Origin of the sequence: uncultured Pseudosulfitobacter sp. (assembly GCF_963976325.1) — a bacterium.
Classification (GTDB): Bacteria; Pseudomonadota; Alphaproteobacteria; order Rhodobacterales; family Rhodobacteraceae; genus Pseudosulfitobacter.
The window spans coordinates 1-115,343 of the sequence record NZ_CAXBJW010000007.1; the positions used below are offsets into that span (position 1 = coordinate 1).

A 115,343-nucleotide genomic window follows, 5' to 3' on the forward strand; every position below is an offset into this window, starting at 1 on the left:
TTCGACTACGCCGCCGTAGCGGCCGAGACTGGCCTGAAGGTCCGGTCTGGGCCGGTCGCTTCAAACGACTGGCTTACTCACCGCACGGATCTGAACCTCCGCCTGGCCTGCACGCGTCCTAAAATGTGCGAAACCCAATTGAGGTCTGTACGCAGCACCGATATCGAGTGCGACCGTTCGATAGTCATCAACTCCGTCACAGATATCCAAATCCCCGGCTGCGACAAGGTCCTGGCGCACCGCGGGCGTGTGGCCATGCACGACGACAGTCGGTTGTTGCTCGCGCCGCTTCGGATCAGGATCGGTGACGTCCCACCCGCCGCGGTGGGTCAAAAAAGTATGACGGATATTCGCCCAGTGATCTTCCATTTTGATGAAGCGGCGGGACAGCCCCAGAAAGGCTGCGCGGTTCTGAAATGGATGTATTCCTGCATGCACGAACAGGAGGTCACCAAGATAGAGATGGGTCGCCCCCGAAACCATTGCTCTCAGATATTCAGGGTGCAGATTATCTTTCAGCTTTGCCGCTATCTCCTCCCAACTGTGCGTTTCTGCCGACAGACCAAGCTCGGCCATGACCCTGTCACCGCCCAGCATTCCCCAGAAGTCGAGATACTTTGGGTCTTCGAGCGCCAGCATCAAAACAAGATCATGATTGCCGGGAAGAACATGTAGATCACCCACATCCGCAAGCTGCCCGGCTCTCATCGCCAGATCAACAGCACGGATGGATTCTGGTCCCCGGTCAATAAGGTCGCCCAAAAAGACGAGATGCCGTTTGTGCGCTTCGCGTGGGGTATTCCTGATTTCGCCGAGTACCTGCTCAAGTAGCTTAGCCTGCCCATGGACATCGCCGACTGCAAAAATATCGATGTCTTCTGGAAGAGACCCGGGAACGTCGCGCCAGGGCAAGTAGAAGGAATTGAAGGTTGTCAGTCCATCGGGCATGTTGATCTTGTCCGTACTGGTTGAAGCTTCGTAGCGGCCCCAAGCGATGTCAGTCTTAGGCGGGATCCAGTCTCCCTCTCAAACCCAACGCAGGGGAACCGGTTTCCGCTCCAGCGATATCTCCCCTGTAAGTCCGGTTCGCTTGCTTCTGAAAAGGGCAACACGATCCGGGCAGGAATTTCGAGGCGGCATGTTCCTACGCTGTAATTTCCATTGACGAAACCTCCCCCGCGCGAGACGCACTTTGTGTTGCGCACGCGAGCATGCTTTCTGCCGCTGGCGTTCTTCGAAAGAAAAGAATTTTGGTTCATCATCATTTGACATGTCAGTCACCCTCGGCCCCGGCCTGCAAAATGCGATCGCGCCAAGCAGACAAAAGCAAGGAAAGTTTGGTAATGTCGTCCAATGACTGGCAACCGGGCATATTTAGTTGCAAGAAGTTAGGCCGATCTTCTTCGCTCACGCCGAGACCACGTGCTACCTTCGCTTCAAGGTCGGCGAAAGGACACGACAGCTGGTACCAGCGCGAGGCGGTGCGCGCCCACCCAGCCTCAGAATTGATCCCAACGAGCTGGGAGGTCGTAATCCATCTCGATCCGAGGCGGGGATGACCCGAGACCATGCCGAAAAGGAACGGTGAGCCCTTGGGCGTCACAAGGGAGCGCCAATGATTGAGAATAGGCGCATTGACGAGATCGGATGCGGATGGGCCAGTGTCAGCGGCGGCAAGCGCAGCGATCAGCTTTTGCGTCCAAAGCTTTTGAGTATGATTAAAAGGCATGGAGTGTATCCTGAATTGAAATGGGGGGAATTTGATCGGACCGAAGTTGGCCAGCGGTTCTCAGCCTTCGCCCGGGCCGCTTCTGTTCAGTGCAAAAGGGGGCGGTTGATGTTTTGTTCGACTGAATCCAACATCCGTATGACCGACCGCAGGCTGACGAGATGCGGCGCCTGAATCGCCTCGATGACCTCTTTCACGGCATCAATGGCATCATGTGGCAATTGGCGTCTTACGCCTTCACGATCTGCAAAACTGATGAGGTGGTTCATGGAGAGCGATGACAGCTGCATCGGGGGACAACGGCTCAGGAAAGGCGCTGACAGACCGTTCACACTGTTTGCTGTCAGAATCCATGTTATCCAAGACATGTCGAATGGCACTCTGTAATAGGGACAGCTCCAGCTTTGTGCAGTCAATCGCTCGAGGAGCGGCAATAAGCCTTGAGATAAATCATATGATTGCCCTTTCGTGGAAACCGCTGGGCCCGCTTTCTCGATCTCGTCGACCACGACCACAGGATTCGCAATCTGAGAGGCCATGATCGCTTCCAGAACCCTTCCTGGGCCCGCTGATCCCCATCCCTTTTGAGACCCCGTAACCGCAAATGCGGCCGGCTCACCTGTGGCCTCTATGATTGTCGTCGGCACGGAGAGCTGCGCGCCCAGCAGGCGAGACCAGTGGCTCTTGCCGATCCCTGGCGGACCGACGAGGAGCATCGGCCGGACAAGGGGCGCAGGATCGCCGTTGCGGACCGAAGCCCGCATCTCGTGCAAAAGACGCTCTGTTGCAGGAGCCATCCAAGGCATCTCAGTGTGGAGACAACTGGCGATTTCGTCAGCGCGGTGCTCGGTCTCCACTGGCTGTACTTGTGCGCCATTGCGGAAAACCTCAAGTCGCGCACGGTCCTTCGGGTCAAGATGATCCATGCCAGATCGGCGTGAAACCGCGCTGAGATACGCAGCCGATCTCCGTTTGATTTTTAGCCGGTCCGAGTCGGACAGCGCGTAGTCAAATTTTGGGCTACCAATCTGTTCTCTGAAACGATCTAGGAACTTCTTTAAACGGACTTCGATGTCGTAGCCCGAAGGGATGTTGTGATCCGGGAAACTGACGTCGGCAAATTTTATGCGTGGCATTGAATGTCCTCTCATATCCGGCACGCCCAACTTGTGGCGGCCAGCATTTGGCAGCGTGGGGCTGCCAAGGGTTTCAGTAAGAGGATCCGGATCCTTGAGAACGAAATGAGAACATTTTCATAGGTACGTCAATGCTGGCGCTGACCTTTGGACAGCCGTCCTTGGATCAGAATAAGCGCACCGCGCATTTCACCATAAGCCATTGATATAAAACAAAACCACCGCCAACTAAGGTTGACGGTGGTCATTTGGTCTGTGTGGAAAGGTCAAAAAAACAGTGGAAATGGACATTTATTGGTGGGTCTCACACTTTCTTAGTGCGTCTCAAACTCTCTCACCCGCACTTGCTGTACCCGCACGACGCACAGGTCATGCAGCCTTCGACCATGCGCAATTCGTAGCTGCCGCAGGACGAGCACGCCTTGCCGCGGGGGGCTGCGTTCTCAAGCTCGACCACTTTCGCCGTCGGGTCGGTTTTCAGGCCCATCCCCTCGCCCGCGATAAAGCCTGTGACGATCATGTGCTGTTCGATCACGCCGCCAATCGCGGCCAGGATCGACGGGATGTATTTGCCGCGCATCCATGCACCACCGCGCGGGTCAAAGACCGCCTTCAGCTCTTCCACCACGAAGGACACATCGCCACCGCGCCGGAACACGGCCGAAATCATCCGCGTCAGGGCCACGGTCCAGGCGAAATGCTCCATGTTTTTCGAGTTGATGAACACCTCGAACGGACGGCGGCGGCCGCCGATCACCACGTCGTTGATGGTGATGTAAATCGCGTGCTCGCTGTCGGGCCATTTGACCTTGTAGGTGTTCCCTTCCAGCGTTTCGGGGCGGTCCAGCGGGTCGGCCATATAGATCACGTCGCCATGCGGCTGCATCGGTTCGGCGTCGGAATTGGCGATGACCTCGGGGGCGGCTTGCTTGTCTTCCGACACGCTCAGCACGCTGCCGGTCACGTCGTTGGGGCGGTAGGTTGTGCAGCCTTTGCAGCCGGTGTCCCACGCCTGCATGTAGACATCCTTGAACGCGTCAAAGCTGATGTCGGCGGGGCAGTTGATGGTTTTGGAAATCGAGCTGTCGATCCATTTCTGCGCCGCCGCCTGCATTTTGACGTGGTCGGCGGGGGCCAGTGTCTGGGCGTTGACGAAATAGTCGGGCAGCTCGGCGTCGCCTTTCAGGTCGCGCCACAATTGCACGGCGTAATCGACCACCTCTTCCTCGGTGCGCGATCCGTCCTTTTGCAGCACCTTGCGGGTATAGGCATAGGCAAAGACCGGCTCGATCCCCGAGCTGACGTTGCCCGCATACAGCGAGATGGTGCCGGTGGGCGCAATCGACGTCAGCAGGGCGTTGCGGATGCCATGGGTGCGGATCGCGTCGCGCACGTCGTCGTCCATGTTCATCATGTTGCCCGAGGCCAGGTAGGCGTCGGCGTCGAACAGCGGAAAGGCGCCCTTTTCCTTGGCCAGGTCAACCGAGGCCAGATAGGACGCGCGTGCAATCGCTTTCAGCCAGGCCTCGGTCTGGGCCGCAGCCTCGTCCGAGCCATAGCGCAGGCCGACCATCAGCAGTGCGTCGGCCAGACCGGTGACACCCAGACCGATGCGACGCTTTTGCTGCGCCTCGCGTTCCTGTTCGGGCAGCGGGAATTTCGATGCATCCACCACGTTGTCCATCATGCGGATGGCGGTGGCGACAAGGCGGGTCATCTTGTCTTCGTCCAGACCGGCGTTTGCGCCGAACGGATCGGCCACCAGCCGCGCCATGTTGATCGACCCCAGCAGGCAGGCGCCATAGGGCGGCAGGGGCTGTTCGCCGCACGGGTTGGTGGCGGCGATGGTTTCGCAATAGCTCAGGTTGTTGGCGGCGTTGATCCGGTCGATGAAGATCACGCCCGGTTCGGCATAGTCATAGGTCGCCTGCATGATCTGGTTCCACAGGTCCAGCGCCTGCACGGTTTTGTAGACCTTGCCATCGAACACCAGATCCCAGGACGCATCGGCCTTCACGGCTTCCATGAACGCGTCGGTGATCAGGACGCTGACATTGAACATGCGCAGACGGGCGGCGTCGGACTTGGCTGTGATGAAATCGCCGATGTCGGGGTGGTCACAGCGCATGGTGGCCATCATCGCGCCGCGGCGGCTGCCTGCAGACATGATGGTGCGGCACATGGCGTCCCAGACGTCCATGAACGACAGCGGGCCAGAGGCATCTGCGGCCACGCCGTGCACATCCGCGCCCTTGGGGCGGATGGTGCTGAAATCATAGCCGATGCCGCCGCCCTGCTGCATGGTCAGCGCGGCCTCTTTCAGCATATCGAAAATGCCGCCCATGCTGTCGGGCACTGTGCCCATGACAAAGCAGTTGAACAACGTGACCTTGCGCGCGGTGCCTGCCCCGGCGGTGATGCGGCCGGCGGGCAGGTACTGGAAATCTTCCAGCGCGCCATAAAAATTCTCTTCCCATGTGGCGGGGTCTTTTTCGACCTGTGCCAGATCGCGGGCGATGCGGCGCCAGGTGTCTTCGACCGTCACGTCCTTGGGCGTGCCATCGGCTGCCTTGAACCGGTATTTCATATCCCAAATTTGTTCTGCGATCGGGGCGGCAAAGCGTGTCATGGCGTCGATTCTCTGGCTTGTGGAAAGATAACCAAGATGCCTGACCCGGGCTGAAATCACAACCTCAAACCACTACCTATTGAAGCCCTCCCTGCAAAAGCTACATCATAGAGTATGGGGGATATGATTCTGTGGGTAACTCTGTGAACAAACCATGTGTAAACCTGATCAAGCTGAGCGTTGGCACCGAAAATGTCGATGATCTGATCGCATGGCAGTCCGGCAAACAGGCGCAAACCGCCAAGGGCCAGCCCCGTCACGTGACCCGCATGTTTCCCAAACGGGTCGATGAAATCCTGAACGGCGGCTCGATCTACTGGGTGATCAAGGGCGTCATTCAGGCCCGCCAGCGCATTCTGCGTCTGGACGAGATCACCGGCGGCGACGGCATCCGCCGCTGCGCCATCGTGCTGGAGCCCGAGGTCATTCGCACCCAGACCAGCCTGCGCCGCCCCTTTCAGGGCTGGCGTTACCTGATGCCCGCCGACGCGCCACCCGACCTGCCCAAGGGCCGCGAGTCGGAAGAACCATTGCCCGTCGAGCTGAACCGCGCGCTGGCAGAAATCGGCGTGCTGTAACCGGCTTTCTTTTGGCGAAAAATATCCCCGCCGGAGGCTCCTGCCCCCGGCAAAGTGCGCATCGCTCAGCCCAGACGCGCCAGAACTTCGGACATCGCCTTGCGGTCCTCATCCGCCACATCGGCCACCCGCGACCGCCACAGCGTCGCCTGCGACCGCAGGATCAGCCCGTCGGACAACACTTTCAGGTGGTTCGCCCGCAGCGTCTCGCCGCTGGATGTGATGTCGGCAATCGCCTCGGCGGTTTCATTGGCGACCGTGCCTTCGGTGGCGCCCTGGCTGTCAACGATGGCATAGTCGGCCACCCCTGCGTCACGCAGGAATTCGCGCACCAGACGGTGATACTTGGTGGCAATCCGCAGGCGGTAGCCATGTGTCGCCCGAAACGCCGCCGCCGCCGCGTCCAGATCGTCCAGCGTGTCCACGTCGACCCAGGCCTGCGGGACCGCCACGATCAGGTCCGCTTCGCCAAAGCCCATTTCCTCCAGCGGTTCGACCTGCTGTTCCCACAGCGGCAGCTTGTCCTGCACCAGATCGGTGCCGGTCACGCCCAGATGGATGCGCCCCGCCGCCAGTTCGCGCGGAATCTCGCCCGCGCTCAGCAGCACCAGCGACACGCCGTCGATCCCCGTCACGGCGCCGGCGTATTCGCGGTCAGACCCTGTGCGGCTGAGCCGGATGTTGTGGGCCGCAAACCAGTCGAATGTTTTTTCCATCAGCCGCCCCTTGGACGGCACACCCAGTTTGATCATGCGCCTGCCTCCAGTTCGGCCATCAGGCCGGGGCGCAACACGGCCCCCACCGCCGGAATTTCCGCGCCGCCGCCCAGTCTGCGGGTCAGCGCGTCATAGCGCCCGCCGCTGACCACCGCAGGCAGATCGGCGCGCCCTGCGGCATAAAAGCCAAAGACGAAGCCGTCGTAATATTCCATCGACGTGCGGCCATAGCTGGCCTCGAAATCCAGCGTATCCACGTCCACGCCCCGTGCCACCAGCGCATCGGATCGCGCGGCCAGCCCTTCGACCGCGTCCGCAATCGACGGCATGTCCACGGTCAGATCGCGCAGTTGCGACAGGGCAAAGGGCACGGTTTCACGCACGTTCAGCAGCGTATCCAGCAGGTCCATCTCGCCGTCGCTGATCGGTTTGGCGGCGGCGTCGGCGTGCAGCGCGCTGATGCGTGCCTCGATCTCGGCATCGGTGCGGACACCGATCAGCGGTGCGGCCCCCAGACGCGGCTGCGGGTTGGCCAACAGCGCCTTGCGGCTGGCGGGCACGGGCGTGCGCCCCGCGAACCGGTCCAACAAGGCGCGGAACCGACGCGGGCGCCAGATGTGGCGCAGCAGGGCGGCGCGCCGTGCCTCGGTGGTGCGCAGACCGTTGACTGCGGCCGTCAGAATGCCGATGTCGCCGGTGGCCGCGCGCAGGTTCAGCCCCGCGACGGCTTCGGCCATCAGCGCGAACACTTCGGCATCGGCGGCTGCCGGATCGGCGCGGTCGAACACCTCGAACCCCACTTGCAGGAATTCGTTGGCGCGGTCTGGGTCGTCCTCTTGCCGGCGAAACACCTCGCCCGCGTAGGTATAACGCGCGGGGTCTGCCCCGTGCGCCATGTGCATCTGCACCACCGGCACCGTGAAATCGGGCCGCAGCATCTGTTCGCCACGCAGCGCGTCGCTGGTGACATAGGCCCGCGCGCGGATGTCTTCGCCGTAGAGGTCAAGCAGCAACTCGGCGCTTTGCAGCATTGGCGGCTCGACCACTTGTGCGCCTGCGGCCTCGAACCGGTCCCGCAGGGCAACCGCCTTGGCACGGCCTTCGCGGGTGATCATGGGTCTTGTCCTTCGAGGATTTCGCGCACCTTGGCCAGCATCTGGTCACGGGGCACTTCGAACTGGCTGGGCCGGTCCTTCCATTCCTCGTGGGTGGCGGTTTCCGCGATCTTGGCGCCAAGGATCAGGTCCTTGATCTGCACGACACCGCGTTCCTTTTCGTCGCCACCTTCGATGATGGCCACGGGGCTGCCGCGTTTGTCGGCGTATTTCAACTGGTTGCCAAAGTTCTTGGGGTTGCCCAGATAAACCTCGGCGCGGATGCCGGCCTGTCGCAGTTCGGCCACCATCGCCTGATAGTCAGCCATCCGAGCGCGGTCCATCACGGTGACAACCACGGGGCCTTGCACGGCGCGTTCCATCCGACCCTTGGCGGTCAGGGCGGCCAGCAAACGGTCGACGCCGATGGACACGCCGGTCGCGGGCACTTCCTGTCCGGTGAAGCGTTTGACCAGATCGTCATAGCGCCCGCCGCCGGCGACTGACCCGAACTGCCGCTTGCGGCCTTTCTCGTCAAAGATTTCAAAGGTCAGCTCGGCCTCGTAGACGGGGCCGGTGTAGTAGCCAAGGCCGCGCACGACCGAGGGATCAATCTCGATCCGGTCGGGGCCATAGCCGCCTGCCGCCAGCAGATCCGCGATCTCTTCCAGCTCGTCCACGCCGGTCTCGCCGGTCTGCGACCCCGCGACCAGTTCACGCAACCGCGCCACGGTGGCCGCACCGCTGTCGCGCTTGGCCTCCATGAAGCCCATCACAACGTCGGCCTGCGCCTCGCTCAGCCCCGCGCCGTCGGTGAAATCGCCGCTGTCATCCTTGCGCCCTGCCCCCAGCAGCGCGCGCACGCCGACCACGCCCAGACGGTCCAGCTTGTCGATGGCCCGCAGGACGATGCCGCGCTCGTGTTCCATCGCATCGGGGTTGGCGGGGTCCAGCACGCCCGCAACCTCCATCACACCGTTCAGCACTTTGCGGTTGTTGACGCGAATGATGTAGTCGCCGCGCGGGATGCCGACCTGTTCCAGCGTGTCGGCCAGCATCGCGCAAATCTCGGCGTCTGCGCCCATGCTGGCGCTGCCGACGGTGTCGGCGTCGCATTGGTAAAACTGCCGGAACCGGCCCGGCCCCGGCTTTTCATTGCGCCAGACGGGGCCCATTGCATAACGGCGATAGGGGCTGGGCAAATCGTTGCGGTGCTGGGCATAGACCCGCGCCAGCGGCGCGGTCATGTCATAGCGCAGCGCCAGCCAGTCGCCGGGCTTGTCGCCCTCGCCGTCCTCTTGCCAGCCGAAGACGCCCGCGTTGGGGCGGTCCACGTCGGGCAGGAACTTGCCCAGCGCCTCGACCGTCTCGACCGCGCTGGTTTCCAGCGCGTCAAAGCCATAGCGATGATAGACCCCGGCAATCGCTTGCAGCATCTCGGTCCGGGCGGTGACCTCGGTTCCGAAATAGTCGCGAAAGCCTTTGGGCGTTTCCGCCTTGGGGCGTGGGGTCTTTTTGGGCTTTGCCATGACAGGCTCCGATCGGATCAGCGTTCGCGCATGGGCTTACGATATGGGCCAGATGGGGGCAAGCACCTCGCGCCCCATTGCAAGCGGTGGCAGGATGGCCCACATGGGCACCAACAAGGAGATCCCGCATGGAACAGCTCGAAGAACAGATCGCCCACCTGATCCGCACCGTCGACGATCTGTCGGATATTGTCGCCCGCCAGGAAGGTGAAATCGCCACCCTGACCCGCCGTGTCCACATGTTGATGCAGCGCGAGGGCGAACGCGAATCCCAGACCACTGGTGGCACCGTGGTCGGTGACGAACGCCCGCCGCATTACTGACGGCTTCGGCCCGGTGGCGGCCCGACCCTTCGGGGAGAGTTTATCGGGCAAGATGAAGCAAAGGCCGCGCGTGCAAGCCCCGATTCATGGCTTCTCTGGTTTAAAAAATCCCCCCCGGAGGGTCGGCTGGCGCCAAGCCGCTTAGGGCGTTTTGATCGCCGCCGCCATCACCTGACCGTCGTGCAGCAGGATGTCGGACCAGCGGGCGTTGTTGCCGAAGTGTTCGTAGGTGCTGATAAACACCGTGTCCCGCTCAAGCCGGCTGATGGCGCTGCCGCAGGGTTTGCGTTTGCCGACGCGGCAGATTTGCGATTTGATCTTTTCATAGGCTTTGTCGGTGTCGCTGTAGGGGTATTCTTCGGAAGGTTGCCCGTAGCGCAACTGCTCGTGCATCGACGGCGCGCCGAACATGGCCAGTGCGGCGGTGAACTGGCGCGGGCAGCCGTCGGAAAACCCGGTGACATAAAAGGTACGCGCCGCGGTGCTTTGCGGGTTGCTGTCATAGAGCGTAAAGCCGTTGCCCTGTGCGGGCGCCTTGTCGATCCTGGTGCCCAACTGTTTGGGGTTCGCATCACACACCCGTGCAATGGCACCATAGGGCAGCACAGCGCCCAGCGGCACATCCAGCATGTCGGGGCCCGCGGCACGTGCCGCACGACCGCCGCCGAACAGGCCGCGCCGTTTTGTGTCCGAAACCTGCGCTTGCGGGGCGACTTCAGGACTGTCGGGGGACAAGGATGCGGTTTGCACGGTGGCTGCGGGCGCATCGTCTTGCGGGGCCGGCGTGCCGCGCAACAGGCCGAACAGGCCACGGCGCTTTTCCGGTTCGACCAGCGCCGTCACCGCGGCCTCTTCAGGTTCGGCTTCCGTTTCGGCGGTGGGCACATCATCGCCGGACCCGTCCTCGGCGCGCGTATCCTCGGCGGCAGCTTCGGCTTCCGGTGGGGCCGCCTGATCCGGTGCGTCTGTCTCTTTGCCCTTGAACAGGCCGGCAAAGAAACCGCCCTCGCGGGCCAGTTCGTCGGACGAGGGCAAGGCAGCGGCTGTGGGTTGATCGTCGGCCAGTTCCACGTCGGCGATGTGTTCGACCTTGTCCAGCGGATCACCGCAGCCCGCCAAGGCAAGCCCAATTGCCAATCCTGTCAAAGCCTTGCGCACGCCGCACCTCCTGCATCTGCGTGCGCAAGTGTTAACGCAAGGGTTGCGCCGGTGTCCACCAAGTCGGCGCGGCGGGCCAGCGCCTGCCTAAATTTCCTCGACCGACACCACGCCGCCCAGGCTTTTGATCGCGCCCTTGATTTGCGGGTTCACCGGGAAATCATCGCCCAGTTCCACGTCAACCTCGCCGTTCAGCCCCGCGCCCATCAGGCAGAGTTGCACCGGCCCGCGCCCGATGGCGCGCTGGCCTTGGGCGGCCCCTTCCAGCACCGTGGCGATCGAGCCGACCGCGCCTGCGTCGTTGATGAACACACGCAGCCCCATGCCGCCCACATCGGCCACCACGGCATCAATCGGGGCCACGGACCGCGCCAGCAGCTTCAACTGATCGCTTTCCATCGTCGCCTCGGCGGTGATGATCACCTTGGCCCCGGTGACCAGAAAGTCCTGCGATTTTTCCAAGGCCTCGGAAAACAGCGTGACCTCGTAGGCGCCTGTCGTGTCCGACAGTTGCGCAAAGGCAAAGCGGTTGCCCTTGGCCGACTTGCGGATCTGACAGCCCGCGACCACGCCCGCCAGTTTGGCATTCTTGGCGCCGCGCCGTTCCACATCGGCGATCACCTCGTCCAGCGTCTGCACGCCCTTGCGTTTCAGCGCACCGGCATAGTCGTCCAGCGGGTGACCCGACAGGTAAAAGCCCACGGCCTTGAACTCTTCGCTCAGCCGTTCGGCGGGCATGTAATCATCACCCGGAGAAAGGCGAGGTTCTTCACCAGCCTCCGCCCCTCCAAGCAGGTCTGCCATAGCCCCGTCTTTAGGATAGTGAACGTCCGCGCTGTACTTAGAGAGAGATTCAATTGAATCGAACACCCGGCGGCGGTTGTTGTCGAGCTGGTCGAACGCCCCCGACCGCGCCAGCATTTCCAGCGGACGCTTGCCCACCCGTTTCAGATCAACCCGCCGCGCCAGATCAAAGAGCGTGGCAAAGGGCTTGTCCACCCCGTCCACCTTGCGCCCTTCGGTCACCAGCTTCATCGCCTCTAGACCCACGTTTTTCAGCGCGCCCAGCGCATAGACCAACGCGCCATCCACCACTTTGAACGTCGCATCAGAGCGGTTCACGCAAGGCGGCACCCACGGCAGGCCCATCGCCTTGCGGACCTCTTCGAAGTAAATCGCCAGCTTGTCTGTCAGGTGGATATCGCAGTTCATCACACCGGCCATGAATTCCACCGGGTGGTTCGCCTTGAGCCATGCGGTCTGATAGCTGACCACCGCATAGGCCGCCGCGTGGGATTTGTTGAAACCGTAGTTGGCGAATTTGTCCAACAGGTTCCAGACCTCCATCGCCTTGTCCTTGTCGACGCCATTGGCCTTGGACCCTTCCAGGAACTTGGGCCGCTCGGCGTCCATCGCTTCCTGAATTTTCTTACCCATCGCACGGCGCAGCAGGTCGGCACCGCCAAGGCTGTAGCCCGCCATTTCCTGCGCAATCTGCATCACCTGTTCCTGATAGACGATGATGCCCTGAGTCTCGTCCAGAATGTGGTCGATGGTCGGGTGCAGGTTCTCGCGTTCGCGCTGGCCGTTCTTGACCTCGCAATAGGTCGGGATGTTTTCCATCGGACCGGGACGGTAGAGCGCCACAAGGGCCACGATGTCCTCGATACAGGTCGGTTTCATCCGCTTCAGCGCGTCCATCATGCCGCTGGATTCCACCTGGAACACGGCGACCGTCTTGGCGGCGGCGTAGAGCTTGTAAGAGGCCTCGTCATCCAGCGGGATGGCGTTGATGTCGTTCTCGGTCCCCGGCGCGGGTTCATATAGCTGCGTGCCGTCCGCGCCGATGTGCAGGTCGCGCCCCGCCCCGCGGATCTGGTCCACGGCGTTCTGGATCACGGTCAGGGTTTTCAGACCCAGAAAGTCGAACTTGACCAGACCGGCCTGTTCCACCCACTTCATGTTGAACTGCGTCGCGGGCATGTCGGACCGCGGGTCCTGGTACAGCGGCACCAGCGCGTCCAGCGGGCGGTCGCCAATGACCACACCGGCGGCGTGGGTCGATGCGTTGCGCAACAGCCCCTCGACCTGCTGGCCGTAATCCAGCAGCCGTTTGACCACCTCTTCGTTGCGCGCCTCGTCGCGCAGGCGCGGCTCGTCGATCAGCGCCTTGGCGATGCTGACGGGTTTGACGCCCTCGACCGGGATCAGTTTCGACAGACGGTCGACCTGCCCGTAAGGCATCTGCAACACCCGCCCGATGTCGCGCACCGCCGCCTTGGACAGCAGCGCACCGAATGTGATGATCTGCCCCACCTTGTCGCGGCCGTATTTCTGCTGCACGTAGCGGATCACCTCTTCGCGGCGGTCCATGCAAAAGTCGATGTCAAAGTCGGGCATGCTGACCCGTTCAGGGTTCAGGAACCGCTCGAACAGCAGCGCGTAGCGCAGTGGATCAAGGTCGGTAATCGTCAGCGCATAGGCCACCAGACTGCCCGCCCCCGACCCACGGCCCGGACCAACGGGGATATTCTCGTCCTTGGCCCATTTGATGAAATCGGCAACGATCAGAAAGTAGCCGGGGAAGCCCATGCCCTCGATGATGTCCAGCTCGAAATCCAGCCGTTTCTGGTAATCCTCCACCGACGCCGCATGCGGGATCACCGCCAGCCGCGCTTGCAGGCCCTCGTTGGCCTGACGGCGCAGCTCGACCACCTCGTCATCGGCAAACTTCGGCAGGATCGGATCGCGGCGATAGGCCATAAAGGCGCAGCGTTTGGCGATTTCCACGGTGTTCTGGACCGCCTCGGGCAGGTCGGCAAACAGGGTCACCATCTCGGATTGCGATTTGAAATAGTGCTGGTTGGTCAGGCGACGGCGGTCCTGTTGCTGGTCGACATAGGCGCCCTCGGCGATACAGATCAACGCGTCGTGCGCCTCGTACATATCCGAGGCCGGAAAATAGACGTCGTTGGTGGCGACCAAAGGCAGGTCCATCGCATAGGCCATCTCGACAAAGGGCTGCTCGGTCAGCTTTTCGGCGTCGGGGGGGCCATCCGAACCGGGGTGGCGCTGTAATTCGACATACAGACGCTGCGGGAAGGCCGCGGCCAGCCGGTCCATCATCGCCTGCGCCGCGGGGCGTTGACCTGCGCGCAAGAGCTGGCCCACGGGGCCCTCGGGCCCGCCTGTCAGACAGATCAGCCCCCCTGATAATGCCTCAAGCTCGTCCAGCGTCACCTGCGGCAACTGCCCGTCGCCTTTCAGGTACAGGCACGAATTCAGCTTCATCAGGTTTTCGTAACCCGTCTCGTTCTGGGCCAGCAGCACCAGCCCCGCAGGCAGGCGCGGGCGGTCGCCGGGGCGGGTCTCGACCCATGTCAGATCGACCTGGCAACCGATGATCGGCTGGATACCCGCCCCCGACAGGGTCACGGAATATTCCAGCGCTGCGAACATGTTGTTGGTGTCGGTCAGCGCCAGCGCGGGCATGTCATGTTTTTTGCACAGGTCGGGCAGCTTTTTCAGCCGCAGCGCGCCCTCCAGCAGGGAATACTCGGAATGGGTGCGCAGGTGAATGAATCGGGGATCATGGGGCATGGCCCAACCCTAACGCCGCGCCGCACCCCCTGCCAGCGCATTGACGCCTTTCGCGCCACTTTCCGGTGCCTGCCCTTGGGTACATCGCCAAATCTCTTGCAATGCAACACCTTGCCCGCCTAGGCTGAACGCCAACACGCCCGCGCGCCGTCTACGCCACATCGACGCCGCGCCTTGTCGGGCATTGGTAGGGTGGCAGGTCAGAACCTCATGAACGTGTCTTTTCGTCTGAACGGAGAGGACGTCACGGCGACAGATGTCTCCCCCACGACGACACTCCTCGACTGGCTGCGCGAAACCCGCGGCCTGACCGGCACCAAGGAAGGCTGCAACGAAGGCGATTGCGGCGCCTGTTCGGTGATCGTCACCGATGCCGACAGCGCCCGCCCGCTGAACGCCTGCATCCTGTTCCTGCCGCAACTGCACGGCAAAGCCATTCGCACCGTCGAAGGCATCAGCGCCCCCGATGGCACCCTGCACCCGGTGCAACAGGCGATGATCGACCACCACGGGTCGCAATGCGGCTTTTGCACGCCCGGCTTTGTCACCACCATGGCCGCCAACCACCTGAACGGTCGCACCGACCATGACACCGCGCTGGCGGGCAACCTGTGCCGCTGCACCGGCTACGCCCCGATCATCCGCGCGGCCCAAGCCGCCCAAAGCGCGCCCGTCCCCGCCCACATGCACGACACCCCGCTTCTTTTGGCCAAAAATATCCCGGGGGAGCCGCAGGCGGGGGCAGAGCCCCCAAACCACCCCACCACCCTCGACGCCTTTGCCGACTGGTACGCGGCCCACCCCGACACCACGCTGATCGCGGGTGCCACGGATGTGGGCCTGTGGGTGACCAAGCAAATGCGCGATCTGGGGCAGACCGCGTTCCTGACCCATGTGGACGGCCTGCGTGGAGTGACGGTCAGCGATGACGTGATCACCATCGGGGCGATGACCACCCTGTCAGACTTGCACCCCGTCATGGCCGAACACCACCCCGCCTTTGCCGAGCTGATCCGCCGCTATGGATCCGCACAGGTGCGCAATGCCGCGACCCTCGGCGGCAATGTCGCCAACGGCTCGCCCATCGGTGACGGCCCACCGGCGCTGATCGCGCTGGATGCGACCGTTCATTTGCGACGTGGTGCCGACACGCGCAGCCTGCCCATTGCCGATTTCTTCATCGACTATGGCAAACAGGACCGGCAGAAGGGCGAGTTCCTGACCCATATCACGGTGCCACGGGGCGCAGACCACCTGCGCTGCTACAAGCTGTCGAAACGCTTTGATCAAGACATTTCCGCCGTTTGCGGATGCTTCTGGATCGAAGTTGCGGAGGGCACCATCAAAACCGCCCGCATCGCCTTTGGCGGCATGGCGGCCACGCCCAAGCGTGCGCCCAAGGCTGAAGCGGCGCTGACGGGCCGGCCGTGGAGTGAAGACACAGCGCGCGCCGCGATGGCCGCGCTGGCGCAGGACTTCACCCCCCTGTCCGACATGCGCGCCAGTGCCGCCTACCGGATGGAGGCCGCGCAGAACATGCTGTTGCGGGCATGGTCCGAAGACCAAGGCGCGCCAACATCGGTGCTGGAGGTCCGCGCATGAGTGTCGCACAACCCCTGCCCCACGACGCCGCCCGCCTGCATGTGACGGGGGCCGCGCGTTATGTGGACGACATCCCGACGCCGCGCGGCACGCTGCATCTGGCCTTTGGCACCAGCACCGTCGCTGCCGGAACACTGACCGCGCTGGACCTTGACGCGGTGCGTGAAAGCCCCGGTGTGGTTGCGGTGATGACGGCTGGCGATCTGCCCTTTGACAACGATGTATCGCCCTCGAACCATGACGAGCCGTTGCTGGCGACGGATGCTGTGCATTACATTGGCCAGCCGCTGTTTCTGGTCATCGCCACCAGCCACGGTGCTGCCCGCCGCGCGGCGCGGCTGGGCCGTGCGACGATTGAAAAGACCAAGCCGATCCTGACCATCGAACAGGCCGAGGCCGCCGACAGCCGGTTCGAGGATGGCCCCCGCGTCTATGCGCGTGGCGATCTGGACGCAGGCTTTGCCGATGCGCCGCACCGTTTGTCGGGGGTGATGGAGATCGGCGGGCAGGAACACTTTTACCTCGAGGGCCAAGCCGCCCTTGCCCTGCCCGGTGACAACGGCGACATGCATGTGCATTCGTCCACCCAGCACCCGTCGGAAATCCAGCACAAGGTGGCCGAGGCCATCGGCCAGCACATGCACGCCGTACGGGTCGAGACGCGGCGCATGGGCGGCGGGTTCGGGGGCAAGGAAAGCCAGGGCAACGCGTTGGCCGTGGCCTGTGCCGTTGCCGCCCGCGCGACGGGCCGCCCCTGCAAGATGCGCTATGACAGGGATGATGACATGATCATCACCGGCAAGCGCCACGACTTCCGCATCACCTATGACGTGGCCTATGACGACGCGGGGCGCATTCTGGCGCTGGACGTGCGCCACGACACCCGCTGTGGCTGGGCGATGGACCTGTCGCTGCCGGTGGCCGACCGCGCGATGCTGCATGCCGACAATGCCTATCACCTGCCCGCGGTGCGCATCACCAGCCACCGCTGGAAAACCAACCACCAGTCCGCCACCGCCTTTCGCGGCTTTGGCGGGCCGCAAGGGATGCTGGGGATGGAGCGGATCGTCGATCACGTGGCCCATGCCTTGGGCGCCGATCCGACGGCGGTGCGGCGGGCAAACTTTTATGCCTCCGGCGGGGATATTTCCGGCCAAAAGATACAGACGACACCCTATGGGCAAGAGGTGGACGATTTCATTGGGCACGAGATGCTGGCGCGGCTTGAGGACACGGCGGACTATGCCACGCGGCGGGCGGCGGTGGACGCGTGGAACGCGCGCGGCGGTGTGATCCGAAAGGGGCTGGCGCTGACGCCGGTGAAGTTCGGGATTTCGTTTACGCTGACGCATCTCAATCAGGCGGGGGCGCTGGTGCATGTCTATGCCGACGGGTCGATCCATCTGAACCACGGCGGGACCGAAATGGGTCAGGGCCTGTTCCAGAAGGTGGCGCAGGTGGCGGCCAGCCGGTTCGGTGTGCCGATGGAGGCTGTGCGCATCACGGCAACGGACACGGCCAAGGTGCCCAACACATCCGCCACCGCGGCATCGTCGGGGTCTGACCTGAACGGGATGGCGGTGCGCAATGCTTGCGACACCATCCGCGAGCGGATCGAGCTGCATCTGGCGCAGTTGCATCAGTGCAGGCCTGCCGATGTGGTGTTCAAGGACGGGCGGGTGACGGCGGGCGGCGTCGAGTACAGCTTTGCCGAGGTGGCGGCGCTGGCGCATCAGGCGCGGATCAGCCTGTCGTCGACCGGCTTTTACAAAACCCCCGAAATTTCGTGGGACCGGATCAAGGGACATGGCCGCCCGTTCTTTTACTTTGCCTACGGCGTTGCGGCGGTCGAGGTGGCGGTGGACACGTTGACCGGCGAGAACCGGATGCTGCGGGCGGATATTCTGCATGATGCCGGTGCGTCGCTGAACCCCGCGCTGGACATCGGACAGGTCGAGGGTGGTTTTGTTCAGGGCGCAGGCTGGCTGACCACCGAGGAACTGGTTTGGGATGACAGCGGCGCGCTGCGCACGCACGCGCCGTCGACCTACAAGATCCCCGCCTGCGGCGACCGGCCCGAGGTGTTCAACGTCGCACTTTGGGACGGCGAGAACCGCGCCGATACGATTTACAAATCCAAAGCGGTGGGCGAGCCGCCGTTGATGCTGGGCATTGCGACCCTGATGGCGCTGTCGGATGCGGTGGCATCCTGTGGCGACGCCTATCCCGATCTGCACGCGCCGGCCACCGCCGAACAGGTGTTGGCGGCCATTCACCGGGCGCGCGGCGCATGATGGATCTGGATGCCCTTGGCACTGCCATCGAGGCGCAGGGCCGCGTTGTGCGGATCGTGCTGGCCGAGGTGCGAGGGTCGGCGCCACGCGCGGCGGGCACGTCGATGCTGGTCTGGGGTGACGGGCTGTCGGGCACCATCGGCGGCGGGCGGCTGGAACTGGAAGCCATCCGCCATGCGCGCGAGATGCTGGCGCTGGATGCGCCGCCCGCGCGGATGGAAAAGCTGGCGCTGGGGCCAACGCTGAACCAATGCTGCGGCGGGGCTGTGGTGATCGTGCTGGAATGGTTCGACGCGGCGCGGTTTCGGGCCATCGAGACGGAGTGCGCCGGCGTCTGGGCGCGGCGGGTCAGCGGGGCGGCCCCTATGCCGACGCAGATGCAGCGCGCCTGTGCGCGGGCCGCTGATGGCGCGGTGCCGTTGCGCGCGATGCTGCAAGGCGGCTGGATGGCGGAATCGCTGTGGCAAGAGCGGCAGCAGGTGGTGATTTACGGCGCGGGCCATGTCGGCCGCGCGCTGGCCGGCGTGCTGAGTGACCTGCCGCAGTATGACGTGCTGGTCAGCGATGTGCGCGCGGGCGAGCTGGTGCAATTGCCGGGTGCGATTGCCCGCACTGATGCGGTGCCCACCGACGTACTGGCGCGTGCCGATGACCGCGCGGCGCATTACATCATGACGCCCGAACATGATTATGATCTGGAGCTATGCCACCATCTGCTGAACCGCGAGTTTGCCTTTGCGGGGCTGATCGGATCGGCCACCAAATGGGCGCGGTTTCGCAGCCGTCTGACGGCGCTGGGTCACGCCCCTGCCCGAATTGACCGCATCACCTGCCCCATCGGCGATCCGGCCCTTGGAAAACATCCCAAAGCCATTGCCGTGGGTGTGGCCGCACAGCTACTAATGGCGCGCAAGCCTTTGCCCGCCCTGACGAAAGAGACCGCATGACAGCCCTTCTGGACCTTTCCGGCGTGACCAAAGCCTATCCGGGCGTGGTGGCCAATGACAGCGTGAGCCTGACCATCCAGCCGGGCGAAGTGCACGCGCTGTTGGGCGAGAACGGCGCAGGCAAATCGACGCTGGTCAAGATGATCTACGGGTTGGTCAAACCCGACGCAGGGCAGATGGCGCTGAACGGGACGGGCTTTGCCCCTGCTGATCCGCGCGCGGCGCGGGCGGCGGGCATCGGCATGGTGTTTCAGCATTTTTCGCTGTTCGACGCGCTGACCGTGGCCGAGAACATCGCGCTGGGAATGGAAAACGCGCCGCCGATGCGCCAGCTTGCGGCACAGATCAAGGCGGTGTCGGAAACCTATGGCCTGCCGCTGGCGCCGCACCGGCTGGTGGGGGATCTGTCGGCGGGCGAACGGCAGCGGGTCGAGATCATCCGCTGCCTGCTGCAAGACCCCAAGTTGCTGATCATGGACGAACCCACCAGCGTGCTGACCCCGCAAGAGGTCGACATCCTGTTCACCACCCTGCGCAAGCTGTCGGCCGAGGGCACGGCGATCCTGTATATCTCGCACAAGCTGGAGGAAATCCGCAGCCTGTGCGATGCGGCGACGATCCTGCGATTGGGTAAGGTCGTGGGGCATTGCATTCCGCGTGACACGTCGGCCGCGGACATGGCGGAAATGATGGTGGGCAGCGCGCTGAAGCCGCCGCAAAAGGCCGCCGGACCCGTGGGCGATGTGCTGCTGGAGCTGCGCGGGCTGTCGTTGCCGCCGGCCTCGGACTTTGGGATGCCGCTGCGCGAGATTTCGGTTTCGGTGCGCGCGGGCGAGGTGCTGGGCATTGGCGGTGTCGCGGGCAACGGGCAGGACGAATTGCTGTCGGCCCTGTCGGGCGAGGTGCAAGTGCCTGGCGGAACTGTGTTTTTCAAGGGGGGCGACATGGGCCGGTTGGGGCCGAACGCGCGACGCGCGGCGGGCTTGCTGACCGCGCCCGAGGAACGGTTGGGCCATGCCGCCGCCCCCGATATGTCGCTGACCGAAAACGCCATGCTGACCGGTGCCGCGCGCCAGGGGCTGGAGCGCAACGGGCTGCTGAACTGGGGCGCGGCGCGCAGCTTTGCCAACCAGATCATCGCCGATTTCGACGTGCGCACGCCGGGACCGGGCAACGCGGCGCGGTCCCTGTCGGGGGGCAACTTGCAGAAGTTCGTGATCGGGCGCGAGATATTGCAACGGCCCGAAGTTCTGGTGGTGAACCAGCCCACCTGGGGTGTCGATGCCTCTGCCGCCGCCGCGATCCGGCAGGCGCTGCTGGATCTGGCCGAAGGCGGTGCTGCGGTGATCGTGATTTCGCAGGATCTGGACGAGCTGATGGAGATTTCAGACAATTTTGCCGCCCTGAACGAAGGACGGCTGAGTGCGGTGCGCCCCGCAGCAGGGCTGACGGTGGCCGAGATCGGTCAGATGATGGGCGGCGCACACGGGATGGAGGTGGCCCATGTGTGACCTTTGGATATTTGGCCGACCGGCCCTTCGGGGCGCGGTTATTTTGCAAGATGAAGATGGGGGCCGCGCATGATCAGGCTTGAGAAGCGGCCACAGCCAAGCCGGGCGATGGCGCTGGCCACGCCGCTGTTGGCGGTGCTGGCGACGATGGTCTTTGGCGGGCTGCTGTTTGCGGTGCTGGGCAAGGACCCGCTGCAATCCATCCTGACGATTTTCTGGCAGCCGCTGTTTGGAGAGTTTGCGTTTTATTACCGCCCGCAACTGCTGGTCAAAGGCGCGCCCTTGGTGTTGATCGCCATGGGGCTGGCGCTGGGGTTTCGCGCGGGCATCTGGAACATCGGAGCCGAGGGGCAGTACATCATCGGTGCGATCTGCGGAGCGGCGGCGGCACTGGCGTTCTATCCGCTGGACGCATGGTGGATTTTCCCGCTGATGGTCCTGTGTGGCGGCCTGGGCGGGTTCCTGTGGGCGATGATCCCGGGGCTGTTGAAGGTCAAGTTCGGGACCAATGAAATTCTGGTCAGCCTGATGCTGGTCTACGTGGCCGAGCAGCTTTTGTCGTCGATGTCCCTGGGGTTGCTGAAAAACCCCGAAGGCTATGGCTTTCCGGGTTCGCGGAACCTGCAACAATATGCATCCGCTCATAACGCAGAGATCATCGCCGGATCGGGGATGCATTGGGGCGTTGTGGCCGCGCTGATTGCGGTGATATTCGCCTATGTTCTGCTGACGCGGCACCGGCTGGGTTTTGCCATTCGGGTCACGGGTGAAGCGCCGCGGGCGGCCAAGTTCGGCGGTGTGAACCCCGCGCGGCTGGTGCTGTTCTGTCTGGGCGCGTCGGGGATGCTGGCGGGGCTGGCCGGCATGTTCGAGGTCGCGGGACCAGCGGGCCAGATCACCATCGACTTTAACGTGGGCTATGGATTTACCGCGATCATCGTGGCCTTTCTGGGCCGGTTGCATCCCATTGGCATTCTGCTGGCCGGTGCGTTGATGGCGCTGACCTATATCGGCGGTGACATTGCACAATCGCAGCTTGGCCTGCCCGCTGCCGCCATTCAGGTGTTTCAGGGCATGTTGTTGTTTTTCCTGTTGGCGCTGGATGTGCTGACCAACTACAGGCTGCGTTTCGGCGCGGCAGAGGTGGCGTGATGGACCTGTCAGTAATCAATCCGATCCTTTTGCTGGCCGCCCTGATGAGTGCGGCCACCCCGATCCTTCTGGCCGCCACGGGCGAGCTGGTGGTGGAACGTGCGGGCGTTCTGAACCTGGGCGTCGAGGGGATGATGATCGTCGGCGCCATCGCGGGCTTTATCGTGGCGGTGAACACCGGATCGCCCGCGCTGGGGTTCATCGGGGCGGCGGCGGGCGGTGCGGTGCTGTCGCTGTTGTTCGTGTTCCTGACACAGGTGGCGCTGGCCAATCAGGTGGCGTCCGGCCTTGGGCTGACCCTGTTCGGGCTGGGGCTGTCGGCGCTGATGGGGCAAAGCTATGTGGGGGTGAAACCGCCGCGCATGGCCGATCTGGACCTTGGCCCGCTGAGCGATATTCCGGTGCTGGGCCGCATTCTGTTCAGCCATGATGCGATGGTCTATATCGGGCTGCTGATCGTGCTGGGCGTCTGGGCGGGCCTGAAATACACCCGCGCCGGTCTGGTGTTGCGCGCCGTTGGGGAAAACCACGATGCGGCGCATGCACTGGGCTACAAGGTCAAACGCATCCGCATGGCCGCCATCCTGTTCGGCGGGGCCTGTGCGGGGTTGGGCGGGGCCTATATTTCGCTGATCCGCGTGCCGCAATGGACCGAAGGCATGACCGCCGGCGTCGGCTGGATCGCATTGGCGCTGGTCGTCTTCGCCTCGTGGAAGCCGTGGCGCGTTTTGCTGGGCGCCTATCTTTTCGGCGGCATCACCCAGTTGCAGTTGAATCTGCAAGGCGCGGGCGTTGCCATTCCTGTCGAGTATCTGGCAATGTCACCCTACATCGTAACGATCATCGTTCTGGTGATCCTGTCTGCTGACAAATCCCGCGCACCGGGTTCTCTGGGGCGCATTTTCCATGCCTCGCACTGAGGCCAATAAACCGGGGAGTATAACACTCATGACCTTCACCAAACTGATGGCCACGGCGGCCTTGACGCTGGGCCTTGCCACGGGCGCTTTTGCCCAGGACAAGACCAAGGTCGGCTTTGTCTTTGTCGGCCCCGTCGGCGACGGCGGCTGGACCTACGAGCACAACCAAGGGCGTCTGGCCCTGGAAGAAGAGTTCGGCGACAAGGTCGAAACCGTCTACGTGGAAAGCGTGGCCGAAGGCCCCGACAGCGAACGCGTTATGACGCAGATGGCGCTGGACGGTGCCGATCTGATCTTTACCACGTCGTTCGGCTACATGGACCCGACCATCAACGTTGCGGCCAAATTCCCGAACGTGAAGTTCGAGCACGCCACCGGCTACAAGCGCGCTGACAACGTTTCGACCTATTCGGCCCGCTTCTATGAAGGCCGCGCCATTCAGGGGCATATCGCCGGTGCGATGACCAAATCGAACATCGTCGGTTATATCGGGTCGTTCCCGATCCCCGAAGTGATCCGTGGCATCAACTCGGCCTATATCCATGCCAAGAAGGTTAACCCTGACGTCCAGTTCAAGATCATCTGGGCTTACACATGGTTTGATCCGGCCAAGGAAGCCGACGCCGCCAAGGTTCTGATCGAACAGGGCGCAGACGTGATCCTGCAACACACCGACTCGACCGCTCCGCAGGCTGCGGCGCAAAAAGCGGGCAACGTGATCACCTTTGGTCAGGCATCCGACATGGGGCAATACGCGCCCATGCCGCGCGTGTCCTCGATCATCGACAACTGGGCACCCTATTACATCGCCCGCACCAAGGCCGTGATGGACGGCACTTGGTCCTCGACAGAAACATGGGACGGTATTGGCCCGGGCATGGTTGGCATCGGCGAGATTTCGGACGCGGTTCCCGCCGAGGTCAAAGCCGAGGCGCTGGCGCTGAAAGACCAGATCGCATCGGGTGAATACCACCCCTTCACCGGCCCGCTGAAAAAGCAGGACGGCAGCGATTGGCTGGCCGAGGGTGAAACGGCCGATGACGGCACGCTGGCTGGCATGAACTTTTATGTCGAAGGCATCGAAGGCGACATTCCGCAATAAGCGCGGCTGACATCTGAATTTGAAAGGCTCCGGCAGCGTCCGGGGCCTTTTTTCGTCTGTGGGGCTTTTGTTCGTCGGCAATTTCCGTGCATCCTGCCCCTGTCTGGTGCCCGCCTGTCGGGAGAATCGGGAAGCCGGTGAAATTCCGGCACGTGCCCAACGCTGTAAGGGGGATGGCCTGCTGCACATGCCACTGGATCACTCCGGGAAGGCGCAGGGGGCCAGGCGATCCCAAGTCAGAAGACCGGCCAGACAGCACGGTGTGCCCCGCGTGGACGGCAGGGTGGCCGCATATACGTGTTGTTGGGGACCAAACAATGACGACATCCACCGCGCTGGCGCAGGCCGCGCCCTTTTCCACCGCTGAACGAGACGCCGTTTACAAAGCGATCCACACGCGCCGCGACGTGCGCGACCAGTTTCTGCCCGATCCGGTGGCGGATGACGTGTTGCGCAGGCTGCTGGAGGCGGCGCATCACGCGCCGTCGGTCGGCCTGAGCCAGCCGTGGAATTTCATCGTGATCCGCGCGCAACAAGACCGCGATCGCGTCTGGCGGGCCTTTCAGCAAGCCAATGCCGAGGCCGCCGAGATGTTCGAAGGGACCCGCCGCGAAACTTACACATCGCTGAAGCTGGAGGGCATCCGCAAGGCGCCGGTCAACATCTGCGTCACCTGCGACCGGTCGCGGGGCGGCAAGGTGGTGCTGGGGCGCACGCACAATCCGAACATGGATGTCTACAGCACCGTCTGCGCGATCCAGAACCTGTGGTTGGCCGCGCGAGCCGAGGGGATCGGCATGGGCTGGGTCAGCATCTTTCGGGATGCGGACCTGCGGGCCATTCTGGGCATTCCCGACCGGATCGAAATCGTGGGCTACCTGTGTCTTGGCTATGTCGACGAGCTGTATGACCGCCCCGAGCTGGAGGTCAAAGGCTGGTCGCGCCGTCTGCCGCTGGAAGAAATGATATTTGACGGCAGATGGCAGGGTGAGCCTTGAGCCTGTGTTGGCGACAGTCAGGCCCCGGGTGTGCCGGGGCCTGATGCGGTCAGAGTAAGCGGCTCTAATGTGCCATCATATCCGCCGCAATCTGGTCGCCGGTTTTGTCGGACGGGTAGTAGGTGGGCCAGTTGGTCACCTCGTCCAGCAATGCGGCGCGGTCGTCGCCCCAATACAGGTGATAGTGCCCTGCCGTTTGGGGGGCGATGGCGTGGTCGCTGAACTGGATGAACGCGGGCGCCTGCGCGTCGCCTGCGACCTTTTCAAAGATGTAGCGCACGCCGCGGTTGCCTGCCTTGTAGGTCAGAACCTCGTAGCCATCATCGGCATAGGTGCCGCCAAAGGTCACGTCGTTTTGGGTAAAGGTCACGGTGTCGCCGTCGATCACAATACGGTCCACGTCGGTTTTATAACCCGTCTCGTAGGTGACGCGATGGTCGGCGGCTGATTTGTCGCCGCTTTCGGCCTTGTGCTGCATGACCGGATCCAGCGTGCCGTTTTGCAGCAGCGGGTAGACCGATTGCCAGTCGCCCTGCCAATCCGCGAGCGTGCGCGCGGCAATCTGGCTGTCGTCAAAATGACCGTGATAGATGTCGTCTGCGCTGTGGTCGTGGCTGTGTGCATGATCGTGTGCGGCGTGATCGTGACTGTGTGTCTTTGTTTCTGCCCGCGCCAGCGGGGCGCACAAAACCAAGGCCCCAAGGGCGGTTGCGGCGATGTGCGTTGAGAACGACAGTTGCATCATTTGTACCTCTCTTAAGTGATGAGGCCGCACCTATGTCATGATTCGTAACGTTATAACATATCCCAAATTAGAAGGCGGTGATATTTCGCTTGGCCTCTGCGCGGTCACCCCTTGGGCAGTGTCAGCGCCAATGCGGGCCAGTCGCGCAAGAACCCATCGCGGGTCAGGTTGCCCGGTGATCCGTCCTGCCGCGTGGTGGCCTTGGACAGCGTGGCAAAAACCATTATCCGTTCGCCCTTTTGCGCCCAACCGACGAACCAGCCCCATCCGGCAGCGCGGTCAAACGACCGGTCCGCGCGGCGCGGAAAGGCGGTGCCGGTTTTGCCCTTCACCTGCCAGCCGTCCACCTTTCGTGTTTCGACCGTCGCGCGGGTCAGCGCCATCGCACGCGGGGTGGCAGGCAGCGTATCGGCCACCAGCCCGCGCAGGAATGCCACCTGCTCGCGCGGGGATACTTTCAACGAAGACGCGATCCATGCGCGTTCCAGCCCGTTGTCAAACCCGGCATCGCCCGAGAAATCGCCATTGCCGTACCCGTAGGCCAGCGCATGATTGCGCAGCACATCCGCGCCCAGTGTCCGCGTGATCCGCTGCGAATACCAGACCACCGAATATTTCAGCCACCGTTCGGGCGTGGTGGGCTGTTGCCATGCTGCGCCGCCCCAATCCGGGTCGCCGTCGTGCGGCGTGAACACCGGTGTCTGCGTATCGGTCAGAAACCCCGTCTCAAACCCGATCAGCGCCAACGGCACCTTGAACGTTGATGCGGGCGTCACGCGGGTGTCGCAGTCGCCCCGCTCCATCAAAACCGCGCCGCTGCGCGCATCAATAACCAGGGTACAAACCTCGGCGGCCTGAGCCCCTGCGGCGCCCAGACACAGCGCCGTGACCATCAGCAACCGCTTCATTCCGGCACCGCGCAGGAAAACGGCAGGAACGATCCGGCCATGCCCTCGGCCACCGCCATCAGCGCCAAAGTATCGGCCAGTTCGTATTCTGCATCGCTCACCGGACACACCCGACCCTGCAAACACCCCGACGCCAGAAAGGCGGCATGATCGTCCAGGAACCGCGCGCTGATACCGGCCATGTCGCCGGCGGTCATCTGCGTCCATGCAACCGAATAGCGGCTGCATTTCTCGGCGTTCCAGCCGTCGGGCTGCACTTGTGTGGCCGCAGGACCGGCCAGCAGCAGCACAAAAAGTGTCAGAAAGGATATGCGAGTCACAGACGCCCCCGAACCAGTGTCAGCCACTTTGATAAACCGCGCCCGACGAAACGACAAACCCGCGCAGTCAGGTTCTTGGCTGAAACCTCTCCTTGCGTCACGACATTGAAAAACCGGTTTCCAACGCCGGATTCCCGTGCCAACCTGAGCGGATGATCACATTGCATCACCTCAACCGGTCCCGCTCTCATCGTATTCTGTGGCTGCTCGAAGAGGCCGGCGCCGAGTACACGGTCAAGCATTACAAACGCGACGAGAAAACCAACCTCGCGCCGCCGGAACTGACCGCGATTCACCCGCTGGGCAAATCCCCGATGATCGAGATGGATGGCCGGCTGATCACCGAAAGCGCTGCCATCGTCGAAGTGATCTGCGCCAAACACGCGCCCCAGATGGTGCCTGCGAAAGACGACCCCGCCTATGTGCAACACCTTGAGCTGATGCACTTTGCCGAAGGGTCCGCGATGACCCCGATCCTGCTGAACCTGTACGTGGGGCGGTTGGGCGAGGCGGGTGCACCGCTGCATCCGCGCATTCACGAACAACTGAATTCGCACTTTGGCTATATGAACGACGTGCTGCGTCCGTCGGGCCATTTCGTGCTGGACGATCTGTCGGCTGCCGACATCATGCTAAGCTTTCCCGCAGAGATCGCGATGATGCAGGGCCGCGCCAAGGATTTCCCGCGCCTGGCCGATTTTGTCGAACGCATCCACGCCCGCCCGGCCTATCAGCGGGCGACCGCGCAAGGGGCCGACTAAAGAGGGCCAGCCCCCCATTGCGCCGCTGTCATGGCCATGTAAATCTTGGCCCATGACACAGCTTACATCCCCCGATGGCACCCCTGCCAGCCGCCTGACCTTTGGTACGATGCAATTCGGCGGCAATGCCGACGCCGCCGCGTCGCGTGCCATGTTTGATGCCTGCCGCGATGCGGGCATCAGCCATTTCGACACGGCATATGTTTACACCGAAGGGCGATCCGAAAGCCTGTTGGCCGACATGGTCAAAGCCGACCGCAACAGCCTGTTGATCGCCACCAAGGTCGCCTACACAGGCGGGGCCAGCCGGATCAACATTCTGGAACAGTTCGACGTGTCGCGCAAACGGCTCCAACTGGACATGGTCGATCTGCTGTACATCCACCGCTTTGACCCCGACACGCCGCTGGAAGAAACCATGGACACGCTGGCCCATCTGCAAGCGCAGGGGGCAATCCGCTATATCGGCGTGTCGAACTTTGCCGCCTGGCAGGTGATGAAAGCCCAAGCCATCGCCGCGCGGTTCGAAACCCGCATTGATGTGATCCAGCCCATGTACAACCTTGTGAAACGTCAGGCCGAGGTCGAGATCATCCCGATGTGCGTCGATCAGAACATCGACGTGGTGCCCTATTCGCCGCTGGGTGGCGGGTTGCTGACCGGAAAATACGCCGCTGGAGGCACGGGCCGGCTGAGCACCGACGACCGCTATGCCACACGCTACGGCTTGCCGTGGATGCACCAGACGGCCGCCGATCTGGCGGCGCTGGCAGAGGAGATGAACGTGTCGCCCGCCACATTGGCCGTGGCCTGGGCTGCCGCCCACCCTGCCCGTCCGCGCCCGATCATTTCGGGACGCAGCGTGGATCAGTTGCAGCCGTCGCTGGCAGCCGAAGGGTTCGACATGGACGCAGCCCTGTACGACCGCATCACCGCCCTGTCGCAAACACCGCCCCCCGCCACCGACCGGCTGGACGACCGATGAGCGATTTTATCGTCATCGGCGGCGGCATCGCGGGCGTTTCTGCCGCCGCGCGTTTGTCGGCGCTTGGCACCGTCACGGTGCTAGAGGCCGAGCAGGCGCTTGGCTATCACGCCTCGGGCCGGTCGGCGGCGCTGTTCGAAAAGAACTACGGGTTGCCGTCGGTCATTGCCCTGAACCACGCCAGCGACGCCTATCATCAGCCCTACCTGAGCCCCCGTGGTTTTATGCTGGTGGGCCGCGCGGGCGAAGACGCAGGGTTTGACGCTGACGCCGCCGCCCTGAAATGCCCCGAGATTTCGGTGGACGAGGCCCGTGCCATCGTGCCGATCCTGAACGACCAGATCACCCGCGCCGCCTATCACGTCGAAGCCTATGACATCGACACCGACCGGATGATCCAGGATTTTGCCAAACAGGTGCGCGGCCATGGCGGGCAAGTGCTGACGAATGCGCCGGTTACCGCCGTAGGCTTTGCAGACGGCATCTGGACCGTCACCGCGGGCGGGCAGGATCACCGCGCCGCAACGTTGGTGAATGCCGCCGGTGCATGGGCCGATCAGATTGCCGAACTGGCGGGCGTGCGCCCCGTGGGCATCACGCCCTTCCGCCGGTCGATGGCGCGTATTCCGGCGCCGGGCGGGCATGACATCAGCGGCTGGCCGATTTTCTTTGGCGTCAATGAAACGTGGTACGCCAAGCCCGATGCTGGGTCATTGCTGGTGTCGCCCGCAGAACAGCACGCAACCACGCCGCACGACGCATGGCCCGACGACATGGTGCTGGCCGAAGGGCTGGACCGCTACAGCCAGCACGTGACCACCGAGGTCACGCGGCTGGAGGCATCCTGGGCCGGTCTGCGCAGCTTTGCCCCCGACCGCACGCTGGTGTTGGGCCGCGATCCGGCAAACCCCGCCTTTGTCTGGTGCGCGGGTCAGGGCGGCTACGGCTTTCAGACCGCCCCTGCTGCGTCGCAATTGCTGGCCGATCTGGTCACCGGACAAACGCCCGAGATCGACGCGGCCACGGTGGCGTCGGTGTCACCTGCCCGCTTTAACCCGTAGATTTTTAAAGATTCGCCCATGTCCCTGACCCGTCGTCTTGCCCTGCTTTCTCTCCTGGCGCTGGCCGCCTGTGGCGGCCAGAATTCCAGCGCCCCGCCGGCGCAGCCCGGTGTGATCTTTGCGCCGAATTTCTCGGACGTGCATCCGGTCGATTTCAACGGCCGGGCCCCGCAACGGTATCCGGTGCAGGGCATCGACGCCGCACGGTTCCAAAAGTCCATCGACTGGAACACCGCACGGCGCAACGGCGTGAACTTTGCCTTTCTCAAGGCGACAGAGGGCGGCGACCTGCTGGACCCGGCGTTCAAAGACCACTGGCGCGATGCGGGCCGCGCGGGTGTCGAACGCGGTGCCTATCACTTCTATTATTTCTGCACCTCGCCCGAGGATCAGGCCCGCTGGTTCATCCGCAACGTACCGCGCACGCCCGGTATGCTGCCGCCGGTGCTGGATATGGAGTGGAACCCGTTCTCGCCCACCTGCGCCCACGTCCGCCCGCCCGCAGGCGAAGTGCGCGACCAGATGCGCCGCTGGATCAAAATCGTCGAGGCGCACTATGGGCTGCGCCCGATCATCTACACCACGCCGAAATTCTTCGAAGAAAACGGTCTGCGTTCATTTCGCGGCTATGACTTCTGGTTGCGGTCCACGGCCCGGAACGTGTCCGAGGCCTTTCCGGGGCAACGCTGGCGGTTCTGGCAGTATTCATCCACAGGCATCATTCCCGGTATCGTCGGCGAAGTGGACCTGAATGTGTTCCATGGCAACCGCGCCGAATGGGTAACGTGGCTCGCCTCGCACAAGCTGTAAGTTAAACAAAAGGCGATGCCCGCAAGCATCGCCTTTTGTCGTTTCATCGCGTCCGGCGCTTATCCGTCGATGCGGATCGTTGCGTTTTTCGGGTCATAGGGGCTGTCTTCGGCCACTTCGGCATCCCAAAGCTGGTCGAACATCTTGACCTTCAGCTTGGTCCCCACCACCGCGTGTTCCGGTTTGACATAGCCCATGCCGATGCTCTTGCCAAAAGCCACCGAATAGCCGCCCGAGGTCAGACGCCCCACGCGGGTGTCGCCATGATACAGAACCTCGCGGCCCCACGGATCGGCGTCGTCCGGCCCGTCAATCAACAGCGTCACGCATTTGGACCGGATGCCCTTGGCCTCCATCTCGGCCTTGCCGTGGAACTCCTTGGACAGGTCCACAAAGCGCGGCAGATCAGCCTCGAGCGGGGTTGCGTCGCGGCCCAGTTCAGTGCCGAAGGCACGATAGGATTTCTCTTGCCGCAGCCAGTTCTGCGCCCGCGCACCGACCAGCTTCAGCCCGTGCGGTTCGCCCGCTTTCATCAACTGGTCCCACAGGTAATTCTGCATCTCGATCGGGTGGTGCAATTCCCAGCCCAGCTCGCCGGTATAGGCCACGCGGATTGCACGCACCGGGCACATGCCCAGTTCGATGTTGCGCATGGTCAGCCAGGGGAAGCGTTTGTTCGACAGGACGGTGGCGGGATCGGCATCCTTGACCAGCGTGTTCAGCACGTCGCGGGTTTTCGGACCGGCGATGGCAAAGACACCCCATTGCGTCGTGACATCGTGGCATTCGATATAGCCGAATTCCGGCGCCTTGTCGGCAATTGCCTTGCGCAGGTAATCGCTGTCATAGGCGGTCCAGGCGCCTGCGGACACAAGGTAATATTCGTCCTGCGCCAGCCGCACGATGGTGTATTCCGTGCGCGTGGTGCCCGCACCTGTCAGCGCATAGGTCAGGTTGATGCGGCCAACGCTGGGCAACTTGTTGCAGGTGAACCAGTCCAGGAACTGCGTGGCACCGGGGCCTTTGACCAGATGTTTGGTGAACGCGGTCGCGTCGATCAGGCCCACGCCCTCGCGGATCGCTTTCGCCTCGTCCACCGCATATTGCCACCAGCCGCCGCGGCGGAAACTGCGGGCGTCGTGGTCGTTGAACCCTTCAGGTGCGTAATAGTTCGGGCGTTCCCAGCCATTCACCCAGCCGAATTGCGCGCCCTTGGCGGCCTGCCGGTCATAGGCGGGCGACGTGCGCAAGGGGCGGCACGCGGGGCGCTCTTCGTCTGGGTGGTGCAGGATGTAGACGTGCTCGTACGCTTCTTCGTTCTTGCGCGCGGCAAATTCGGTGGTCATCCAGTCGCCGTAGCGTTTGGGGTCCAGCGATGCCATGTCGATGTCGGCCTCACCCTCGACCATCAGTTGCGCCAGGTAGTAGCCGGTGCCGCCCGCCGCCGTGATCCCGAACGAGAACCCTTCGGCCAGCCACATGTTGCGCAGACCGGGCGCAGGCCCCACCAGCGGGTTGCCGTCAGGGGTGTAGCAGATCGGGCCGTTGAAATCGTCCTTCAACCCACAGCTTTCCGCCGACGGGATGCGGTGGTTCATCGCCATGTACTGGTCTTCGATCCGGTCCAGATCCAGTTGGAACAGATCGGCGCGGAAACTGTCGGGCACGCCGTATTCGAACCGCGCGGGCGCGTCTTTTTCGTAGACACCCAGAATCCAGCCACCGCGCTCTTCACGCACGTAAGACTGCGCATCGGCGTCGCGGATGACGGGGTGTTCGACATTGCCCGGCTGCTTGCGGAATTCGACCAGCTCGGGGTCCTGGTCCATGACGATAAACTGGTGCTCGACCGGAATCGCAGGCATCTTGATGCCCAGCATCTTGGCCGTGCGCTGCGCGTGGTTGCCGCTGGCGGTGACCACATGTTCGGCGGTGATCACGATCTGCTCGTCCGAGGGGACAAGGTTGCCGCCCTTTTCGACCATTTTGGTCGCCGTGACCTCCCACGCCTCACCGTTCCAATGGAACGCGTCGGCCTGCCACTTGCGTTCGATCATCACGCCACGCTGGCGCGCGCCCTTGGCCATCGCCATGGTCACGTCTGCGGGGTTAATGTAACCGTCGGTCTGGTGGTACAGCGCGCCTTCCAGATCCTCGGTGCGGATCAGCGGCCATTTGGCCTTGATCTGGTCGGGGGTCATAAACTCATACGGCACGCCGCAGGTTTCTGCGGTCGAGGCATAGAGCATGTATTCGTCCATACGCTCTTTGGTCTGCGCCATACGCAGGTTGCCCACCACGGCAAAGCCCGCGTTCAGCCCGGTTTCTTCTTCCAGCGTTTTGTAGAAGCGGATTGAATAGTCGTGAATGTGGGTCGTGGCGAACGACATGTTGAAATAGGGCAGCAGACCCGCCGCGTGCCATGTCGACCCCGAGGTCAACTCGTCACGCTCCAGCAGCATCACATCGTCCCACCCGGCACGGGCCAGATGGTACGCAATCGACGTGCCCACGGCTCCGCCGCCGACCACCAGTGCTTTGACGTTTGTTTTCATGACCCGAATCCTTGAAGGCTGATTTCGCCCTGTTCTACTCTGCCACACCAGCGCCCGCGTCAGCCGCCCGACACGTCACAGCAAAAAAGCGACCATCGTCTTCATCTTGCCAGACAAACTCCGGGGGAGGCGCGCCAGCGCCGGGGGCAGCGCCCCCGGACAGGACAGTGTCGCGGCAGCGGCCTTTGGGTCAGACCGTAACAACCTTGCCGGGGTTCAGGATGTTGTCGGGGTCCAGCGCGCGTTTGATCGCAACCATCACATCGGTCGCCTCGCCCAGCTCTTTTGCCAGATAGGGCATTTTCCCCTGCCCGATGCCATGTTCACCGGTACAGGTACCCTCCATGGAAATCGCCATTTCCGCCAGCCAGCTGACAAAGCTTTCGGCCTTGGCCATTTCTTCGGGGCTGTTTTCATCGACCAGCACCAGCGAATGGAAATTGCCGTCGCCCACGTGGCCCACGATGGGCGCCATGAACCCCAGTTCCTCCAGCCGCTCTTGCGCCGCCACCACGATTTCCGCCAGTCGCGAGATCGGCACGCAGACGTCTGTCGAAATCCCCTTGGCACCGGGGCGCAGCCCCAGCGACGCCCAATAGGCATTGTGTCGCGCCTTCCACAGGGCGTTGCGCTCTTCGGTGCTGGTGGTCGCGGTATAGCCGGTGCCACCAAACTCTTCTGCAATCGCGCCAAAGGTTTCGGCCTGCTCGACCACACCCGCATCCGAGCCGTGGAATTCCAGCAGCAACAGCGGCGTCTCCGGCAGGTTCAGCCCCGAATAGGCATTGCACGCTTTCACCTGCAACGCGTCCAAAAGCTCGATCCGCGCGACGGGAATGCCGAACTGAATCACCTGCATCACCGTCTGGCACGCCGCATCCACCGACGGGAAAGAACACCGCGCCGAGCTGATCGCCTCGGGAATGCCCTGCAATTTCAGCGTGATCTCGGTGATGATCCCCAAGGTGCCTTCGGAGCCGACCAGCAGCCGCGTCAGGTCATAGCCTGCCGACGACTTTTTGGCGCGCTGTGCGGTGCGGATGATCCGCCCGTCGGCCATCACGGCCTCAAGCGCCAGAACGTTGTCTTTCATCGTGCCGTAGCGCACCGCGTTGGTGCCGGACGCGCGTGTTGCCGCCATGCCGCCCAGCGATGCGTTGGCACCGGGGTCGATGGGAAAAAACAGGCCTTGATCGCGCAGGTGTGTGTTCAGGTCTTCGCGCGTGACACCGGGCTGGATCACACAGTCCAGGTCTTCGGCGTGCACGTTGATGATCTTGTTCATCTGGCTCAGATCAATCGAGATCCCGCCCGCGGGCGCGTTCACGTGCCCTTCCAGCGAGGTGCCGGTGCCAAAAGCGATAACCGGCACCTTATGGTCGGCACAGACCTTGACGATGTCGGACACCTCTTGGGTCGATTTGGCAAAAACCACGGCATCGGGCATCTGGTTCGCAATCCACGTCGTCGTGTGCCCGTGCTGTTCGCGCACCGATGGGCTGGTCTGGAACCGATCCCCGAATTGCTGTTTCAGCACGCCCATAGCGGTTTGGATGCCACTTTCGTTGCGCGGCAGGTCAATCGCTTTTGCCATAGTCTCTTAGTCTCCCAGCGCGATGCCTTCGCGGCGCGGGTCTGCGCCACCTTGCAGGCCATCGCCTATTTCAATTGCATGCAAGCCTGAATTCAGGTCCTGCGTTTTCACTTCAAAGCCCATGTCGCCCAGCGGCCCTTGCAGATCGGCGGCGGTGGTGCCGGCCTCAAGGTCATAGGTGCCAAAGCGGTTCACCGCATGGGGCATCGCCACCGCTTGCTGCACATCCATGCCCCAGGCCAGATGCGCGATGATCGCTTGCGCCACGTATCCGATGATGCGACTGCCGCCCGGGCTGCCGATGGCCAGAACGGGCGCGCCGTCCTTCATCACGATTGTCGGTGCCATGGAGGATCGCGGCCGTTTGCCCGGCTCCAGCCTGTTGGCAATGGGCACACCGTCGCTGTGGGTGCGAAAGCTGAAATCGGTCAGCTCGTTGTTCAGCAGGAAGCCCCGCACCATCAACCGCGATCCGAAACCGTTTTCGATGGTTGTCGTCATCGACGCCACGTTGCCATAGCTGTCCACAATCGAAATGTGCGAGGTCGAGGGCAATTCGATGCTTTCGTCGTCGGACAGCAGCATCGCGTGGTCCCATTCGGGCGTGCCGGGGCTGACCTGAGGCAGGGCATCGTCGCCCGCCAGCAGCTTGGCCCGCTCCGCCAGATAGGCCGGATCGACCAGCCCAGCGGTGGGCATCGGCACAAAATCACTGTCCGCCATGTAGCGCCCCCGGTCGGCAAAGGCCAAGCGCGAGGCGTCGCCGATCAGCCGCCACGCCTGCGGGTCGGCAGGGCCAAGGGCGCTTAGGTCAAAGGTGTCCAGCATCCCTAAAATCTGCCCCACGGTCAGCGCGCCCGAGGATGGCGGGCCCATGCCACAGACCTCGTGGCCCTGAAACGGTGCACAAACGGCGGGGCGTTCGCGCGCCGCATACAGGGTGAAATCCAGATCGACAGGAACCCGCCCGCAGGCACCGCCGCGTTGACGGTGTCCACGATGTCCTGCGCAATCGCGCCGGTATAAAACGCCGCGGGATCACCGGCCAGCGTGCGCAATGTGTCGGCATAGGCCACGTTGGTCAGCCGCGTGCCCGCTTGCAAGGGCTGGCCTTGTGGCAGGAAATAGCTGGCCGTGCTGTCGAACCGCGCCAGACGCTCGGCATCGCCCGCGACCAGGGTCGCAAGTCGTGGCGACACCTCGAAACCGCCCTCGGCCAGTGCAATCGCGGGCTGCAACAGGTCCGCCCAGTTGCTTTTGCCCCAGTTCGCCTGGGCCGTGGCCAACAGCGCGGGTGTGCCCGGCACACCGACGGACAGACCACCCACGACGGCGTCATAGAATTTCAGTGGTTCGCCGTCCGCATCCAGAAAGCGTTTGGGCGTGGCCGCCAGGGGGGCGGTTTCGCGCCCGTCCAGTGTGGTCAGCCGGTCGCTGGCCGCATCGTACCACACCAGAAACGCGCCGCCGCCAAGGCCCGAGCTTTGCGGTTCCACCAGCCCCAGCACCGTCTGCACAGCCACCAGCGCATCGGCCGCCGTGCCGCCCGCCGCCAGCACATCGGCGCCGGCCTGAACGGCATGCGGGTTAGCGGCCGCCACCATCCACGTCTTGCCCTGCACCGGCACGCCGTCGTCCTTGGCTTGCAAGGCTGCGGCCACCTGCGGCGACATGGCGGCAAACCCGCCGGTTGTGGTCGCTTCGGGTTGCACCGCGTCGGCGGCCTGTTGGGCCACGGCGGGCCATGCCGCCAAGGCGGCAATCAGTGTCAGTGTCTTATGCATCCTATCCCCCCAAAGATGTCTCAGAGCATGGACGGCACAACCTGATCCGGTGGACGGTGTCCGTCGTCAAATGTCTTGATGTTGATGATGACCTTTTCGCCCATCTCCAACCTGCTTTCCAGCGTGGCCGACCCCATATGCGGCAACAGCACGACATTGGGCAACTCGCGCAGGCGCGGGTTGATGTCGGTGCCGTTTTCGTAAACGTCCAGACCGGCCCCCGCGATGTCACCGGCCCGCAGCATCCGTGTCAGCGCGTTTTCGTCCACCACTTCCCCGCGCGAGGTGTTGACCAGCACGGCGTCCGGCTTCATCAGCTTCAGCCGCCGTGCATTCATCAGATGGAAGGTCGACGGCGTGGACGGGCAGTTGATGGAAAGCACATCCATACGGGCAACCATCTGGTCCAGACTGTCCCAATAGGTCGCTTGCAGGTTTTCCTCGATCTCTGTGCGCAGACGGCGGCGGTTATGGTAATGCACCTGCATCCCGAAAGCAGCCGCACGGCGCGCCACAGCCTGACCGATGCGGCCCATGCCCAGAATGCCCAACCGGCGGCCCCCGATGCGTCCGCCCAGAAAGGCAGTGGGCGCCCAGCCTTCCCAGGTGCCCGATTGCATGGCGGCCAGCCCTTCGGGCATCCGCCGCGTCACGGCAAGAATCAGGCCCATCGTCATATCGGCGGTGTCGTCGGTCAGAACACCTGGCGTGTTCGACACCAGCACGCCGCGCTGGCGGGCAGTGGCCACGTCGATATTGTCGACCCCGGCCCCGTAGTTTGCAATCAGCTTCAAGCGGTCTCCGGCCTGTGTGATCATCGCCGCGTCGATCTGGTCGGTGATCGTCGGCACCAGAACATCCGCGCTTTTCATAGCCTTTGACAGCTCGTCGCGCGTCATGGGCGTGTCGGTCTCACGCAAAGTTGTGTCGAACAATTCGCTCAGGCGTGCTTCTACCGCTTCGGGCAACCGTCGCGTAACGACAACACTCAAACGTTCCTTTGCCATTCGGCACCTCCCAGACTTGGCGCACAGTATTGCGCCGCGCTATGGTGGCCGATGAGAGCGCGAGGCACAAGAACCCGCGCCCACTATATGAGGCAGCAATGGCAGGATTCCTGAAAAGAATTCAAACAGGTGTGGTCTGTGCGGCTTTGTTGATGTCGCTGGCCGCAATTAACAGTGCGCAAGCGCAGGACAAAGGGCAGGTCACCAACCTGCCCCTGCCCCGTTTCGTTTCGCTGAAAGCCGCCGAAGGCAACGTGCGGCGCGGCCCGTCGCTGACGCATCGCATCGACTGGGTGTTCAAGCGCCGCGACATGCCGCTGCAAATCACCGCCGAACACGGCCACTGGCGGCGCGTCGAAGACCGCGACGGATTGGGCGGCTGGGTGCATTATTCGCTGCTGTCGGGCACGCGCACCGTGATCGTCGAACAGGACCTGATGCCGATCCACACCCGTCCCGACCCGACCGCGCCCACGGCGGCGGTTCTTGAAAACGGCGTGATCGCGCGGCTGGGCGAATGTGACCCCGAATGGTGCTGGGTCAACGCGGACGGCTACAAGGGCTGGGCGCCAAAGTCGCGGCTGTGGGGCGTGGCCCCCGACGAGATTCGCGACTGATGCACGCGCCACCCGGTGCAGTTGTCACTTAGCGCAGCGCGTAAAGGTCCACGTTGACCGAGGATTTGTTGCGCGCGCCGGTGCCCACGAACAACGTACGGTTCACCCAATCATAACGCGCGTCGCCGGTTTCCAGCCGTGCATGTGTGCGCATGTAATAGTCCTCGGGCGGCACGGCCTCGCCCCGGCCCAGCGCGGCCAGCACCTCGGGCGTGCCGTCGCGGTAGCCGTAGTTGATGATCTCGATCACAGCACCGTCATCGGTCTCCATCGCATAGCGGGTGTCCAGCTCGGCCATGCCGCTGTGGAACAACGTTTGCCAGTCCGCCCCCACATTCAGGATCTTTCCGGTCAGGCGCGGCCCCGCGACGGTCCCGCCAATGATCGGAATGATGCGCCGCGCACCTGCCCTGCCCTGACCCATTTCGCGGATCGGCCCCAGCTCGACAGTCAGCGTGCAGACATGTTCCAGCACCGGTTTCAGCAATTTCATAGACAGAGCCTTTCGCTTCCGATAATTGTTAACCTAGTAAACGATCTCGGGTCTGTCCATATTCGGCAACACCGTGATCCCAAACGATGAGGATGCCATGACACGGACCCGACGCAAAGCCCGCGCAGACGACATGGACGCGCCGGAAATGGCCCTGGAAACGCTTGTAGGGTACAATCTCAAGCGGGCCTACGTCGTTATTCAAAGCGATTATCGCGCGGTGATGGGTGACGAGGGGTTGAGCCCAAGAGTGTTTTCGGCGCTGACCTTTGTGGTCGAGACACCGAACCTGACCCAAAGCGATCTGGCGCGACGGCTGGGAATCGAGCGGTCGGGCCTGGTGGCGATCGTCGATGAATTGGAAGGTCGTGGCTATCTGAACCGTGTGGCCGTGCCACAGGACCGGCGCATTCAGGCGCTGGCCCCGACAGATGCGGGCGTGCAGGCCTACGAGGCTGCGCTGGCGCTGATACACGCCCATGAAGACAGGGTTTTGCACATGCTGGACGCGAAGGAGCGCGAACAGCTTGTGCATCTATTGAAGAAGATCAGGGGAAATGGAGAGTGATCGGATGAGCATTTGGAAAGACAGCGTTGCTGTTGTCACCGGCGGGGCTTCGGGCCTTGGGGCGGCGACGGCACGGGCATTGGCCGACACGGGCATGAAAGTCGCCCTGTTCGACCTGAACACCGACGCAGGCACCGCATTGGCCGCCGAACTGGGCGGCATGTTTCACAGCGTAGACGTGTCTGATCCGGCCAGCGTCACAGCCGGACTGGACGCTGTCGAGGCGCAGTTGGGCACGCCCCGCGTGCTGGTGAACTGTGCGGGCATCGGCCCCGCGGCCAAGACCGTGTCGCGCGGCGAAGCCCATGATCCTGCGGTGTTCGACAAGACCATCCGCGTCAACCTGATCGGCACCTTCAACTGCGCCAGCCAGGTCGCGGCGCGTATGGTTGCAGCCGAACCCACGGCCCCCGACGGCGCACGCGGCGTGATCATCAACACCGCATCGGTGGCTGCCTATGACGGGCAGATCGGCCAGGTGGCCTATGCAGCGTCCAAGGGCGGCATTGTTGGCATGACCCTGCCCATGGCCCGCGATCTGGCGGACAAGGGCGTGCGTGTTTGCACGATTGCACCGGGGCTGTTCCTGACCCCGCTGCTGGAAGGTCTGCCGCAGGACGTGCAGGATTCGCTGGGCAAACAGGTGCCGTTCCCGTCACGTCTGGGCCATCCGTCGGAATATGCCAAGCTGGCGTGCCACATCGTCGACAACCCGATGCTGAACGGCGAGGTCATCCGTCTGGATGGCGCGATCCGCATGGCACCACGGTAAGGCACCGCGCAATGGCATCCCCCCGCTTTTGGGCCCCGACCTTCGACTATGAAAGCCGCCCCGACGGCACCATCCTGATGCGCCAGACCGAAGCGTTGCCTGCGCATCCGCAACTGTTGGCCGACTATCTGGACCATTGGGCGGCAACAGCCCCGGACCGGACGTGGATCGCGCGCCGTGTGCAGGGCGGCGACTGGCGGCACATCTCGTACCAGCTGGCGCAGGACATGTGCCGCAGGCTGGGGGCTGCGTTGCTTGAAATGGGTTTGGGGCCGGACCGGCCCTTGCTGATCCTGTCCGAGAACAGCCTTGAGCATGCCCTGCTGGGGATGGCTGCGATCTATGTCGGTGTGCCTTATGCGCCTGTGGCCACGGCCTATTCGCTTGTGTCCGAGGATCACAGCAAACTGCGCGACATCGCGGCCACCTTGCAGCCCGGCGCGATCTTTGCCGACGATGGCGCGGCCTATGCCAAGGCCATCGCTGCGATTTCGGCTGAGGATCGCAGGGTCATCAACGCCCACAACCTGATCGAGGGCGCACTGTCGTTCGAGGCACTTCTGGACCACCACCCGGCAGGGTCCATCGACGCACGTGCCGCCCTGACGCCCCAGACCGTGGCAAAATATCTGTTCACCTCAGGCTCGACCGGATCGCCCAAGGCAGTGATCAACACCAACGCGATGATCTGTTCCAGTCAGGCCATGGTGCGCGACTGTTACCGTTTCCTGGGCGACCAGCCCCCCGTTGTGCTGGACTGGGCACCGTGGAACCACACGGCGGCGGGCAACAAGGTCAGCTATCTGGTGCTGACCAACGGCGGCACCTATTACATCGACGACGGCCGGCCCGTGCGGGGCAAATTCGACGAAACCCTGCGCAACCTGCGCGAAATCTCGTGCACGTGGTACTTTAACGTGCCGGTCGGCTACGACATGCTGATCGACGCGATGGAGGCCGACGACGCGCTGGCGCACACCTTCTTTTCCGAGCTGGGCATGTTGTTCTACGCAGGCGCCAGCATGTCGCAACGCACGTGGGACCGGCTGTCGGCACTGGGGCGCAAAGTGCTGGGCCGCGAGGTGCTGCTGGCCACCGGATTGGGCGCGACCGAAACCTCTCCGTTTGCGCTGGCGATCACCGATCTTCAGGACCGTTCCGGCAACGTCGGTGTGCCTGCGCGCGGAACGACGCTGAAACTGGTGCCGAATGCGGGCAAGCTTGAGGCGCGGATCAAAGGCCCCAACATCATGCCCGGATACTTTGGCGACACAGCCAAGACCGCCGAGGTTTTTGACGACGAGGGGTTCTATTGCTTTGGCGATGCGCTGCGCCCTGCCGACCCTGACGATTTTTCCAAAGGGTTCTTTTTCGACGGGCGGCTGGCCGAGAACTTTAAACTGACAACCGGCACCTGGGTGGCGGTCGGGGCTGTGCGCGCCACTTTGGTGGATGCCATGCATGGGCTGATCCGCGACGCGGTGATCGTGGGCGAGGATCAGGCACAACTGGGGGCGCTGCTGTGGCTGTCGGACAAGGCGGCTGCGATGGACGCGGATACTTTGGCCAAGCAGTTGCAAGAGCACCTGACCGCCGCCGCCGCAAATGCCACCGGATCGGCCAGCCGCGTCCGCCGTGCTGTGGTGTTGGACGCATTGCCCAGCCTTGATGCTGGCGAGATCACCGAGAAGGGGTCGCTGAACCAGCGTGCCATGCGCTCGGGTCGTCCGGCCTTGGTCGAAAAACTCTATGCCGGGGGCGACGGTGTGTTCATAGCCTGAGCGACGCCGCCAGACACCAAAAACGCCGCGCTTCACCAGCGCGGCGTTTTGCGTTTAGGGGATCAGTGCCGTCACTCTAAGCACGCTAAGGCACCAGATAGTCGATCAACCAGACCAGCGACAGCGTGATGGCCGGAAACGCCGTCAGGATCACCACGCGGATCATATCGGTCAGCACAAAGGGCATCGCCCCGCGATAGGTCTGGCCAATGGGAATGTCGCGCGCCATCGAGTTGATGATGAACAGGTTCATCCCCACTGGCGGCGTGATCAGCCCCACCTCGACCACGATCAGCACCAGAATGCCGAACCACAGGCCAAAGTCGTTGGGCGACATGCCAAAGTCCAGCACCACCATAATCGGGTAGATGATCGGCACCGTCAGCAGCACCATCGACAGCGAATCCATGATGCAGCCAAAGACCAGGTACATGATCAGCACCGCCGTCAGCACCAGCCACGGGTTCAGCCCCTGTTCGGCCACCCAAGCCGAGGCCAGTTGCGGCAGTTGGGTCAGCGCCAGAAAGCTGTTGAACAGGCCCGCCCCCAGGATGATCAGAAAGATCATCGCAGTGGACGAGGCCGTGGACAGGATCGCCTGTTTCAACTTGTCCCACGACATCTGCCCCGAGGCGACACTGACCAACCCCGTGCCAGCCGCGCCCACGGCGGCGGCTTCGGTCGGGGTGAAGATACCCAGATAGATGCCGCCCACCACCACAACGAAAATTGTCAGCACCGGCCAGACCTTGCCCAGCGCCACCATCCGTTCAGCCCAAGGCACGCGCGGGCGCACGGTGGCCGCGTTGGGCGACACGCGCACCCAGATGGAAATCGCGATCATATAGCCTGCGGCGGCCAGAATGCCGGGGATCAGGGCGGCCACGAACAGCTTTTCGATGTTCTGCTCGGCAAGGATCGCATAGATCACCAGAATGACCGAGGGCGGGATCAGAATGCCCAGCGTGCCCCCCGCCGCCAGTGCGCCAGTCGACAGCGATCCGGGATAGCCATAGCGGCGCAGTTCCGGCAGGGCCACCTGCCCCATCGTCGCCGCCGTCGCCAGCGACGACCCGCAAATCGCACCAAAGCCCGCACAGGCCCCGATGGCCGACATCGCCACGCCCCCGCGCCGGTGCCCCAGAAAGCTTTCGGCGGCGCGGAACAGCGATGCGGACATGCCCGACAGGGTCGCAAACTGTCCCATCAGCAAAAACAGCGGGATGATCGAATAGGAATAGTTCGAGAACGTCCCATAAGTCAGCGTCTTAAGCTGGTTCATCATCATCATCGGCGACCCGATAACCAGATAGGACCCGCCAAAGCCCACGGCCAGCATCGCCAGCGCAATCGGAATACGGATAAAGATCAGGATCAGCAGCACCGGAAAGGACCACAGTGCCAGTTCAAAGTTGCTCATGTGGTGGCTTCCTCGGTTGGATCGGGCTGTCCGGTCAGCGCACGCAGCGACCGGATCAGGCAAAAGGCAGCAACAAGGGCAAAGGCAACGGCACCCACAAGGCTTGCGGCATAGCCCCACCAGACGGGCAGTTGCATGATGAACGTCGTCTCGGCGTAGCGCAGCTTGTCCGCCATCCCCAGATACAGCCGCCAGGCAATCACCACGGCGGCGGCCAACATGCCCAGATCGACAACCACATTCAGCACGCGGTTCAGCACACCGCCAAAGACGGGTTTGAACAGATCCACGGCGGCATGACTGCGCTGCAACTGGCACCACGGCAGGAACCCGAAGATGGCCGCCCCCACACCGATTTCCGTCAGGTCGTAAATGCCTTTGATCGGGCCAACCCCGATGTCCAGCGGCAGCAACGCCCGCCCTGCAATCGAAACGCAGGTCAGCGCCACCACCACCAGCAGGACAAGACCCGACAGCAACGCCATCCAGCGCGCCAGCGCGTCGGCGGATTTATAAAGTGTCATATACATGAAAACTGCCCCGCAAGCGGCAACCGGCGCACCCCGTCCGAAGAGGGGGCACGCCGCGCCGAACCTTAGTTCGAGTACTTGTCGATCAGCCCCTTGGCCTGATCAATCAGGGCCTGACCGTCGATGCCCTTGCTGTCCATGTCGGCCACCCAACGGGCTACGACCGGTTGCGCTGCTTCTTTCCAGCGTGCGACCTCGGCCTCGTCCAGTTGCACGATGGTATTGCCTTTTTCCACTGCAATGTCGCGGCCCGGCTTGTCGTATTCAAACATGACCTCGGCGGCGAACGTGGACAGGGCAGCGCCGGATTTCTCGTCCAGAATGGCCTTCAGGTCATCCGGCAGCGCGTCGTATTTGGCTTTGTTCATCACCAGAACGATGGTCGCGGTGTACAGCGCCTCGTCACCCGAGAATTCGGCGTGGTTGCTGACCAGTTCGGCCAGACGGATCGACGGGGTCACTTCCCACGGGATCACGGTGCCGTTCACAACGCCCTTGGACAGCGCTTCGGGGATCGCGGGCAATGGCATGCCCACGGGGGTGGCCCCCAGTTCGGACAGCATGTCGTTGATCACGCGGGTCGGTCCGCGCAGGGTCTTGCCCTTCATGTCTTCCAGCTTGGTCACCGGGTCCTTGGTGTGGATCACACCGGGGCCGTGCACCCATGCGCCCAGAACCTTAACGTCCTGATATTCGCTTTCCTGAAAGTCGGTTTCGACCATTTCCCAGAACGCGCGCGACGTGCCGACGGGATTCTTCATCATGAACGGCAGTTCAAACACCTCGGTGCGCGGATAGCGTCCGGGGGTATAGCCCACCACGGTCATCGCCAGATCGACCACACCGTCGCGCGCCTGGTCCAGCAGTTCGGGCGGACGCCCGCCCAGTGCCATCGCGTCAAAGTGCTGAATGACGATCCGACCATCCGATGCGGCCGTCAGCTCTTCGCCCCAGGGCTTGAGAATCTTGGCAGGCACTGTGGCCACGGGGGGCAGGAACTGGTGCAGGCGCAAGGTGACCTCTTGCGCGAACGCCAGCCCCGGCAACATGGCAACAGCCGCAGCCGCGCCGATCAGTAGTGTCCGTTTGTTCATCTTGTTTCCTCCCTAAAGATGATCGCAGAACCGGTTCTTCCGGTTTATTTCTTGTGGAAATCAGGTGGGCGTTTCTCCAGGAACGCACGCAGACCTTCTTGCGCCCCCGCCGATGTCTGCGACATCGCGGCGGACAGGCTTTCGGTGAACAGACCATCCGCGCGGGACATATCGCCAATGCGCCCGATGGCCTGAATCATCAGGTAATTCGAGAAAGGCGCGTTGTCAGCAACCTCGCGCGCCAGCTTTTTCGCCAGCGGCAACGCCTCGCCCTCGCCCACGGAATAATGCGCAAGGCCCAGACGCAGGCCATCCTCGGCGCCGTAGTTGCGGCCCGTCAGCATCATTTCCCGCATCCGGTCGGCACCGACGATACGGCCCACACGCACTGTGGCCCCGCCGCCGACAAAGATACCGCGCCGCCCCTCGGGCAGTTGGAACCGCACAGACGGCTCGGCAATACGCACATGCGCCGAGGTGGCAATTTCCAGACCACCACCGATCACCGCACCGGTCATCGCCGCGATGACAGGCAAGCCGCCGTATTCGATCAGATCGGCCACACGGTGCCAGTTGCGCGAATGGTAAACCGTTTCTTCGGGACTGCGGTGTTCGTGTTCGGACAGATCCAGACCCGAGCAGAAATGGCCGCCCTCACCGTACAGGATCACCGCGCGCACACCTTCGGGCGGATGGGAAAAGAAATCGTCCAGCGCCGCCACCAGCGCATCGTTCATGGCATTGCGCTTGTCAGGGCGGGCAAAGATGATGGTTGCGATGTCGTCTTCGATCTCGATGCGGGTCACGTGTGTCTTGGCTGCGTCTTTGGCCACGAGAATCCCCTCCCTGTAAATAATGTTAAAAGTGTTATAGACTGTAATTGTTACACAGCATAGCGTTTTTCGTGGTAGAGTTTCGACAAAACCCGAGGGAGGATTGATTCTTGGTAGACTTTGCATCTGTACGCGCGATCGACTTTCACACGCACGCGGAAGAGCCGTGCTGTGACCACCGTGATGATGGCTATAACGAATTTCAGGCGGGCATGGCCGCTTATTTCAAGAATCCCGCAGGCGCCAAGGGCATGTTGCCGACCGTGCAGGACACGGCCAACTATTACCGCGAGCGCAACATTGCGGCGGTGATCTTTCCCGTGGATGCCGAGCGCGAGACCGGCTTTCGCCGCTATTCCAACGAAGAGGTCGCAGGCATCTGCGCCGAAAACGACGACATCCTGATCCCCTTTGCCTCGGTCGATCCGCACAAGGGCAAGGCGGGCGCGCGCGAAGTGCGCCGTCTGGTGCGCGATTTCGGCGTGCGCGGGTTCAAGTTTCACCCGACCATGCAAGGGTTCTATCCCAACGACCGCGAAACCGCCTATGCGGTGCTTGAAGCTTGCGCCGAAGAGGGCGTGATCACCCTGTTCCATACCGGCCAGACCGGCGTCGGCTCGGGCATGCCCGGCGGGATGGGAATGCGGCTGAAATATTCCAACCCGATGTATCTGGACGACGTGGCGGTGGATTTCCCCGACATGAAAATCATTCTGGCCCACCCCTCGTTCCCCTGGACCGAGGAAGGGCTGGCCGTCGCCCAGCACAAGCCCAATGTCTATTACGACATGTCCGGCTGGTCGCCCAAATACTTCCCCGAGACATTCATCCGTTACGCCAACTCGATCCTGAAAAAGAAGATGCTGTTCGGCTCGGACTGGCCCGCGATCACGCCCGACCGCTGGCTGGCCGATTTCGAGGCCGCCCCGTTCAAGGACGAGGTGCGCCCGCTGATCCTGAAGGAAAACGCCCTGCGTTTGCTGGGGGAAACAGTCTGAGGCGCACGCAGGATTAAGACACAGAGTATCTGGGAGGAAAACTGTGATGTTGAAGACAATGGGAGCGGCCGCACTGTTGTGCAGCACGGCCACGCTGGCCACGGCACAGATGCAGTGCGAGGGGCTGACGCCCGAGGCCCTGGGCCTGAGCGGCGTCACATTCACCGATGTGGCCGCAGTACCGGCGGGCGATGACAGCCCAGCCGCGCAATGCCGCATCCGCGCCACGACAGCCGAACGCACCGGCACCGACGGGCGCGATTATGCGCTGCGCTTTGAACTGGCGCTGCCCGATGTCTGGAACGGCGATTATGTCCACCAGTTCAATGGCGGCAACGACGGCGAAGTGAAACCCGCCACCGGCGGCATGGGCGCGGGCACGGGTGAACAGACACCTCTGGCGCGCGGCTTTGCCGTCGTGTCCTCTGACGCGGGCCACGATGGCAAGGCTGTGACCGATGCGGGCCTTGCCGGTGGTGCGCGCTTTGGGTTCGATTTCGAAGCGCGGCAGATGTACGGCTACAAGGCTGTGGCAGTGCTGGACCCGCTGGCCCGCCAGATCGTCGAAGCTTTCTACAACGACGAGATCGGCCACAGCTATGGCGTGGGCTGCTCGAACGGCGGGCGGCACGCACTGGTCGCGGCCTCGCGGATGCCTCAGGCCTTTGACGGATTGCTGGCCGGTGCGCCGGGCTACAACCTGCCCAAGGCCGCCCTGCAACATGCAGTTGACGTTCAGGCGCTGACAGCGGTCACCGGCGATCTTGCCACCGCTTTCAGCCCCGAGGACTTGCAAACGGTCGCGAACGGTATCCTGCAAGCCTGCGATGCTCTGGACGGGCTAAAGGACGGTCTGGTGATGGACACCGCCGCCTGTCAGGCCAGCTTTGACAGTGCTGCCTTGCAATGCACGGACGGCCAGAACTCGGCCTGTCTGTCGCCCGAACAGGTCACAGCGCTGAACACCATTCACGCCGGTGCGCCCGATGGCGGCACGCCGGTCTACAGCGATTTCCCGTGGGACACCGGCATCGCCGGTGGCGGCTGGCGGTTCTGGAAACTGGAAAGCCCGATCCCGCCATGGGGCAAAAAGCCGATCATCGCGGTGATGGGTGCCGCGTCACTGGCGCAGATTTTCACCACCCCCCCGACCGAAGTGGCCGGCGATCCCGACACGCTGGAACAGTTCCTCAAGGACTTTGACCTGTCGACCCGCGCTGAGGACATTTACGCCACCAGCGACGCATACCCTGAGTCCGCGATGGAGGTGATGACCCCGCCCGGATCGGACAACCCCGAACTGGCCGCCTTCCGCGATGCGGGTGGCAAGATGATCGTCTTTCATGGCGTCTCGGACCCGGTGTTTTCGATCAACGACACGGCGGACTGGTACAGCAAGCTGGATGCCAACAACGGCGGCAACGCAGGCGAATTTGCCAAGTTCTATCCCGTTCCCGGCATGACCCACTGCTCCGGTGGCCCAGCGGTCGAGGGTTTTGACATGTTCGCAGAGCTGGTCGCATGGGTCGAAGACGGCACCGAACCCCTGGCGGTGACCGCCACCGCGCGTGCGTCGAACCGCGACTTGCCCGAGACGATGGCGGGCATCTCGCGCCCGCTGTGCCCGGCGCCGCAGGTTGCCCGCTATACCGGCAGCAATGCCGCGTCAGCAGACAGTTTCACCTGCGAATAGACTTGCGCCCATGTTGCAGGGGCCTTGGTCCCTGCGTCTTTCCATTCAGCGAAAGGTTCCACCATGACCACCCTTGCCCCCCTCGACGAAACGATCACACTGGACCAGCTTGATCGTGACCCCTACCCGATCTACCGCCGCCTGCGCGCCGAAAGCCCGGTGCTGCGCGTCAAGGCGGCCGGCCGCACGTTGCTGACCAAGGCCGAGGACACCAAATACGTCAAGGACACCCCCGAGATTTTCAGCTCGGACGATCCCAACACGCCTATGAAACGCGCCTTTCAGGCGCACACGCTGATGCGCAAGGACGGCGAGGCCCACAAGCGCGAGCGGATGGCGATGGCCCCGGCCTTTGCGCCCAAGGTGATCATGAACGACTGGATGCCGCGCTATCAGCAGATCGCCGAGGACTACGTCGCCCGCCTGCCACGCGGCGAGGTGGTGGATCTGTTCCCTGCCCTGTCCGGCCCCTATGCCGCGCGTGGGCTGGCGGTTCTGCTGGGTCTGGACGAGGCCACGGACGACCAGATGCAACATTGGTCCCAGGCATTGATCAACGGTGCGGGCAACTTCGGCTGGAAGGACGAACCCTTTGCCATTTCCGATCAGGCCAACACCGAGATGAACGCGCTGATGGACAGCTTGCAGGACCGCCACCGCGCAAACCCAAACAATTCGGCGCTGTCGGTGATGCTGAACGCCGATGATCCCATCGAGATGAGCCAGATTTATTCCAACATCAAGATCGCCATCGGCGGCGGCATCAACGAGCCGCGCGATGCGCTGAACACCATTATCTACGGGCTGCTGACCAACCCCGACCAGTTGGAAGAGGTCAAACGCAACGCTCACTGGGACAAGGCGTTCGAGGAAGGTGTGCGCTGGGTCGCACCCATTCAGGCCTCGGCCCGTCTGGTGCTGGAAGATACCGAAATTCGCGGCTATCACATCCCCAAGGGCGACACGGTGATGACCATTCAGGCCAGCGCGTGCCGTGACGAGGACCTGTACGAAAACGGCGAGGATTTCATAGTGTACCGCGACAAGAACCAGCATCAGGCCTTTGGCAACGGCCCGCATTTCTGCCAGGGCACCCATGTGGCCCGCCGCGCCGTGGGGCAGGTGATGCTGCCGCTGCTGTTCGACCGCTTCCCGAACATGAGCATCCCCGACACCGATAACGTGATCTGGCGCGGCTTTGGCTTTCGCGGGCCGGTGCAAATTCCGGTACTGTTGAATTGACCCGCGTTCTGATTGCAGGCGGCGGTATCGGCGGGCTGGCTCTGGCGTTGACGTTGCACCAGATCGGCGTGCCCTGCACCGTGTTCGAAAGCGTGCGCAGCCTGCGCCCCTTGGGCGTGGGGATCAACATCCAGCCAAACGCGGTGCGCGAGTTGTTCGACATGGGGCTGACCGCCGACGATCTGGACAGCGTCGGCGTGCCTGCGCGCGAATGGGCGATGGTCGGGCTGAACGGTCAGGACATCTATGCCGAACCCCGCGGGCTTGAGGCGGGATACAACTGGCCGCAATACGCGATGCACCGTGGGGAATTCCACATGCTGCTGGCCCGCACCTTGCGGGAGCGCGCAGGCAACGACGCGATCCGGCTGGGTGCCAAGGTTACCGGCTATGAAAAGAATGACGACGGCACTGTCACCGCATTGATCGAACATGCTGACGGCCGTACATCGCGCGAGGACGGCACGCTGCTGATCGGTGCGGACGGCATCCACAGCCGCCTGCGCGCACAGATGCACCCCGACCAGCCGCCGATCCACTGGGGCGGTGCGGTGATGTGGCGCGGAACCGCGCTGGCCAAGCCCATTCGCACCGGATCGTCCTTTGTGGGTCTGGGCACCCACCGGCAACGCATGGTGATCTATCCGATCTCGCATCCCGACCCTGACACCGGCCTTGCGCTGGTCAACTGGATCGCCGAGGTCACGATGGATGACCCGTCCGAGCGCGCCGACATCGGGTGGTTCCGCGAGGTGCCGATTGACGACTTTATCCACCACTTCGACGATTGGGTCTATGACTGGCTGGACGTGCCCGCGCTGATCCGCGGGTCGGACAGCGCCTACGAGAACCCGATGATCGACCGCGATCCGGTGTCCACCTGGGTCGACGGCCCGGTGGCGCTGATGGGCGACGCGGCACATGCGATGTATCCCACCGGATCAAACGGAGCGAGCCAAGCGGTGATCGACGCGCGCGCCTTGGGCGTCGCATTCGTGGAACACGGGGTCACCGCGCAGGCGTTGGCTGCCTATGACGCAAAACTGTGCGGCCCGATTTCCGAACTGATCCTGCGCAATCGCGGTGCCGGGCCGTTCGGCCTGCTGAACATGCTGAACGACCGATCAGGCGGGGAATACGACAACATCGACGACGTGATCCCACCCGCTGAGCGGCAAGAGTTCATGGCCAAGTACAAGGCCGCCGCCGGCTTTGCCATCGAAACGCTGAACGCCGCGCCGCGCACCTTGGCCAAGGGCGCGACGGTCAAACTCTAGACCGTCGCCTCGAACTCGGCATAGGCGGCGGCAGTGTTGGGGTCGTCCAGCAGCGCCCGCGCCACGTCGGGGCTGATGGTGAACGTGTCCTGCCCTTCGGCGGCCAGCCGCACCATCTGTTCGGGCGACCGCAGCGACGCCACAAGGATCGTGCACCGCTTGTTGGCTGCCCCTTGTATCGCCTTCATCTGCGCCAGCGCGCCGTAGGCATCCATGCCCAGCCCGTCCATCCGCCCGAAATAGGGCGCGATGAAATCGGCACCCAGCGCATTGGCGACAAACATCTGTTTCGCGTCATAGCAGGCGGTCATCAGAACCCGCCCGCCCAAGGAACGGATCGCCCCGGTCACACGGATCGCGGGTTCGACCAGCGGGATTTTCACCACGGTTTCAATCCCCGCAGCACGGCCCGCCTCATAAAGCGCACCCGCCCAGTCGACATAGCCCTCGACCGGTCCGAAAGCCTGTGCGTGCAGCTCTTTCGCCCCCAGATCGCGGGCACGGGTGGCCATCTGCGCCCAGTCGATTGCGGGATAGTTCAGCCCCGCACGGGACGCCAACAACGGGTTCGTCGTGATCCCGTGAAACAGCCCCGTGGGCATAAGCGCGTCCCACGCTGTTACGTCCGCAGTGTCAAGATACAGCGCCATTCGGGCAAATCCTCAGCCAGCCAGTGCCACGTCGATATCCGACCGCGACGGCGGATTGCACCCCGAGTGTTCACAATTCAGCGCCGCCGCCTGCCCTGCGCGGCGCAACAGATAACGCAAATCGTCCGCATCCATCGCCTCGAGCGCCTGAGCCGACAGCGCATCGCGCGCGGCCAGCGTCGCCAGCAAGGTCGCCATGAACGTGTCACCCGCCCCCACCGTATCGACCAGCCGCGTCACATGCGGCGCGGGCACGGTGCAGGTGGCTGATCTGGAAAAGGCCGTCGCGTCCTTGGGTCCGCGCGTCAGCACCAGCAGCCCCGCAGGCGCAACGTCGAACAGCGCCGCGATGGCGTCGTCTTCGGTTTCTTCGGGATAAAGCCATCCCAGATCCTCATCGCTCAGCTTGACCAGATGCGCGGCCTGCATCACCTGACTGACACGTTCGATGTACGCCATACGGTCGTGAATCAACGACTCGCGCACGTTGGGGTCGAAGGACACGAAAATCCCCTGTGCCGCCGCTTGGGTCATCACCTCGACCCAAACATCTGCATCCGCCCCGTCCGCCAGCGCCAGCGACCCGCAATGCAGGGCGGTCACGTCGGCTGGAATGCTTTTCCACAGGCTTTTTTCCGTCACCTGCCGTTCGGCCGTACCATCACGGTGAAAGGCATAGGTCGGGATACCATGTTCCAGCGTCACCACCGCACGCGATGTCGGCTGGGGGCGGCGCGGCGCGGCCAGGATGGCCCCCGATGCAGTCAGGCGTTCGGCCAATGCGTCGCCCAGTTCATCCGTCGAGATCGGCGTAACGTAATGCGTCTCAACCCCCTGCCGCGCCAGTCCCACCGCGACGTTAAAGGGCGAACCGCCCGGATTGGCATCGAACAGCGGCGCGCCGTCTTCCTCTCCGGTCTGGACGAAATCAATCAGGTTCTCGCCGCCGATGGCGATAACGGGTTTGCGATGCACCTGCGCTGTCCTCTCTTGCCTGTGTCGTGCTGAAGAAGGGGCAGAATCACCGTACAAGTCAATAACTAATTCAACTTGATTTATATATTGACTTGCCTGCGTCCTATGGGCTTTTTTCGCAGCACAGAACAGGACCCCCGATGACAGACGCCACGGCACCAATCCCCTACAATGACCGGCTGTTTCTGCATCTGGTCCGCAATGCCGGTGCGCTGAGCAAAGCCGACCTGACCCGCGCGTCGGGGCTGTCGGCGCAGTCGGGGACGGTGATCGTGAACCGTCTGGTAGACCAGGGATTGTTGCAGGCCGGAACAGCGGTGCGCGGGCGTGTCGGGCAGCCGTCAACGCCTTTCACGCTGAACCCCGACGGCGCGACATCCATCGGCGTCAAAGTTGGTCGGCGTTCGCTCGAAGTGGTCGGCATGGGCTTTGACTACCGCATTCTGGAGCGGGTGACGCACAGATACGCATACCCGCAACTGACCGATCTGCGCGGCGTGATCAACGGCACCATCACCACGGTGCTGGACCGCCTTAGCACCACGCAACGCACGCGCCTGACCGGCATCGGGCTGGCCTTGCCCGACCAACTGGCGGATTGGGAGGATACGATCGGTGCGCCAAGGGGGGCGATGGCGGACTGGGGCACTGCGGATTTGCGGACCGAGCTTCAGGCGCGGTTTGCGCTGCCCGTGACCGCGTTGAACGATGCGGCGGCGGCCTGTCTGGCCGAGTTGGAAACCGGCAATCCCGATGGCTATGAAAACCTCGTTTACATCTACGTGGGCACCTTCATCGGTGGCGGCATCGCCTTGGGCGGGCGGCTGTTCGCGGGGGGCGGACAGGCGGGGGCCATCGGGTCAATGCTGGCCGGTGCCGCGCAGCAGTTGATCGACACCGCGTCGCTGCACCAGTTGGAAGCGCAGATTACAGCGGCGGGCCTGTCGCCACAGGTGCTATACGACGCCGCCGCGCTGAACGCTGCGACCCAAGCGGTTCTTGACGACTGGCTGGCACAGGCCGCCGTCACAATCGCCACCGCTTGCGTCAACGCGCACGCCCTGTTGCATCCGCAGGCCATCGTCATCGACACCAGCCTGTCCGAACCCTTGCGCGCCCAGCTGGTGACAGCAGTACAGACCGCCACGCAACAGCTGGACACGCGTGGGCTGGCACAGATCATCATTGCGCAGGGCACCGCCGGGGTCGCCGCACGAGCAAAAGGCAGCGGCATCGCGCCGTTTCAGGCGCACTTTGCCGTCGATGCGCCCGCCAATCGCCGCTAGATCACCGCGTCGATGGCTGTCTTGAGCTTGGCCACGATCTCCTCGATGTGGCTGTCGTCCAGAATGAACGGTGGCGCCAGCAGGATGTGATCGCCGCGCTGCCCGTCGATTGTGCCGCCCATCGGATAGCAGATCAGCCCCGCCTCGAATGTCGCCTTTTTCAGTGCCTTGTGCAGGGCGCGTTCGGGCGGGAACGGCGCTTTGGTCTCGCGGTCCATCACGAATTCGATCCCGCGAAACAGGCCCCTGCCGCGAATATCCCCCACATTGGGGTGTTGCCCGAACGCCAGTTCCAGCGCCGCCTGCAACCGGTTGCCCATCTCGGCCGCACGGGCCGCCAGCCCGCCGTCGGTCAGTTTGGTCAGCACCGCCAGTGCCGCCGCGCAGGCGACAGGATGGCCGACATAGGTGTGGCCGTGCTGGAAGAACCCGCTGCCGTCTTCGATGGCCTTGTAAATGTCAGCGGAACACAGCATCGCGCCAATCGGCTGATAGCCGGCACCCAGCCCCTTGGCGATGGCGATGATGTCGGGACGCACGTCGTCCTGTTCGCAGGCAAACAACGTGCCGGTGCGGCCCATGCCGCACATCACCTCGTCCAAGATCAGCAGCACGCCGTATTGGTCGCAAATCTCGCGGATACGTTTGAAGTATCCCGGCACCGGCGGCACCGCCCCCGACGTCGCCCCCACCACAGGCTCTGCCACAAAGGCAAAGACCGTGTCCGCGCCCAGCCGCAAAATCTCGGCCTCAAGCTCGTTGGCCGCGCGCAATCCGTAATCCTCGGCGCTTTCGCCCGTGTCCTGCCCGCGATAGGCATAACAGGGGGCGATGTGCGATGTGTCCACCATCAGCGGCGCAAAAGGTGCCCGCCGCCATGCGTTGCCACCCGTCGCCAACGCGAACAGCGTGTTGCCGTGATAGCTTTGCCGCCGCGCGATGACATGGCGGCGCTGCGGCTGGCCGATCTCGACAAAATACTGGCGCGCCAGTTTCAGCGCGGCCTCCATCGCCTCGGACCCGCCCGAGACGAAATAAACGCGGTCTATCCCTTGGGGCGCATGGGCAATCAGCTTGTCGGCCAGCGCCTCGGCGGGGGCGGATGTGAAAAAACTGGTGTGGGCAAAGGCAACCGCGTCCAATTGCGCCTTGATCGCCGCGGTCACCTCGGGGTCGCCATGGCCCAGACACGACACGGCAGCGCCGCCCGATCCGTCAAAATAGGCTTTGCCGTCCACATCATACAGGTAAACGCCCTGCCCGTGCGAAACGGTCGGCGGCAGCGCTTTGGTATGTCGGGGGAACACATGGGATACGGGGGACACGAGCGAACACTTCCTTTTGAAACGGGCCACGCACAGCACTCAAGCACAGGCGCACAGGGGGGGATAGGCGGGTTTCGGTTATGTCAGTGCCGGTTTTAGGAATGTAGTCCGCCCTGTTCGCGCAATGCACGAAAGGCCGGCATGGCCTGTCGCGTAAGGATCAGAAAAACCAAATGCCGGCCATTGACCTTGCCTTTTAAAGTAGTAAGTAGCCAATATAATATGGCAACCTTACCTTTCTGGACCCCTATGCCTGTTCTAACGCCCCAACACACCACGGACGCCAAAGCCGTCGATCCCGACAGCCTCGGCTTTCTGATCGTTGATATGTCGCGCCTGATGCGCGGCACATTTGAACGTGAAATCGAAAAGGTCCGCGTGCCCGTCACGGCTTCGGAAGCGCGCGTGCTTGTGCACATGGCCCGCTGCGGCGCGACACGGCAGAACGTGCTGGCCGAAAATCTTGGCCTCGCCCCGATGAGCGTGACCGGCTATCTCGACAATCTGGAGCGGGCGGGATTTGTCGAGCGTGCTGCCGACCCCATTGATCGACGCGCCAAGATCGTGACGTTGACAGACGCCGCCCAGGAATTGCTGAAACGCATTGCCGTCGCAGGCCAGCAAGCCCGCGCGCAGGCCACCGCGGGTCTGACTGACGAACAGGTTGCCACGTTCAAATCCGTCGCCATTGCCATTCGCAAAAACCTTGAAACCGACCGCGCCGCCGCGCGCACCGAAAGCGCATCATGACTGCACACCCCATCATGTCCGAACGCAAGGTCAGCTTTATCGGCGCTTTGCTGGTTGCCATCGGCCCTGTTTCGATGGCCCTGTACACGCCCGCGATGACCGAAATGGTGCACCATTTCGACACCACTGAATCCGTCGTCAAGCTGACGCTGACCCTGTATTTCGGCGGCTTCGCTTGCGCCCAGTTGATTGCCGGTCCGCTGTCGGACGCGCTGGGGCGACGCCCTGTGACCATCGCGTTCATGCTGCTGTATTGCGCCGCCAGCCTTTTGGCTATGCTGTCGCAAACCGTTGAAACGCTGATCTTTGCCCGCTTTGCCCAAGGGGTTGGCGCGTCGGTCGGGGTGGCGATTTCGCGTGCACTTGTGCGCGATCTGTTCACCGGTGAAAGGTCGTCGCGGATCATGAACCTGATCGGGATCATCCTTGCCTTGGGGCCGGCGCTGTCCCCTACCATCGGCGGGCTGATGCTGCCGGTGTTCGGCTGGCGGTCGATCTTTGTGCTGATGGCTGTTCTGGGGCTGATCGTGATCTGCGTTGCGATCTTTGCCATGAAAGAAACCGTGGTGCGCGACACCAGCCGGTTGAACTTCAGGGCGCTGGCGGGGTCCTACCGCATGTTGCTGACCAACCGGCGTTTTCTCAGCGCATCCTTCGTCATCGGCGGCGCGTTGGGCGCGGTCTATGCACAGGCGACCTTCCTGCCCTTTATCCTGATGCGCGATGTCGGCCTGACGCCGTCGCAATTCGGCCTGTCGATGCTGGCGCAATCGGGTGCGTTTTTCACCGGATCGCTGCTGGTGCGGCGTCTGATGACAGTCTACGGGTCGGAACGGATCGTGCTGCCGGGGCTGCTGTTCATCGCCACAGGCAGCGTCGGCACAGCCACCCTGCTGATTTGGCCACCCAGCTTTTTGCACGTGATGATCCCCGTGGCGATCTATTCCTTCGGGATATCCTTCGTGATGCCCACCATGTCCACCGCGGCCCTTGCGCCCTTTGGCAAAATGGCCGGCGCCGCCGCGTCCCTGCTGGGGTTCATCCAGATGGGATCGGGCCTTGTGGTGGGCAGCATCGGTGCGCTGATCGGGGATGCGCTGTTTGCGATGGGCCTGCTGATCCCGATGATGGGTGCGACCGCCTGCCTGTGTTATGGCATCTTCAGGCGCATGCCGCCCCTTGCCCCCGAACCTGCCACGGCGGGCGCTGGTATGCCCTCGGGGCCGGTGATGGCCGCCCCCGACCGCTAGCCCAGAGGGCGTTAACCGCGCAAGGTCCTGATTGTTTTTGATTTCCCCAGAATCGTGTAGGTTGTACGGACGAATCCTTCACGTGGCGGCCTGAACGTTTCCTGCGCGGAGCTGTCGGCCTTTTGGGACGACGACATGACGACACAAACGCCCCTGCCGACCTCTTGGCACAGCAAGACCGCCTTTGTTCTGGCGGCATCAACCGGCGTTCTGGCGGCGCTGAACCTGATCGTAGGCTGGGGCCTTGGCGTGGACTTCTTTGTACGCATATGGCCCGCGTTTCCGGCGATGGTCCCCAACACGGCGATTTCGCTGCTGTTGGGCAGCCTTGGCCTGATCGCCTTGTACAAGAGGGCCAACCCATGGGTGGTGCGCCTGTGCAGCATCCTGATCGCGGCGGATGTTATTGCCAATTACCGGCTGCCCTTCATCGAATTGGAACGCGACGGCATGTCGATCGGCACCGCACTGGCCTGTCTGCTGGTTGCGGTTTGCCTGTGGTCCAGAACCGTAAAAGGGCTGACGACCGTCGCCCGACTGCTGCCCAAAACGCTGGGCCTTAGCTTGGCGATGGTGCCGATCATCGGCTATCTCTACAACTCGGAGGCGCTGTTTGCGAACCCCGTCTACACCCTTATGGCGCTGCACACCGCGGTCGGCTTCACCGCACTGTTCGTGGCCTTTCTGATCAACGATGCGCAGGTCGGGTGGATGCGGGTTCTGGCCGCGCCGGAACTGGGCAGCCAGATGTTGCGCAGGTTGCTGCCGTTTCTGGTTCTGGTGCCCGTCGGCCTGACAGGCCTGGCGCTGATTGCGTCGAACTTGAACTACGTCTCGGCCGATCTGCGGGCGTCTTTTCTGGCCTACACCATGATCCTGATGCTGGTTGCGGCGGGGTTTTACTTTGCCAATGCGGTCAACAAGACCGAACAACGCGCAGCACAGGCGGAAAAGCTGCAACGCGAAAGCGACCGAGCGCGGCAGGTGGCCGAGGTGGCGCTGGAGCGCGGCCAGAAGATCGAAGCCCTGGGCAAGCTGGTCGGCGGCGTCGCGCATGATTTCAACAACACGCTTTCGGTGGTGCTGGGCAACCTGCAACTGCTACAGGCGGACCCGGACAAGACTGCGCATCCGGTCTATCTGACCGAAGCCGTGCAGGCGGTGCAGAATGCCGCCGAACTGACCCGGCAACTGCTGGCCTATGGCCGCAAGTCGCGCCTGGAACCGGTGCCCGTCAGTCTGGATGACCTGATCCAGAAAACCCTGACCATGTTCCAGCGTCTGTGCCCGGCCAATATCACCGTGACCACCCGCCTTGCGACACGCGAACTGATCGTCGAGGTTGATCCGGTCAACTTCCAGCAGGCGCTGCTGAACATCCTGATCAACGCCCGTGACGCCCAGCCCGATGGGGGAAGTATCGTGATCGGCACAGTCGCACAGGATATGGGGCGCGAGCAGGTCGCAGGTTTTGGCGGGGCCGAGCAGTTGTTTTCGGGCACCTTTGTCACCGTCACCGTGGTCGACAAGGGTCCGGGCATGACCGCACAGGAACTGTCCCGCGCAACCGAGCCGTTCTTTACCACCAAGCCGGTAGGCGAAGGCACGGGCCTGGGGCTGTCGGTCGCATCGGGGTTCTGTCGCCAGTCGGGGGGCGGGCTGACATTGTCCTCTGATCCGGGCCAGGGGCTGACAGTCACCATGGCCTTTCCGCTGTCACCGGACAGCCCGATGGACGCGCCAGAAACACAGCACATCACGCAAGCCGAGACATCGGCGCATCGCATCCTGCTGGTCGACGACGACGAAAAGGTCACCCGCGTCATGGCGCGCCAGTTGCAGCTTGACGGCAACGAGGTGCAGGTCGCCCTAAGCGCCGCAGACGCGCTGGCCATCATGAGCAGCGGCCCCGCCCCCGATCTGGTCATCACCGACCTGGTGATGCCCGGCGCGATGCAGGGCCATGACCTGGCCAAGGAAATCCGCGCCCGTTTCCCCGGAACCCATGTGGTGCTGATGTCGGGCTATGATTCCATCCGGCAACGCCAGACCGATGGCGCAGAATGGAACGAACCGTTCCTGCAAAAGCCGATCAACTGGACCCTGCTGCGCGACGTGGCAACGTCGGTCTTGTCGCAAACGCCAAAGGGATAGGGCGGCGTCAATTTGCGCGCCTTGGGAAATCAATCCTGAGGCGCGCAATTCAACAAAGTTCAACCTATACGAGAGAAATTTCTATACAAGCGGCACAATCGCGGACATGCTGACGACGATTGTATGAGTGCAGCCCAGATATTTTCGGGCAACGGACCAACGACACCGGCCTGCGATGCCGTGTTTGAGCGTCCTGATTTCACGCTTATTAAGGGACAGCATATGAAACACCTTTCAATTTCTACAACAGCCATTGCCGCGACACTGCTGGCAACAACTGCATCCGCGCAGGATTTCAAATACGAACCGACCGTCGGCTTTCCCGACTTCGGCTTTTTCGAAGCTCCCGGAAAATACGTCGGACCCGTTTTTGTACTGAGCGACAATTTCCCGCGCGAAGCACCCGCCCTGGACCCCGAAGTCGTCGACATCCTGGCCATTGACTATGCAACCGACCCGCTGGCCTATGTCATGGCGGTGCGCGATTACGTGTTCAAAGGCAATATTCGCGGTGGTGCCGTGACCGACGATTTCTTTCTTCAGCACAACACAGCCGGCATCGACTGGTATCATGTGCCCTGGCAACACTGGGGCAGCAATGGACGCGAAGGCTATCACGGTCTGACCCGCGAAGGCCCCCTGTCACCGCAGGTCTTGCACCCGGACCAATCCAGGTCTTCGTCGGCCTATGCTGTGGGCTTTTACAACGGCCCCGGCGGCTTCACCATCGGACAGGTCTGGCCATCGGCCGATACCGGGCCGGACATGACCCATATGATCAACGCCATGGAAACCGGTCAGGCCTTTCCCGAAGGCACCGTCGTGGGCAAATTCCTGTTCACCGTGCTGGACGAAACCCAGGTGCCGTGGCTGACCAATCCGCTGTCATGGCAGGCCTATATCTACAACTGCGATGTGATCGGGCTGGAAACCTGCCCCTCAGACCTGACCACCGCCGCGCGATCAACCCAAACCGTCAACCTGTTGCAGATGGATGTGATGGTCAAAGACCTGAGCGCCACAGAGGCGGGTGGCTGGGTCTTTGGCACCTTCGCCTATAACGGCGCGGCCTCGAAGTCGGAGGAATATGCCACCACCTATGGCACCGCCTGCGAATCCTTTGAAGGCGCGGGCAAGAATTGGTGCAACCTGATGCCGGTCGGCGTGATGTGGGGCAATGATCCGCAAGACAACGCGACATTCCTCAACAGCAAACCCGTCGAAACCGTGATCAACGCCGATCTGAAAGAAACCTGGATCAACCCTGATGCGGCCTTGCCCCCCATGCACCTGGGCTTCAACTCGCGTCTGAACGGACCTGCGGACAATCCGACCTCTAGCTGCATGTCATGCCACTCGACCGGCCAGATCGCCAGCATCTCGCCCATCATGCCATGGCTCAGCCCCAGCTCCCTGCCGATCCCCGCGAACGGCGATCCGGCTTCGGACGCATGGATGCGCTGGTTCCGCAACTTCAAGGACGGAGAAACCTTTGACGCGGGTCAGGCGATCAGCATGGATTTTTCCATGCAGCTCACCAAATCGGTTGAGAATTATCTGCAATACCGCGGAGAGACCCAAGGTGGCAGCTATGCGCTGGAATACTGGTCGGATTCGGACGCCATGCCGATCAGCCGCGGTGCGCAGATGCCAACGCAGTAAGGTTACGAATCGACAGAAAACGCGGGCAGAACGGCCCGTGATGCGTCCGGGCACCTACACCAGATGTTCGGGCGCAGACCTGTTCCCCTTCCCCTCAATAGCCCCCTGGGTCAGCAATAATAGCTGGGGCATGAAACAGGGGCATTCCCGGCGACGGGGGTGCTTGGTTTGCTGAACTAAGAAGAAGTGGCTGGGATGGTAGGATTCGAACCTACGGTACACTGTACCAAAAACAGTTGCCTTACCACTTGGCTACATCCCAACGTGTCGCGCTAATTAATGCCCACTTGCCGCAGGCGCAAGCCCAAAATCCGGCAAATCGTGTGCGAAGTGTTATTCTTCTTCGCCTTCCCGTGTCAGCAGGTCCTTGTCCGCACGTTCAGCCCGTTCCTGATCGACAATCTTCTCCAATGCTTCGTTCTGCGTGGACTGCACGTCCTCTGTTTCGACCTCTCGGATGACGACGGCGGGTTTCACCGGTGCCTCGGGCTTGTCAGCGGGTGAGACCACGCGGAACGTCGGCTCGGGCATTTCGATTCCCGCCGAATCGAATGCGATCAGCACGTGCCGGATGGCCTCACCCCGCGCCAGCGCAAAGCCGGTTTCGTGCTGGTCGATCCAGCCCGTCACGCGAATGCCGATGGTGCTGTCCCCAATCGTCTCGATCCAGATCGCGGGCGCCGGTGTGGCCAGCACAAAGGGCAGCTTGTTGATCGTCTCCAGCGCCAGCGCCTTGGCCGCCGCCAGATCCGAGGCAGGTGCCACACCCACGTCAAAGGTAAAGCGACGCTCGGTGTTGCGGGTGTAGTTGATGATCCGGCTTTTAAAGACCATCGAGTTGGGAATGCGAATCTGGTTGCCGTCAAAGCTCAGCAGGATCGTCGCGCGGCTGGTCAGGCTGATGACCTTGCCCACGTCACCTTCGATCTCGACCGTGTCATTGGGGCGGAACGGCTGGCGGAACGACAGCATGACCGAGGCGATAAAGTTCTCGACCGTGTCGCGGACAGCGAAACCGATGGCCAGACCGACGATCCCCGCAGCACCCAGAATGGTGCCCAACAGCGCCGTGGCGTTCAGGATGTCCAGCGCGATCACGATGCCCGCCACCACAAAGACCAACCGCACGATCTGGCGGTAGATGTCGGCGATAAACGCATTCGGCGCGATCCGGTCCCACGGGTATTTCGCCCGCGCCAGCAACACCCCCGCCAGCACCACCAGCGCAAAGGCCAGCAACGCCACCCCCAGAAGCGGCACCAGCGCCACGGTCTGCATCAGCCGCGTCTTGAACCGCTCGTAAGCCGGGTTCAGCCGTTCGACCACATCGGTGGTTTCGGTTATCTCGTTCCTGATCGCCACGACGCCCTCGACCCGGCCAACCAGATCGTTCAGTTGGTCCGAAGTGTCGGTATCCAGCGTTGTGCCGCGCAGGGTCACGATCCCCGACGACACCGTCACAGTGACGTTTCCGTAGCCGTCCAGTTCCGACATGATGTCCCGAATGCGCACCGCGATGGCGGCATCCTGCTGGGCGCTGTCCTCGACGGTGATCGCGCCCTGCGGCTGTCCTGCGGTTTCGGCGTGGACCGGTGCGCACAGCACCATGGCCAGTGTCAGGGCGGCCAGCAGGCGGCGCAGCGGGTTCATTTGCCCACCTCGACCAGCACCGCGCCGTGACGCCCGCCTTGTTCCACCGCTTCGTGCGCGGCGGCAGCGTCCGACAGGGCAAAAACCTGCTCGACCGGAATATCCAGCGCGCCATCGCTCAGGGCATCGTGCAGGCGGGCAATGATCTGCCGGCGTTCGGCCAGCGGCAACAGGTAGATCAGGATGGCATCGACAGTGGCTGCCTTGAACATCAGTTCCAGAAAGTTGAAGTCGGCCCTGGGCTGCGCCGCCGACCCATAGGCCGCAATGGTGCCATTCTGCGCCACCAGCGCGATGTCGGTGGCAATGTTCACGCCAAATTCGGGTTCGATGATCCGGTCGATCAGCTTGCTGTCGTTTGCCGCCAGAACCTTGGCCGCCAGCTTTGGGTCGGTAAAGTCCACAACTTCGGCAGCCCCTGCGGCGCGGGCGTGGTCGGCCCCGGCCCCGCGCGCCGTGGCGATCACATGCGCGCCGCCCCAATGCGCCAGCTTGACCGCCAGCAGACCAACGGTGCCTGCCCCGCCCTGCACCAACACGGTCTTGCCGCGTACATCACCGCCGCCAAACACCGCATGACAGGCGGTCAGCCCCGGAATGCCAAGGCTGGCACCGGTCTGCATGTCGACGCCTTCGGGCAGTTCCACCGCTTGATCCGACGGCACCGCGATCTGTTCGGCGCAGGTGCCAAAGGCGCGCTGCCACTGGCCGTTCCAGATCCACACCCGTTGCCCGACGCGCGCAGGGTCCACCCCCGCGCCCACGGCAGAAATCGTGCCGGCACCGTCGCTGTGCGGAATGATCTGGGGAAACGGCGGCTTGGTCACGCCCGGGCGGGTGCCGCCGCGCGCTTTGACATCCGACGGGTTCACACCCGAAAACGCCAGATCCACCACAACCTCGCCTGCCGCCGGTGCGGGGGCGGGCATGTCGGTCACGGTCAGGACTTGGGCCGCCGGGCCAAAGCGGTCGTATACTATCGCGCGCATCAAATTGATTCCCTTTGATCTCTGGACTTTATCCTTGACCGCCAGACTACCCGCGCCGCGCCGAATTGCCAGCGCAACACGGTGTGCAGAGGGCAAAGCATGGAAGGCTAAACCGTACCGCCGAAAAACTGCGTCGCCCACGCGGCAAAGACATCCCCATCCGAAGGCATACCCGCCCGCGCCTCGGCCACTTCGACCTCGGTGGCGGACAGCACGTGTTTCGTCGCCTCCAGAACGCCGGCCATGAACCGGTCGGTGAATTCGGGGTGCCCTTGGGTGGTGACGATGTGGTCGCCCTTGGCGAAACCCGCGTTCACGCAGCCCGGCGATTCCGCGATGCGGCGGCAGCCGTCGGGCAGCACCGTCACCGTGTCATGGTGAAAACTGTGCAGGTTCAAATCCTCTTGCGCGGGCTGCATCCAGTCAAAATGCTCAAGAAACGTGTGGGTTTCGATCCCGATATTCCAATCCGACTGCTCCACCGTGCCACCCAGCGCCATCGCAATCGCCTGATGGCCAAAGCACACGCCCAGCAGCGGTTTGCGCGCCGCATCGGCGCGGCGGATAAAATCGTACAACGGATCAAGAAATGCCATGCCGTGCAGCACCGATTCCGGGCTGCCGGTGATCAGATAGGCATCCTGATCGTCCAGGTCTTGCGGCACCTCGCCGCCCACCGTCATGTAGACGCGGTAATCGAACCGCTGCTCTTGCGCGTCGAACAGATCCCGAAACCGGTGCGCGTCATCGGCAAAGGCGTCGCCGACCTCGATGCTGCGGTCGTGGTTGGCCTGAAGAATCCCCAGTTTCAAGCGTTTCATGCTGTCACCGATGCGACCAGATGCAGGCCATGGGAACCTCTGACCATTCTGGGCCGCGCCCTTTTCATTCTGAATAACATGCGCCCAAGGTGCCTTAGCCTATCGCGCTATGCAACAGGGGGCTGGGCCGGTTTTGGCATCGTGTCCTCAACCTGTTGCGCCGCACCCGGGTCCGCCAGATCACCCAGAATATCCAACAGCATCTCGTACCGCGCCGCGCCCAGATGCACCCGCCAGCCTTCGGCAATCTCGGCCGCGCGGGCGGCATTGGCCACGATCAGCGCCGCGCCCGTTTCGGTGATTGCAACCTGCTGCCGTCGCCGGTCCTGCTGATGTTGCACCTGCGTCACCAGCCCCTTGGACACCATCCCCTTGACGATCCGCGTCAGCGACGGCTGCAACAGCGCCGCGCGTGCCGCCAGCGTGCTGGCATCCAGCGGTCCGGCCTCGTCCAGCACGCGCAACACGCGCCATTGCTGTTCGGTCACATCCGACGCCGCCAGCATCTCGCGGATCGGGCCCATCACAGCCTCGCGGGCGTGCATCAGGGCAATGGGCAACGAACGGCTGGTGCTGGCAAGTGTGCGGGTCATGAAAATCTTATCCTTGACGCAGTGGCTTTCATTTACTTAACATGACAATAGTTGCGATGTTAAGAAAAACTTGCGAAAGGCGAGACATGCCACACCTGATGATCGACTATTCGCCCAACCTAGAGGCACACGTGGACATCGCGGCGCTGTGCGACCACATCCGCCGCGCCGCCATCGACACCGGCGTGTTCCCGATGGCGGGCATCCGTGTGCGGGCGTTCGCGGCCAACCACGTCAGCATCGCGGACGGCGAGGCCAAACACGGCTATATCGACATCTCTGTCCGCCTGCGCAAAGGGCGCACCACAGCGGCCAAACAGGCCGCCACCCAATCCGTTTTCGCCGCAGCCGAGGCATTTTTAGCACCCGTCATGGCCCAGCGTTCCATCGCCCTGTCGATGGAAATGCGTGACATCGACCCCGGCCTTTCGCCCAAATCCGGCACCATTCGCGACCAACTGTAAGGGATCACACCATGTCCGATCTTGATAAGAACCTGACCACCCTGCACGGCCATCTGACCCGCTTTGCCGACACCGGCATCCTGAACCAGATCAACGGCCAGCCCCTGCCCGCGCAATCCGGTGACTGGTTCGACACCCACAGCCCCGTGGACGAAACCCACATCGCACGTGTGGCGCGCAGTGGCTCCGCCGACATCGACGCCGCCGCCCGCGCCGCCGCCGACGCCTTTCCGGCGTGGCGCGACATGGCGGGCACGGAACGCAAGAAAATCCTGCACGCCATCGCCGACGGGATCGTCGCACGCGCCGAAGAAATCGCGCTGTGCGAATGCTGGGACACCGGGCAAGCCCTGCGTTTCATGTCCAAAGCCGCCTTGCGCGGCGCTGAAAACTTCCGTTTCTTCGCTGACCGCGCCCCCACCGCGCGCGACGGGCAAATGCTGCCCTCGGCCACATTGATGAACGTCACCACCCGCACGCCGCTGGGGCCGGTGGGGATCATCACGCCGTGGAACACGCCCTTCATGCTGTCCACGTGGAAAATCGCACCGGCGCTGGCCGCAGGCTGCACAATCGTCCACAAACCGGCCGAATTTTCGCCACTGACCGCCCGCATCCTGATGGAGATCGCCGAAGACGCAGGCCTGCCGCCGGGCGTGTGGAACCTGGTCAACGGCTTGGGCGAAGAAGCAGGCAAGGCCCTGACCGAACACCCGGCAATCAAGGCCATCGCCTTTGTCGGGGAAAGCAAGACCGGCGCGATGATCATGAAACAAGGGGCCGACACCCTGAAACGCGTGCACTTCGAGCTGGGCGGCAAGAACCCTATCATCGTCTTTGACGACGCCGATCTGGACCGCGCGCTGGATGCGGCGATTTTCATGATCTACTCGCTGAACGGCGAACGCTGCACATCCTCGTCGCGCCTGCTGGTGCAGGACAGCATCGCCGACCAGTTCGAGGAGAAACTGGCCGCGCGTGTGGGCAACATCACCGTGGGCCACCCGCTGGACCCCAAGACCGAAGTCGGCCCGCTGATCCACAAGGTGCACTTTGACAAGGTCACGTCCTACTTCGACATCGCCCGCCAGAACGGCGCCACCATCGCCGCAGGTGGCACAGCGCCCGAGGGTGCGGGCCACTACGTCAACCCGACGCTGTTCACCCATGCCACCAACGACATGACCGTCGCGCAGGAGGAAATCTTTGGCCCCGTGCTGACCTCGATCCGGTTCAAGGACGAAGCAGAGGCCATCGCCCTTGCCAATGACACCCAATACGGGCTGACCGCCTATGTCTGGACCAACGACATCACCCGCGCCATGCGCACCACCGCCGCCATCGAGGCGGGGATGATCTGGGTGAACTCGGAAAACGTCCGCCACCTGCCCACCCCCTTCGGCGGGGTCAAGGCATCGGGCATCGGGCGAGACGGCGGCGACTGGTCGTTCGACTTCTACATGGAAACCAAACACGTGGGCTTTGCCACCGGCCATCACGCCATCCCGCGCTTGGGCGCCTGATCCTTCTCTGGTTCGAAAAATCCCAGGGAGTGTGAGGGACAGCGTCCCTCATCCAAACCAAAACAACGCGCCGCCAGGCGCACCGCATTACAGGAGCATACCATGCCCGTCCCCGCACCGGTTCTTTACCCGCCGTTCAACATCCTGCGCCTCAGCCATGTGGAATACACCGTCACCGATCTGGCCCGCAGCCGCGCGTTCTGGGTCGACACGCTGGGCCTGCAAATTACCCACGAGGAAGACGGCCTGCTGATGCTGCGCGCCATGGAGGAACGCGGCCACCACTGCATCATCCTGCGCGAGGCTGACAGCGCCCAGGTGCACCGCCTGGGGTTCAAGCTGTTCGACGAACAGGATCTGGACAAGGCCGAGGCGTGGTTCAGCGATCAGGACCTGCCAACCGCATGGATCGAACGCCCCTTCATGGGCCGCGTGCTGCAAACCCAGGACCCTTGGGGCGTGCCGCTGGAGTTCTATGCCAAGATGGACCGCCTGCCCAGTATCGCGCAAAAATACGCGCTGTACCACGGCGTCAAACCGCTGCGCATCGACCATTTCAACCTGTTTTCGTCCGACGTGGACGGGGCGGTGGCCTTCTACAACCAGATGGGCTTTCGCGTCACCGAATACACAGAGGACGCCGAGACGCAAAAGGTCTGGGCCGCATGGATGCACCGCAAGGGCGGCGTGCACGACATTGCCTTTACCAACGGCACCGGCCCGCGCCTGCACCACACGGCGTTCTGGGTGCCGACCCCGCTGAACATCATCGACCTGTTGGACCTGATGTCCACCACCGGCTGGCGCGACAACATCGAACGCGGCCCCGGACGGCACGGCATTTCCAACGCCTTTTTCCTCTATATCCTTGACCCCGACGGCCACCGGATCGAAATCTATTGCTCGGATTACCAGACCATCGACCCCGATCACGAGCCGATCCACTGGGACCTGAAAGACCCGTCGCGCCAGACCCTGTGGGGCGCCCCCGCACCGCGAAGCTGGTTTGAACACGGATCACCCTTTGACGGCGCAGCCATCACCGAACCCGCGCTGAAAGCACAGCCGATCATCGCGCCATAACGCAGATAGGACAGACAGACATGAACTGGGACGACTTCGCCAGCCACGCCAAGGATGTCGCCGACTGGGGCGCGGATTATCACAAGACCATACGCGACCGTCCGGTGCGCGCGCAAACCGCCCCCGGCGAAGTGTCGGCGCAACTGCCCGACAGCCCGCCCGAGGACGGCACCGACATGGCCAACATCATGGCCGACTTTGAAAAGGTCGTGATGCCGGGCATCACCCATTGGCAACACCCGCGTTTCTTTGCCTATTTCAACTCGAACGCCGCGCCCGCCTCGGTGCTGGCGGAATTCGTGGCGTCGATCATCGCGCCTCAGTGCATGCTGTGGCAGACCTCGCCTGCGGCAACCGAGATGGAAACCAGAATGCTGGACTGGCTGCGGCAGGGGCTGGGTCTGCCCACCGGCTATCAGGGTGTTATTCAGGACAGCGCCAGCAGCGCCACGCTGGCCGCCGTGCTGACCATGCGCGAACGGGCGCTGAACTGGCAGGGCAATGTGCAGGGTCTGTCGGGTCAGCCCACCTTGCGCATTTACTGTTCGGATCAGGTGCATACATCCATCGACCGCGCCATCTGGGTGGCGGGCATCGGGCAGGACAATCTGGTCAAGATCCGCAGCACCGGCGACCTGCGCGGGCTGGACCCCATCGCCTTGCAAGACGCGATCACCCGCGACCGCGCTGCGGGTTTCGTCCCCGCAGGCATCATCGCCGCCACCGGTGCCACCGGCATGGGTGCGTGCGACGATCTTCAGGCCGTGGCGCATATTGCCAGGACGGAAAACCTCTATACCCATCTCGACGCCGCATGGGCGGGCACCGCGATGATCTGCCCCGAGTTCCGCACGCTGTGGCAGGGGGCCGAGCACTTTGACAGCATCGTGTTCAATCCGCACAAATGGCTGGGCGCACAGTTCGACTGCGCCGCCCATTTCCTGCGCGACCCCGATGTGCTGCGCCAGACACTGGCCATCCGGCCCGAGTATCTGAAAACCCACGCCCAGGGCGACATCATCGACTATTCCGAATGGTCGATCCCGCTGGGCCGCCGTTTTCGCGCGCTCAAACTGTGGTTCCTGATGCGCAGCTACGGCATGGAAGGGCTGCGTGGCCGCATCCGCAACCATGTGGCATGGTCGCAGGCCATGTGCGAACGCCTGCGCGCCCTGCCCGAATTTGAGATTGTGACCGACCCGATCCTGTCCCTGTGGACGTTCAAGGTGGCCGGTGCCAGCAACGACGACACCCAAGCACTGGTCGAAGCGATCAACACCGACGGGCGCATTTACCTGACACAAACCCTTGTGGATGGGGTCAAGGCCATCCGCTTCACCGCAGGGCAATTCGACTGCGAGGAACGCGATTTCGACACCGCCTTTGACACAATCACCCAGATAGCGAGACGCTGATGAATTTTGCCACCTACACCGCCCAAGGTCAGCAGTTCTACGGCGTAGACACCGGCACAGGGATGATCGCGCTTAGCCCCTATTTCCCCAACTGGCCCACGCTGCGCGACGTGATCGCGGCGGATGCTTTGCACCAGCTTGCGCTCAAGGCGCAGGACCTGGCCGTCAGCCACACCGATTTCAGCTATGACATTCCGGTGCCCAACCCCGAAAAGATCATCTGCGTCGGCGTGAACTTTCCCGACCGCAATGCCGAATACAAGGACGGACAGGACGCGCCGCCCAACATGTCGCTGTTCCCGCGTTTCGCGCGCAGTTTCACCGGCCACAACGGCACCGTGATCCGCCCGCCGGAAACCCCGCAACTGGATTACGAGGGCGAGATTGCCATCGTCATCGGCAAGGGTGGCCGGCGCATCGCCGAAGCCGACGCATACAATCACATCGCGGCTCTGACCCTGTGCAACGAGGGCACGCTGCGCGACTGGGTGCGCCATGCCAAGTTCAACGTGACCCAAGGCAAGAACTGGGACAACTCGGGTGCGATGGGGCCGCATCTGGTGCCCTTCACCTCGGCGGCGCAACTGGATGACGTGGAACTGACCTGTCATGTGAACGGCGAATTGCGCCAGCAGGACCGCACCAGCCGGATGCTGTTCCCGATCCGCCGCCAGATCGCCTATATCTCGACCTTCACGACATTGGTGCCCGGCGACATCATCGTGACCGGCACGCCCACAGGGGCCGGTGCGCGGTTTGATCCGCCACGGTTCCTTGTGCCCGGCGATACCGTGACCGTGGCCGCCGAAGGCATTGGCACCCTGTCCTGCACGGTGGGCGACGAATGACCCCCGCACAGCACCAATCCGCAGCCGCCGCGTTGTTGCAGGCCGAGGCCACCGGCCAGCAGACCGGGCTGCTTTCGATTGCCTATCCCGACATCACCATGGACGATGCCTATGCGATCCAGAAACAGGTGGTCGCGGGCAAGCTGGCGCGGGGCGAGGACGTCATCGGCTGGAAAATCGGCCTGACCAGCCGCGCAATGCAACAAGCGCTGAACATCGACATTCCCGACAGCGGCGTGCTGACCTCGTCGATGCGTTTCGACACCGGCGACACGGTGCCTGCGGGGCGGTTCATCCAACCGCGCGTCGAGGCCGAGATTGCCTTTGTCATGAAAGCGCCCCTTGGCGGAGCGGAGGTGACGCGCGCCGATGTGCTGGCGGCAACCGACTATGTGGCGCCGGCGCTTGAGATCCTCGACACCCGCATCCTGCGCGCCGATCCGGCGACGGGGGCGGCGCGCAAGGTGTTTGACACCATCGCCGACAACGCCGCCAACGCAGGGATCGTGCTGGGGGCGGAACGGCACGCGGCGGACAGCGATCTGCGCTGGGTCGGGGCGATTGTCACCGCGAACGGCACGGTCGAGGAAACGGGGCTGGGCGCCGGCGTGCTGAACGATCCGGTCGAAAGCGTGGTCTGGCTGGCGCGGCGCATGGCGCAGTACGGGCAGCAGATCGAAGCGGGTCAGGTGATCTTGTCGGGCAGCTTCATCCGGCCCATCGAATGCCCCGCAGGCACGCGGATCGAGGCGGACTTCGGCGGCTTTGGGCGGGTGGATTTGCAGTTCGCTTGAAACACCGGTCAGCCGGTCGCGGCCATCTCGTACATATTCGGCGGTGTCTGGTACAACTTTCCGACGCCGCTGCTAGACCTGATCCAGACAGGCCGCACAGCCCGCAAGGGCTGCGGCATCGTCCGTCACGCACCACATCGGAATATCCGACAAGGTGCCCTCGAACATATCGCGCACCCGCGCCGCGGCCAGAACGTTGCCCGTGTCGGGCAACCCCACAACCGCGCGCGCCAGACCGCCGTTGAAATAGATGCCGCCCAGCGGCATGAACTGGAACGTCATGTCGCGGCACAGTGCGGCCAAGGCCTGCACATAGACCGCCATTGTCGCATCGGCCTGTTCCACGATCTGCTGGCTGGGCATCTCTGCCCCGCCCAGCGCGCGGTGCAACGCCCGCAGACCGGCACCGGCAAAGACCTGCTCGACCGTTTCGAACGCCGCCGCCTTGTCGCCCAGATGTGCCTGCAACACGCGGTAGACGCCGATGGGCAGCCCGGTGTGCCCTTCCTCGGCCAGCATCACGCCGCTGCCGTGGGCCACGCTGACGTTGAACCCGGTGCCCAGCCCGACAACCAGCGCCTGCCCGCCGGGGGCCGCACGGCCCGCGACAACCGGCACCACAGCATCGCCAGACAGATAGGGCAGCGCGTGCCCGACCGCCGCCAGGTCGTTGATGATCCGCACCGCCGCACCGCCCAGGGCCGCGCCCAACTGGTCGGCATCAAACGACCAGTCGCGATTGGTCAGACGCACGTGGCCCGGCATCACCGGCCCCGCGATGGCCACGCACAGCCGGTCCACCGCAGCGCCCTGCCGGAAATCGTCCAGCACATCGGCAAAGGCGGGGTAATCGTCGTTGCGAAACCAATTGACCGTGTCGGCCACAAGCACACCGCCCTGCGCATAGGCCATGCGCGTGTTGGTGCCGCCCACATCTGCCACGACCGATCGCATGACTTACGCCGCCTTTCCGGGCTGTTTGCCCAGGATGATCATGCTGAGCAAATCATCATCGGTCACATCGGCCACATTGACCGTGCCCACCAGCTTGCCGTTTTTCATCACCGACGCGCGGTCGCACAGTTCCATCACGTCGTGAATGTCATGGCTGATCAGGAAAATCCCGATGCCTTCGGCCTTCAACTGCGTGATCAACTCGCTGACCATCTGCGTCTCGTGCGGGCCAAGCGCCGCCGTGGGTTCGTCCATGATCAGGATCTGCGCGTTGAAATAGACCGCGCGCGCAATGGCGACCGACTGGCGTTGACCGCCCGACAAGGCGCTGACCGGGTCCTTGAACTTTTGAAAGTTCGGGTTCAGCCGCGCCATGATCTTGCGCGCTTCGCTTTCCATGGCGTCATCATCGACCAGCCCCAGCGGCGACGTCAGCTCGCGCCCCAGAAACAGGTTGCTGGCGGCGTCCAGATTGTCGGCCAGTGCCAGTGTCTGATAGATCGTTTCGATGTTATAACGCCGCGCATCGCGGGGGCTGCGGATGTCGGCGCGTTCGCCGTTCACGTAGATCTCGCCGCTGTCCATCTTGTAGGCACCGGACAGGATCTTGATCAGTGTCGATTTGCCGGCACCGTTGTGGCCCAGCAGGCCCACGACCTCGCCGGGGTACAGGTCGACCGACACATGGTCGACCGCGTGCACCCCGCCAAAGCTGATGCAAATGTCGCGCATGTCGATCAGCGGCGTGCCGGTGTTGGTTTTACTGCTCATTTCGAAGACCTCCGGTAGAGATTGTCCAGATAGACCGCAAGCACCAGAACGCCGCCCACGACGACCTGTTGCACAGCCGCGTCAAAGCCGATCAGCACCATGCCGGTTTGCAGCGACTGCATGACAAATGCGCCCAGAACCGCGCCATAGATGGTGCCGACCCCACCGCTAAGCGACGTGCCCCCGATGACAGCGGCGGCGATCACGTAAAGTTCGTCCAGCGTGCCCAGCGCGTTGGTGGCCGACCCCAGCCGGGCCGAGGCAACGACGGCAGACAGGCCGGTGAGAAACCCCATAAGGGCAAAAATCTTGACCGTCATCCAGCGGGTGTTGATGCCCGCCAGCGCCGCCGCCTCGGGGTTGCCACCGATGGCATAGACGTAGCGGCCAAAGCGGGTGCGGGTCATCACAACGGTCATCACCACGATCACCGCCAGCAGGATCAGCACCGGAATGGCAAAGCCGTGGCTGATGTACAGGCCCCCTTCGGGAATGGTGATGTCGTTGGCGGCGGCATAGCGGCGCACGATGCCCACAGGCCACGGATAGGCGTTGACCAGCAGCACCGCGCCAATGACCGCACCCACGCTGATGATACCGATAAACCATTCGGCCCAGATGGGGCGCAGCCGGAATTCAAACCGCTTGCGCCGCGCGCGGCCCATGATGATCATGGCAACCACCGCGATGGCGGCGATGATGCCCACGATCCAGCTGCCCGTGGCGCCCACGGCCCCGTTCGGCCCACCGCCCAGCAGTTTGAACGTGCTGTCCAGAGGCGAGATCGTCTCGCCCCGCGTGATCAGGAACGCGACACCGCGCCAGACCAGCAAGCCGCCCAGCGTGACGATAAAGGCAGGGATCGACAGATAGGCGATCAACCAGCCGTGGATGGCCCCCACGATGGTGCCCGCGATCATGCCGACGATGCAGGCGATGATCCAGATGCTCCAATGTTCCAGCCCCACCAGCTTGGGCAGAAACCACACCTGGGTGATGCCCATGATGACGGCGCAGAACCCCAGCACGGACCCGACGCTTAGGTCGATGTGGCGGGTGATGATCACCAGAACCATGCCGCAGGCCATGATCCCGATCGACGCAGTTTGCACGCTGAGGTTCCACAGGTTGCGCGGGGTCAGGAACGAGCCAAAGCCGTTGCTGAGTGCGCCGTAGACGTGAAAGCCCACCCAGATCAGCGCCAGCGCGCCCAACATGCCCAGCAGCCGCGTGTCCAGTTCGGTGTCGCGCATGAACCGCTGGACCAGCCCCGGCTGGCTGCGTGTGGTGTTGTGTTCGTTTGTGTCGGTCATGTCCGCACCCGTCAGATACGCCGATCCCGTTTGCGCGGATCGCGCAGCGGATCAGGCTGAAAATGTTGTGAAATCAAGTGGCAGGCACCGGCGGCACATGCGCGCCGGTGCCCTTGTGGCTTAGTTGCAGCCCGCAACGCCGTCCATCGCACCGGCGCAGACTTTGTCTTTTTCGATGTGGCCTGCGTCGATCACGTCCGCGATGTTGTCCTTGGTGATCGGAGTGGGCGCCAGGAAGATCGCGGTCATTTCCACGCCCTTTTCACCACCGGACCACATTTCGGCACCGTCAACATCGGCCATCGCGGCACCACCGGCCAGAGCCAGCGCAATTTCGGCCGCTTTCTTGCCCAACTGACGCGAGTCCTTCCAGACCGACACGGTTTGCGTGCCACGCGCCACACGGTTCAGCGCGGCATGGTCGCCGTCCTGTCCGCCCACGGGAACGCTGAGACCCTGCGCCTGCAACGCGGCAATCGCGCCACCGGCCATGCCGTCGTTTTCGGCCAGAACCGCATCGACGTTGTTGTCGTTGGCGGTCAGGATCTGTTCCATGTTGCGCTGTGCGTTGTCAGGCTTCCAGCCATCGGTGAACGCTTCGCCGACGATCTTGATCTTGCCCGCATCCACGTCCGCGCCGATGACTTCCATCATCCCTTCCAGCAGGAACAGCGCGTTGGGGTCGCCCTTGTCGCCCTTGATGATGGCAAAGTTGCCCTCGGGCTGCACGTCCATCACGGTTTGCGCGATGATGCGGCCCACGCCCTTGTTGTCAAAGGTCAGGTAAAAGGCACGCGGGTCTTCGATCAGGCGGTCATAGCCGACGACGGGAATGCCTTCGTTGTCGGCCTGGTCGATGGCGGGGCCGATGGCATCCTTGTCCACAGACAGGATGATCAACGCGGTTGCCCCCTGCGCGATCAGCGCCTCGACATCGGTCAACTGCTTGGCTGCCGACGCTTGGGCATCTGCCGAAATATACTTGGCCCCCGCCGCTTCGATGGCTTCTTTCATCGCGGCCTCGTCGGTTTTCCAGCGTTCTTCCTGAAAGTTCGACCAGCTGACGCCAACCGTCACATCCTGCGCCCATGCGGCCACGGCCGTCACGGTCATCGTCGCCGCCAAGGCGACCGTTTTGATAAATTTCATTGTGTCCTCCCAAGACTTTTGCCCAACTGCCGCACGGGGTGCAGAGGGTTGAGATCATCATTATGCATTTAAATTCGGAAAGCAAATTAAATTGGACAAGCGTTGAAAACACCTGCATTCTATAGTTCAAGATGCGGCGACACTCATCGTGCAACCCTTTGGAAAAGCGACAAATAGCATGGCATTCGGACACCAACGCGAAGACAGTCGGCTGATCCTGTTGCGTGAGATTTCGCAAGAGGGACGCATCCCGCGCATCGACCTGGCCGAGCGTACGGGAATCAGTCGCGCGACCGTCACGACCATCACCGCCGACCTGTTGCGCGACGGGTTGATCGAGGAAATCCCCCGCGAAGACGGTGTGGCCGGCACGCGGGGCCGCCCGCGCGTGGACCTGAAAATTGCGGGGGCCGCGCATCTGGTGGCGGGGGTCAAAGTGTCGGGGTCGCGGATTTCGCTGGTGCTGATGGATTTCGAGGGCAGCCAGTTGGCCGATCACGAGGTGCCGTTGGGCGCAGGGCGGCACAGCCCCGCCGCGTTGGCCGGGCACATCTGTGATGCCGTGGCAGAACTGGCCGCCAAGATTGGCATCGACACCGCCCAAATCTCGGGCGTGGGGGTCGGGCTGGCGGGGACCATCGACGCAGGGGCCGGTGCCGTGCACTGGTCGCCCTCGCTGAACGCGCGCAACGTCGATTTTGCCGCCCTGCTGGCCGAACGGATGGGCGTGCCGACCTATCTGGACAATGACGCGAACCTTGTGGCGATGGCCGAAAAGACATTTGGCCTGGGGCGGGGGCGGTCCGATTTCATCGTGGTCACCATCGAGGCCGGTGTCGGCATGGGTATCATTCTGGGCGGCGAGATTTACCGCGGCACACGCGGCTGCGGCGCGGAATTCGGCCACACCAAGGTGCAGCTTGAAGGGGCGCTGTGCCGCTGCGGCCAGCGCGGCTGTCTGGAAGCTTATGTGGCCGAATACGCCCTGCTGCGCGAGGCGGACACCGCCCTTGGCCCCGACACGACCCTGTCCGGCCAGATCGCGCGACTGCTAGAGGCGGCAAAGGCGGGCGACCCCACGGCGGCGTCGATTGTATCGCGGGCGGGGCGGATGTTTGCGATGGGACTGGCCAACATCGTCAACATCTTCGACCCCGAGCTGATCATTCTGGCGGGCGAGCAGATGCAGTTCGACTATCTTTATGCGGATGAGGTCATTGCGGAAATGCGCAAGTCCATCGTGCAGGTCGACGCCGCCCCGCCCGAGGTGGTGATCCACAAATGGGGCAACCTGATGTGGGCGCGGGGTGCGGCGGCCTATGCGTTGGAATTCGTACAAGAGCGCGCGGCGCGCGAGGGGCGTGTCGATGCGGCTTAGCTTTGTTCTGCTCCTGTGCGCGGGCGTTGCGCAAGCCGACCCGCTGTTCACCCCCGTCGCGGTGCCGCATCACCAATACGACGGCGGGTGGGAGCATTTTGTCGGCGGCGGCCTGACGGCGTTCGATTGCAACGGCGACGGGCGCACCGACCTGGCGGCGGCGGGCGGCAGCACTCCGGCGGCTGTGTTTGTCAACGAAAGCGATGGCGACATACGGTTGCGTATGGAAACCCTGCCCGTCAGCGACAGCACCGGCGTCTATGCGCTGGACATCAACAACGATGGCCACCTTGACCTGATGATGCTGCGCGTCGGCCCGGACCAGATCTGGCTGGGCGACGGGGCCTGCGGCTTTGCCCCTGCCGATATTATCGCTTTTGCCGACAAATGGACCACGGCGTTTTCCGCCACGTGGGAGCCGAGCCAGACCCGCCCGACGCTGGCCATGGGGCACTATGTTGACCGCAGCAATCCTGACGGGCCGTTTCAGGCCTGCGACACCAACAGCCTGTGGCGGCCCGATGGGGAGGGCTGGGCGCAGACCGTTCTGGAGCCGGGATTTTGCCCGCTGTCGGCGCTGTTCACCGACTGGTCGCGCAGCGGGCAGGCCGACCTGCGGCTGTCGAACGACCGGCACTATTATGTCACCGGCGGGGCGGAACAGCTTTGGCAAATGGCACCCGTTCCGCGCCTGTACACCGAAGCCGACGGCTGGGCCGAGCATCACATCTGGGGCATGGGCATTGCCACCCGCGATCTGGACCGCGATGGCCGCGACGAGGTGTTCCTCAGCTCAATGGGCGACCAGCGGCTGCAACGGCCCACGGGCGACGGGCCGGGCTATGTTGATGTGCCCTATGCGGTCGGGTCGACCGCGCACCGTCCCTATACCGGTGGCGACGGACGGCCCTCGACCGGCTGGCACATCGCGTTTGGTGACGTGCAGAACGACGGGCGCGACGATGCGTTTATCGCCAAGGGCAACGTGCAACAGATGCCCGGTATGGCAATGGACGACCCCAACAACCTGCTGATCGCGCAGGCCGATGGCACGTTCATCGAGGCCGGCCTGAGCGCGGGCGTCGCGTCGCTGCATCGCGGTCGCGGGGCGGCGCTGGTGGATCTGGACAATGACGGGCTGCTGGATCTGGCCGTGGTCAACCGCCGTGCGCCGATGGAGGTCTGGCACAACACCAGCACCGACACCGGCCACTGGCTGTCGCTGGACCTGAGCCAGCCTGACATCAACACCCGCGCCATCGGTGCCTGGATCGAGGTGGACGACGGCACATCGGTGCAATCGCGCGAACTGGTGGTGGGTGGCGGCCACGCGGGCGCGTCGGATGCGCCGCAGCATTTTGGTCTGGGCGATGCAACGTCTGCGCAGGTGCGCGTGCTGTGGCCCAATGCGCCCGCATCGGGGTGGGTCACGGTGCAGACCAACCAACGCTATCGCCTGCGCCCTGGCGCAGCACCCGAAGCCTACTGATCCACCGGCAGGCCGCTGGGCACCGTCGCGGGCACGCCCAGACGTCCGTCCAAACTGCCCTCGTCTGTCAACGCTTCAAGAAAGGCTATGATCGCCTGCACCTGTCCGTTGCTCAGCGCGCTTGCGGGCAGCTCGTTCGCCGCGGCGATGCGGGCCACTTCGGCAGGGTCATCCATGACTGTGGTGTCCACCACCCCCGTCATGTCCGGCAACACTGCCTGCGCCGGATCGTATTCGGTCAGATGTTTCACAGGGTTCAGGTGATGGCGGACCACATCCTCAAGCTGCGCATAAGCGCCCGCATGACCGTAAGGCGCGGTGTGCACCACATTGCGCAGCGACGGCGTGCGGAACCGGAATGCATCGGCTGGATCACCTGTCACCAGCATCCGCCCCTCGTCCGCCGCACCGCTTTCAAAGATCGCGCGCTTGCCCGGTCCGATCTGCGGCATGGCAATCGCGTGGAAATCATGGTCGGTCTGGAACAGGCCGGAATGGCAATTGGAACACCCCGCCTTGCCGTAAAACAGATCACGGCCAAAGGTCTGGTCCCGTGTCAGATCACCCTCGCCACGCAGCGCGCGGTCAAAGGGGCTGTCTGTCGCCTGCCACTCGAACGCGACAAAGGCCGCAATCGCATCGGAAATATCGGTGAAATGCACCGGCTTTGCGCCGATCACATCGTCGAACCGCGCGCGGTATTCGGGAATGCCCGCCACCCGCTGCGCCAGTATGTCCCACGCCCCGCCCGGTCCGGTCATCAGCCCCTGACGCACAGCCCTGGACACGTCGCTTTCGCCCAGATGGCCCGCCATCTCGTCCGCGGACAGCACAGGAAACATGGTCTGCGCGCTGAGCAGGCTGGCAAAGCCTTGCTCCATCTCGGAGCCCAAGGGTGTGCGAATGCCACCCGCGCGGGCCGCGTCGACCTCTAACCGCCCATCATGAAAGAACGACCGGTATTCCAACGCCCCCACGTTGAACAGCGCGGGCGCATTGCGGGGTATCCGGTGCGTGGGCTGGTTCGACGGGTCTACCGCCCGCACCGGACCCAGCCCGTGGCCCCCGTCGCCCAGCCCCAGCGACACGCCGTCGCCCGTCGCATGGCGCGGATGGTGGCAGGTGGCGCAACTGACCGTTTGGCCGCCCGACAGGATGGGATCGTAGAACAGCAACCGCCCCAGTTCGATCTGGCCCATGTCGGCCACCGGAAAGTCCGCGTCCGGCGCGGGCAGATCGCCCGCACAGGCCATGCCAGCCCACAGCGCCAGCGCGACGCCCCGTGCGATGTCAGTGATGCGCAAAACCATGAACCACACCCGTCATTGCAAGGCTTTCAAATTTGCAAACGCTTCGCGAAACGCCTGATGTGCATCGGCAAATTCCGCGACCCGCGCCGCATCCGGCGTTACCGTACGCGCAATCTCGGGCTTGGTCATCACCTGTTCGGGATCGGCCCCGGTCACGCCGCAGATCGCCAGCCGCGCAGCCCCCAAGGCCGCGCCAAACTCGCCCCGTGCGGGGATTTCCAGCGGCAGGTTCAGCGTGTTGGCCAGCAGTTGCACCCAATGCGACGAAGCCGCACCGCCACCAATCGCCAGCAGTGTCTGCGGATCGGCCCCCGTGTCTTGCAACGCCATCAGGCTGTCGGCCTGCGCAAAGCTGACCCCTTCCAGAACCGCGCGGGTCAGGTCCGGCACGTCATGCGCAATGTCCAACCCGCTGAAACCGCCGCGCACCTGCGCGTCGTTGTGCGGTGTGCGCTCGCCGGAGAGGTAAGGATAGAACCGCAGGCTGCCCGGTGCGCGCACGTTATCGCCCAAGGCTGCGGTCAGCGCCGCAGGCCCCTGCCCCGTGATCCGCGCCAGCCAGTTCAGGCTGTCGGTGCAGGCCAGCGTCACGCCCATCTGATACCACCGCCCCGGCACCGCGTGGCAAAACGTGTGCACCGCGCTGGCCGCATCGGGGGCAAAGCCGCCCCGCGCCGTCAGCACCACACCCGAGGTGCCCAGTGAGACGAAACCGTCGCCCTCGTGCAGCGCGCCGACACCGCAGGCCGCCGCCGCATTGTCCGCCGCCCCCGCGATCACCTGCACGCCGCGCGGCAGGCCCAGATCGTCGGCCAGCGCGTCGCGCATGGGGCCGATCACGCCGCTGCCCTCGTGCAGCGCAGGCATCTGGTCGCGGCGCATCCCGCCTGCGTCCAGCAGCCTGTCGGACCAATCGCGCGCGCCCACGTCCAACCATGCGGTGCCGGCCGCATCCGACATTTCAGTGGCGCAGGTGCCGGTCATCCACAGGCTGACGTAATCCTTGGGCAGCACCACCTTGGCGACGCGGGCAAACACATCCGGCTCGTGTGCCGCGACCCACGCCAGTTTCGGCGCGGTAAAGCCGGGAAAGACGATGTTGCCGCTGATGTCACGCACCGCGTCGGCGCCATCCAACGCCGCCGCTTCGGCGTGGCTGCGCGTGTCGTTCCACAAGATGCAGGGTCGCAGCACGTCACCCGCATCATCCAGCAGAACCGCCCCGTGCATGTGCCCGGCCACCGCGACGCCCCGCACAGCGGCATATTCCGCCGGATGCGCCGCCCGCAACGCGGCCAGCGCCGTCTGGCATCCCGCAACCCATGTCGCCGGGTCCTGCTCGCTCCAGCCCGGCGCCGGATGCGCCGCCTGATAATGCGCCTCTTGCGCGTCGACGGGCGCGCCGTCTTCGTCCACCAACAGCGCGCGCACGCCGGACGTACCCAAATCCAAACCGATATACATGGCAAATCTCCCTTGCCGCATCCTGACCCGGACTAAATTTGATTGTCAAACTAATAGCGGGCGCTGGCAATTCTTGCGGTGCTGCGGCAAGGTCCGGGGTATGACACGCACCGCCCTTATCACCGGCTCGGCCGGCTTCATCGGCTACTTTACCGCCCGCCGCCTGCTGGATCAGGGCTGGCGCGTGATCGGGCTGGACGCGATGACCGATTATTACGATGTGACGCTGAAGGAACGCCGCCACGCGATGCTGAACCAAAGTGCGGGGTTTTCAGCCGTGACCGAACGGCTGGAGACGCCCGGCGTGCTGCTGGACCTTTTCAACCAACACCGCCCCGATGCGGTCATCCACCTGGCCGCTCAAGCCGGCGTGCGGTATTCCATCGACAACCCGCGGTCCTACGTCGAGGCGAACCTGGTCGGCACCTTCGAGCTGCTGGAAGCCGCCCGCGCCGTTCCGCCTGCACATATGCTGTTGGCCTCGACCTCCTCCGTCTACGGGGCCAACACGCAGATGCCCTATACCGAGGCCGACAAGGTCGACAGCCAGATGTCGTTCTACGCCGCCACCAAGAAGGCGACCGAGAACATGGCCCACAGCTATGCGCATCTGTATGATCTGCCGATCACCATGTTCCGGTTCTTCACCGTCTACGGACCATGGGGCCGCCCCGATATGGCGCACTTCAAATTCACCCGCGCGATCCTGAACAACCAACCCATCGACGTCTACAACCACGGCGACATGATGCGCGATTTCACCTATATCGACGATCTGACCGCCGCCATCAGCGCCCTGATCGACGCGGTGCCCGAACGCGACAATCCGGTGGCCGGCGACAGCCTTAGCCCCGTCGCGCCGCACCGTGTCGTCAACATCGGCAACGGCGCGCCGGTCCGCCTGATGGATTTCATCGCCGCGATCGAGGCCGCCTGCGGCACCAAGGCGCAGATCAACTTCAAGGACATGCAGCCCGGCGATGTCCCCGCCACATGGGCCGACGCGACCTTGCTGGAAACGCTGACCGGCAAGCGCCCCGCGACCCCGATCCAGACCGGCATCGACGCCTTCGTGGCATGGTACCGCGATTATTACCAAACCTGACCCTTCATCTTGCCAAATAAACTCCCGCCGGAGGCTCCCGCACTTTCCACAGGCAGCGCAGCCCGCTATAGACAGCCCGACCCCAACACCCAAAGGCTGCCCTCATGACCTTCGACCGCGCGATCAAAATTGCACCCTCCATCCTTGCCGCCGATTTCGCCAACTTCGGTGCCGAATGTGCCGCCGCCGAGGCGCAGGGTGCGGACTGGATTCATGTGGACGTGATGGACGGGCATTTCGTGCCCAACATCACCTTTGGCCCCGCCACCTGCGCGGCGATCCGGCCCCACATCAAGGGCGTGATGGACGTGCACCTGATGATCTCGCCGGTGGATGCCTATATCGACGCTTTCGCGCAGGCCGGTGCCGACGTGCTGACCGCCCATATCGAGGCAGGCCCGCACATCCACCGCACCCTGCAAGCGATCCGCGCGGCGGGCTGCAAGGCGGGCGTCGCGCTGAACCCCGGCACGCCTGCGTCGGCGGTCGAGGATCTGATGGATATGGTTGATCTGGTCTGTGTGATGACGGTGAACCCCGGCTTTGGCGGGCAGAAGTTCATCGACATGACCACCAAGATCAAGACCCTGCGCAGCATGATCGGTGACCGGCCCGTGCACATCGAGATTGACGGCGGTGTCGACCCCAAGACCGCACCGCTGGTGGCACAGGCGGGGGCCGATGTGCTGGTCGCAGGCTCTGCCGTGTTCAAGGGCGGTTCGGTCCAGAACCCCGCACCCTACGGCGAGAACATCCGCGCCATCCGCGCCGCTGCCGAAGGTGTCTGGGCCTGATCGCCCGGACCATGGCCGGCCTCAGCCGATCTGATCGGCAAAGGCTTCCAGCAGTTTGTGTTTCAGGATCTTGCCCGTGGGTGCCGCGGGCAAGGACGACGCCAGGATGATTTGGCTGGGCCGTTTGTAGCCTGCCAGCCGTTCGGCGGCGAAGGCGCGCAGCTCGTCGATGCTGACATCATCGCCATCGGCCACCTGACAAAAGGCCAGCACTTTTTCGTCGCCGTCCACCTTGTGCCCGATCACCGCCGCCTGAATCACCTGCGGGTGGTCGTTCAGCGCTGCCTCGACCTCGGGCGGGTAAACGTTGAAGCCGCCGTGAATGATCAGCTCTTTTGACCGGCCCACAATGTGCAGGTGCCCCTTGTCGTCGATGCGCCCCAGATCGCCGGTGTGCAGCCAGCCGTCTGCCGACAGCACTTTGGCGGTGTCCTCCGGGTTCTTGTAATAGCCCTTCATGATCTGCGGGCCGCGGGTGATCACCTCGCCCACGCCGTCGCCCGATCCGGGCGCGTCCATGTCCAGCGCCACCTCGACCCCCGGCAGGGCGGGGCCGACCGAAATGTCGGGGTCACCGATGGCATTGGTGGTGGCTGCGGTGCCTGCGCTGGTTTCGGTCATGCCGTAGCCGTTTTGCAGGGCAACGCCATAGAACGCTTCGGCTTGCCGTTTCCACGCGGGGTCCAGCGGGGCCGCACCGGACGACACATAGCGCAGCGTCGGGCTGTCGAGCCGCGTGTAGCCCATCTTGCGCGTGTAGGCCATCAGCAGCGCATGCATCTGCGGCACGGCGGAATAGAGGGTCACACCGGTTTTCAACGCCTCGTAGGTCGCCGCCACGTCGAACCGCGCCGCCAGCCGAACGGGCGCGCCGGTATAGACCGCCGCCGCCATGACCGAACACATGCCGAAAACATGGGTCATCGGCAGCACGCCATAGATCACGTCGTCGGGCGTCATGTTGCGCAGGTTGGACGAGGTCAGCCCGCCAAAGCGCACGTTGTCATGGGTCAGCATCACCCCCTTGGGCGTGCCGGTGGTGCCGGTGGTGTACAGCAGGATCGCCACATCGGTGGCCGCATCCGGTGTGCCACCCTCAAGGGCTGCGAACGACAGCGCGCCATAAGACCCCGTCACCTCGACCGCGCCGAACCGCGCGCCATGGGCCGCCGCATCCGGCGACGCGGCGCTGGTGCAGACCAGTGCGCTGGGTTCGGCGTGGTCGATGATCTTTTGCACCTCGCCCGCCGTCTGGCGTGCGTTGAATGGCACAACGGTCGCGCCGATCTTCCATGCGCCGAACAGCAGCGCCACGGCGGCCACGCAGTTTTCGGACAGCATCAGAACACGGTCGCCCGCGACGACGCCCAGACCAGTCAGTCGTGCGCCGACGTCATCGGCGGCAGCGTCCAGTGCGGCATAGGTCACCGAGACGCCGGTGCTGTCCTCGAACGCCAGCGCATCGGGGCGCTGTGTGACCTGATGGGCCAGGTAGTCTTCGACGCGCTTGCTCATTTACCAAACTCCGGCGCGCGTTTTTCCAGGAAGGCGGCGATGCCTTCGGCGGCTTCGGACGCGCCTGCGGCCCAGGCCATGCCGTCGCGTTCCATATCCAGTTGCGCGGCCTCGTCCTGATCATAGGCGCGGGCGACCATTTCGCGGATGCGTCCCTGGGCCACGCGGGGGCCTTTGGCGATGCGGTCCACGAGGGTCAGCGCCTGCGGCACCACGTCGTCTGCGGCGCAAAGCTGGCTGACGACACCCAGATCGTGCAAGCGGTCTGCTGTTACGGGCTGCGCCAGCACGCACATCTCCATCGCCAACTGGCGCGGGATCATGCGGGCCAGATGCGCGGTCAGGCCGCCATCGGGCACCAGCCCTGCGTTCACGTAAGAGGCGGTGAATTTCACGCCCGTTTCCGCCAGGATCATATCGCAGGCCAGCGCGATCGACGCCCCGGCCCCGGCAGCGCCGCCCTTGACGGCGGCAATCACCGGCACGGGGCTGCTGCGGATCAGACGGATCAGGTCGTGCAATTCGTCGATCTTGTCGCGCCGCGCGTCCTCGGCCATGTCGCGCCGTGCGATCAGCACATTCAGGTTGCCGCCCGCACAAAAGAAGCCACCGGTCGAGGTCAGCACAACCGCACGAATGCGCGGTTCCTGCGCCTTGGCGAAAGCCTCGGTGATCACGGCATAGAGTTCGGGCGACAGCGCCCCGCGCATGTTTTCATTGCCGTTCCAGACGATCAGACGGTCGCCCGCATCTTCAAGATATGGATCGCTCATCCCCGCCCCTCCGGCACTTTTTTGTAGACGCCGGTGGCCGTGGCCAGCAAACGCCCGTCTTCGTCGTGCAATTCGCCTTCGAGAAACATCAGGCTGCGCCCGCCGCCGGTGACCTTGCCCGTCGCAGTCACGCGGCCCTTCATCGCGGGTGCGATGAATTGTGTGTTCATCGAAATGGTCAGGAACTTGTCGCTGCCATCCTTGGACGAATGCATTGCAGCGCCATAGCCCATCGCATTGTCGAGAATGCAGGCGATGATCCCGCCGTGCAGCGCACCATGGCGGTTGCCGTGCTGCGCGCCGATATCCAGCACGCAGCGTCCTTTTCCATCATTGGCCGAAACATCAACCACATACCCCAAGAGCGTTTGTGCGCCCGTCTCGTCGCGGATAATACCCGGCCCGTCCGTCATATCACGCAGCACTCAGCGCGATATAGCGTTCCAGGTGATGATCCGTGTCACCAAAGCGGTGATCGGCCATGATGATACGCTTGGCGATGTGGGCCAGTTCGTATTCCTGCGTCATGGCGATGCCACCGTGCATCTGGATCGCTTCCTCGGCGATCAGACGACCGGCGCGGCCCAACAGGTTTTTTGCCGCCGAAATGTTCATGTCACGAATGCGGGTGTCTTCGTTCAGGTTGCCCGCAGCGTTGATGACGGCGCTGCGCGCCTGTTCCATTTCGATCAGCATGTCGGCCATGCGGTGTGCCAGCGCCTGGAAGGTGCCGATCGGGCGGCCGAACTGTTTGCGCGTGCCAAGATAGTCGTTGGTCAGCTTTGTGGCCGTGTCCATCGCACCCAGCGTTTCGGCGCACTGCGCCATGGTGGCCAGCGCCATCACGTCCGACAGCACGGCAAAGCCGTCTTCGGTCAGCAGGTCGCCCTCGACACCGTCCAGCGTGACCTCGGCGGCGCGGCCACCGGCCAGCAGCGGATAGCCCTGAATGGTCAGACCCGCCGCGTCCTTGGCGACAAGGTACAGCGAAATGCCAGCCTCGTCCGCCACGTCGCCGCTGGCGCGGGCCGACACGATCAGGTGATCGGCGTTTTCGGCGTTCATCACCACGGCCTTGCGCCCGTTCAGCTTGCCGCCATCGACGGAGGTGCGCACGTGGCTGGTGTCATAGCGGCTGGTGGGTTCACCATGCGCCACGGCCAGTTGCAGACCGCCGCCGATCATCTCTTCGACCAGGTCGGTTTTGTCACAGGCGGCCAGAATGCGGCCCCCGATCAGCGCGCTGTCCATGAACGGTTCGACCACGCCCGCGCGGCCCAGTTCCTCGAACACCACGGCGATGTCGAAACCCGCACCGCCAAAGCCGCCCTGATCCTCGGTGAACATCGCACCGATCACGCCCAGCTCGGCCAGTTGCGTCCAGACCTCTGTCGACATGCCGTTTGGCTTTTCGAGAATCTCGTTGCGTGTGGCTGTCGAATATTTGTCCCGCAGGTAGCGCCGCAGGCTGTCTTGCAGCATTTGCCGCTCTTCTGTCAGCTCAAAGTTCATTTGCCACCTCCCATCATGACCTTCGCGATGATGCCGCGTTGGATTTCGTTGCTGCCGCCAAAGATCGACAGCTTGCGATTGTTGAAATATTGCGCCGCGACCGGACCGGCCTCGTGCGGGTCGGGCAAGGCTTCGTTGCTGCCTTCGATGGCTTCGGATGCGAAGGGCATCGCATAGGGGCCAACAGCGCGGCGGGCCAGATCGTTGATTTCCTGACGGATGATCGTGCCCTTGACCTTCAGCATCGACGCCTCGACGCCCGGAGCACCACCGGCGGCGGCCGCCGAGATGATGCGCATGTTGCTGGTCGCCATTGCCTTCAGGTCAATCTCGACCTGGGCGACACGGGCGGCAAAATGCGGGTTCGCCATCAACGGTTTGCCACCGGCCATTTCGGCACGGGCAATGCGTTTGACCGTGTTCAGACCGGCCTGCGAGAACCCGACGCCCGCGATGTTGGTGCGTTCGTGGGTCAGCAGATACTTGGCATAGGTCCAGCCCTTGTTTTCTTCACCAACAAGGTTTTCGACCGGCACTTTGACGTCGTCAAAGAACACCTCGTTCACCTCGTGCGCGCCATCCAGCAGGATGATCGGGCGCACTTCGATGCCGGGGGTGTTCATGTCGATCAGCAGGAAGGAAATGCCCTCTTGCTGTTTCACGTCGGGGTCGGTGCGCACCAGGCAGAAGATCATGTTGGCGTGCTGGCCCAGCGTGGTCCATGTCTTTTGGCCGTTGACGATATAGTGGTCGCCGTCGCGCACCGCGCGGGTTTTCAGCGACGCAAGGTCAGAGCCGGCGCCCGGCTCGGAATAGCCCTGACACCACCAGTCCTTGCCCTCGAGCAGACGCGGCAGCCAGTAATCCTGCTGCTCTTTCGAGCCGAACTTTTGCAGCACGGGCGCCAGCATCGACAGGCCGAACGGCACGATGCGCGGCGCGTGGTGGGCGGCGGCCTCTTCTTCGAAGATGTGCCGCTGAACCGCGTTCCATTCGGCACCGCCGAATTTCTTCGGCCAGTTCGGGGCCAGCCAGCCCTTGCTGTTCAGGATGGCGTGCCATTTTTCCTGACCTTCCTTGCCCAGCTCTTCGCCAAGGCGGATCTTGTCGGACATTTCCTTGGGAAGTTCGTCACGCATGAATGCGCGAACCTCGTCGCGGAATGCCAGTTCTTCGTCGGTATAGCTCAGGTCCATATCCGGTCTCCTTATCGGGATCAGGCCGCAGCGGCCTTGTTGAGGTCGTCGAATGTCTTGCCTTCGGCCACCAGCTTTTCAAGCAGCGGCGCGATTTGCCAGAAGTACGGATCTTCCTTCTGGTACTCTTTCATGTCGGCCAGCAATTCAGGCAGGCCCACGATGTCGGCCCATTTCAGCGGACCACCGCGATACCGCGGGAAACCATAGCCAAACAGCAGCGTCATATCCACGTCCAGCGGACGGCGGGCAATGCCCTCGCCCACGACTTTGGCCGCTTCGTTGACCATCGCGGCCATGTAACGGCGCACGATCTCTTCCGAGGTGAAATCACGCGGGGTGATCCCCTGTTTGGCGCGTTCTTCTTCGATCAGCGGCATGACGTCCGGGTTCGGCACGCGTGCCTTGGCGCCGGCGGAATAGTCGTAATAACCCTTGCCGGTCTTCTGGCCAAAGTGGCCGTCTTCGCACAGTTTATCGGCGTAGGAGCTGTCACGCGCGCGCGGGTCGATGCCCTCGGCGCGTTTGCGTTTGCGCACGGCCCAACCGATGTCCAGACCGGCAAGGTCGGCCACGGCGAAGGGGCCCATGGCGAAACCGAAGTCTTCCAGCGCCTTGTCGATTTCATAGGGCGACGCGCCGTCCAGGATCATGTGATCGGCGGCGGTGCGATAGGTCGACAGGATGCGGTTGCCGATGAACCCGTCGCAGACACCGGCGCGCACGCTGATCTTGCTCATGCGTTTGCCCAGCTCGAAGCCGGTGGCCACCACGTCCTTTGCGGTTTTGTCGGCCACGACGATTTCCAGCAGTTTCATCACGTGGGCGGGCGAGAAGAAGTGCAACCCGATCACGTCCTCGGGACGGTTGGTGCAGGCGGCAATCTCGTTCACGTCCAGATAGGATGTGTTCGACGCAAGGATCGCGCCCTTTTTGCAAACGCGGTCCAGTTCGGTGAACACTTTCTTCTTCACCGACATTTCTTCGAACACCGCTTCGATCACCAGATCGACATCGGACAGCGCGTCATAGTTGGTCACGACGGTAAGGATGCTGGTCAGGATCGCGTCGTGTTTGTCCTGGCTGATCTTGCCCCGCTTCAAGGCACCGCTCAGGTTGCCCGCGATGCGCTTGTGCGCGGCTTCGCCGGCTTCGGCTGTCATTTCCAGCAATGTCACCTGAAAGCCCGACAGCAGGGCCGACGTGGCAATGCCCGCCCCCATGGTGCCGCCACCGATCACACCGATGTGCTGTAGACTGCGGGGTTCAACGCCTTTCAGCTCGGGCAGGTTGCCCACGGCACGTTCACTGAAGAACGCGTGAATCATACCCTGGCGCTGGTCCGTGGCCATCAGGTCCATGAAGATCTTGCGCTCGGCGGCCAGACCTTCGGCAAAGGGTTTCTCGACACCCGCCTGCACGGCACGCACGCACCATGCGGGGGAAATCTGGCCGCGGCCACGGGCCAGAATGGCCTCGAACGCGCCGTCCCAGTCGATTGCGGCGGGCGGGTCCATTTCCGACACCGGACGGCGCGGTGCGCCTGCGCCCAACAGCGATTGCGTATAGTCGATGCCGTTTTGTTTGGGGTCGCCGTCGCGGACCTCGTCGATCAGGCCCAGTTTGGCGGCCTCATCCGCCTTGACCTGACGACCTGTGGTCATCACGTCCAGCGCCGCCTCGACGCCGGTCAGGCGGGGCATACGCTGGGTGCCGCCGGCACCGGGGATCAGGCCCAGATGCACTTCGGGCAGACCGACACGGGCGGATGGCACGGCGATGCGGTAATGACAGCCCAATGCGACCTCAAGCCCGCCACCCAGGCTGACACCGTGCATGGACGCGACCACCAGCAGAGGCGACGCCTCGATGCGGTTGATCAGGACGGGCAGATGCGGCTCCATCGGGGGCTTGCCGAACTCGGTGATGTCGGCACCGGCGAAAAACGCGCGGCCTTCGCCCACGATCAGAACGGCCTTGACGCCGTCGTCGGCCTCGGCACGGTCCATGCCATCCCACAGGCCCTGGCGTACGGCCTGGCTGAGTGCGTTGACGGGTGGGTTCTGTACCGTCAGCACGGCGATGTCACCATGACGGGAATATGCAATCTTGTCGCTCATGACTGGGTTCTCCTCCGGGTCGGCTGTCTTGCGCGCCGGCACACAGTTTCGGGATGCGAAACTGCATTCCGCGCCAGCGCGGTCAGATAGCCACAAGGGGCCAAGGCCCGCAAGGAGAACATAGGCGCAGTTTGAAACGCCGCCACGTCACAAACGACCCGCCGCCGCAGGACAGCGGATGTGTGCCTAGCGTGGTGCGCGGTAGATAAAGCAGCGCCCCGGTACGGCATGTTCCGGCAAGGGCAGTTCCTCGAACCCTTCAAAATACATCTTGTCGCTCGACACCATCACGCCGCCCGGCGCCAGCAGCGGCTGCACATAAGGCGAAATGTTGCGGGCGAAAATGTCGTTCTTGGCGCGGTTGTGGCCCCCCAGATCGGCGTGCACAAGTGCTGCCACCGGCCCGAACCGTTCCAGCGCCTGTGGCAGGGTGTCATAGACATCGCCCAGCAACAGCATGTCATCGGGCGGCGTGCTGTCGGGGTGCGACGCAACCGCACGTTCGAACACGTAGATCGCACGCGGGTCCAGCACCTTGCGCATGTGGTGATAGGTCCGCCCGTTGCCCAGGCCCAGTTCGAACGCGGGGCCGTCCATATCGGCCACCAAGGCAGCAGCGTGTTCCAGGCAGGCGCGTTGCGACACCATCCGGTCAATAAACAAATCCAGTCGGCTCATGCAGAAAGCTTTCTTATCAGGGCATTTCTATCCTACATGGGGTACAAGGCCACGAATGTGTAGGGTAAGTGGCACACAAACGCGCCATCACTGGACCTATGTGGCGAAATCGGGTTTCACTGAGACAAACACAGTGCTGCAAACAGCGCACAACAGGGGATAGCATGACACCACTTCTTGATGTGGCAGACCTGAGCATCGGGTTCGGCATTGAGCCACCCGTGGTGCAAGGCGTCAGCTTTTCCGTGATGCCGGGCGAAACGCTGGCGCTGGTGGGGGAAAGCGGCTCGGGCAAGACGCTGACCTGCCGGTCCGTGCTGCGCATCCTGCCGGGTGCGGCGCAACTGCGGTCGGGCAGCATCCGCTTTGGCCGTGCGGGCGCAGTGCAAGACCTGCTGACCCTGCCCACCCGCAAGATGCGCGACATACGCGGCAACCACATTTCGATGATCTTTCAGGAACCCATGCGGTCCCTGTCGCCATTGCACCGGATCGGCAATCAGGTCTCCGAAGTACTCAAGCTGCACCGGTCGAAAACCGGGACCAACCCGCGCAAGCAGGTGCTTGAGACCTTCGAGCAGGTGGGATTCACCGACCCCGAACGCGTCTGGCGCGCCTATCCGTTCGAGCTGTCGGGGGGCATGCGCCAGCGGGCGATGATCGCCATGGCGATGGTGGCGCGGCCCGATCTGCTGATCGCGGACGAACCGACCACGGCGCTGGACGTGACCACCCAGGCACAGGTGCTGGGCCTGATCAAGCAGTTGCAACGCGACACCGGCATGGCAGTGATTCTGGTCACCCATGATCTAGGCGTGGTCGCCAACATGGCCGAAAAGGTCGTGGTGATGAACAAGGGCATGGTGATGGAAAGCGGCCCCGCCGCTGCCGTGCTGGGCGCACCGCAACATGGCTATACCCAGAAACTGTTCGCCGCCGCCCCGATGATTCCGCAGGTGGCCGCGCCCTCTGCACCGGTCGTCTACGACGATCTGATCCTTGATATGCAGCACGTCAGCAAAACCTATCAGATGCGCGCAAGTGGCTGGAAGGCCCCGATACAGGTGCGCGCCTGCATCGACGTCAACCTGTCCCTGCCGCGTGGCCGCACGCTGGCCGTGGTGGGCGAAAGCGGCTCGGGCAAGACGACCTGCGCGCGCATCGCCTTGGGTGCCGAAATGCCCGACAATGGCAGCCAGGTTCTGTTTCGCGCCAAAGGGGCCGATGCGGCGCTGCCGGTGCACGCCATGGACCGCGCCCAGCGCACCCGCTTTCAGCGTTCTGCGCAGATGGTTTTCCAAGACCCCTATTCGTCGCTGTCCCCCCGCATGCGCATCCAGGAGGCGCTGACCGAGCCGATGGAGATCCACGGCCTTGGCACCCGCGCCGACCGCCGCGACAAGGCCGCCGAAATGCTGCGCTGGGTGGGCCTGTCGCCCGATATGCTGGGCCGCTTTCCGCACGCCTTTTCCGGCGGCCAGCGCCAGCGTCTGTCCATCGCGCGTGCCCTGACCCTGAACCCGGAACTGCTGGTCTGTGACGAGCCGACCTCGGCGCTGGACGTCAGCGTGCAGGAACAGATCCTGACACTGCTCGAAGACATTCAGGAGCGCATGGGGCTAAGCTATCTGTTCATCAGCCACGATCTGGCCGTGGTGTCGCGCATTGCCGACGAGGTCGCGGTGATGCGGCAGGGCGTCATCGTGGAGCAGGCCCCGCCCGACACGCTGTTCTACAGCCCGCAGCATCCTTACACCAAGGCGCTGATCGCGGCGCAGCCGGAACCCGACCTGTCACGCCCCATCGACCTGGCGCTGGTGGCCAAGGGGGCCGGATCGCCCGCGTCATGGCCCGAAATGTTCCGCTTTGACGGCAGCGCCGCCCCCGCGCTGGTCGAAGTGAACCCCGGCCATCAGGTGCGTTGCCATGTTTAGGCCGCTGCGCCCCTTGCTGCTGGCCGCCGCCATGGCGCTGTCCGGCTCCTTGGCGGATCCGCTGGCCGCGCAAACCTCTCCCGTGCAGGTACAGGAAAGCACATTCTGGGCCGACGAGGTGGCGCGCGGCGCGATGCCCCCGGCGGCCCAGCGCATCCCGCAAGAGCCGCTGGTCGTCGACCTTGAGGCCAAGGGCCGCAGCTTCGGCAAGCAGGGCGGCACGTTGCGCACCATGATCTCGCGGTCCAAGGACGTGCGGCAGATGGTGGTCTATGGCTATGCGCGGCTGGTGGGCTACGACAAGACCTATAACCTGACGCCCGACATCCTGCGCGACGTGACCGTCGAGGACGACCGCCGCTTTACCCTGCATCTGCGCAAGGGGCACAAGTGGTCCGACGGCTCCGACTTTACCTCGGCCGACTTTGCCTATTGGTGGAACGATGTCGCCAACAACCCCGCGCTGACCCCGACCGGCCCCCCCGACGTGATGCGCGTGCGCGGGCACCTGGCCACCATGACCTTTCCCGATCCGTGGACGGTGGTGGTGGAATGGCCCGTGGCCAACCCCGAATTCCTGCAACAACTGGCAGCGGCGCGGCCGCCGTTCATCTACCGGCCTTCCACCTATCTGAAACAGTTTCACGTCGCATACGCAGACCCCGACAAACTGGCCAAAGAGATCGACCAACATCGGGTGCGCGGCTGGGCGGCGCTGCACAACCGCATCGACAATATGTACAAGTTCGACAACCCCGACCTGCCGACCTTGCAGCCGTGGATGAGCGCGACACCCAACAGATCGTCGCGCCAGGTGTACGTGCGCAACCCGTATTTCCACCGCATTGATGCACGCGGTGTGCAACTGCCTTATATCGACGCGGTGGAAATGACCGTGGTCGGCGCAGGGCTGGTCGCGGCAAAATCCAACGCGGGCGAGGTGGACCTGCAGGCGCGGGGGCTGGATTTCAACGACGTGTCGATCCTGAAAAAGGGCGAAAGCGACGGCGCGAACTATCACACATTGTTGTGGGGCAACGGGGCCGCCAGCCAGATTGCCATCTATCCCAACCTGAACTTTGCCGATCCGGTCTGGCGCGACGTCATGCGCGACGTGCGGTTTCGGCGGGCCCTGTCCATGGGCATCGACCGGCGCATGATCAACCGCGCGCTGTACTTCGGCTTGGGCATGGAAGGCGGCATGACCGCCCTGCCCGACAGCGCCTTTTTCAGCGAGACGAACCTGCACGCATGGGCGCGCTATGATCCCGACGCCGCAAACGCCCTGCTGGACGACATGGGCCTGACCGAACGCACCCGTGCCGGTCTGCGCAAGCTGCCCGATGGCCGGCCGATGGAGTTCGTGATCGAAACCGCCGGCGAACGCCAAGAGGTTGAAAACGCGCTGGCGATCATCACCGACACATGGCGCGAGCTGGGGATCAAGCTGGTGATGCGCCCGCTGGACCGCGACATCCTGCGCAACCGTCTGTATGCGGGTGTCAGCATGGCCGGTGTCTGGTTCGGCTGGGACAACGGGCTGCCGCAACCCTATACGCCGCCGGGCTACCTGGCCCCGACCGAGCAGGATTTCATGGCCTGGCCCATGTGGGGGCAGTATTACCAGACCCGCGGCGCCGCAGGCGAACCGGTGGATATGCCGCAGGCCAAGCGGCTGCTGGAGCTGTCCGGGCAATGGAGTGCGGCCACCGACACTGAAACCCGCAGCGACATATGGCGCGAGATGCTGGAAATTCACGCCAGCGAACAATACGGCATCGGCATTCTGGCCGAAGCGCCGCAGCCCATCGTGGTGAACAACGCGCTGCGCAATGTGCCCGAAGTGGCCATATGGGCGTGGGAACCGGGGGCGCATTTCGGCGTGCACCGGATTGATGAATTCTGGTTCGATCTGCCTGCGCAGACAGCACAGGTGAGCGAATGATGTTTCTGAAATACGCAGGCTATCGTTTCGTGACGATGCTGCTGACACTGGGGGTGGTGTCGATACTGGTCTTTGCCATCATCAACCTGCCGCCCGGCGACTACCTGTCGAACCAGATCGCGGAACTGCGCGCCACCGGTCAGGCCGAGGGCGTCGCCAAGGCCGAATTCCTGCGCACCGAATACGCCTTGGATCGCCCGCTGTGGATGCAATACCTGATCTGGATCGGCGCGGCCCCCGGCCCCCAGGGGTTCAGCGGACTGATACAGGGCGATTTCGGTTGGTCGTTCGAGTTTGATCAGCCCGTGGCCGATATTGTCGGCGATGCGCTGTGGCTGACCGTGCTGGTGAACCTTGCCGCCGTGCTCTTTGTCTATGTCGTCGCCTTGCCGCTGGGGATGCTGGCGGCGGCGAAATCCGAAACATGGGTGGACTATTCGGCGGCCTTTGTCGGCTATCTGGGGCTGGCCACGCCGAACTTTTTGCTGGCGCTCATGCTGTTTTACTACGGGCACAAATATATGGGCCTGCCCATCGGCGGGCTGATGTCCCCCGAGTTCGAGGGCGAACCGATGAGCCCCGCCAAGGTGCAGTCGATCCTGATCCACCTGATCGTGCCCACCTTTGTCATCGGCACGTCTGGGGCGGCGGCAATGATGCAGCGCCTGCGCGCCAACATGCTGGACGAGCTCAGCAAGCCCTACGTCGAGACCGCCAAGGCCAAGGGCATGAGCCCCGCGCGCCTGCTGGCCAAGTACCCGCTGCGCATGGCGTTCAACCCGTTCGTGGCCGACATCGGCAACCTGCTGCCTGCGATGGTGTCGGGGTCGGTTCTGGTGTCGGTGGTGCTGGGCTTGCAGACCATCGGGCCGTCACTGCTGATCGCGCTGAAATCCCAGGACCAGTTTCTGGCCGGTTTCGTGCTGATGTTCGTGGCGCTGCTGACATTGATCGGAACGATGGTTTCCGACCTTCTTCTGGTGCTGCTTGACCCGCGCATCCGCTACGGAGCACGCGAGGGATGACCACTTTGCCCGACGGCCACTATATCGACGATGCGCCCTATGATCCGGATGAGAACCTCAGCGCGCTGGACCGCAAGGACATGGACGCGCCTGCGTGGCTGCTGGTCTGGCGGCGGTTCCGGCGGCACAAGCTGGGGCTGATCGCGGGGCTGTTCTTGCTGCTCAGCTACCTGTTGCTGCCCGTTGCAGGGTTTATCGCGCCCTACACCCCGAACGAGCGCAGCGCCGAATATCTGTACCATCCGCCGCAAGGCATCCACCTGTTCCACGATGGCAGCCTGATCGGGCCGTTTGTCTATCCGACCACGGGTCAGGCCGATCTAAGCAACTTTCGCTGGCAGTATGAAACCGACACCACCAGGCCCATGCGCTTGCAGATGTTCTGCGAGGGTGGCGATTACCGGCTGCTGGGGTTCATCCCCTCCGACACCCACCTGTTCTGCGCGCCACAAGGGGCCACCGTGTTCCTGTTCGGGTCCGACCGGCTGGGCCGCGACGTGTTCAGCCGCATCCTGTACGGCGCGCAACTGTCGCTGACCGTGGGTCTGATCGGCATCACCGTATCGTTTGTCCTGGGCATCTTCTTCGGCTCGATCGCCGGTTATTTCGGTGGCAAGACCGACTGGATCATCAACCGCGCCATCGAGATCCTGCGCAGCCTGCCCGAACTGCCCTTGTGGCTGGCGTTGTCGGCGGCGGTGCCGTCGAACTGGGGGCCGGTGGCGGTGTTCTTCATCATCTCGATTATCCTCGGCATCCTCGACTGGCCGGGGCTGGCGCGGGCGGTGCGGTCAAAATTCCTGAGCTTGAGGGAAGAGGAATACGTGCGCGCGGCTGAAATGATGGGGGCCAGGCCGGGGCGCGTGATCCGGCGCCACCTGCTGCCCAACTTCATGTCGCACCTGATCGCCAGTGCAACACTGTCGATCCCGGCGATGATTCTGGGCGAAACCGCCCTGTCGTTTCTGGGGCTGGGGCTGCGCGCGCCAGCGGTCAGCTGGGGCGTGATGCTGAACGATGCTCAGAACCTGGCCAGCATCGAGATCTATCCGTGGACGGCGATCCCGATGCTGCCGATCATTGTCGTGGTTCTGGCGTTCAACTTTCTGGGCGACGGGCTGCGGGACAGCCTGGACCCTTACAAGTCGTAAGTGCCCTTAGCCGCGCGGTTTGCGCGGCGGCTGGCTGCCGCCCGGTCCGGCAAAGCCGCGTTTGCCTGCGGGTTTGCCGGCGGGTTTGCCCGCTGGCTTGCCTTTGAAACCACCCGCTGGTGCGCCTTTGCCCTTGGGTTTGCCGCCTGCACCTGCACCACGCGGCGTGGTCACGGCGCCGTCAGCGCGGGCGTTGTCCATGGTCGAGCGCGGCTTTTTCTTGTGCGCGGTATGCGGCGCGGCGGGCTTGCCGCCCTTTGGCTTCTTGCGGCGCGGGGTCGAGGTATCGTTCCAGTCGATCGGGCCTGCCGATTTGGGCGGGCCTTTGCGCGCGGGCTTGTCGTCGGGGTTATAGTCCGACTTGGGCTTTGGGTCCGCGTTGCCCTTGTACTCGGCCTTGGCCTTGTGCTCCGGCTTGGACGCGGATTTATACGCGGGCTTGTCGGATTTCGGCGCGGCATGGGTTTCGGGTGCGCGGCTTAGGGCCGGTTCGGCGCGGGGCTTGTCGTCCCACTGTTTTTTCGGCTTGTCGTCGCGCGGCGGACGCGGCGCGCGTTCGCCGCCTGCGTCACGGTCCCGGCCCTTGTAGGGCGGCTTGCCACCACGGGCAGGACCACGGTCATCGCGCGGCTTATACGCAGGCTTGGGACGGTTGGCCTCGGCCGGTGGTGTCGCCAGACGCTCCAGCTTCAGCCCGCCCTCGACGGTCATGTCATTGCCCAGCGCGGCCGCAAAGCTGTCGGCGCTGGATTGCAGGATTTCCACAAAGGACGCATCGTCCGAAATGCGGATCGCACCCAGATCGTCCTTGGTCACGTCGCCGGCCTTGCACAGGATCGGCAGCAGGCGGCGCACTTCGACGCCCTGATTGCGGCCACCCGAGACCGAGAACCAGACGCTGGGGCCAAAGGCCTGACGCGGTTTCGGTGCCTCGTTGGTGGCAGCCGACAGATCTTCGGGCGCGGTATAGCGTTGGGCCAGCACGCGCACTGTGGCGGCGGCAAGCTGTTCGGGCGTGTACATCTCGGCCAGTTTGGCCACCAGACCTGCTTCGCTTTCCTCGATGGGTTCGTACCACATCGGATCGGCCAGCAGGCGGGCCTCGTCCTCGGCGCGCACGGCGTCGGCACTGGGCGCTTCGCCCCATGTCGCCTCAAGCTGGGCCATCTTCAGGATGCGTGTCGCTTTCGACCGCACTTTGGCGGTGACGATCAGCGCGCTGACGCCCTTGCGGCCCGCGCGGCCGGTCCGGCCCGAGCGGTGCAACAGCGTTTCGTGGTTCGATGGCAGTTCGGCGTGCACCACCAGATCAAGGTTGGGCAGGTCGATGCCGCGTGCGGCCACATCGGTCGCCACGCAGACACGGGCGCGCCCGTCGCGCATGGCTTGCAGCGCGTGGGACCGTTCGGCCTGGGTCAGTTCGCCCGACAGCGCCACGACCGAGAACCCCCGGTTCGACAGGCGCGTGGTGATCCGGTTGACCATGGCACGGGTGTTGCAGAACACGATGGCGTTGGGCGCCTCGAAGAACCGCAGGGTGTTGATAATGGCGCTTTCGCCGTCGTGGTTGGCCACGGACATGGCGCGGTATTCGATGTCGGCGTGCTGCGACGTGCCCGACAGGGTCGTGACCCGCTGCGCGTTGCGCTGGTATTTCTGCGCCAGTCCGGCGATGGATTTCGGCACCGTGGCCGAGAACATCAGCGTGCGGCGGTCTTCGGGGCATTCGCCCAGAATGTATTCCAGATCGTCGCGGAACCCCAGATCCAGCATTTCGTCGGCTTCGTCCAGAACCACACCGCGAATGGAGTCAAGGTTGATCGACCCGCGCATGATGTGGTCGCGCAGACGGCCCGGCGTGGCCACAACAATATGCGCCCCGCGGTCCAGCGCACGACGTTCGTCGCGCATGTCCATGCCGCCCACACAAGACGCCATCACGACGCCCGCCTTTTCGTACAGCCACGCCAGTTCGCGCTTTACCTGCATCGCCAGCTCGCGGGTCGGTGCGATCACCAGTGCCAGCGGCGCGTTTGCGGGGTCAAAGCTTTCGCCGTCGCCCAGCAACGTCGTGCCCAGCGCCAGGCCAAAGCCCACGGTCTTGCCCGATCCGGTCTGGGCGGAGACGAGCAGATCCTGCCCTTCAAGGGCCGGGTCGGTCACAGCCTCCTGTACGGGCGTGAGGGTTTCATATCCGCGCTGGGTCAGCGCATCGGCAAGGCTCTGTTTCAAAGGTTTTGGCTTTCGTTTGCGTAAGGCACGCGACCTATGCCTTTTGACAGCACTTGTCGAGAGGCTTTAGTCGCGCCATTCTAGCGCGCTTGCGGGCGTCTGGGCACCCAAAATATCATGAACCCGCAGGCTGGCGCAAAGATCGGCCTATCTGTCGTCCCCTGTGTCTTGCTGTGCCGCGTCGTGCATGTCCTCGTCAATCGCGGCCTGTGCGGCGGCGGTCACCGCCTCGCGCTGGTCATCATCCAGATCCGACACCTTGCCATCGGCCAGCCGCACCGTCACCTCGCGGTGGGCAAAACGGATGCCTTCGCGTTCGAACAAGGCGCGGATTTCCTCGTAGACCTTCTTGCGCACCAGCCATTGATCGCCCGGCTTGGTCATGAACTTGACCCGGATGATCATGGCGCTGTCTTCCATCTGGATCACGCCCTGGGATTTCAGCGGCTGGATGAAATTCTCGCCGATGACCGGATCGTCCAACAGTTCGACCCCCAGCTTCTTGATCAGCTTGCGCACCTTTTCCACATCGGTGTCGTAGGTCACGCGCAGGGGCAGCTTCATGATCACCCAGTCGCGCGAATAGTTGGTGATGACCTGAATTTCGCCAAACGGCATGGTGTGCAGCGCCCCCAGGTGGTGGCGCAACTGGAACGACCGCACGCTGATCTTCTCGACCGTGCCCTTGACCCCGCCGACGTCGATATATTCGCCCTTGCGAAACGCATCGTCGAACAGGAAAAACGCGCCGGCAAAGACATCGCGCACCAGCGACTGGCTGCCAAAGCCGATGGCAACGCCGACAAAGCCCGCACCGGCAAACAGCGGGCCGACATTCACGCCGACCTCAAGCAGGATGATCAGGATGATCGTGACCACCACCACGATCAGCATCACGTTGCGAAACAGCGGCAACAGGGTGGCCAGACGGCTGGCGCTGCTGGCACCGCCGCCCTCGTCGCCCAGCTCGGCCTCGACCACGTCACCCTGTTCGTCGACGATCTTGCGGTCGATCCAGATGCGGAAGGCGTGGTAGATGATGTAGCCGATAAAGATGATCACCATGATGTCCAGCAGCGACCGGCCAAAAACGTTGCCCTCGACCATGTCGGTGGCACTGCCCCAGATCAGCAACAGCGCGTAGCTGCCTGCCACAAAGGCCAGAATACCCGCCACCCGCCGTGCAAGCTGTTCGTAGGTGAACATGATGTGGCGCGGTGCAAAGGCGGGTTCGGCGTCGTCGGTGTCCAATGGCGCGTCCGCTTCGGGCGCCGCTTCACCGTCGTCCTGCACCGTTTCGGGCTGGGCGTTCATGATCTCGATCTGGCGGGCGCGCTCGAAATAGTTTTCGATCAGGTAGTTGATGACACCGTAAACCACCAGAATGGTCAGCAGTACGCCATAAGCCCCCGCAATCAGCGGGATCGACGTGGGCATTTCCAGCACCAGGTCAAAGGCCAGCTCTAACCAGCCAAAGATGATGTAAACGATCATCACCGGCAGCCACCACACCGACACCAGGCGCAGTATCCAGGCGACTTCGATCTTGCTGCGGCCGTGGCGGATGGCGTTCGAGATCGCCCGGCGGTTCACCACCAGCAGCAGAATGTTGATCAACGCCATCGTCAGGCTGAGAATGCCAAAGACAATCGCATAGACGTTGTAATTCAGGCCAAAGTCTTCCAGCCAGGTGGCAAAGGTCACCACGCAGATGTCCAGCGACCCCACGTAGAACGCCCAGCGGTACAGCCGTATGGCATCGCGGTCGGAAAAGCGGGGGATGCGGTATTGCGTCAGGAACGGCGACAGCACCATGCGCCACACATCGCCCACCGTCCGGCACGCCAGAAACGCTGCGTTGATCGCCAGGATGGTGACTTGCAGTGATGTGTCTGTGACGGGATCAAAGAACAAAAGGCCCAAGAGATAGGCAACGGCGATCGCATACAACGAGCCGCCAACACCGACGAAAAACCGGAAGACCAGAAAGGGCATCTTTTCCCGGTAGCCCTGCGGGGTCTCCTTGATCCGTCCGGTGACGTAGCCCTTGAGAACATAGGGCCCAATCAAATGCCGCATGGTCTGGCTGCTGATGAACAGCAACAGCGCACTGATCAGCAGCACCTCGACGTAAGCCATGATGCGCCCGTCGGGGCTGGTGGCGCGCAGGATAAAGCGGACTTCGTTCAACGAATCCGGCAGCGCGTCCAGCCGCTCGCTCAGGGTCTCGCGGAATTTGGCGCCGCGCTTTTGCGCCTGCATCAGCGCCGACCCTTCGGGGCTGAGCGGCGCGCCATCCGGTGCAGCGGTGTCGGCTGTGCTGCTTGCGGGCTGGGTGATCAGGTTGCCTTGGGCGTCCACGACAATCACGCTTAACCCCGCCTCGCGCGCCTTGCGCAGGGTTTCGGCCAGCGCATCGTCCTGTGGCGCGGCCTCGGACGTGGTGTCCGACGTGGTGGTGGAAAACAGGCTTTGGGCAACGGCAAAGGGCGGTGCGGCCCCGACGATCATCAGAACGCACAGCCAAACGCAGAACACAAACCGCATCACGTCGCCTTTTCTTCATTTTGTTGACGATCACGCTAGCCGAGGCTGCATTTTATTGCAATTCGCATAGACAGGCCCCAAGTGTGGTCCTTGGCAATGTTTACGCCACAGATATTCAATGCGTCCGACCGGAAACGGCAGCCCGCAGACAAAGACCGAAGGACCCGCCATGACAGACGCCCCCCAGACCGGACCCGCGCAGACGGGACGTATCGCCATTCTTGGCCTTGGCTATGTCGGGCTGCCGCTGGCGCTGGCGCTGGCGCGCGCGGGCTTTGACGTGCTGGGGCTGGACACCGACCCCGACATGGTCGCGGCCCTCAGCGCCGGGCACGACCCCAATGGCGAGGTCGCCGATGCGTCGCTGGCGGACACCACGGCCCGGTTCAGCGCCGATGCCGCCGACCTGAAAGGTGCGCGCAATTTCATCATCGCGGTGCCGACCCCGATCACCGATGCGAAAACCCCCGACCTTGGTCCCGTGCTGGGCGCGTGCGCCACCATCGCGCCGCATCTGACCGATGGCGCGCTGGTCGTGCTGGAAAGCACCGTCTATCCCGGTGTGACCGAAGAGGTCTGTGGCCCCGCCCTGGCGGCGGGCAGCGGTCTGACCGTCGGCACGCAGATCAAGCTGGGCTATTCCCCCGAGCGTGTGAACCCCGGCGACGCCGAACATTCGATGGAAAACGTGGTCAAGATCATCGCCGCGCAGGACGCGGAAACGCTGGACCGTCTGGACGTGATCTATGGCCCCGTGGTCAAGGCGGGCCTGCACCGCGCGTCCTCTATCGCCACCGCCGAGGCCGCCAAGGTGATCGAGAACACCCAGCGCGACCTGAACATCGCACTGGTCAACGAATTCGCGCTGATCTTCAACCGGCTGGGTCTGGACACGCTTGAGGTGCTGGAAGCGGCCGGCACCAAGTGGAACTTTCTGCCCTTCCGTCCCGGTCTGGTGGGCGGGCACTGTATCGGGGTCGATCCCTATTACCTGACCTACAAGGCGCAGCAGGTCGGCTATCACCCCGAGGTGATCCTGGCCGGTCGGCGCATCAACGACCACATGGGCGCGCATGTGGCGCAAACGCTGATCAAGTCGATGCTGGGCCGTGGCCACCGCGTGCAGAGCGCGCGGGTGCTGATCATGGGCTATACGTTCAAGGAAAACTGCGCCGACACCCGCAACACCCGCGTGGCCGACATCGTGGCCGAGTTGCAGGACTATTCGGTGCAGGTGGACGTGCACGAACCCTGGGTAGACCCCGACGTGATGCGCGCGCGTCATGGCATCGAAACCGTCGCGGCCCCCGACCAAGGTGCCTATGATGCGGTCATTGTGGCCGTCGGACACCGCGAGTTTGTCGAATTGGGCGCGGAGGGCATCCGGGGCTTTGGCAAACCGGGCGCGTTGGTCTATGACATAAAAGGGGTGTTTGGCCGGACCGGAAGCGACTTGCGCCTGTAACTGCAAAAGATCAAAGGTGTCTCATGATGGCGCACGACACGACACTGCCTCCGGCAACAAACCGTTCCCCCGACCGCCCGCGGCGTATCGTTCTGTACAGCCACGACACATTCGGGCTGGGCCACCTGCGCCGGTCGCGCGCGCTGGCCGCGGCGCTGACACAGGCCAATCCTGACGCCTCGGCCATCATCCTGACCGGATCGCCGGTTGCGGGGCGCTTTACCTTTCCCGAACGGGTCGACCACATCCGCCTGCCCGGTGTGACCAAGCTGGCCGACGGGTCCTATGTCAGCCAGACGCTGGGGCTGGACATCGACGAGACCACGAACCTGCGCGCGGCGCTGATCCGGTCGGCGGTCGAGCAATACGACCCCGACCTGCTGATCGTCGACAAGGAACCCACCGGCTTTCGCGGCGAGCTGTTGCCGACGCTGGAGATGATCCGCAAGACCGGCCACACCCGCACCGTTCTGGGCCTGCGCGACGTGCTGGACGAACCCGAAGTGCTGGCCGCCGAATGGGACCGCAAGGGCGCGCTGGACGCGGCCGAGCGGTTTTACGACGAGGTGTGGGTCTACGGCGTCAAATCGGTCTATGACCCGACCGAAGGGCTGGCCCTGTCCGACGATCTGCGGTCGCGGATGTACTGGACCGGCTATCTGCGCCGCGACAGGGTCGAGTCGGACGAGGTGCCCGAAGATCCCTATGTGCTGATCACCCCCGGCGGCGGTGGCGACGGGGCCGCGATGGTCAACCTTGTGCTGGCCGCCTATGAACAGGACCCCACGCTGCAACCCCGCGCGATGCTGGTCTATGGCCCCTTCCTGTCCGGCGAAGTGCGCGAGGATTTCGAGGCGCGGGTGGACAAGCTGGACGGGCGCGTAACCGCCTTGGGCTTTGACAGCCGGATCGAGGCGCTGTTTGCCAAGGCCGACGGCGTGGTCTGCATGGGCGGCTATAACACCTTTTGCGAGGTGCTGTCCTTTGACAAACGCGCGGTGATCGTGCCGCGCACCGTGCCGCGACTGGAACAATGGATACGCGCCAGCCGTGCCGAAGAGCTGGGCCTGGTCCGTATGCTGGACGAACACCGCGACGGCATGACCACACAGGCGATGATCGACGCCATCCGCGCGCTGCCTGCACAGGGCAAGCCGTCGGATGCGGGGGCCGACGGGCTGCTGGACGGGCTGGACTGTGTCAACGCACGCGCCCATATCCTGATGGCCGCAGCACAGCGTCGGGCCGCCGCCGAATGACCCGAACGCCTGCCCGCCTTGCGGTGGTGGTCAAAGGCTGGCCGCGCCTGTCCGAGACGTTCATCGCGCAGGAGCTGGTGGCGCTTGAGGCCGCTGGCCTGCGCCTTGACATCTGGTCGCTGCGCCATCCCACCGACACCAAAACCCACCCGCTGCACGACCGCTTCACCGGACCGGTGCGCTATCTGCCCGAATACCTGCGCAATGAACCTGCCCGCGTGGCACGCGCCGTCCTGCACGCCCGCCGCCTGCCGGGATGGGGTGCCGCATGGGCCGCCTTCCGCGCCGATTACAAACGCGACCGCACCCGCAACCGCATCCGCCGCTTTGGTCAGGCCTGTGTCATGGCCCGCGAATTGCCCGCCGACACCGGCGCGCTGTATGCGCATTTCCTGCACACGCCTGCGTCGGTCACGCGCTATGCCGCCATCCTGCGCGGCCTGCCGTGGAGCTTTTCGGCCCATGCCAAGGACATCTGGACCTCGCCCGAATGGAACCTGCGGGACAAGCTGTCGCCTGCCACCCATGGCGCGGCCTTTGGCGCGACCTGCACCGCCTTTGGCGCGGATCACCTGAACAGCCTGTCGGCGGGCACCCCTGTCGATCTGGTCTATCACGGGCTGGATCTGAACCGCTTCCCCCCTGCCCCAGACCGCGCCCCGCGCGCACCCGATGCGCCGCTGCGGATGATGAGCGTCGGGCGGCTGGTCGAGAAAAAGGGATTTGACCGGCTGATCGCGGCGCTGGCCTTGCTGCCGGACGGGATGCAGTGGCATTGGACCCACATCGGCGGCGGTGACCTGAAGGACGTGATGCGCGCACAGGCCGAGGCCGCAGGCGTGGCCGACCGGATCACGTGGCGCGGCGCTTGCGACCAGCCCGAGGTGATCGCGGCCATGCGCGACGCCGACCTGTTCGTGCTGCCCAGCCGCGTGGCCGAAGACGGTGACCGCGACGGGCTGCCCAACGTGCTGATGGAGGCGGCCAGTCAAAAGCTGCCGATCCTGTCCACGCCGGTGTCGGCCATCCCCGAATTCATCACCGACGGCACCCACGGCATCCTAAGCGATGACGCCCCGCAGGCGCTGGCCGATGCGATGCTGCGCGTGGCCCGTGACCCCGCGCTGGGGCCGCAACTGGCCGGGGCGGCGCACGACCGGCTGCACGCCGAATTCACCATGCAACCCGGCATCGACCATCTGGCGCGCCGTCTGAACGCACTGTTGTCGGGGGCGGCGTGACCGTCGCCTTTTACGCCCCGCTCAAGGCGCCCGACCACCCGGTGCCCTCGGGCGACCGCGCGATGGCGCGCGCGCTGATCGCGGCGCTTGAGACGGGCGGATTTGCCACCCAGGTGGCCTCTGGCTTGCGGATCTATGACGGGCGCGGCGACGCCGCCTTGCAGGCCGATCTGGCGGCCAAGGCGCAGATGGAAGTGGACCGTCTGCTGGTTTCGGAGGACGCCGCAGGCTGGACGCACTGGCTGACCTATCACAACTATTACAAGGCCCCTGACCTGATCGGCCCCGCGGTCTGCCGCGTGCTTGGCATCCCTTATTTACAGGTCGAATCCACCCGCGCCCGCAAGCGGTTAACCGGCCCGTGGGCCAGCTTTGCCGCCGCCGCCGAAGCCGCCACAGATGCCGCCGACGCCGTGCTGTACCTGACCGCGCGCGACAGTCAGGCGCTGCACCGCGATGCCCCCGACGGCCAGCGGGTCATCCACCTGCACCCGTTTCTGGCGCGCGCCGATCTGCCCGCGCTGTCGGACCAAACCGGCCCGATGCTGTCGGTCGCCATGATGCGCCACGGCGACAAGCTGGCCAGTTACCGGTTGATCGCCGAGACGCTGCAACAGGTCACCGCCGACTGGCGACTGGACATCGTCGGCGACGGCCCTGCGCGCGACGATGTGGCGACGCTGATGGCCCCCTTTGGCGACCGTGTGCAGTTGCGCGGCATGCAGACCGGTGCAGCGCTGGACGCCTGTTACGCGCACGCGTCCCTGCTGCTGTGGCCCGGCGTGAACGAGGCCTTTGGCCTGACCTATCTGGAGGCGCAGGCGGCGGGCATTCCCGTCGTGGCCCAGGACCGCGACGGCGTGCGCGACGTGGTGGTGGGGGCGCATCCCGCGCCCGAGGATGGCCCCACAGCACTGGCCCGCGACATCGACGCCCTGCTGTCCGACCCCGCTGCCCGCGCCGCCGCAGGGGCCACCGCCCGCGCGCAGGTGGCGGCCCAGCACCTGCTGCCCGCTGCCGCCCGCACGTTGTCCCAAGCGTTACAGGACTGCGCCCGATGATCCGCCTTGCCCTTCTGCGCCACGGACACACCGCATGGAACCGCGCCCACCGCATTCAGGGGCGCACCGATATTCCACTGGACGATCAAGCGGTTGCGGGCTTGCGCGCACTGCGCCTGCCCGCCCCATGGGACAGCGCCGCGCTGTGGTCCAGCCCGCTGCAACGCGCCGCCCATACCGCCGAACTGGTCGCGGGACGGATGCCAAGGACCGATCCGGCGCTGATGGAAATGGACTGGGGCGATTGGGAGGGCCAGCATGGCAGCGACCTGCGCGCCGATCCGGCCAGTGGCTTTCGCGACATCGAAGACTGGGGCTGGGACTATGCCCCGCCGGGCGGTGAAAGCCCCGCCAGCCTGCGCGCGCGGCTGGTGCCGTGGGCCAATGCGCTGACCCGTGACAGCGTGGCGGTCTGCCATATCGGCGTGATGCGGGTGCTGTTGGCCCATGCAACAGGCTGGGGGTTTGACGGCCCTGCCCCCTTTGCCGTGAAACGCAACCGGTTGTTTGTGATCAATATTTCCGATGGCGGATGGTCATTCGACGGCACGCCCGTCCGGCTGGAGGCACGCCCATGAAGGTGATGATCGTCGTTACGCATCTGCTGGGCACCGGCCACCTGACCCGTGCCCTGACGCTGGGCCGTGCCTTTGCCGCGGCGGGCGATCAGGTGGTGCTGGTCAGCGGTGGCGCGCCGGTGGGGCATCTGGATTTTGACGGGGTAGATCTGGTGCAATTGCCGCCGCTGACATCCGATGGCGTGGACTTTAGCCGGTTGCTGACGGCGGAGGGTGCGGTCGCTGATGCGGTTTATCTGGACGCCCGGCAAGGCGCGTTGACAGATGCCTTTGCCCGCGCGCGGCCTGACCTGCTGATCACCGAGCTGTTCCCCTTTGGCCGCCGTATTTTGCGCGCCGAATTCACGGCTCTTCTGGACGCCGCCAAAGCCGCCACCGTGCCGGTGCTGTCGTCGGTGCGCGACATCCTTGCGCCACCGTCGAAACCGGCCAAGGCGGCGCTGGCCGATGATCTGGTGGCGGCCTATTACAGCGGCGTTCTGGTGCATTCGGTCGCGGAAATCGCCGCGCTGGAGCTAAGCTGGCCTGTCTCGGACCGCTTGAAAAAACGCTTGTATTACACGGGGTTCGTCGCCCCTGCGGCACCAGAGGCGCACCCCGATGGGATCGGTGCAGGCGAGGTTCTGGTCAGCGCGGGCGGTGGCAGCGTTGGCGACCATTTGTTCGACGCGGCCCTGGGTGCGGCGGCACTGGACAAAGGCCGAAACTGGCGGTTTCTGGTCGGTGGCAGCACCGCCCGCGTCGCCGATCTGCGCGCCCGCGCCCCTGCAAATTGCACCGTTGACGCAGCCCGCCCCGACTTTCGCCAGATGCTGCGCGCGGCGGCGGTTTCGGTGTCGATGTGCGGCTATAATACCGCGCTGGACGTGCTGCAAACCGGCGTGCGGGCGGTGTTTGTGCCCTTTGACGCGGGCGACGAGGTCGAGCAGGGATTGCGGGCCGATGCGCTGGCGGAACAGGCCGGAATCGCGGTGCTGCGGGCGGGGGATTTGACCGCCGAAAGCCTGCTGGATAGGGTGCGCAACGTCGCGGACGCAGCGCCCCGTGCGCCGCTGGTTGCGGGCGTGGACGGGGCTGCGGAGACGGTGCGGATTGCGCGGCGGATTGTGGAGGATCACCATGCAGGTTGACTGGACACCGTTGCGCGCCGCTTTGCGTGCCGCTGGGCGGCCTGTGCGGTTCTGGTGGCGCGATGATGATGCCATTGCCCCGACCCCTGCGCTGGAGCGGTTGGAGGGGCTGGCCCGCGCGGCGCGGATGCCTGTGCACATCGCGGTGATCCCCGCCAATGCGACGCCGGAATTGGCTGCAATTACAACGGGTTCCGACACGCTGGTCCCCGTCGTGCACGGCTGGGCCCATGCCGACACATCGGCCCCGGACGGCAAGAAATCCGAGTTTCAGCGGGACCGTCCCGAGGCCGAAAACGAGACCGCGCGGGGGTTGGCGCGGATGCGGGATCTGTTCGGGCCATCGCTGGTGCCGATGTTCGTGCCGCCGTGGAACCGGATCAGCGACGCGCTGGTGGCAAAGCTGGCGGCGCAGGGGTATCGGGGGCTGTCAACATTCGGCACGCGCGGGGCGGAGACAGCCCACGGGTTGCGCGTGATCAACACTCATGTGGACCCGATTTTCTGGCGTGGAAACAGAGGCTTGGCCGACACGGGGTGGATCATCGACAGCGCCGTGGCGCACCTGAGATCGGGCAGTTCCGAACCACTGGGGCTGTTGACGCACCATCTGGTGCATACCCCTGACATCTGGGATTTTTCCGCCCGTTTCATCGCAGAGTTGCAGGACGGTGGGGCCGTTCCCTATGACCTTGGGGCCGCTTTGAAGAATTGATTTGCGCCGCCCTGACAACGGCGTAAGCTGGGCCAAACCGCCCCCTTTCAGGAGCCTGACATGAAGCTTTTTTACACTGCGATTACAATGGCTTGCATGGCCGCACCGCTGTGGTCCGCGCCGCTGGAACTGACCCCTGCGGACCCGCAGCCGACGGGGTTGAACGACGGGCTGGCGGTGCGCTATGCCTATCCGCCCGACGTGAAAACGCTGGCCCAGGCCGAGGCGCTTTTGGATGGGGCCACACCCGGCGCGCCGCTGGCCGGGCTGGATTACCGCGACACCGAAGACGGCGATATGACCCTGACCTCGACCAGCGCGCACCATGTTGTGGCGGGCATTTCGGGCTATGTCCGATTTGACGAAAGCGGCACCTATGTCATTGATTTTCTTAGCAATGACGGGCTGAAAGCCAGCATCGGCGGGCAAGAGGTCGTGTTCTTTGACGGGCGTCACCCCTGCGAGGAATCCGAAGCCGTCGAGGTGACCGTGCCGCAGGCCGGCTGGTACGCGCTGGAGGCGGTTTATTTCCAGCGCACGGGGTCGGCGTGCCTGCACATGCGGGCGGGTCAGGATGCGCCCGACTGGATGGACAACGCCGCCTTTGGCCACTGATCTAACAGGGCGCACGGCGGGTTAACGGGACGCTGGGCGGCGTGCTGTAGGGTGGAATGCGTACATATTCCGCCCCGTCCGGTACAAGACGACGACGGCCAGAACGGCGATTTCGGGCCGGTTTGGCCGATGTCGTACATATTCGGGGCAGATGCGTACAAAACGCAACAGACCCGCGAGGTGCGACATTATGCTACCGGCCATTCACCAGGTTTCTTTTTCAGATTTCCGCGCAAACAGCGGCCCGCTGCTGCGGTTCGTGACCCGCGAGAACGGCAACCTGTGGCTGACACGGTATCGCCGCCCGGTCTGCGCCGTGATCTCGATGCGCGATGCGCATGTGCTGGGATCGGTGCAGGGGCGCAACGTGAACGAGATACTGCACGAGTTGCAGGTGACGGCGAACCGCAAGGTCGCGGCGGCGCGGCTGGACAAGGCATTTGACCGGCTGGAGGTGGCGCCCGAGGCGTGGCCGCTGCCGATCATGGAAGAGGCGTACGGGCGGGCGAACCGGTTTGATGAGAAGTGGCCGCGGGAGGGGTGAGCGGCGGTGACTTATCAGGATCGTCGCGCCCGGACCGAGGGGGTTGGCACCGGTCCCCGCGCAGCGGGGCAATGGGTCCGGTGGATCAATTGAGGGGACGACGGGCGGAGCCCAGAGGGCGTGGGTTTGGGTGGTGCGTTTTCAGTATCGTCGCGCCCGGACCGAGGGGCTGGTGCGAAGCGCCCGCGTCACGCCGCAGGCGTGCCTTCGGCACGACGGGGGCGGTTCGGGCGCTGCCAAACCCCTTTGGGGTTTGGCATTTGGGAGAGCGGTAGCCTTCACTCAAAGCACATAGAGTAAGAAACTGGATCAATCCGCGCGCGACAAATATCAATTTCAGGAAGCGTTTTTCTTAGAAACTCAACATTTCTTTCGGGCATATTAATTCCGACAATAATCTGGATTGGCACCATATTTTCATAGTAATAATAACCTCCCCCGTTGGATGCTGATTCAATCAAACGCCATTCCTCCTCGCTACTCCAGATTTCAGCTTTGCTTAAATAAAACGCATCGAGTAGCGGATCTTCATGCACCTCGTCACCTTGAAGACTATCAAGTCTCCATAGAAGAATATCTATAGATGAGAAAATTGGTCGGTCAGAGACATAGTTTACCTTAATAGGTGCCGCCGATGTCTTGGAACCGCCGCGAGGACTAAGTACTTTATACTTTACCACAAAACCTTTGTGACCCTCAGCGTAGTGGCTCCACATCAAAATTGAATCATGAACCTCCGAGAGACATGATACTCTAAGATCATTTTTTCTATAAACCGATAATAAATCATTCAGAAGCGGCGACTCAAATATGGCTGACTTTGTAGGGGTTTCATATCGCTTTCTTAATTCCTGAAGGCGTTTAGGGTCATACTCTCCTGATGCTTTCGCATGATCCATTCTAATTTTTCGGAATTTTTCAAATCCAAAACGCCTTATTTCACGGGTAAGATCGCGAATCGAACTCTTTTGAATTGCTGGATTGCAGTCAAATGGATCATTTAAAAACTTCGCGGGCGTGAGAAATATTCCATTATTTCGCAACTGACGAACTTCTTCTTCAAAAAAATCAGAACCGCTTGGACGGTATCGGTACAGATTTTTCGGAGGCATTATTTGCTTCATGACGCAGGTTTATAGACGGATTCAAAAAATTTTCCTACAGCAAAGAAAATTCTAGTCCAACGTCTTTTCGCCTTGGATTACCGCCTAGCCCCACCACACAACCGTGTGGGGCCGCGCCCCGCTGCGCGGGACTCTCACCCCACCGTCGCCAAAAATGAACAGCTTTTAGCTGTCCATTTTTAGCGCTGAGATGAAAGCTTCCTGTGGAATATCCACCTTACCAAACTGGCGCATCTTCTTTTTCCCCGCCTTCTGCTTGTCCAGCAGCTTGCGTTTGCGCGTGGCGTCGCCGCCGTAGCATTTGGCCGTCACGTCCTTGCGCATGGCCGACAGGGTCTCGCGGGCGATGACCTTGCCGCCGATGGCCGCCTGAATCGGGATCTTGAACATGTGGCGCGGGATCAGGTCCTTGAGCTTTTCGACCATGGCGCGGCCACGGGTTTCGGCGCGGTCGCGGTGGACCATCATCGACAGGGCGTCGACGGGTTCGTCGTTGACCAGCACCGACATTTTCACAAGGTTATCGGTTTGGTAACCTGTCATCTGGTAGTCAAAGGACGCATACCCTTTGGTCACCGATTTCAAGCGATCGTAGAAGTCGAAGACCACCTCGTTCAGCGGCAGGTCATAGACGACCATGGCGCGGCTGCCCGCATAGGTCAGGTCCATCTGCACGCCGCGGCGGTCCTGGCACAGTTTCAGCACGTCCCCGAGGTAGTCGTCGGGGACAAGGATGGTCGCCTTGATCCGCGGCTCTTCCAGGTGGTCGACCACGCTGAGGTCGGGCATGTCGGCGGGGTTGTGCAGTTCCTGCATCGACCCGTCGCGCATATAGACGTGATAGACGACCGAGGGGGCCGTGGTGATCAGTTCGATGTCATATTCGCGCTCGATCCGGTCGCGGATGACCTCGAGGTGCAACAGGCCCAGGAAGCCGCAGCGGAAGCCAAAGCCGAGGGCGGCGGAGGTTTCCATTTCGAAGCTGAACGAGGCGTCGTTCAGGGCCAGCTTGTCGATCGCGTCGCGCAGGTCCTCGAATTCCGAGGAGTCGACGGGGAACAGGCCGCAGAAGACAACCGGCTGCGCGGGTTTGAAGCCGGGCAGCGGGGTGACGGTTTTCTTGTCGTGGGTCACGGTGTCCCCGACGCGGGTGTCGCGGACCTGTTTGATGGATGCGGTCAGAAAGCCGATCTCGCCGGGGCCGAGGCTGTCGATGACCTGCATCTGCGGGCGGAACACGCCGATGCGGTCGACGTGGTGCACGGTGCCGTTGGACACGAATTTGACGCGGTCGCCCTTTTTCAGGCGGCCGTCGATGATGCGGACCAGGACGATGACGCCAAGGTAGCTGTCGTACCAGCTGTCGACCAGCATCGCCTTGAGGTCGGCGTCTTCGGTGCCCTTGGGCGCGGGCAGATGGTGCACGATCGCCTCGAGGGTTTCGTGGATGCCGATGCCGGTCTTGGCCGACACACGGATGGCGCCGGAGGCGTCGATGCCGATCACGTCCTCGATCTGTTCGGCCACGCGGTCGCAGTCGGCGGCGGGCAGGTCGATCTTGTTCAGGATCGGCACGATTTCGTGGTCGGCGTCGATGGCCTGATAGACGTTGGCGAGGGTCTGCGCCTCGACCCCTTGGGTGGAGTCGACGACCAGCAACGAGCCTTCGACCGCGCGCATGGAGCGGGAGACCTCGTAGGCGAAATCGACGTGGCCGGGGGTGTCGATCAGGTTCAGCACGTAAGCCTCGCCGTTGTCGGCGACATAGTCGATGCGCACGGTGTTGGCCTTGATGGTGATGCCGCGTTCGCGTTCGATGTCCATGGCATCAAGCATCTGCGCCTTCATGTCCCGGTCGGCAACCGTATTGGTCGACTGGATCAGACGGTCTGCGAGCGTGGATTTCCCGTGGTCGATGTGCGCGACGATGGAAAAATTGCGGATATGTGAAAGCGGTGTCATGGGCTGGATATGTAGGGGAATTGGGGCTTGGTCAAGTGAGCATGGAGGGGGCGGTGGATTGTTGTGCGGGGTGGGTTTTGGCGGACACGGGGGATGGGGTGGTTTTGGGGGGAGGGGTGGGTGGTTTTTGGGCTGGAGGGGACGTTCGAGCAAAGGGCCGCGGAGGTCAGCTTCCAGCCTGAAGCGGACACGATCCGCACTTCCGTTCAGCCTTCAATACTTCAACAGGTCGGCCGGAAACCGGACATTCGCTGTAGGTGCTCGGCATTCACCCCATAAATGCGAAAACTGAAATACACAGTCTCCGAAAGTCTCGGTCATAGCTCACTTGTTTTGGGTGAACTATAATCACCTCAGGATAATATTGCATCGTTGACCTTACTAACAAAAACCTTGGCACCCTGATAATAAGTCTTGACCGTGTTCAGACCAGTTCCATTTTCTCGCCCGTGGGCAAGTTGATCTCTTAATGTCTTTAAACTGTCGACCGCCTCCAGCGCTTCGGCAGGACAGGAAAGCTGAACCGACGGCCACCACGTGACATCAAAATTGTCCAAGACCACTTTGATTTTCTCGCAATTGAGCGAGTTGTTTCGCTCTACTGTCTTCTCTACGAACCGTCCTATTCTTTGGTTTCCATTCAACCGTCCATATTCAGATAGAATTTGTATCACAGAATACTCTATCATTCCCGCTGACCGAATAGCCAATTGGTTGGCAAATACACTGAGTATTCGCATTTCCACTTCGGGCGCAGCAGAATCTAACATCGCGATGAGGTTTTCGGTCCGCTGCTGATATTGAAACACGCTATGCGGGAGCATCCAAAAACTCTAATGCTTTGTCGATCCGGCCTATTACGTTCCCAACGTCCGACGTGGAGTCACTGGTCATCCTGATGAAATCGGCGTCCTTGAGCAATTTCTCATAGGCTCGAGAAATTTCAGGTGTGGTCACGTGTGGTCGCTCCGCAACCGCCACCATCACAGCGTCGAAAACAGCTACGTTCAAGGCGTTTTTTGGGCGAAATGCTCTCACGCCTAGGGATTTGACTACTCTCTGGATTGTAGACGAAAAAACTCCGGTATGGCTGCTTGCCGCACTTGCTGAAATATCACGGTGATCTCGCATGTAATCGTTGAGAAATTTTTTCATTGGCTTCTCGTAAGTTTTTCGCTCGTTGAGCAGTGCAAAAAATCTTAGGATGAGTTCTTGATCTTTAGCCCGGCGATGCGGCGCACCAAAAAAATCTCTCCAAGCTGCATTCTCATTCAAGATACCTAGGAGCTTTTGGAACTCACCATGATAGACTGCAGCTCGCATTTCTTGAGGCTGCAAGGGCGTTCCATTGGAATTAAGACGATCAAAAATCTGGAAAACCGAACTGTTATTGTCGTTCGGTGCGGTTTGTTGAATTATCATCGCATGGATCACTGCGTCCTCAAAACGGCGATGATCTTCCGGCTCCAAGTCATCAATTGTTTTGCCCTCAAATCTTGATTTTACATCCTTCAATGAGAAGACCTTATTGTTATGTCTAAATCTCCCGGTCATAAAGGAATGTAACGTCGTAAGCCTCTGAAGACCATCTACAATTAAGTGTTTTTGAGTCGACTCTTCCCGGTAAAGAAAGACGCTTGGAATCGGTAGTCCAAGTAAGATCGATTCAACAAATTTGGAAGCCTGAGGGACCGTCCAAACAAAATTCCGCTGAAATTCTGGTCGAAAAATGTCTCCACGCCCGAAACGCTTAACCAGACCGTCTACTGTGAAATCTGCTCCAAATGTTGTGATTTGATAGATCACATCCTCATCCGGAATTGCCTCGTCGGCGTCGTCGTGAATTATTCGATCAGAAACCAACTCAAAATACCTCCACATTTCCTGCTGTGACTATGCAGGTTTATTTGGTTACCAGCAAGATCACATGAGGGAGCTATAAAGCCCATCGCATGCTGCGCCCTGCATCAATGGCCGCAATGATGAGCAGCGCTGCAGCATAGTGAACTGGTGGCCAATGTCTGCTATTGGGCTGAGAAGGTTAGCAAGCCGATTTCGGCGGCGTGGACTTTGCAAAGTCCGCTATCTGCGCACTGCTGCCCTTCGTCCTAGGCGCAGCATACGACCCCTCCCCGCCCTCCCCCCCACACAGGGCCGCGCCCTGCCCGTCTCTCAACGGCTGAGCATTCTTCCGTC

96 protein-coding genes, 1 tRNA gene, 1 pseudogene and 1 riboswitch are annotated in these 115,343 nt (G+C 63.2%); of the genes and pseudogenes, 50 read left to right on the plus strand and 48 right to left on the minus strand.

The features are described 5' to 3' along the window. Positions 1 to 60: 60 nt before the first annotated feature. The 4 genes from AAC077_RS15285 to AAC077_RS15300 all read right to left on the minus strand — a co-directional run bounded on the left by AAC077_RS15285 (position 61) and on the right by AAC077_RS15300 (position 5,494). On the minus strand, positions 61 to 948 hold the full coding sequence (locus AAC077_RS15285; protein WP_339771106.1) for a metallophosphoesterase: 888 nt from the start codon (positions 946 to 948) through the stop codon (positions 61 to 63). Positions 949 to 1,273: 325 nt separating this feature from the next. Continuing rightward, complete coding sequence (locus AAC077_RS15290) at positions 1,274 to 1,729, minus strand: DUF6634 family protein (protein ID WP_339771108.1); 456 nt, start codon at positions 1,727 to 1,729, stop codon at positions 1,274 to 1,276. A gap of 86 nt (positions 1,730 to 1,815) precedes the next feature. Then, the gene (locus AAC077_RS15295) at positions 1,816 to 2,865 is read right to left on the minus strand and encodes an AAA family ATPase (protein WP_339771110.1); all 1,050 of its coding nucleotides are present in this window, start codon (positions 2,863 to 2,865) and stop codon (positions 1,816 to 1,818) included. Between the two features lie 334 nt (positions 2,866 to 3,199). Then, positions 3,200 to 5,494 carry an adenosylcobalamin-dependent ribonucleoside-diphosphate reductase gene (locus AAC077_RS15300; protein ID WP_339771113.1) on the minus strand — a complete coding sequence of 765 codons (2,295 nt, stop codon included), beginning with the start codon at positions 5,492 to 5,494 and terminating at the stop codon, positions 3,200 to 3,202. A gap of 143 nt (positions 5,495 to 5,637) precedes the next feature. Between AAC077_RS15300 and AAC077_RS15305 the strand changes: the two genes are divergently transcribed. After that, positions 5,638 to 6,072, plus strand: coding sequence for a DUF1489 domain-containing protein (locus tag AAC077_RS15305; protein ID WP_339771115.1), 435 nt, complete (start codon positions 5,638 to 5,640; stop codon positions 6,070 to 6,072). A gap of 65 nt (positions 6,073 to 6,137) precedes the next feature. Here the strand turns inward: AAC077_RS15305 and hisG are convergent, their stop codons facing one another. From hisG to hisS, 3 genes are read right to left on the minus strand one after another with little or no spacing between them, the layout of a single operon-like run. Continuing rightward, on the minus strand, positions 6,138 to 6,824 hold the full coding sequence (gene hisG / locus AAC077_RS15310) for an ATP phosphoribosyltransferase (RefSeq protein ID WP_339771117.1): 687 nt from the start codon (positions 6,822 to 6,824) through the stop codon (positions 6,138 to 6,140). Further along, on the minus strand, positions 6,821 to 7,903 hold the full coding sequence (locus AAC077_RS15315; RefSeq protein ID WP_339771119.1) for an ATP phosphoribosyltransferase regulatory subunit: 1,083 nt from the start codon (positions 7,901 to 7,903) through the stop codon (positions 6,821 to 6,823). The genes hisG and AAC077_RS15315 overlap by 4 nt, the downstream gene beginning before the upstream one ends. After that, positions 7,900 to 9,411: a histidine--tRNA ligase gene (hisS, locus tag AAC077_RS15320; protein ID WP_339771121.1), complete on the minus strand. Its 1,512-nt coding sequence runs from the start codon at positions 9,409 to 9,411 to the stop codon at positions 7,900 to 7,902. The genes AAC077_RS15315 and hisS overlap by 4 nt, the downstream gene beginning before the upstream one ends. Positions 9,412 to 9,539: 128 nt before the next feature. Between hisS and AAC077_RS15325 the strand changes: the two genes are divergently transcribed. After that, positions 9,540 to 9,734, plus strand: a complete 195-nt coding sequence (locus AAC077_RS15325; RefSeq protein WP_339771123.1) for a SlyX family protein — start codon at positions 9,540 to 9,542, stop codon at positions 9,732 to 9,734. Positions 9,735 to 9,875: 141 nt separating this feature from the next. Here AAC077_RS15325 and AAC077_RS15330 read toward each other — a convergent pair whose 3' ends face one another. Both AAC077_RS15330 and dnaE read right to left on the minus strand, forming a co-directional pair. Further along, positions 9,876 to 10,871, minus strand: a complete 996-nt coding sequence (locus AAC077_RS15330) for a hypothetical protein (protein ID WP_339771125.1) — start codon at positions 10,869 to 10,871, stop codon at positions 9,876 to 9,878. Between the two features lie 108 nt (positions 10,872 to 10,979). Then, a complete protein-coding gene (dnaE, locus tag AAC077_RS15335) occupies positions 10,980 to 14,492 on the minus strand; it encodes a DNA polymerase III subunit alpha (RefSeq protein WP_339771127.1) in 3,513 nt (1,170 codons plus the stop codon). 210 nt (positions 14,493 to 14,702) lie between these two features. Here dnaE and xdhA point away from each other — a divergent pair, with 210 nt between their 5' ends. From xdhA to bluB, 8 genes are all read left to right on the plus strand, one after another. Further along, complete coding sequence (xdhA, locus tag AAC077_RS15340; protein WP_339771129.1) at positions 14,703 to 16,094, plus strand: xanthine dehydrogenase small subunit; 1,392 nt, start codon at positions 14,703 to 14,705, stop codon at positions 16,092 to 16,094. Then, entirely contained in the window at positions 16,091 to 18,388 is a 2,298-nt protein-coding gene (xdhB, locus tag AAC077_RS15345) for a xanthine dehydrogenase molybdopterin binding subunit (RefSeq protein ID WP_339771131.1), read from the plus strand. Before xdhA ends, xdhB begins: the two co-directional genes overlap by 4 nt. Beyond that, positions 18,385 to 19,335 (plus strand): xanthine dehydrogenase accessory protein XdhC, encoded by a 951-nt coding sequence (xdhC, locus tag AAC077_RS15350; RefSeq protein WP_339771133.1) that lies wholly within the window; start codon positions 18,385 to 18,387, stop codon positions 19,333 to 19,335. The genes xdhB and xdhC overlap by 4 nt, the downstream gene beginning before the upstream one ends. After that, a complete protein-coding gene (locus AAC077_RS15355; protein WP_339771135.1) occupies positions 19,332 to 20,846 on the plus strand; it encodes an ABC transporter ATP-binding protein in 1,515 nt (504 codons plus the stop codon). Before xdhC ends, AAC077_RS15355 begins: the two co-directional genes overlap by 4 nt. A gap of 69 nt (positions 20,847 to 20,915) precedes the next feature. Further along, positions 20,916 to 21,998 (plus strand): ABC transporter permease, encoded by a 1,083-nt coding sequence (locus AAC077_RS15360; RefSeq protein WP_339771137.1) that lies wholly within the window; start codon positions 20,916 to 20,918, stop codon positions 21,996 to 21,998. Then, a complete protein-coding gene (locus tag AAC077_RS15365) occupies positions 21,998 to 22,918 on the plus strand; it encodes an ABC transporter permease (RefSeq protein WP_339771139.1) in 921 nt (306 codons plus the stop codon). The genes AAC077_RS15360 and AAC077_RS15365 overlap by 1 nt, the downstream gene beginning before the upstream one ends. A gap of 28 nt (positions 22,919 to 22,946) precedes the next feature. Further along, positions 22,947 to 24,020, plus strand: coding sequence for a BMP family ABC transporter substrate-binding protein (locus AAC077_RS15370; RefSeq protein ID WP_339771141.1), 1,074 nt, complete (start codon positions 22,947 to 22,949; stop codon positions 24,018 to 24,020). A gap of 87 nt (positions 24,021 to 24,107) precedes the next feature. Beyond that, positions 24,108 to 24,288: riboswitch (cobalamin riboswitch) on the plus strand. Positions 24,289 to 24,337: 49 nt separating this feature from the next. Further along, complete coding sequence (gene bluB, locus AAC077_RS15375) at positions 24,338 to 25,018, plus strand: 5,6-dimethylbenzimidazole synthase (RefSeq protein WP_339771143.1); 681 nt, start codon at positions 24,338 to 24,340, stop codon at positions 25,016 to 25,018. A 64-nt stretch (positions 25,019 to 25,082) separates the two neighbouring features. On the opposite strand, the gene AAC077_RS15380 is transcribed toward bluB, so the two are convergent. The 3 genes from AAC077_RS15380 to AAC077_RS15390 form a co-directional block, all read right to left on the minus strand. After that, the gene (locus AAC077_RS15380; protein ID WP_339771405.1) at positions 25,083 to 25,760 is read right to left on the minus strand and encodes a metal-binding protein ZinT; all 678 of its coding nucleotides are present in this window, start codon (positions 25,758 to 25,760) and stop codon (positions 25,083 to 25,085) included. 107 nt (positions 25,761 to 25,867) lie between these two features. Beyond that, the gene (gene blaOXA, locus AAC077_RS15385; RefSeq protein ID WP_339771146.1) at positions 25,868 to 26,671 is read right to left on the minus strand and encodes a class D beta-lactamase; all 804 of its coding nucleotides are present in this window, start codon (positions 26,669 to 26,671) and stop codon (positions 25,868 to 25,870) included. Then, positions 26,668 to 26,991, minus strand: coding sequence for a hypothetical protein (locus AAC077_RS15390; RefSeq protein ID WP_339771149.1), 324 nt, complete (start codon positions 26,989 to 26,991; stop codon positions 26,668 to 26,670). The genes blaOXA and AAC077_RS15390 overlap by 4 nt, the downstream gene beginning before the upstream one ends. A 152-nt stretch (positions 26,992 to 27,143) precedes the next feature. Here AAC077_RS15390 and AAC077_RS15395 point away from each other — a divergent pair, with 152 nt between their 5' ends. From AAC077_RS15395 to AAC077_RS15410, 4 genes are read left to right on the plus strand one after another with little or no spacing between them, the layout of a single operon-like run. Beyond that, positions 27,144 to 27,752: a glutathione S-transferase gene (locus AAC077_RS15395; protein WP_339771150.1), complete on the plus strand. Its 609-nt coding sequence runs from the start codon at positions 27,144 to 27,146 to the stop codon at positions 27,750 to 27,752. Between the two features lie 52 nt (positions 27,753 to 27,804). Continuing rightward, positions 27,805 to 28,737, plus strand: a complete 933-nt coding sequence (locus AAC077_RS15400; protein ID WP_339771152.1) for an aldo/keto reductase — start codon at positions 27,805 to 27,807, stop codon at positions 28,735 to 28,737. After that, positions 28,734 to 29,798: an FAD-binding oxidoreductase gene (locus tag AAC077_RS15405; RefSeq protein ID WP_339771155.1), complete on the plus strand. Its 1,065-nt coding sequence runs from the start codon at positions 28,734 to 28,736 to the stop codon at positions 29,796 to 29,798. The genes AAC077_RS15400 and AAC077_RS15405 overlap by 4 nt, the downstream gene beginning before the upstream one ends. 18 nt (positions 29,799 to 29,816) lie before the next feature. Then, complete coding sequence (locus tag AAC077_RS15410) at positions 29,817 to 30,608, plus strand: GH25 family lysozyme (protein ID WP_339771158.1); 792 nt, start codon at positions 29,817 to 29,819, stop codon at positions 30,606 to 30,608. Positions 30,609 to 30,667: 59 nt separating this feature from the next. Here AAC077_RS15410 and AAC077_RS15415 read toward each other — a convergent pair whose 3' ends face one another. From AAC077_RS15415 to AAC077_RS15430, 4 genes and pseudogenes are all read right to left on the minus strand, one after another. Next, positions 30,668 to 33,163 carry an FAD-dependent oxidoreductase gene (locus AAC077_RS15415; RefSeq protein ID WP_339771161.1) on the minus strand — a complete coding sequence of 832 codons (2,496 nt, stop codon included), beginning with the start codon at positions 33,161 to 33,163 and terminating at the stop codon, positions 30,668 to 30,670. 190 nt (positions 33,164 to 33,353) lie between these two features. Then, entirely contained in the window at positions 33,354 to 34,757 is a 1,404-nt protein-coding gene (locus tag AAC077_RS15420; RefSeq protein WP_339771165.1) for an FAD-linked oxidase C-terminal domain-containing protein, read from the minus strand. Between the two features lie 6 nt (positions 34,758 to 34,763). After that, a pseudogene (ggt, locus tag AAC077_RS15425) lies at positions 34,764 to 36,541 on the minus strand (gamma-glutamyltransferase). A 20-nt stretch (positions 36,542 to 36,561) separates the two neighbouring features. Continuing rightward, entirely contained in the window at positions 36,562 to 37,548 is a 987-nt protein-coding gene (locus AAC077_RS15430; protein WP_339771168.1) for a D-glycerate dehydrogenase, read from the minus strand. A 152-nt stretch (positions 37,549 to 37,700) separates the two neighbouring features. Here AAC077_RS15430 and AAC077_RS15435 point away from each other — a divergent pair, with 152 nt between their 5' ends. Beyond that, entirely contained in the window at positions 37,701 to 38,165 is a 465-nt protein-coding gene (locus AAC077_RS15435; protein WP_339771407.1) for an SH3 domain-containing protein, read from the plus strand. A 28-nt stretch (positions 38,166 to 38,193) separates the two neighbouring features. Here the strand turns inward: AAC077_RS15435 and AAC077_RS15440 are convergent, their stop codons facing one another. Then, positions 38,194 to 38,658: a DUF3237 domain-containing protein gene (locus AAC077_RS15440; RefSeq protein WP_339771170.1), complete on the minus strand. Its 465-nt coding sequence runs from the start codon at positions 38,656 to 38,658 to the stop codon at positions 38,194 to 38,196. Positions 38,659 to 38,755: 97 nt separating this feature from the next. Here AAC077_RS15440 and AAC077_RS15445 point away from each other — a divergent pair, with 97 nt between their 5' ends. The 3 genes from AAC077_RS15445 to AAC077_RS15455 are packed head-to-tail and all read left to right on the plus strand — an operon-like array spanning position 38,756 to position 41,779. Further along, the gene (locus tag AAC077_RS15445; RefSeq protein ID WP_339771172.1) at positions 38,756 to 39,226 is read left to right on the plus strand and encodes a MarR family transcriptional regulator; all 471 of its coding nucleotides are present in this window, start codon (positions 38,756 to 38,758) and stop codon (positions 39,224 to 39,226) included. A 4-nt stretch (positions 39,227 to 39,230) separates the two neighbouring features. Next, a complete protein-coding gene (locus AAC077_RS15450; protein ID WP_339771175.1) occupies positions 39,231 to 39,998 on the plus strand; it encodes an SDR family NAD(P)-dependent oxidoreductase in 768 nt (255 codons plus the stop codon). A gap of 11 nt (positions 39,999 to 40,009) precedes the next feature. After that, positions 40,010 to 41,779, plus strand: coding sequence for a feruloyl-CoA synthase (locus AAC077_RS15455; protein WP_339771177.1), 1,770 nt, complete (start codon positions 40,010 to 40,012; stop codon positions 41,777 to 41,779). Positions 41,780 to 41,864: 85 nt separating this feature from the next. On the opposite strand, the gene AAC077_RS15460 is transcribed toward AAC077_RS15455, so the two are convergent. The 4 genes from AAC077_RS15460 to AAC077_RS15475 form a co-directional block, all read right to left on the minus strand. Next, the gene (locus AAC077_RS15460; protein ID WP_339771179.1) at positions 41,865 to 43,199 is read right to left on the minus strand and encodes a TRAP transporter large permease; all 1,335 of its coding nucleotides are present in this window, start codon (positions 43,197 to 43,199) and stop codon (positions 41,865 to 41,867) included. Further along, entirely contained in the window at positions 43,196 to 43,729 is a 534-nt protein-coding gene (locus AAC077_RS15465) for a TRAP transporter small permease subunit (RefSeq protein WP_339771182.1), read from the minus strand. The genes AAC077_RS15460 and AAC077_RS15465 overlap by 4 nt, the downstream gene beginning before the upstream one ends. Positions 43,730 to 43,794: 65 nt before the next feature. Further along, a complete protein-coding gene (locus AAC077_RS15470) occupies positions 43,795 to 44,823 on the minus strand; it encodes a TRAP transporter substrate-binding protein (protein WP_339771185.1) in 1,029 nt (342 codons plus the stop codon). Positions 44,824 to 44,867: 44 nt separating this feature from the next. Further along, entirely contained in the window at positions 44,868 to 45,656 is a 789-nt protein-coding gene (locus tag AAC077_RS15475) for a crotonase/enoyl-CoA hydratase family protein (RefSeq protein WP_339771189.1), read from the minus strand. A 110-nt stretch (positions 45,657 to 45,766) separates the two neighbouring features. On the opposite strand from AAC077_RS15475, the gene AAC077_RS15480 reads away from it, so the two are divergent. The 4 genes from AAC077_RS15480 (at position 45,767) to AAC077_RS15495 (ending at position 50,866) form a co-directional block, all read left to right on the plus strand. Further along, the gene (locus AAC077_RS15480; RefSeq protein WP_339771192.1) at positions 45,767 to 46,654 is read left to right on the plus strand and encodes an amidohydrolase family protein; all 888 of its coding nucleotides are present in this window, start codon (positions 45,767 to 45,769) and stop codon (positions 46,652 to 46,654) included. A gap of 46 nt (positions 46,655 to 46,700) precedes the next feature. After that, positions 46,701 to 48,347, plus strand: coding sequence for a tannase/feruloyl esterase family alpha/beta hydrolase (locus tag AAC077_RS15485; RefSeq protein ID WP_339771195.1), 1,647 nt, complete (start codon positions 46,701 to 46,703; stop codon positions 48,345 to 48,347). Between the two features lie 63 nt (positions 48,348 to 48,410). Then, complete coding sequence (locus AAC077_RS15490) at positions 48,411 to 49,589, plus strand: cytochrome P450 (RefSeq protein WP_339771198.1); 1,179 nt, start codon at positions 48,411 to 48,413, stop codon at positions 49,587 to 49,589. Beyond that, positions 49,586 to 50,866: a flavin-dependent oxidoreductase gene (locus AAC077_RS15495; RefSeq protein WP_339771201.1), complete on the plus strand. Its 1,281-nt coding sequence runs from the start codon at positions 49,586 to 49,588 to the stop codon at positions 50,864 to 50,866. Before AAC077_RS15490 ends, AAC077_RS15495 begins: the two co-directional genes overlap by 4 nt. Here AAC077_RS15495 and AAC077_RS15500 read toward each other — a convergent pair. Both AAC077_RS15500 and AAC077_RS15505 read right to left on the minus strand, forming a co-directional pair. Next, positions 50,863 to 51,516: a transaldolase family protein gene (locus AAC077_RS15500; protein WP_339771204.1), complete on the minus strand. Its 654-nt coding sequence runs from the start codon at positions 51,514 to 51,516 to the stop codon at positions 50,863 to 50,865. The genes AAC077_RS15495 and AAC077_RS15500 overlap by 4 nt on opposite strands. Before the next feature lie 12 nt (positions 51,517 to 51,528). After that, positions 51,529 to 52,491: a carbohydrate kinase gene (locus AAC077_RS15505; protein ID WP_339771207.1), complete on the minus strand. Its 963-nt coding sequence runs from the start codon at positions 52,489 to 52,491 to the stop codon at positions 51,529 to 51,531. Between the two features lie 140 nt (positions 52,492 to 52,631). Here AAC077_RS15505 and AAC077_RS15510 point away from each other — a divergent pair, with 140 nt between their 5' ends. Further along, complete coding sequence (locus tag AAC077_RS15510; RefSeq protein WP_339771210.1) at positions 52,632 to 53,777, plus strand: ROK family transcriptional regulator; 1,146 nt, start codon at positions 52,632 to 52,634, stop codon at positions 53,775 to 53,777. On the opposite strand, the gene AAC077_RS15515 is transcribed toward AAC077_RS15510, so the two are convergent. After that, positions 53,774 to 55,102 carry an aspartate aminotransferase family protein gene (locus tag AAC077_RS15515; RefSeq protein WP_339771213.1) on the minus strand — a complete coding sequence of 443 codons (1,329 nt, stop codon included), beginning with the start codon at positions 55,100 to 55,102 and terminating at the stop codon, positions 53,774 to 53,776. The two genes, AAC077_RS15510 and AAC077_RS15515, sit on opposite strands and share 4 nt — an antisense overlap. A 249-nt stretch (positions 55,103 to 55,351) precedes the next feature. On the opposite strand from AAC077_RS15515, the gene AAC077_RS15520 reads away from it, so the two are divergent. The 4 genes from AAC077_RS15520 to AAC077_RS15535 all read left to right on the plus strand — a co-directional run bounded on the left by AAC077_RS15520 (position 55,352) and on the right by AAC077_RS15535 (position 60,918). Then, positions 55,352 to 55,852 (plus strand): MarR family transcriptional regulator, encoded by a 501-nt coding sequence (locus tag AAC077_RS15520; RefSeq protein ID WP_339771216.1) that lies wholly within the window; start codon positions 55,352 to 55,354, stop codon positions 55,850 to 55,852. Then, positions 55,849 to 57,102, plus strand: coding sequence for a multidrug effflux MFS transporter (locus AAC077_RS15525; protein WP_339771219.1), 1,254 nt, complete (start codon positions 55,849 to 55,851; stop codon positions 57,100 to 57,102). Before AAC077_RS15520 ends, AAC077_RS15525 begins: the two co-directional genes overlap by 4 nt. Before the next feature lie 135 nt (positions 57,103 to 57,237). Beyond that, positions 57,238 to 59,256, plus strand: a complete 2,019-nt coding sequence (locus tag AAC077_RS15530) for an ATP-binding protein (RefSeq protein WP_339771221.1) — start codon at positions 57,238 to 57,240, stop codon at positions 59,254 to 59,256. A 222-nt stretch (positions 59,257 to 59,478) separates the two neighbouring features. Continuing rightward, positions 59,479 to 60,918, plus strand: coding sequence for a hypothetical protein (locus AAC077_RS15535; RefSeq protein WP_339771224.1), 1,440 nt, complete (start codon positions 59,479 to 59,481; stop codon positions 60,916 to 60,918). A gap of 187 nt (positions 60,919 to 61,105) precedes the next feature. Here the strand turns inward: AAC077_RS15535 and AAC077_RS15540 are convergent. The 5 genes from AAC077_RS15540 to hpaR form a co-directional block, all read right to left on the minus strand. Next, positions 61,106 to 61,180: transfer RNA gene (locus tag AAC077_RS15540), tRNA-Gln, on the minus strand. Positions 61,181 to 61,251: 71 nt separating this feature from the next. Then, positions 61,252 to 62,568, minus strand: a complete 1,317-nt coding sequence (locus AAC077_RS15545) for a mechanosensitive ion channel family protein (protein ID WP_339771226.1) — start codon at positions 62,566 to 62,568, stop codon at positions 61,252 to 61,254. Continuing rightward, positions 62,565 to 63,557 carry an NADPH:quinone reductase gene (locus AAC077_RS15550; RefSeq protein WP_339771230.1) on the minus strand — a complete coding sequence of 331 codons (993 nt, stop codon included), beginning with the start codon at positions 63,555 to 63,557 and terminating at the stop codon, positions 62,565 to 62,567. Before AAC077_RS15550 ends, AAC077_RS15545 begins: the two co-directional genes overlap by 4 nt. 107 nt (positions 63,558 to 63,664) lie before the next feature. Next, a complete protein-coding gene (locus tag AAC077_RS15555; protein WP_339771233.1) occupies positions 63,665 to 64,378 on the minus strand; it encodes a type 1 glutamine amidotransferase in 714 nt (237 codons plus the stop codon). A 107-nt stretch (positions 64,379 to 64,485) separates the two neighbouring features. Continuing rightward, complete coding sequence (gene hpaR, locus AAC077_RS15560) at positions 64,486 to 64,971, minus strand: homoprotocatechuate degradation operon regulator HpaR (protein WP_339771236.1); 486 nt, start codon at positions 64,969 to 64,971, stop codon at positions 64,486 to 64,488. Positions 64,972 to 65,057: 86 nt separating this feature from the next. On the opposite strand from hpaR, the gene AAC077_RS15565 reads away from it, so the two are divergent. The 6 genes from AAC077_RS15565 to hpaH all read left to right on the plus strand — a co-directional run bounded on the left by AAC077_RS15565 (position 65,058) and on the right by hpaH (position 71,098). Further along, complete coding sequence (locus AAC077_RS15565) at positions 65,058 to 65,435, plus strand: 5-carboxymethyl-2-hydroxymuconate isomerase (RefSeq protein ID WP_339771238.1); 378 nt, start codon at positions 65,058 to 65,060, stop codon at positions 65,433 to 65,435. An 11-nt stretch (positions 65,436 to 65,446) separates the two neighbouring features. Continuing rightward, on the plus strand, positions 65,447 to 66,958 hold the full coding sequence (gene hpaE / locus AAC077_RS15570; RefSeq protein WP_339771241.1) for a 5-carboxymethyl-2-hydroxymuconate semialdehyde dehydrogenase: 1,512 nt from the start codon (positions 65,447 to 65,449) through the stop codon (positions 66,956 to 66,958). A 102-nt stretch (positions 66,959 to 67,060) separates the two neighbouring features. Further along, positions 67,061 to 68,041: a 3,4-dihydroxyphenylacetate 2,3-dioxygenase gene (gene hpaD / locus AAC077_RS15575; protein WP_339771242.1), complete on the plus strand. Its 981-nt coding sequence runs from the start codon at positions 67,061 to 67,063 to the stop codon at positions 68,039 to 68,041. Between the two features lie 20 nt (positions 68,042 to 68,061). Beyond that, on the plus strand, positions 68,062 to 69,456 hold the full coding sequence (locus tag AAC077_RS15580; protein ID WP_339771245.1) for a pyridoxal-dependent decarboxylase: 1,395 nt from the start codon (positions 68,062 to 68,064) through the stop codon (positions 69,454 to 69,456). Next, entirely contained in the window at positions 69,456 to 70,304 is an 849-nt protein-coding gene (locus AAC077_RS15585) for a fumarylacetoacetate hydrolase family protein (protein ID WP_339771248.1), read from the plus strand. The genes AAC077_RS15580 and AAC077_RS15585 overlap by 1 nt, the downstream gene beginning before the upstream one ends. Beyond that, a complete protein-coding gene (hpaH, locus tag AAC077_RS15590) occupies positions 70,301 to 71,098 on the plus strand; it encodes a 2-oxo-hept-4-ene-1,7-dioate hydratase (RefSeq protein ID WP_339771250.1) in 798 nt (265 codons plus the stop codon). Before AAC077_RS15585 ends, hpaH begins: the two co-directional genes overlap by 4 nt. Before the next feature lie 72 nt (positions 71,099 to 71,170). On the opposite strand, the gene AAC077_RS15595 is transcribed toward hpaH, so the two are convergent. The 4 genes from AAC077_RS15595 to xylF all read right to left on the minus strand — a co-directional run bounded on the left by AAC077_RS15595 (position 71,171) and on the right by xylF (position 75,249). Then, positions 71,171 to 72,052: a glucokinase gene (locus AAC077_RS15595; protein WP_339771253.1), complete on the minus strand. Its 882-nt coding sequence runs from the start codon at positions 72,050 to 72,052 to the stop codon at positions 71,171 to 71,173. A gap of 3 nt (positions 72,053 to 72,055) precedes the next feature. After that, complete coding sequence (locus tag AAC077_RS15600; RefSeq protein ID WP_339771256.1) at positions 72,056 to 72,823, minus strand: ATP-binding cassette domain-containing protein; 768 nt, start codon at positions 72,821 to 72,823, stop codon at positions 72,056 to 72,058. Further along, positions 72,820 to 74,136 carry a sugar ABC transporter permease gene (locus AAC077_RS15605; RefSeq protein WP_339771259.1) on the minus strand — a complete coding sequence of 439 codons (1,317 nt, stop codon included), beginning with the start codon at positions 74,134 to 74,136 and terminating at the stop codon, positions 72,820 to 72,822. The genes AAC077_RS15600 and AAC077_RS15605 overlap by 4 nt, the downstream gene beginning before the upstream one ends. Positions 74,137 to 74,256: 120 nt before the next feature. Further along, positions 74,257 to 75,249 (minus strand): D-xylose ABC transporter substrate-binding protein, encoded by a 993-nt coding sequence (gene xylF, locus AAC077_RS15610; protein WP_339771410.1) that lies wholly within the window; start codon positions 75,247 to 75,249, stop codon positions 74,257 to 74,259. Between the two features lie 214 nt (positions 75,250 to 75,463). Here xylF and AAC077_RS15615 point away from each other — a divergent pair, with 214 nt between their 5' ends. Then, entirely contained in the window at positions 75,464 to 76,663 is a 1,200-nt protein-coding gene (locus AAC077_RS15615) for an ROK family transcriptional regulator (RefSeq protein ID WP_339771261.1), read from the plus strand. Next, entirely contained in the window at positions 76,653 to 78,152 is a 1,500-nt protein-coding gene (locus AAC077_RS15620) for a CRTAC1 family protein (protein ID WP_339771265.1), read from the plus strand. Before AAC077_RS15615 ends, AAC077_RS15620 begins: the two co-directional genes overlap by 11 nt. Here the strand turns inward: AAC077_RS15620 and AAC077_RS15625 are convergent. Next, positions 78,146 to 79,462 carry a cytochrome c peroxidase gene (locus AAC077_RS15625; protein ID WP_339771268.1) on the minus strand — a complete coding sequence of 439 codons (1,317 nt, stop codon included), beginning with the start codon at positions 79,460 to 79,462 and terminating at the stop codon, positions 78,146 to 78,148. The genes AAC077_RS15620 and AAC077_RS15625 overlap by 7 nt on opposite strands. Positions 79,463 to 79,474: 12 nt before the next feature. Beyond that, the gene (gene xylB, locus AAC077_RS15630; RefSeq protein ID WP_339771271.1) at positions 79,475 to 80,926 is read right to left on the minus strand and encodes a xylulokinase; all 1,452 of its coding nucleotides are present in this window, start codon (positions 80,924 to 80,926) and stop codon (positions 79,475 to 79,477) included. Between the two features lie 100 nt (positions 80,927 to 81,026). On the opposite strand from xylB, the gene AAC077_RS15635 reads away from it, so the two are divergent. Together AAC077_RS15635 and rpe are read left to right on the plus strand one after the other, a co-directional pair. Beyond that, on the plus strand, positions 81,027 to 82,031 hold the full coding sequence (locus AAC077_RS15635) for an NAD-dependent epimerase/dehydratase family protein (protein WP_339771273.1): 1,005 nt from the start codon (positions 81,027 to 81,029) through the stop codon (positions 82,029 to 82,031). Positions 82,032 to 82,135: 104 nt separating this feature from the next. Continuing rightward, positions 82,136 to 82,825: a ribulose-phosphate 3-epimerase gene (gene rpe, locus AAC077_RS15640; protein WP_339771276.1), complete on the plus strand. Its 690-nt coding sequence runs from the start codon at positions 82,136 to 82,138 to the stop codon at positions 82,823 to 82,825. 21 nt (positions 82,826 to 82,846) lie between these two features. Here rpe and AAC077_RS15645 read toward each other — a convergent pair whose 3' ends face one another. The 7 genes from AAC077_RS15645 to AAC077_RS15675 all read right to left on the minus strand — a co-directional run bounded on the left by AAC077_RS15645 (position 82,847) and on the right by AAC077_RS15675 (position 90,619). Continuing rightward, positions 82,847 to 84,340 carry a class I adenylate-forming enzyme family protein gene (locus AAC077_RS15645; protein ID WP_339771277.1) on the minus strand — a complete coding sequence of 498 codons (1,494 nt, stop codon included), beginning with the start codon at positions 84,338 to 84,340 and terminating at the stop codon, positions 82,847 to 82,849. Next, entirely contained in the window at positions 84,337 to 85,113 is a 777-nt protein-coding gene (locus tag AAC077_RS15650; RefSeq protein WP_339771279.1) for an enoyl-CoA hydratase family protein, read from the minus strand. The genes AAC077_RS15645 and AAC077_RS15650 overlap by 4 nt, the downstream gene beginning before the upstream one ends. After that, positions 85,110 to 85,538: a PaaI family thioesterase gene (locus tag AAC077_RS15655; RefSeq protein ID WP_339771281.1), complete on the minus strand. Its 429-nt coding sequence runs from the start codon at positions 85,536 to 85,538 to the stop codon at positions 85,110 to 85,112. The genes AAC077_RS15650 and AAC077_RS15655 overlap by 4 nt, the downstream gene beginning before the upstream one ends. Further along, positions 85,528 to 86,625 carry an acyl-CoA dehydrogenase gene (locus tag AAC077_RS15660; RefSeq protein WP_339771283.1) on the minus strand — a complete coding sequence of 366 codons (1,098 nt, stop codon included), beginning with the start codon at positions 86,623 to 86,625 and terminating at the stop codon, positions 85,528 to 85,530. Before AAC077_RS15660 ends, AAC077_RS15655 begins: the two co-directional genes overlap by 11 nt. Further along, positions 86,622 to 87,821: an acyl-CoA dehydrogenase family protein gene (locus AAC077_RS15665; RefSeq protein WP_231034519.1), complete on the minus strand. Its 1,200-nt coding sequence runs from the start codon at positions 87,819 to 87,821 to the stop codon at positions 86,622 to 86,624. Before AAC077_RS15665 ends, AAC077_RS15660 begins: the two co-directional genes overlap by 4 nt. Positions 87,822 to 87,841: 20 nt before the next feature. Beyond that, positions 87,842 to 89,941 carry a 3-hydroxyacyl-CoA dehydrogenase NAD-binding domain-containing protein gene (locus AAC077_RS15670; RefSeq protein WP_339771288.1) on the minus strand — a complete coding sequence of 700 codons (2,100 nt, stop codon included), beginning with the start codon at positions 89,939 to 89,941 and terminating at the stop codon, positions 87,842 to 87,844. Between the two features lie 186 nt (positions 89,942 to 90,127). After that, positions 90,128 to 90,619, minus strand: coding sequence for a class I SAM-dependent methyltransferase (locus AAC077_RS15675; protein ID WP_339771290.1), 492 nt, complete (start codon positions 90,617 to 90,619; stop codon positions 90,128 to 90,130). Between the two features lie 164 nt (positions 90,620 to 90,783). Between AAC077_RS15675 and AAC077_RS15680 the strand changes: the two genes are divergently transcribed. Genes AAC077_RS15680 through AAC077_RS15695 form a run of 4 tightly spaced genes read left to right on the plus strand, consistent with a single transcriptional unit; the run spans position 90,784 to position 96,674 of the window. Then, positions 90,784 to 92,553, plus strand: a complete 1,770-nt coding sequence (locus AAC077_RS15680; protein ID WP_339771293.1) for an ABC transporter ATP-binding protein — start codon at positions 90,784 to 90,786, stop codon at positions 92,551 to 92,553. Beyond that, positions 92,546 to 94,498 (plus strand): ABC transporter substrate-binding protein, encoded by a 1,953-nt coding sequence (locus tag AAC077_RS15685; protein ID WP_339771296.1) that lies wholly within the window; start codon positions 92,546 to 92,548, stop codon positions 94,496 to 94,498. Before AAC077_RS15680 ends, AAC077_RS15685 begins: the two co-directional genes overlap by 8 nt. Then, positions 94,495 to 95,523 (plus strand): ABC transporter permease, encoded by a 1,029-nt coding sequence (locus tag AAC077_RS15690; RefSeq protein ID WP_339771299.1) that lies wholly within the window; start codon positions 94,495 to 94,497, stop codon positions 95,521 to 95,523. Before AAC077_RS15685 ends, AAC077_RS15690 begins: the two co-directional genes overlap by 4 nt. Further along, positions 95,520 to 96,674, plus strand: coding sequence for an ABC transporter permease (locus AAC077_RS15695; RefSeq protein WP_339771302.1), 1,155 nt, complete (start codon positions 95,520 to 95,522; stop codon positions 96,672 to 96,674). Before AAC077_RS15690 ends, AAC077_RS15695 begins: the two co-directional genes overlap by 4 nt. 6 nt (positions 96,675 to 96,680) lie before the next feature. Here the strand turns inward: AAC077_RS15695 and AAC077_RS15700 are convergent, their stop codons facing one another. Both AAC077_RS15700 and AAC077_RS15705 read right to left on the minus strand, forming a co-directional pair. Further along, the gene (locus AAC077_RS15700) at positions 96,681 to 98,906 is read right to left on the minus strand and encodes a DEAD/DEAH box helicase (RefSeq protein WP_339771305.1); all 2,226 of its coding nucleotides are present in this window, start codon (positions 98,904 to 98,906) and stop codon (positions 96,681 to 96,683) included. Between the two features lie 147 nt (positions 98,907 to 99,053). Next, entirely contained in the window at positions 99,054 to 101,453 is a 2,400-nt protein-coding gene (locus AAC077_RS15705; protein WP_339771308.1) for a mechanosensitive ion channel family protein, read from the minus strand. Between the two features lie 169 nt (positions 101,454 to 101,622). On the opposite strand from AAC077_RS15705, the gene AAC077_RS15710 reads away from it, so the two are divergent. The 9 genes from AAC077_RS15710 to AAC077_RS15750 all read left to right on the plus strand — a co-directional run bounded on the left by AAC077_RS15710 (position 101,623) and on the right by AAC077_RS15750 (position 110,061). Continuing rightward, positions 101,623 to 102,918: a nucleotide sugar dehydrogenase gene (locus AAC077_RS15710; RefSeq protein WP_339771310.1), complete on the plus strand. Its 1,296-nt coding sequence runs from the start codon at positions 101,623 to 101,625 to the stop codon at positions 102,916 to 102,918. A gap of 23 nt (positions 102,919 to 102,941) precedes the next feature. Then, positions 102,942 to 104,177, plus strand: a complete 1,236-nt coding sequence (locus AAC077_RS15715) for a glycosyltransferase (RefSeq protein ID WP_339771313.1) — start codon at positions 102,942 to 102,944, stop codon at positions 104,175 to 104,177. Beyond that, the gene (locus tag AAC077_RS15720) at positions 104,174 to 105,418 is read left to right on the plus strand and encodes a glycosyltransferase family 4 protein (RefSeq protein WP_339771315.1); all 1,245 of its coding nucleotides are present in this window, start codon (positions 104,174 to 104,176) and stop codon (positions 105,416 to 105,418) included. Before AAC077_RS15715 ends, AAC077_RS15720 begins: the two co-directional genes overlap by 4 nt. Then, the gene (locus tag AAC077_RS15725; protein WP_339771318.1) at positions 105,415 to 106,479 is read left to right on the plus strand and encodes a glycosyltransferase family 4 protein; all 1,065 of its coding nucleotides are present in this window, start codon (positions 105,415 to 105,417) and stop codon (positions 106,477 to 106,479) included. The genes AAC077_RS15720 and AAC077_RS15725 overlap by 4 nt, the downstream gene beginning before the upstream one ends. Further along, positions 106,476 to 107,057, plus strand: coding sequence for a histidine phosphatase family protein (locus AAC077_RS15730; RefSeq protein ID WP_339771321.1), 582 nt, complete (start codon positions 106,476 to 106,478; stop codon positions 107,055 to 107,057). Before AAC077_RS15725 ends, AAC077_RS15730 begins: the two co-directional genes overlap by 4 nt. Continuing rightward, entirely contained in the window at positions 107,054 to 108,187 is a 1,134-nt protein-coding gene (locus tag AAC077_RS15735) for a glycosyltransferase (RefSeq protein ID WP_339771324.1), read from the plus strand. The genes AAC077_RS15730 and AAC077_RS15735 overlap by 4 nt, the downstream gene beginning before the upstream one ends. Then, positions 108,177 to 108,902 carry a polysaccharide deacetylase family protein gene (locus AAC077_RS15740; RefSeq protein ID WP_339771327.1) on the plus strand — a complete coding sequence of 242 codons (726 nt, stop codon included), beginning with the start codon at positions 108,177 to 108,179 and terminating at the stop codon, positions 108,900 to 108,902. The genes AAC077_RS15735 and AAC077_RS15740 overlap by 11 nt, the downstream gene beginning before the upstream one ends. Positions 108,903 to 108,962: 60 nt before the next feature. Further along, entirely contained in the window at positions 108,963 to 109,517 is a 555-nt protein-coding gene (locus tag AAC077_RS15745; protein WP_339771330.1) for a PA14 domain-containing protein, read from the plus strand. A gap of 190 nt (positions 109,518 to 109,707) precedes the next feature. Next, positions 109,708 to 110,061: a hypothetical protein gene (locus AAC077_RS15750; RefSeq protein ID WP_339771333.1), complete on the plus strand. Its 354-nt coding sequence runs from the start codon at positions 109,708 to 109,710 to the stop codon at positions 110,059 to 110,061. A 278-nt stretch (positions 110,062 to 110,339) separates the two neighbouring features. On the opposite strand, the gene AAC077_RS15755 is transcribed toward AAC077_RS15750, so the two are convergent. From AAC077_RS15755 to AAC077_RS15770, 4 genes are all read right to left on the minus strand, one after another. Further along, a complete protein-coding gene (locus AAC077_RS15755; protein ID WP_339771336.1) occupies positions 110,340 to 111,185 on the minus strand; it encodes a DUF2971 domain-containing protein in 846 nt (281 codons plus the stop codon). Between the two features lie 165 nt (positions 111,186 to 111,350). After that, positions 111,351 to 113,147 carry a translation elongation factor 4 gene (lepA, locus tag AAC077_RS15760; RefSeq protein WP_339771339.1) on the minus strand — a complete coding sequence of 599 codons (1,797 nt, stop codon included), beginning with the start codon at positions 113,145 to 113,147 and terminating at the stop codon, positions 111,351 to 111,353. A 353-nt stretch (positions 113,148 to 113,500) separates the two neighbouring features. Then, entirely contained in the window at positions 113,501 to 113,956 is a 456-nt protein-coding gene (locus AAC077_RS15765) for a HEPN domain-containing protein (RefSeq protein ID WP_339771341.1), read from the minus strand. A gap of 1 nt (position 113,957) precedes the next feature. Then, complete coding sequence (locus AAC077_RS15770; protein ID WP_339771344.1) at positions 113,958 to 114,953, minus strand: DUF262 domain-containing protein; 996 nt, start codon at positions 114,951 to 114,953, stop codon at positions 113,958 to 113,960. Positions 114,954 to 115,343 lie beyond the last annotated feature (390 nt).

Bases quoted from the DNA above. Each gene is read 5' to 3' on its own strand.
- AAC077_RS15285 (WP_339771106.1), bottom strand. From the start codon at position 948: ATGCCCGATGGACTGACAACCTTCAATTCCTTCTACTTGCCCTGGCGC.
- AAC077_RS15290 (WP_339771108.1), bottom strand. From the start codon at position 1,729: ATGCCTTTTAATCATACTCAAAAGCTTTGGACGCAAAAGCTGATCGCT.
- AAC077_RS15295 (WP_339771110.1), bottom strand. From the start codon at position 2,865: ATGCCACGCATAAAATTTGCCGACGTCAGTTTCCCGGATCACAACATC.
- AAC077_RS15300 (WP_339771113.1), bottom strand. From the start codon at position 5,494: ATGACACGCTTTGCCGCCCCGATCGCAGAACAAATTTGGGATATGAAA.
- hisG (WP_339771117.1), bottom strand. From the start codon at position 6,824: ATGATCAAACTGGGTGTGCCGTCCAAGGGGCGGCTGATGGAAAAAACA.
- AAC077_RS15315 (WP_339771119.1), bottom strand. From the start codon at position 7,903: ATGATCACCCGCGAAGGCCGTGCCAAGGCGGTTGCCCTGCGGGACCGG.
- hisS (WP_339771121.1), bottom strand. From the start codon at position 9,411: ATGGCAAAGCCCAAAAAGACCCCACGCCCCAAGGCGGAAACGCCCAAA.
- AAC077_RS15325 (WP_339771123.1), top strand. From the start codon at position 9,540: ATGGAACAGCTCGAAGAACAGATCGCCCACCTGATCCGCACCGTCGAC.
- dnaE (WP_339771127.1), bottom strand. From the start codon at position 14,492: ATGCCCCATGATCCCCGATTCATTCACCTGCGCACCCATTCCGAGTAT.
- xdhA (WP_339771129.1), top strand. From the start codon at position 14,703: ATGAACGTGTCTTTTCGTCTGAACGGAGAGGACGTCACGGCGACAGAT.
- xdhB (WP_339771131.1), top strand. From the start codon at position 16,091: ATGAGTGTCGCACAACCCCTGCCCCACGACGCCGCCCGCCTGCATGTG.
- xdhC (WP_339771133.1), top strand. From the start codon at position 18,385: ATGATGGATCTGGATGCCCTTGGCACTGCCATCGAGGCGCAGGGCCGC.
- AAC077_RS15355 (WP_339771135.1), top strand. From the start codon at position 19,332: ATGACAGCCCTTCTGGACCTTTCCGGCGTGACCAAAGCCTATCCGGGC.
- AAC077_RS15360 (WP_339771137.1), top strand. From the start codon at position 20,916: ATGATCAGGCTTGAGAAGCGGCCACAGCCAAGCCGGGCGATGGCGCTG.
- AAC077_RS15365 (WP_339771139.1), top strand. From the start codon at position 21,998: ATGGACCTGTCAGTAATCAATCCGATCCTTTTGCTGGCCGCCCTGATG.
- AAC077_RS15370 (WP_339771141.1), top strand. From the start codon at position 22,947: ATGACCTTCACCAAACTGATGGCCACGGCGGCCTTGACGCTGGGCCTT.
- bluB (WP_339771143.1), top strand. From the start codon at position 24,338: ATGACGACATCCACCGCGCTGGCGCAGGCCGCGCCCTTTTCCACCGCT.
- AAC077_RS15380 (WP_339771405.1), bottom strand. From the start codon at position 25,760: ATGCAACTGTCGTTCTCAACGCACATCGCCGCAACCGCCCTTGGGGCC.
- blaOXA (WP_339771146.1), bottom strand. From the start codon at position 26,671: ATGAAGCGGTTGCTGATGGTCACGGCGCTGTGTCTGGGCGCCGCAGGG.
- AAC077_RS15395 (WP_339771150.1), top strand. From the start codon at position 27,144: ATGATCACATTGCATCACCTCAACCGGTCCCGCTCTCATCGTATTCTG.
- AAC077_RS15400 (WP_339771152.1), top strand. From the start codon at position 27,805: ATGACACAGCTTACATCCCCCGATGGCACCCCTGCCAGCCGCCTGACC.
- AAC077_RS15405 (WP_339771155.1), top strand. From the start codon at position 28,734: ATGAGCGATTTTATCGTCATCGGCGGCGGCATCGCGGGCGTTTCTGCC.
- AAC077_RS15410 (WP_339771158.1), top strand. From the start codon at position 29,817: ATGTCCCTGACCCGTCGTCTTGCCCTGCTTTCTCTCCTGGCGCTGGCC.
- AAC077_RS15415 (WP_339771161.1), bottom strand. From the start codon at position 33,163: ATGAAAACAAACGTCAAAGCACTGGTGGTCGGCGGCGGAGCCGTGGGC.
- AAC077_RS15420 (WP_339771165.1), bottom strand. From the start codon at position 34,757: ATGGCAAAAGCGATTGACCTGCCGCGCAACGAAAGTGGCATCCAAACC.
- AAC077_RS15430 (WP_339771168.1), bottom strand. From the start codon at position 37,548: ATGGCAAAGGAACGTTTGAGTGTTGTCGTTACGCGACGGTTGCCCGAA.
- AAC077_RS15435 (WP_339771407.1), top strand. From the start codon at position 37,701: ATGTCGCTGGCCGCAATTAACAGTGCGCAAGCGCAGGACAAAGGGCAG.
- AAC077_RS15440 (WP_339771170.1), bottom strand. From the start codon at position 38,658: ATGAAATTGCTGAAACCGGTGCTGGAACATGTCTGCACGCTGACTGTC.
- AAC077_RS15445 (WP_339771172.1), top strand. From the start codon at position 38,756: ATGACACGGACCCGACGCAAAGCCCGCGCAGACGACATGGACGCGCCG.
- AAC077_RS15450 (WP_339771175.1), top strand. From the start codon at position 39,231: ATGAGCATTTGGAAAGACAGCGTTGCTGTTGTCACCGGCGGGGCTTCG.
- AAC077_RS15455 (WP_339771177.1), top strand. From the start codon at position 40,010: ATGGCATCCCCCCGCTTTTGGGCCCCGACCTTCGACTATGAAAGCCGC.
- AAC077_RS15460 (WP_339771179.1), bottom strand. From the start codon at position 43,199: ATGAGCAACTTTGAACTGGCACTGTGGTCCTTTCCGGTGCTGCTGATC.
- AAC077_RS15465 (WP_339771182.1), bottom strand. From the start codon at position 43,729: ATGTATATGACACTTTATAAATCCGCCGACGCGCTGGCGCGCTGGATG.
- AAC077_RS15470 (WP_339771185.1), bottom strand. From the start codon at position 44,823: ATGAACAAACGGACACTACTGATCGGCGCGGCTGCGGCTGTTGCCATG.
- AAC077_RS15485 (WP_339771195.1), top strand. From the start codon at position 46,701: ATGTTGAAGACAATGGGAGCGGCCGCACTGTTGTGCAGCACGGCCACG.
- AAC077_RS15490 (WP_339771198.1), top strand. From the start codon at position 48,411: ATGACCACCCTTGCCCCCCTCGACGAAACGATCACACTGGACCAGCTT.
- AAC077_RS15500 (WP_339771204.1), bottom strand. From the start codon at position 51,516: ATGGCGCTGTATCTTGACACTGCGGACGTAACAGCGTGGGACGCGCTT.
- AAC077_RS15510 (WP_339771210.1), top strand. From the start codon at position 52,632: ATGACAGACGCCACGGCACCAATCCCCTACAATGACCGGCTGTTTCTG.
- AAC077_RS15520 (WP_339771216.1), top strand. From the start codon at position 55,352: ATGCCTGTTCTAACGCCCCAACACACCACGGACGCCAAAGCCGTCGAT.
- AAC077_RS15525 (WP_339771219.1), top strand. From the start codon at position 55,849: ATGACTGCACACCCCATCATGTCCGAACGCAAGGTCAGCTTTATCGGC.
- AAC077_RS15530 (WP_339771221.1), top strand. From the start codon at position 57,238: ATGACGACACAAACGCCCCTGCCGACCTCTTGGCACAGCAAGACCGCC.
- AAC077_RS15535 (WP_339771224.1), top strand. From the start codon at position 59,479: ATGAAACACCTTTCAATTTCTACAACAGCCATTGCCGCGACACTGCTG.
- AAC077_RS15545 (WP_339771226.1), bottom strand. From the start codon at position 62,568: ATGAACCCGCTGCGCCGCCTGCTGGCCGCCCTGACACTGGCCATGGTG.
- AAC077_RS15550 (WP_339771230.1), bottom strand. From the start codon at position 63,557: ATGCGCGCGATAGTATACGACCGCTTTGGCCCGGCGGCCCAAGTCCTG.
- AAC077_RS15555 (WP_339771233.1), bottom strand. From the start codon at position 64,378: ATGAAACGCTTGAAACTGGGGATTCTTCAGGCCAACCACGACCGCAGC.
- hpaR (WP_339771236.1), bottom strand. From the start codon at position 64,971: ATGACCCGCACACTTGCCAGCACCAGCCGTTCGTTGCCCATTGCCCTG.
- AAC077_RS15565 (WP_339771238.1), top strand. From the start codon at position 65,058: ATGCCACACCTGATGATCGACTATTCGCCCAACCTAGAGGCACACGTG.
- hpaE (WP_339771241.1), top strand. From the start codon at position 65,447: ATGTCCGATCTTGATAAGAACCTGACCACCCTGCACGGCCATCTGACC.
- hpaD (WP_339771242.1), top strand. From the start codon at position 67,061: ATGCCCGTCCCCGCACCGGTTCTTTACCCGCCGTTCAACATCCTGCGC.
- AAC077_RS15580 (WP_339771245.1), top strand. From the start codon at position 68,062: ATGAACTGGGACGACTTCGCCAGCCACGCCAAGGATGTCGCCGACTGG.
- AAC077_RS15585 (WP_339771248.1), top strand. From the start codon at position 69,456: ATGAATTTTGCCACCTACACCGCCCAAGGTCAGCAGTTCTACGGCGTA.
- hpaH (WP_339771250.1), top strand. From the start codon at position 70,301: ATGACCCCCGCACAGCACCAATCCGCAGCCGCCGCGTTGTTGCAGGCC.
- AAC077_RS15595 (WP_339771253.1), bottom strand. From the start codon at position 72,052: ATGCGATCGGTCGTGGCAGATGTGGGCGGCACCAACACGCGCATGGCC.
- AAC077_RS15600 (WP_339771256.1), bottom strand. From the start codon at position 72,823: ATGAGCAGTAAAACCAACACCGGCACGCCGCTGATCGACATGCGCGAC.
- AAC077_RS15605 (WP_339771259.1), bottom strand. From the start codon at position 74,136: ATGACCGACACAAACGAACACAACACCACACGCAGCCAGCCGGGGCTG.
- xylF (WP_339771410.1), bottom strand. From the start codon at position 75,249: ATGACCGTGACGGCCGTGGCCGCATGGGCGCAGGATGTGACGGTTGGC.
- AAC077_RS15615 (WP_339771261.1), top strand. From the start codon at position 75,464: ATGGCATTCGGACACCAACGCGAAGACAGTCGGCTGATCCTGTTGCGT.
- AAC077_RS15620 (WP_339771265.1), top strand. From the start codon at position 76,653: ATGCGGCTTAGCTTTGTTCTGCTCCTGTGCGCGGGCGTTGCGCAAGCC.
- AAC077_RS15625 (WP_339771268.1), bottom strand. From the start codon at position 79,462: ATGGTTTTGCGCATCACTGACATCGCACGGGGCGTCGCGCTGGCGCTG.
- xylB (WP_339771271.1), bottom strand. From the start codon at position 80,926: ATGTATATCGGTTTGGATTTGGGTACGTCCGGCGTGCGCGCGCTGTTG.
- AAC077_RS15635 (WP_339771273.1), top strand. From the start codon at position 81,027: ATGACACGCACCGCCCTTATCACCGGCTCGGCCGGCTTCATCGGCTAC.
- rpe (WP_339771276.1), top strand. From the start codon at position 82,136: ATGACCTTCGACCGCGCGATCAAAATTGCACCCTCCATCCTTGCCGCC.
- AAC077_RS15645 (WP_339771277.1), bottom strand. From the start codon at position 84,340: ATGAGCAAGCGCGTCGAAGACTACCTGGCCCATCAGGTCACACAGCGC.
- AAC077_RS15650 (WP_339771279.1), bottom strand. From the start codon at position 85,113: ATGAGCGATCCATATCTTGAAGATGCGGGCGACCGTCTGATCGTCTGG.
- AAC077_RS15660 (WP_339771283.1), bottom strand. From the start codon at position 86,625: ATGAACTTTGAGCTGACAGAAGAGCGGCAAATGCTGCAAGACAGCCTG.
- AAC077_RS15665 (WP_231034519.1), bottom strand. From the start codon at position 87,821: ATGGACCTGAGCTATACCGACGAAGAACTGGCATTCCGCGACGAGGTT.
- AAC077_RS15670 (WP_339771288.1), bottom strand. From the start codon at position 89,941: ATGAGCGACAAGATTGCATATTCCCGTCATGGTGACATCGCCGTGCTG.
- AAC077_RS15675 (WP_339771290.1), bottom strand. From the start codon at position 90,619: ATGAGCCGACTGGATTTGTTTATTGACCGGATGGTGTCGCAACGCGCC.
- AAC077_RS15680 (WP_339771293.1), top strand. From the start codon at position 90,784: ATGACACCACTTCTTGATGTGGCAGACCTGAGCATCGGGTTCGGCATT.
- AAC077_RS15685 (WP_339771296.1), top strand. From the start codon at position 92,546: ATGTTTAGGCCGCTGCGCCCCTTGCTGCTGGCCGCCGCCATGGCGCTG.
- AAC077_RS15690 (WP_339771299.1), top strand. From the start codon at position 94,495: ATGATGTTTCTGAAATACGCAGGCTATCGTTTCGTGACGATGCTGCTG.
- AAC077_RS15695 (WP_339771302.1), top strand. From the start codon at position 95,520: ATGACCACTTTGCCCGACGGCCACTATATCGACGATGCGCCCTATGAT.
- AAC077_RS15705 (WP_339771308.1), bottom strand. From the start codon at position 101,453: ATGCGGTTTGTGTTCTGCGTTTGGCTGTGCGTTCTGATGATCGTCGGG.
- AAC077_RS15710 (WP_339771310.1), top strand. From the start codon at position 101,623: ATGACAGACGCCCCCCAGACCGGACCCGCGCAGACGGGACGTATCGCC.
- AAC077_RS15715 (WP_339771313.1), top strand. From the start codon at position 102,942: ATGATGGCGCACGACACGACACTGCCTCCGGCAACAAACCGTTCCCCC.
- AAC077_RS15720 (WP_339771315.1), top strand. From the start codon at position 104,174: ATGACCCGAACGCCTGCCCGCCTTGCGGTGGTGGTCAAAGGCTGGCCG.
- AAC077_RS15730 (WP_339771321.1), top strand. From the start codon at position 106,476: ATGATCCGCCTTGCCCTTCTGCGCCACGGACACACCGCATGGAACCGC.
- AAC077_RS15735 (WP_339771324.1), top strand. From the start codon at position 107,054: ATGAAGGTGATGATCGTCGTTACGCATCTGCTGGGCACCGGCCACCTG.
- AAC077_RS15740 (WP_339771327.1), top strand. From the start codon at position 108,177: ATGCAGGTTGACTGGACACCGTTGCGCGCCGCTTTGCGTGCCGCTGGG.
- AAC077_RS15745 (WP_339771330.1), top strand. From the start codon at position 108,963: ATGAAGCTTTTTTACACTGCGATTACAATGGCTTGCATGGCCGCACCG.
- AAC077_RS15750 (WP_339771333.1), top strand. From the start codon at position 109,708: ATGCTACCGGCCATTCACCAGGTTTCTTTTTCAGATTTCCGCGCAAAC.
- AAC077_RS15755 (WP_339771336.1), bottom strand. From the start codon at position 111,185: ATGAAGCAAATAATGCCTCCGAAAAATCTGTACCGATACCGTCCAAGC.
- lepA (WP_339771339.1), bottom strand. From the start codon at position 113,147: ATGACACCGCTTTCACATATCCGCAATTTTTCCATCGTCGCGCACATC.